This window comes from Pseudomonas sp. GW822-FHT01E03, from assembly GCF_058802985.1.
This window is the reverse complement of the sequence record NZ_JBXAOQ010000014.1, coordinates 1-115343: the sequence shown is the minus strand read 5'-3', so window position 1 is coordinate 115343 and position 115343 is coordinate 1. Positions and strand designations below refer to the sequence as shown.

Annotated in this window: 98 protein-coding genes, 3 tRNA genes, 1 other RNA gene and 5 pseudogenes (1 of these 107 running past the window's edge); 62 read left to right on the top strand and 45 right to left on the bottom strand. The window is 58.8% G+C overall.

All coding sequences use genetic code 11. The annotated features are described in order from the left end of the window. On the bottom strand, nucleotides 1-117 hold the beginning of the coding sequence (locus AC1RP7_RS24520) for a LysR family transcriptional regulator (RefSeq protein WP_493182982.1). It extends 768 nt beyond the left edge of the window; 117 of the gene's 885 nt are visible here — the first part of the coding sequence; its start codon is at nucleotides 115-117; its stop codon lies off the left edge, out of view. A gap of 217 nt (nucleotides 118-334) precedes the next feature. Between AC1RP7_RS24520 and AC1RP7_RS24515 the strand changes: the two genes are divergently transcribed. Continuing rightward, on the top strand, nucleotides 335-1099 hold the full coding sequence (locus AC1RP7_RS24515; protein WP_493182980.1) for a sulfite exporter TauE/SafE family protein: 765 nt from the start codon (nucleotides 335-337) through the stop codon (nucleotides 1097-1099). On the opposite strand, the gene AC1RP7_RS24510 is transcribed toward AC1RP7_RS24515, so the two are convergent. Beyond that, nucleotides 1089-1403 (bottom strand): putative quinol monooxygenase, encoded by a 315-nt coding sequence (locus AC1RP7_RS24510; protein WP_218494846.1) that lies wholly within the window; start codon nucleotides 1401-1403, stop codon nucleotides 1089-1091. The genes AC1RP7_RS24515 and AC1RP7_RS24510 overlap by 11 nt on opposite strands. A gap of 162 nt (nucleotides 1404-1565) precedes the next feature. Between AC1RP7_RS24510 and mdaB the strand changes: the two genes are divergently transcribed. The 7 genes from mdaB (at nucleotide 1566) to AC1RP7_RS24475 (ending at nucleotide 9458) form a co-directional block, all read left to right on the top strand. Then, on the top strand, nucleotides 1566-2156 hold the full coding sequence (gene mdaB, locus AC1RP7_RS24505) for an NADPH:quinone oxidoreductase MdaB (protein WP_492588577.1): 591 nt from the start codon (nucleotides 1566-1568) through the stop codon (nucleotides 2154-2156). Between the two features lie 228 nt (nucleotides 2157-2384). Further along, on the top strand, nucleotides 2385-3296 hold the full coding sequence (locus AC1RP7_RS24500) for a LysR family transcriptional regulator (RefSeq protein ID WP_218494847.1): 912 nt from the start codon (nucleotides 2385-2387) through the stop codon (nucleotides 3294-3296). Between the two features lie 242 nt (nucleotides 3297-3538). Continuing rightward, complete coding sequence (locus AC1RP7_RS24495; protein WP_057716510.1) at nucleotides 3539-4984, top strand: SulP family inorganic anion transporter; 1446 nt, start codon at nucleotides 3539-3541, stop codon at nucleotides 4982-4984. A 185-nt stretch (nucleotides 4985-5169) separates the two neighbouring features. Next, a complete protein-coding gene (locus AC1RP7_RS24490; RefSeq protein ID WP_008047545.1) occupies nucleotides 5170-6519 on the top strand; it encodes a GntT/GntP/DsdX family permease in 1350 nt (449 codons plus the stop codon). A 14-nt stretch (nucleotides 6520-6533) separates the two neighbouring features. Further along, nucleotides 6534-7394 (top strand): MurR/RpiR family transcriptional regulator, encoded by an 861-nt coding sequence (locus AC1RP7_RS24485; RefSeq protein ID WP_493182978.1) that lies wholly within the window; start codon nucleotides 6534-6536, stop codon nucleotides 7392-7394. Nucleotide 7395: 1 nt separating this feature from the next. Beyond that, nucleotides 7396-8853, top strand: coding sequence for a D-aminoacylase (locus AC1RP7_RS24480; RefSeq protein ID WP_492588580.1), 1458 nt, complete (start codon nucleotides 7396-7398; stop codon nucleotides 8851-8853). Nucleotides 8854-9089: 236 nt separating this feature from the next. Continuing rightward, complete coding sequence (locus AC1RP7_RS24475; protein ID WP_090452992.1) at nucleotides 9090-9458, top strand: glyoxalase superfamily protein; 369 nt, start codon at nucleotides 9090-9092, stop codon at nucleotides 9456-9458. A 26-nt stretch (nucleotides 9459-9484) separates the two neighbouring features. Here the strand turns inward: AC1RP7_RS24475 and gliR are convergent, their stop codons facing one another. Next, entirely contained in the window at nucleotides 9485-10513 is a 1029-nt protein-coding gene (gene gliR, locus AC1RP7_RS24470) for an AraC family transcriptional regulator GliR (protein ID WP_057716506.1), read from the bottom strand. A 210-nt stretch (nucleotides 10514-10723) separates the two neighbouring features. On the opposite strand from gliR, the gene AC1RP7_RS24465 reads away from it, so the two are divergent. The 6 genes from AC1RP7_RS24465 (at nucleotide 10724) to AC1RP7_RS24440 (ending at nucleotide 20564) form a co-directional block, all read left to right on the top strand. Beyond that, the gene (locus AC1RP7_RS24465; RefSeq protein WP_340316711.1) at nucleotides 10724-12319 is read left to right on the top strand and encodes an FAD-binding oxidoreductase; all 1596 of its coding nucleotides are present in this window, start codon (nucleotides 10724-10726) and stop codon (nucleotides 12317-12319) included. 5 nt (nucleotides 12320-12324) lie between these two features. Further along, nucleotides 12325-13920, top strand: a complete 1596-nt coding sequence (locus AC1RP7_RS24460; RefSeq protein ID WP_154861543.1) for a glycerol-3-phosphate dehydrogenase/oxidase — start codon at nucleotides 12325-12327, stop codon at nucleotides 13918-13920. A gap of 20 nt (nucleotides 13921-13940) precedes the next feature. Next, complete coding sequence (locus AC1RP7_RS24455) at nucleotides 13941-15509, top strand: FGGY-family carbohydrate kinase (protein WP_218494858.1); 1569 nt, start codon at nucleotides 13941-13943, stop codon at nucleotides 15507-15509. Between the two features lie 241 nt (nucleotides 15510-15750). Continuing rightward, entirely contained in the window at nucleotides 15751-17040 is a 1290-nt protein-coding gene (locus AC1RP7_RS24450; protein ID WP_493182975.1) for a phospholipase, read from the top strand. A 60-nt stretch (nucleotides 17041-17100) separates the two neighbouring features. After that, on the top strand, nucleotides 17101-19056 hold the full coding sequence (locus AC1RP7_RS24445; RefSeq protein WP_174245501.1) for a DUF1302 domain-containing protein: 1956 nt from the start codon (nucleotides 17101-17103) through the stop codon (nucleotides 19054-19056). Nucleotides 19057-19190: 134 nt separating this feature from the next. Further along, on the top strand, nucleotides 19191-20564 hold the full coding sequence (locus AC1RP7_RS24440; RefSeq protein WP_090453004.1) for a DUF1329 domain-containing protein: 1374 nt from the start codon (nucleotides 19191-19193) through the stop codon (nucleotides 20562-20564). Nucleotides 20565-20725: 161 nt separating this feature from the next. On the opposite strand, the gene AC1RP7_RS24435 is transcribed toward AC1RP7_RS24440, so the two are convergent. Further along, entirely contained in the window at nucleotides 20726-21430 is a 705-nt protein-coding gene (locus tag AC1RP7_RS24435; protein WP_407514505.1) for a methyl-accepting chemotaxis protein, read from the bottom strand. 201 nt (nucleotides 21431-21631) lie between these two features. Next, nucleotides 21632-22510, bottom strand: a pseudogene (locus tag AC1RP7_RS24430) (methyl-accepting chemotaxis protein); the annotation flags it as partial. A 394-nt stretch (nucleotides 22511-22904) separates the two neighbouring features. On the opposite strand from AC1RP7_RS24430, the gene pmrG reads away from it, so the two are divergent. Next, entirely contained in the window at nucleotides 22905-23576 is a 672-nt protein-coding gene (gene pmrG / locus AC1RP7_RS24425) for a lipopolysaccharide core heptose(II)-phosphate phosphatase PmrG (RefSeq protein WP_493182974.1), read from the top strand. A gap of 31 nt (nucleotides 23577-23607) precedes the next feature. Next, nucleotides 23608-24435 (top strand): phosphatase PAP2 family protein, encoded by an 828-nt coding sequence (locus AC1RP7_RS24420; RefSeq protein WP_493182972.1) that lies wholly within the window; start codon nucleotides 23608-23610, stop codon nucleotides 24433-24435. A 255-nt stretch (nucleotides 24436-24690) separates the two neighbouring features. Here AC1RP7_RS24420 and AC1RP7_RS24415 read toward each other — a convergent pair whose 3' ends face one another. Together AC1RP7_RS24415 and AC1RP7_RS24410 are read right to left on the bottom strand one after the other, a co-directional pair. Continuing rightward, nucleotides 24691-25053, bottom strand: a complete 363-nt coding sequence (locus AC1RP7_RS24415; RefSeq protein ID WP_493182971.1) for a DUF6124 family protein — start codon at nucleotides 25051-25053, stop codon at nucleotides 24691-24693. A 327-nt stretch (nucleotides 25054-25380) separates the two neighbouring features. Continuing rightward, nucleotides 25381-25521, bottom strand: a pseudogene (locus AC1RP7_RS24410) (hydrolase); the annotation flags it as partial. Nucleotides 25522-25743: 222 nt separating this feature from the next. Between AC1RP7_RS24410 and AC1RP7_RS24405 the strand changes: the two are divergent. Further along, nucleotides 25744-26007 (top strand): hypothetical protein, encoded by a 264-nt coding sequence (locus AC1RP7_RS24405; RefSeq protein WP_493182970.1) that lies wholly within the window; start codon nucleotides 25744-25746, stop codon nucleotides 26005-26007. Nucleotides 26008-26247: 240 nt separating this feature from the next. Here AC1RP7_RS24405 and AC1RP7_RS24400 read toward each other — a convergent pair whose 3' ends face one another. The 4 genes from AC1RP7_RS24400 to AC1RP7_RS24385 form a co-directional block, all read right to left on the bottom strand. Then, nucleotides 26248-27006: a DUF6650 family protein gene (locus AC1RP7_RS24400; protein ID WP_493182968.1), complete on the bottom strand. Its 759-nt coding sequence runs from the start codon at nucleotides 27004-27006 to the stop codon at nucleotides 26248-26250. Between the two features lie 212 nt (nucleotides 27007-27218). Then, nucleotides 27219-27716, bottom strand: coding sequence for a hypothetical protein (locus AC1RP7_RS24395; RefSeq protein ID WP_493182966.1), 498 nt, complete (start codon nucleotides 27714-27716; stop codon nucleotides 27219-27221). Then, entirely contained in the window at nucleotides 27713-28021 is a 309-nt protein-coding gene (locus AC1RP7_RS24390) for a hypothetical protein (protein WP_493182962.1), read from the bottom strand. Before AC1RP7_RS24390 ends, AC1RP7_RS24395 begins: the two co-directional genes overlap by 4 nt. A gap of 983 nt (nucleotides 28022-29004) precedes the next feature. Next, on the bottom strand, nucleotides 29005-29562 hold the full coding sequence (locus tag AC1RP7_RS24385) for a hypothetical protein (protein ID WP_493182960.1): 558 nt from the start codon (nucleotides 29560-29562) through the stop codon (nucleotides 29005-29007). Nucleotides 29563-30178: 616 nt separating this feature from the next. Here AC1RP7_RS24385 and AC1RP7_RS24380 point away from each other — a divergent pair. The 3 genes from AC1RP7_RS24380 to AC1RP7_RS24370 are packed head-to-tail and all read left to right on the top strand — an operon-like array spanning nucleotide 30179 to nucleotide 33150. Next, nucleotides 30179-30760 (top strand): ABC-three component system protein, encoded by a 582-nt coding sequence (locus tag AC1RP7_RS24380; protein ID WP_493182958.1) that lies wholly within the window; start codon nucleotides 30179-30181, stop codon nucleotides 30758-30760. Beyond that, complete coding sequence (locus AC1RP7_RS24375; protein ID WP_493182956.1) at nucleotides 30735-31235, top strand: ABC-three component system middle component 5; 501 nt, start codon at nucleotides 30735-30737, stop codon at nucleotides 31233-31235. Before AC1RP7_RS24380 ends, AC1RP7_RS24375 begins: the two co-directional genes overlap by 26 nt. Beyond that, on the top strand, nucleotides 31222-33150 hold the full coding sequence (locus AC1RP7_RS24370; RefSeq protein ID WP_493182955.1) for an ATP-binding protein: 1929 nt from the start codon (nucleotides 31222-31224) through the stop codon (nucleotides 33148-33150). Before AC1RP7_RS24375 ends, AC1RP7_RS24370 begins: the two co-directional genes overlap by 14 nt. A gap of 367 nt (nucleotides 33151-33517) precedes the next feature. On the opposite strand, the gene AC1RP7_RS24365 is transcribed toward AC1RP7_RS24370, so the two are convergent. Both AC1RP7_RS24365 and AC1RP7_RS24360 read right to left on the bottom strand, forming a co-directional pair. Continuing rightward, a complete protein-coding gene (locus AC1RP7_RS24365; protein ID WP_493182953.1) occupies nucleotides 33518-34189 on the bottom strand; it encodes a hypothetical protein in 672 nt (223 codons plus the stop codon). Nucleotides 34190-34235: 46 nt separating this feature from the next. Next, nucleotides 34236-34382, bottom strand: coding sequence for a hypothetical protein (locus tag AC1RP7_RS24360; RefSeq protein ID WP_493182952.1), 147 nt, complete (start codon nucleotides 34380-34382; stop codon nucleotides 34236-34238). Nucleotides 34383-34744: 362 nt separating this feature from the next. Between AC1RP7_RS24360 and AC1RP7_RS24355 the strand changes: the two genes are divergently transcribed. Then, complete coding sequence (locus AC1RP7_RS24355; protein WP_493182951.1) at nucleotides 34745-35296, top strand: hypothetical protein; 552 nt, start codon at nucleotides 34745-34747, stop codon at nucleotides 35294-35296. Nucleotides 35297-35403: 107 nt separating this feature from the next. Here AC1RP7_RS24355 and AC1RP7_RS24350 read toward each other — a convergent pair whose 3' ends face one another. From AC1RP7_RS24350 to AC1RP7_RS24270, 17 genes are all read right to left on the bottom strand, one after another. Further along, on the bottom strand, nucleotides 35404-35589 hold the full coding sequence (locus tag AC1RP7_RS24350) for a hypothetical protein (RefSeq protein ID WP_493182950.1): 186 nt from the start codon (nucleotides 35587-35589) through the stop codon (nucleotides 35404-35406). 67 nt (nucleotides 35590-35656) lie between these two features. Further along, entirely contained in the window at nucleotides 35657-36499 is an 843-nt protein-coding gene (locus tag AC1RP7_RS24345; protein ID WP_493182948.1) for a chromosome segregation protein SMC, read from the bottom strand. Nucleotides 36500-36591: 92 nt separating this feature from the next. After that, complete coding sequence (locus AC1RP7_RS24340; RefSeq protein WP_493182947.1) at nucleotides 36592-39474, bottom strand: DUF927 domain-containing protein; 2883 nt, start codon at nucleotides 39472-39474, stop codon at nucleotides 36592-36594. Beyond that, the gene (locus tag AC1RP7_RS24335) at nucleotides 39464-39751 is read right to left on the bottom strand and encodes a DUF3077 domain-containing protein (RefSeq protein WP_493182946.1); all 288 of its coding nucleotides are present in this window, start codon (nucleotides 39749-39751) and stop codon (nucleotides 39464-39466) included. The genes AC1RP7_RS24340 and AC1RP7_RS24335 overlap by 11 nt, the downstream gene beginning before the upstream one ends. Further along, nucleotides 39748-40038 (bottom strand): hypothetical protein, encoded by a 291-nt coding sequence (locus AC1RP7_RS24330; protein ID WP_493182944.1) that lies wholly within the window; start codon nucleotides 40036-40038, stop codon nucleotides 39748-39750. The genes AC1RP7_RS24335 and AC1RP7_RS24330 overlap by 4 nt, the downstream gene beginning before the upstream one ends. 530 nt (nucleotides 40039-40568) lie before the next feature. After that, on the bottom strand, nucleotides 40569-40874 hold the full coding sequence (locus tag AC1RP7_RS24325; protein WP_493182942.1) for a hypothetical protein: 306 nt from the start codon (nucleotides 40872-40874) through the stop codon (nucleotides 40569-40571). Continuing rightward, nucleotides 40871-41125 (bottom strand): helix-turn-helix transcriptional regulator, encoded by a 255-nt coding sequence (locus tag AC1RP7_RS24320; protein ID WP_349733825.1) that lies wholly within the window; start codon nucleotides 41123-41125, stop codon nucleotides 40871-40873. Before AC1RP7_RS24320 ends, AC1RP7_RS24325 begins: the two co-directional genes overlap by 4 nt. A 98-nt stretch (nucleotides 41126-41223) precedes the next feature. After that, nucleotides 41224-41472, bottom strand: a complete 249-nt coding sequence (locus AC1RP7_RS24315) for a helix-turn-helix domain-containing protein (protein ID WP_493182941.1) — start codon at nucleotides 41470-41472, stop codon at nucleotides 41224-41226. 483 nt (nucleotides 41473-41955) lie between these two features. Beyond that, nucleotides 41956-43191 (bottom strand): tyrosine-type recombinase/integrase, encoded by a 1236-nt coding sequence (locus AC1RP7_RS24310; protein WP_493182939.1) that lies wholly within the window; start codon nucleotides 43189-43191, stop codon nucleotides 41956-41958. A 167-nt stretch (nucleotides 43192-43358) separates the two neighbouring features. Beyond that, nucleotides 43359-43755: a transfer-messenger RNA gene (ssrA, locus tag AC1RP7_RS24305) on the bottom strand. A gap of 94 nt (nucleotides 43756-43849) precedes the next feature. Further along, nucleotides 43850-44128: a PA2433 domain-containing protein gene (locus AC1RP7_RS24300; protein ID WP_340316742.1), complete on the bottom strand. Its 279-nt coding sequence runs from the start codon at nucleotides 44126-44128 to the stop codon at nucleotides 43850-43852. Nucleotides 44129-44462: 334 nt separating this feature from the next. Beyond that, on the bottom strand, nucleotides 44463-44735 hold the full coding sequence (locus AC1RP7_RS24295) for a PA2433 domain-containing protein (RefSeq protein ID WP_493182938.1): 273 nt from the start codon (nucleotides 44733-44735) through the stop codon (nucleotides 44463-44465). A 192-nt stretch (nucleotides 44736-44927) separates the two neighbouring features. Continuing rightward, nucleotides 44928-47738 (bottom strand): FAD-binding and (Fe-S)-binding domain-containing protein, encoded by a 2811-nt coding sequence (locus AC1RP7_RS24290; protein ID WP_493182936.1) that lies wholly within the window; start codon nucleotides 47736-47738, stop codon nucleotides 44928-44930. Then, on the bottom strand, nucleotides 47735-48406 hold the full coding sequence (locus AC1RP7_RS24285; protein ID WP_493182934.1) for a LutC/YkgG family protein: 672 nt from the start codon (nucleotides 48404-48406) through the stop codon (nucleotides 47735-47737). Before AC1RP7_RS24285 ends, AC1RP7_RS24290 begins: the two co-directional genes overlap by 4 nt. After that, the gene (locus AC1RP7_RS24280) at nucleotides 48403-49860 is read right to left on the bottom strand and encodes a LutB/LldF family L-lactate oxidation iron-sulfur protein (RefSeq protein WP_057716492.1); all 1458 of its coding nucleotides are present in this window, start codon (nucleotides 49858-49860) and stop codon (nucleotides 48403-48405) included. Before AC1RP7_RS24280 ends, AC1RP7_RS24285 begins: the two co-directional genes overlap by 4 nt. After that, on the bottom strand, nucleotides 49857-50681 hold the full coding sequence (locus AC1RP7_RS24275) for a (Fe-S)-binding protein (protein WP_057716491.1): 825 nt from the start codon (nucleotides 50679-50681) through the stop codon (nucleotides 49857-49859). The genes AC1RP7_RS24280 and AC1RP7_RS24275 overlap by 4 nt, the downstream gene beginning before the upstream one ends. A gap of 150 nt (nucleotides 50682-50831) precedes the next feature. Then, complete coding sequence (locus tag AC1RP7_RS24270) at nucleotides 50832-52526, bottom strand: lactate permease LctP family transporter (protein ID WP_090453021.1); 1695 nt, start codon at nucleotides 52524-52526, stop codon at nucleotides 50832-50834. A 261-nt stretch (nucleotides 52527-52787) separates the two neighbouring features. Between AC1RP7_RS24270 and AC1RP7_RS24265 the strand changes: the two genes are divergently transcribed. Then, nucleotides 52788-53555 (top strand): GntR family transcriptional regulator, encoded by a 768-nt coding sequence (locus AC1RP7_RS24265; protein WP_057716489.1) that lies wholly within the window; start codon nucleotides 52788-52790, stop codon nucleotides 53553-53555. Between the two features lie 115 nt (nucleotides 53556-53670). Here AC1RP7_RS24265 and smpB read toward each other — a convergent pair whose 3' ends face one another. Continuing rightward, nucleotides 53671-54153 carry an SsrA-binding protein SmpB gene (smpB, locus tag AC1RP7_RS24260; RefSeq protein ID WP_008057382.1) on the bottom strand — a complete coding sequence of 161 codons (483 nt, stop codon included), beginning with the start codon at nucleotides 54151-54153 and terminating at the stop codon, nucleotides 53671-53673. Between the two features lie 118 nt (nucleotides 54154-54271). Here smpB and AC1RP7_RS24255 point away from each other — a divergent pair, with 118 nt between their 5' ends. The 3 genes from AC1RP7_RS24255 to AC1RP7_RS24245 are packed head-to-tail and all read left to right on the top strand — an operon-like array spanning nucleotide 54272 to nucleotide 56424. Beyond that, nucleotides 54272-55675, top strand: a complete 1404-nt coding sequence (locus AC1RP7_RS24255; protein WP_090453025.1) for a sodium-dependent transporter — start codon at nucleotides 54272-54274, stop codon at nucleotides 55673-55675. Nucleotides 55676-55682: 7 nt separating this feature from the next. Continuing rightward, complete coding sequence (locus AC1RP7_RS24250) at nucleotides 55683-56117, top strand: type II toxin-antitoxin system RatA family toxin (RefSeq protein WP_057716487.1); 435 nt, start codon at nucleotides 55683-55685, stop codon at nucleotides 56115-56117. Continuing rightward, nucleotides 56110-56424, top strand: coding sequence for an RnfH family protein (locus tag AC1RP7_RS24245; protein ID WP_057716486.1), 315 nt, complete (start codon nucleotides 56110-56112; stop codon nucleotides 56422-56424). The genes AC1RP7_RS24250 and AC1RP7_RS24245 overlap by 8 nt, the downstream gene beginning before the upstream one ends. Nucleotides 56425-56486: 62 nt before the next feature. On the opposite strand, the gene AC1RP7_RS24240 is transcribed toward AC1RP7_RS24245, so the two are convergent. Continuing rightward, the gene (locus AC1RP7_RS24240) at nucleotides 56487-57014 is read right to left on the bottom strand and encodes an outer membrane protein assembly factor BamE (RefSeq protein ID WP_057716485.1); all 528 of its coding nucleotides are present in this window, start codon (nucleotides 57012-57014) and stop codon (nucleotides 56487-56489) included. 97 nt (nucleotides 57015-57111) lie between these two features. Here AC1RP7_RS24240 and fur point away from each other — a divergent pair, with 97 nt between their 5' ends. Beyond that, complete coding sequence (fur, locus tag AC1RP7_RS24235) at nucleotides 57112-57516, top strand: ferric iron uptake transcriptional regulator (RefSeq protein ID WP_003197684.1); 405 nt, start codon at nucleotides 57112-57114, stop codon at nucleotides 57514-57516. A 76-nt stretch (nucleotides 57517-57592) separates the two neighbouring features. Here the strand turns inward: fur and recN are convergent, their stop codons facing one another. Continuing rightward, a complete protein-coding gene (recN, locus tag AC1RP7_RS24230; RefSeq protein WP_090453029.1) occupies nucleotides 57593-59266 on the bottom strand; it encodes a DNA repair protein RecN in 1674 nt (557 codons plus the stop codon). Nucleotides 59267-59506: 240 nt separating this feature from the next. Between recN and grpE the strand changes: the two genes are divergently transcribed. From grpE to AC1RP7_RS24190, 8 genes are all read left to right on the top strand, one after another. Further along, complete coding sequence (gene grpE, locus AC1RP7_RS24225; RefSeq protein ID WP_015093431.1) at nucleotides 59507-60073, top strand: nucleotide exchange factor GrpE; 567 nt, start codon at nucleotides 59507-59509, stop codon at nucleotides 60071-60073. A gap of 102 nt (nucleotides 60074-60175) precedes the next feature. Continuing rightward, nucleotides 60176-62092 carry a molecular chaperone DnaK gene (gene dnaK / locus AC1RP7_RS24220; protein ID WP_057716483.1) on the top strand — a complete coding sequence of 639 codons (1917 nt, stop codon included), beginning with the start codon at nucleotides 60176-60178 and terminating at the stop codon, nucleotides 62090-62092. Between the two features lie 295 nt (nucleotides 62093-62387). Beyond that, nucleotides 62388-63512 (top strand): molecular chaperone DnaJ, encoded by a 1125-nt coding sequence (dnaJ, locus tag AC1RP7_RS24215; RefSeq protein ID WP_057716482.1) that lies wholly within the window; start codon nucleotides 62388-62390, stop codon nucleotides 63510-63512. Nucleotides 63513-63522: 10 nt separating this feature from the next. Next, complete coding sequence (gene dapB / locus AC1RP7_RS24210; RefSeq protein ID WP_493182930.1) at nucleotides 63523-64326, top strand: 4-hydroxy-tetrahydrodipicolinate reductase; 804 nt, start codon at nucleotides 63523-63525, stop codon at nucleotides 64324-64326. A gap of 259 nt (nucleotides 64327-64585) precedes the next feature. Continuing rightward, nucleotides 64586-65722, top strand: coding sequence for a glutamine-hydrolyzing carbamoyl-phosphate synthase small subunit (carA, locus tag AC1RP7_RS24205; protein WP_090453031.1), 1137 nt, complete (start codon nucleotides 64586-64588; stop codon nucleotides 65720-65722). Nucleotides 65723-65838: 116 nt separating this feature from the next. Next, nucleotides 65839-69060: a carbamoyl-phosphate synthase large subunit gene (gene carB, locus AC1RP7_RS24200; protein WP_493182927.1), complete on the top strand. Its 3222-nt coding sequence runs from the start codon at nucleotides 65839-65841 to the stop codon at nucleotides 69058-69060. 2 nt (nucleotides 69061-69062) lie between these two features. Then, nucleotides 69063-69539: a transcription elongation factor GreA gene (gene greA / locus AC1RP7_RS24195; protein WP_057716674.1), complete on the top strand. Its 477-nt coding sequence runs from the start codon at nucleotides 69063-69065 to the stop codon at nucleotides 69537-69539. A 28-nt stretch (nucleotides 69540-69567) separates the two neighbouring features. After that, nucleotides 69568-69972, top strand: coding sequence for an MFS transporter (locus AC1RP7_RS24190; protein WP_090457736.1), 405 nt, complete (start codon nucleotides 69568-69570; stop codon nucleotides 69970-69972). 9 nt (nucleotides 69973-69981) lie between these two features. Here AC1RP7_RS24190 and AC1RP7_RS24185 read toward each other — a convergent pair whose 3' ends face one another. Next, nucleotides 69982-70290: a YhbY family RNA-binding protein gene (locus AC1RP7_RS24185; protein WP_007942889.1), complete on the bottom strand. Its 309-nt coding sequence runs from the start codon at nucleotides 70288-70290 to the stop codon at nucleotides 69982-69984. Between the two features lie 105 nt (nucleotides 70291-70395). Here AC1RP7_RS24185 and rlmE point away from each other — a divergent pair, with 105 nt between their 5' ends. The 17 genes from rlmE (at nucleotide 70396) to AC1RP7_RS24100 (ending at nucleotide 86547) form a co-directional block, all read left to right on the top strand. Further along, nucleotides 70396-71028: a 23S rRNA (uridine(2552)-2'-O)-methyltransferase RlmE gene (gene rlmE, locus AC1RP7_RS24180; RefSeq protein WP_057716479.1), complete on the top strand. Its 633-nt coding sequence runs from the start codon at nucleotides 70396-70398 to the stop codon at nucleotides 71026-71028. A gap of 199 nt (nucleotides 71029-71227) precedes the next feature. Next, on the top strand, nucleotides 71228-73138 hold the full coding sequence (gene ftsH / locus AC1RP7_RS24175) for an ATP-dependent zinc metalloprotease FtsH (protein ID WP_057716478.1): 1911 nt from the start codon (nucleotides 71228-71230) through the stop codon (nucleotides 73136-73138). A gap of 8 nt (nucleotides 73139-73146) precedes the next feature. Then, entirely contained in the window at nucleotides 73147-73998 is an 852-nt protein-coding gene (folP, locus tag AC1RP7_RS24170) for a dihydropteroate synthase (protein WP_218494886.1), read from the top strand. 16 nt (nucleotides 73999-74014) lie between these two features. Further along, the gene (glmM, locus tag AC1RP7_RS24165) at nucleotides 74015-75352 is read left to right on the top strand and encodes a phosphoglucosamine mutase (RefSeq protein WP_057716476.1); all 1338 of its coding nucleotides are present in this window, start codon (nucleotides 74015-74017) and stop codon (nucleotides 75350-75352) included. Between the two features lie 66 nt (nucleotides 75353-75418). After that, nucleotides 75419-76174, top strand: a complete 756-nt coding sequence (gene tpiA / locus AC1RP7_RS24160) for a triose-phosphate isomerase (protein ID WP_218494887.1) — start codon at nucleotides 75419-75421, stop codon at nucleotides 76172-76174. 4 nt (nucleotides 76175-76178) lie between these two features. Further along, entirely contained in the window at nucleotides 76179-76562 is a 384-nt protein-coding gene (gene secG, locus AC1RP7_RS24155; RefSeq protein ID WP_017336473.1) for a preprotein translocase subunit SecG, read from the top strand. 22 nt (nucleotides 76563-76584) lie between these two features. Beyond that, nucleotides 76585-76670 (top strand) — tRNA-Leu (locus tag AC1RP7_RS24150). Between the two features lie 97 nt (nucleotides 76671-76767). Further along, nucleotides 76768-76844: transfer RNA gene (locus tag AC1RP7_RS24145), tRNA-Met, on the top strand. 138 nt (nucleotides 76845-76982) lie between these two features. Beyond that, nucleotides 76983-77441: a ribosome maturation factor RimP gene (rimP, locus tag AC1RP7_RS24140; protein ID WP_007915250.1), complete on the top strand. Its 459-nt coding sequence runs from the start codon at nucleotides 76983-76985 to the stop codon at nucleotides 77439-77441. A gap of 59 nt (nucleotides 77442-77500) precedes the next feature. Next, complete coding sequence (nusA, locus tag AC1RP7_RS24135) at nucleotides 77501-78982, top strand: transcription termination factor NusA (protein WP_007988680.1); 1482 nt, start codon at nucleotides 77501-77503, stop codon at nucleotides 78980-78982. Between the two features lie 27 nt (nucleotides 78983-79009). Beyond that, complete coding sequence (gene infB, locus AC1RP7_RS24130; protein ID WP_057716474.1) at nucleotides 79010-81535, top strand: translation initiation factor IF-2; 2526 nt, start codon at nucleotides 79010-79012, stop codon at nucleotides 81533-81535. A 159-nt stretch (nucleotides 81536-81694) separates the two neighbouring features. Then, nucleotides 81695-82096, top strand: a complete 402-nt coding sequence (rbfA, locus tag AC1RP7_RS24125; protein ID WP_007973108.1) for a 30S ribosome-binding factor RbfA — start codon at nucleotides 81695-81697, stop codon at nucleotides 82094-82096. Between the two features lie 3 nt (nucleotides 82097-82099). Then, entirely contained in the window at nucleotides 82100-83017 is a 918-nt protein-coding gene (truB, locus tag AC1RP7_RS24120; RefSeq protein ID WP_057716473.1) for a tRNA pseudouridine(55) synthase TruB, read from the top strand. 117 nt (nucleotides 83018-83134) lie between these two features. Next, entirely contained in the window at nucleotides 83135-83404 is a 270-nt protein-coding gene (rpsO, locus tag AC1RP7_RS24115; protein ID WP_015093441.1) for a 30S ribosomal protein S15, read from the top strand. Between the two features lie 206 nt (nucleotides 83405-83610). Further along, on the top strand, nucleotides 83611-85716 hold the full coding sequence (pnp, locus tag AC1RP7_RS24110) for a polyribonucleotide nucleotidyltransferase (protein ID WP_007915263.1): 2106 nt from the start codon (nucleotides 83611-83613) through the stop codon (nucleotides 85714-85716). Nucleotides 85717-85855: 139 nt separating this feature from the next. Further along, a tRNA-Thr gene (locus AC1RP7_RS24105) sits at nucleotides 85856-85931 on the top strand. Nucleotides 85932-86241: 310 nt separating this feature from the next. Then, nucleotides 86242-86547 carry a DUF6388 family protein gene (locus AC1RP7_RS24100; RefSeq protein WP_090453044.1) on the top strand — a complete coding sequence of 102 codons (306 nt, stop codon included), beginning with the start codon at nucleotides 86242-86244 and terminating at the stop codon, nucleotides 86545-86547. 131 nt (nucleotides 86548-86678) lie between these two features. On the opposite strand, the gene nadC is transcribed toward AC1RP7_RS24100, so the two are convergent. Then, nucleotides 86679-87527, bottom strand: coding sequence for a carboxylating nicotinate-nucleotide diphosphorylase (gene nadC / locus AC1RP7_RS24095; protein WP_057716471.1), 849 nt, complete (start codon nucleotides 87525-87527; stop codon nucleotides 86679-86681). Nucleotides 87528-87770: 243 nt separating this feature from the next. Between nadC and ampD the strand changes: the two genes are divergently transcribed. The 4 genes and pseudogenes from ampD to AC1RP7_RS24075 form a co-directional block, all read left to right on the top strand. After that, a complete protein-coding gene (gene ampD / locus AC1RP7_RS24090; RefSeq protein WP_218495116.1) occupies nucleotides 87771-88331 on the top strand; it encodes a 1,6-anhydro-N-acetylmuramyl-L-alanine amidase AmpD in 561 nt (186 codons plus the stop codon). Further along, on the top strand, nucleotides 88328-89164 hold the full coding sequence (ampE, locus tag AC1RP7_RS24085) for a regulatory signaling modulator protein AmpE (protein WP_057716469.1): 837 nt from the start codon (nucleotides 88328-88330) through the stop codon (nucleotides 89162-89164). The genes ampD and ampE overlap by 4 nt, the downstream gene beginning before the upstream one ends. Nucleotides 89165-89405: 241 nt before the next feature. Then, nucleotides 89406-90497 (top strand): annotated as a pseudogene (locus tag AC1RP7_RS24080) (methyl-accepting chemotaxis protein); the annotation flags it as partial. 369 nt (nucleotides 90498-90866) lie between these two features. Next, a pseudogene (locus tag AC1RP7_RS24075) lies at nucleotides 90867-91403 on the top strand (methyl-accepting chemotaxis protein); the annotation flags it as partial. A gap of 27 nt (nucleotides 91404-91430) precedes the next feature. Here the strand turns inward: AC1RP7_RS24075 and AC1RP7_RS24070 are convergent. Continuing rightward, entirely contained in the window at nucleotides 91431-92207 is a 777-nt protein-coding gene (locus AC1RP7_RS24070; RefSeq protein WP_493182924.1) for a TatD family hydrolase, read from the bottom strand. Nucleotides 92208-92210: 3 nt separating this feature from the next. Then, nucleotides 92211-93206 carry a catabolite repressor/activator gene (gene cra, locus AC1RP7_RS24065; protein ID WP_150812831.1) on the bottom strand — a complete coding sequence of 332 codons (996 nt, stop codon included), beginning with the start codon at nucleotides 93204-93206 and terminating at the stop codon, nucleotides 92211-92213. A 290-nt stretch (nucleotides 93207-93496) separates the two neighbouring features. Between cra and ptsP the strand changes: the two genes are divergently transcribed. From ptsP to AC1RP7_RS24045, 4 genes are all read left to right on the top strand, one after another. Continuing rightward, nucleotides 93497-96358, top strand: coding sequence for a phosphoenolpyruvate--protein phosphotransferase (gene ptsP, locus AC1RP7_RS24060; RefSeq protein ID WP_493182922.1), 2862 nt, complete (start codon nucleotides 93497-93499; stop codon nucleotides 96356-96358). Continuing rightward, nucleotides 96358-97299 carry a 1-phosphofructokinase gene (pfkB, locus tag AC1RP7_RS24055; protein WP_154861572.1) on the top strand — a complete coding sequence of 314 codons (942 nt, stop codon included), beginning with the start codon at nucleotides 96358-96360 and terminating at the stop codon, nucleotides 97297-97299. The genes ptsP and pfkB overlap by 1 nt, the downstream gene beginning before the upstream one ends. 11 nt (nucleotides 97300-97310) lie before the next feature. Next, a complete protein-coding gene (locus tag AC1RP7_RS24050) occupies nucleotides 97311-99050 on the top strand; it encodes a PTS fructose-like transporter subunit IIB (RefSeq protein WP_218494896.1) in 1740 nt (579 codons plus the stop codon). A gap of 182 nt (nucleotides 99051-99232) precedes the next feature. Next, complete coding sequence (locus AC1RP7_RS24045; protein ID WP_429520789.1) at nucleotides 99233-100774, top strand: alkaline phosphatase D family protein; 1542 nt, start codon at nucleotides 99233-99235, stop codon at nucleotides 100772-100774. A gap of 128 nt (nucleotides 100775-100902) precedes the next feature. Here AC1RP7_RS24045 and AC1RP7_RS24040 read toward each other — a convergent pair whose 3' ends face one another. Together AC1RP7_RS24040 and AC1RP7_RS24035 are read right to left on the bottom strand one after the other, a co-directional pair. Beyond that, entirely contained in the window at nucleotides 100903-103431 is a 2529-nt protein-coding gene (locus AC1RP7_RS24040; RefSeq protein ID WP_493182919.1) for a PepSY domain-containing protein, read from the bottom strand. A gap of 248 nt (nucleotides 103432-103679) precedes the next feature. Then, a complete protein-coding gene (locus AC1RP7_RS24035; RefSeq protein ID WP_493182917.1) occupies nucleotides 103680-106004 on the bottom strand; it encodes a TonB-dependent receptor in 2325 nt (774 codons plus the stop codon). Nucleotides 106005-106211: 207 nt separating this feature from the next. Between AC1RP7_RS24035 and AC1RP7_RS24030 the strand changes: the two genes are divergently transcribed. Beyond that, nucleotides 106212-106892 carry a Fe2+-dependent dioxygenase gene (locus tag AC1RP7_RS24030; protein ID WP_090453057.1) on the top strand — a complete coding sequence of 227 codons (681 nt, stop codon included), beginning with the start codon at nucleotides 106212-106214 and terminating at the stop codon, nucleotides 106890-106892. A 30-nt stretch (nucleotides 106893-106922) separates the two neighbouring features. Further along, entirely contained in the window at nucleotides 106923-107651 is a 729-nt protein-coding gene (locus tag AC1RP7_RS24025; RefSeq protein WP_493182991.1) for a tetratricopeptide repeat protein, read from the top strand. Between the two features lie 157 nt (nucleotides 107652-107808). Here the strand turns inward: AC1RP7_RS24025 and AC1RP7_RS24020 are convergent, their stop codons facing one another. The 5 genes from AC1RP7_RS24020 to AC1RP7_RS24000 all read right to left on the bottom strand — a co-directional run bounded on the left by AC1RP7_RS24020 (nucleotide 107809) and on the right by AC1RP7_RS24000 (nucleotide 113083). Beyond that, nucleotides 107809-108972: a type III PLP-dependent enzyme gene (locus tag AC1RP7_RS24020; RefSeq protein WP_056728269.1), complete on the bottom strand. Its 1164-nt coding sequence runs from the start codon at nucleotides 108970-108972 to the stop codon at nucleotides 107809-107811. A gap of 660 nt (nucleotides 108973-109632) precedes the next feature. Next, the gene (locus AC1RP7_RS24015; RefSeq protein ID WP_057716457.1) at nucleotides 109633-110790 is read right to left on the bottom strand and encodes an osmoprotectant ABC transporter ATP-binding protein OsmV; all 1158 of its coding nucleotides are present in this window, start codon (nucleotides 110788-110790) and stop codon (nucleotides 109633-109635) included. After that, nucleotides 110787-111440: an ABC transporter permease gene (locus AC1RP7_RS24010; RefSeq protein ID WP_057716456.1), complete on the bottom strand. Its 654-nt coding sequence runs from the start codon at nucleotides 111438-111440 to the stop codon at nucleotides 110787-110789. The genes AC1RP7_RS24015 and AC1RP7_RS24010 overlap by 4 nt, the downstream gene beginning before the upstream one ends. Before the next feature lie 12 nt (nucleotides 111441-111452). Then, nucleotides 111453-112346, bottom strand: a complete 894-nt coding sequence (locus tag AC1RP7_RS24005) for a glycine betaine ABC transporter substrate-binding protein (RefSeq protein ID WP_218494902.1) — start codon at nucleotides 112344-112346, stop codon at nucleotides 111453-111455. Between the two features lie 20 nt (nucleotides 112347-112366). Beyond that, nucleotides 112367-113083 carry an ABC transporter permease gene (locus AC1RP7_RS24000; RefSeq protein WP_493182914.1) on the bottom strand — a complete coding sequence of 239 codons (717 nt, stop codon included), beginning with the start codon at nucleotides 113081-113083 and terminating at the stop codon, nucleotides 112367-112369. 439 nt (nucleotides 113084-113522) lie between these two features. On the opposite strand from AC1RP7_RS24000, the gene AC1RP7_RS23995 reads away from it, so the two are divergent. Continuing rightward, nucleotides 113523-115106 carry a peptide chain release factor 3 gene (locus AC1RP7_RS23995; protein WP_057716453.1) on the top strand — a complete coding sequence of 528 codons (1584 nt, stop codon included), beginning with the start codon at nucleotides 113523-113525 and terminating at the stop codon, nucleotides 115104-115106. A 50-nt stretch (nucleotides 115107-115156) separates the two neighbouring features. Here AC1RP7_RS23995 and AC1RP7_RS23990 read toward each other — a convergent pair. Beyond that, nucleotides 115157-115343: pseudogene (locus AC1RP7_RS23990) on the bottom strand (hypothetical protein); the annotation flags it as partial.

Genomic DNA, 115343 nt, shown 5'->3' with positions numbered 1-115343 from the left:
GCGAATTCGCGCGCTGGCCGCTGCCAGGGACAAATGACTGCGCGCGGCACCGGCGGTGATGTTGCCGGTGTCGAGGATGTTCAGGTACAGGCGCAGGTCGGTCAGGTCGAAGTGCATTGCGGCAACCTCTGGATGTGTGTTGTCTGGGAGGGCGCCATCGCGAGCAAGCTCGCTCCCACAGGAGATTTGTGAACAACAGATAACCACTGTGGGAACGAGCTTGCTCGCGATGGCGTCAGATACCGCACCCGATTGTTCAGCCTCTTGTCTGAAGAGAGGCAGCCTCAGTATATGGCAGATATTCAATCAACCCCCGCGGGCTCACCATGGCCCCATGAATACACTCTCGGCGTTTTATCAGCATCTCGGCTTGGCCCTTTCGCTGTTGGTGATCGGTACCTTTGTGCTGGCCGGCATGATCAAGGGCGTGATCGGCCTCGGCCTGCCGACCGTTGCCATGGGCCTGCTCGGTCTGGCTATGGCGCCGACGCAGGCTGCGGCGCTGCTGATCATTCCGGCGACCCTGACCAACATTTGGCAACTGGCATTCGGCGGGCATCTGTCGGGGCTGGCCAAGCGGTTGTGGCCGATGTTGCTGGCGATTTTCATCGGCACCGGGGCAGGCACGCTGTGGGTCGGCTTGAGCGGTGGCCATTGGGTGGTGCGGGGGTTGGGCGCGGCATTGTTGCTGTATGCGCTCAGCGGTTTGTTCCTGCCGACTGTGCGTGTGGGGCGGCGCAGCGAACGCTGGCTCGGTCCTCTGTGCGGCGTGCTGACCGGCGTCATCACGTCGGCCACCGGCGTGTTCGTGATTCCGGCGGTGCCCTATCTGCAAGCGCTGGGTTTGAGCAAGGACCAGCTGGTGCAGGCGCTGGGCCTGTCGTTCACCGTCTCGACCCTGGCCCTGGCCGGTGGTTTGCTATGGCGCGGCGCGCTCGGCGGGGGCGAATTGAGCGCATCGCTGTTGGCGCTGATCCCGGCCATGCTCGGCATGTGGCTGGGGCAATCGCTGCGCCAGCGGATCAGTGCCCTGTGGTTCAAGCGCGTGCTCTTCGTTGGCCTGGGGGTGCTCGGCGGCCATTTGCTGATCAGCGGCTAGCGGACGACGGACTGATCATGTCGATGGCGCGGATCTCGAAATCCCGTTCCAGGTATTCATCACGCTGCGCGAGAAACTGCTTCATGTGCGGCAGGTTCGAGTGCACATCGAGGTGGGCCTGGGATTGCCAGATTTCGTAGAAGATGAACAGGGTCGGGTCCTGTTTGTCGCGCAGCATGTGGTATTCGATGCAACCGGGTTCGGCTCGGCTCGCTTGCACGTAGCCGCTGAAAAACGCTTCAAAGGCGTCGGATTTTTCCGGACGGGTCTTGGCGTGCAGGATGAATCCCTGGATTTCACTCATCTACATCTCTCCTCAAGTCAGAACTGGCGCCAGTCTAAGGCAACAATCGCCTGTTGATTCGTGCTTGTAGGTCAAATGAATTTTGCCAAATCGACGCTTACTCCGCGTGAGGTCGATCGGTACTCTGCCGCCATCCGATTCCCGACCTTCCCGAGACCTCCCATGAAAAAAGTCCTGTTGCTCAATGGCGGCAAAAAATTTGCACACTCCGACGGCCGCTACAACGCCACCCTGCATGAAGCCGCGTTGAGCGTGCTGGATCGCGGCGGTATGGATGTCAAAACCACTTTCATCGACGAGGGTTACGACGTCGCCGAAGAAGTGGCCAAGTTCCTCTGGGCCGACGTGATCATTTACCAGATGCCCGGCTGGTGGATGGGCGCGCCGTGGACCGTGAAAAAGTACATTGATGAAGTCTTCACCGAAGGCCATGGCAGCCTCTATGCCAGCGACGGTCGCACCCGTTCGGACGCGTCGCAGAAGTACGGCAGCGGCGGCCTGATTCACGGCAAGCAATACATGTTGTCGCTGACCTGGAACGCCCCGCAGCAGGCCTTCGACGACCCGACCGATTTCTTCGAGGCCAAAGGCGTGGACGCGGTGTACTTCCCGTTCCACAAGGCCAACGAGTTCCTGGGCATGACCGGTTTGCCGACGTTCCTGTGTGTGGACGTGATGAAGCGCCCAAACATCGACGGCGACGTGGCGCGCTATGAGCAGCATTTGGCAGAGGTGTTTGGTCTCAAGGCGTAACTGTCAGCTAGTATCGAAAGCTTGAGTTTGTGTGCGGGCTTTTGTGGCGAGGGGGCTTGCCCCCGTTCGGCGGCGAAGCCGTCGTAAAATCGATATACGCAGTTTATCTGAACCTGCGTGCGCACCGGTTTTGGGTCCGCTTCGCGGACCAACGGGGGCAAGCCCCCTCGCCACAATGGTTTCTCTGTGCCCAAAAGGGCGGCGCAGGACTATCGATAAGGGACACACGTGAAAGCCAGATCCGATGAGTTGCAGGTTTTCGTCTGCGTGATTGAATGCGGGTCGATTTCTGCGGCGGCCGAGCAAGTCGGGCAAACGCCTTCGGCGGTCAGTCGTACGCTGTCGCGGCTGGAGGCCAAGCTCGACACCACGTTGATCAACCGCACCACGCGGCGCATGGACCTGACCGAAGAGGGCAAGTACTTCTTCGAACACGCCAAGCGGATTCTCGATCAGATGGATGAGCTCGAAGAGCGCCTGTCCTCACGCCAGCAAACACCGTCCGGGCGGCTGCGGATCAACGCGGCATCACCTTTCATGCTGCACGCCATCGTGCCCTACATCGATGAATTCCGCAGGCTTTACCCCGACATCCAGCTCGAACTCAACAGCAACGATTTGATCATCGACCTGCTGGAGCAGAGTACCGACATCGCCATTCGCATTGGCACCCTGACCGACTCGACGCTGCATGCCCGCTCCCTGGGTTGCAGCCCGCTGCACATCGTCGCCAGCCCGGCGTACCTGGAAAAATACGGCACACCGCAAGCCGTGGCTGACTTGGCCCACCATACGCTGCTGGGGTTCACCCAGAACGAAGGCCTCAACCAATGGCCGCTGCGTTATGTGCATGGCGATCGCTGGCCGATCCAGGCGTCGATCAGTGCTTCCAGCGGCGAAACCATCCGCCATCTCGCACTGGACGGGCAAGGCATCGCCAGCCTGTCGCATTTCATGACCATCGAAGACATTCGTGCCGGACGCTTGAAGGTGTTGCTGGCCGAGTTCAACAGCGGTTATCGCCAGCCGATCAACGCGGTGTACTACCGCAACTCGCAACTAGCCCTGCGCATTCAGTGCTTCCTTGACTTCATCCAGGGCAAGTTGGCGGATTATGCGAGCGCAGACTTCAAGGGTTGATTCGTGATTGCTGCGCAATGACGAGAGGGGCTGAGCTTGCTTTAGACCGCGTTATCGTTCTTCGCGGGCAAGCCACGCTCCCACAGGTACTGTGTTGTTCGCCCATTTCGTGAATGACACAAAACCTGTGGGAGCGAGCTTGCTCGCGATGGCGTTTGCGCAGGCACAACAACTGGTCGGTCTGACTGCATTTCCGTAACATCCGCACACTCTTTTTCGTCTCTCCCTGTGTGCGGTTCCCAATGAAAGCAAAACGTCTACGTGCCGATGTTCTGGCCGGACTTACCACTTCCTTCGCCCTGTTGCCCGAGTGCATCGCTTTCGCGCTGGTGGCCCATCTCAATCCGTTGATGGGGCTCTATGGCGCGTTCATCATCTGCACCCTGACCGCGCTGTTCGGTGGGCGACCGGGCATGGTGTCTGGCGCGGCAGGCTCGATGGCCGTGGTGATCGTCGCGCTGGTGGTGCAACACGGTGTGCAGTATCTGCTGGCCACGGTGTTGCTGGGCGGGTTGATCATGATCGCGTTCGGGCTGCTCAAGCTCGGCAAGCTGGTGCGTATGGTGCCGTACCCGGTGATGCTCGGTTTCGTCAACGGCCTGGCGATTGTCATTGCCCTGGCGCAACTGGAGCACTTCAAGAACGGTGAGGCCTGGTTGAGCGGTACGCCGCTGTACATGATGCTCGGGCTGGTCGCGGTGACCATGGCCGTTGTCTATGTGATGCCGCGCCTGACCCGTACGGTGCCACCGGCGCTGGTGGCGATTCTCGGTGTGGGCCTGGCGGTGTATCTGCTTGGCCTGCCGACCCGCACCCTTGGCGACATGGCGCACATTGCCGGTGGCTTGCCGACGCTGGCGCTGCCGGACATTGCGTGGAACCTGGACACCCTGCGCATCATCGCGCCCTACGCGATCGTGATGGCGCTGGTCGGGTTGCTGGAAACCCTGTTGACCCTGAACCTCACCGACGAATTCACCGAGAGCCGTGGTTACCCGGATCGCGAGTGCGTGGCGCTGGGGGCGGCGAATCTGGTGTCCGGTGCGTTCGGCGGCATGGGCGGGTGCGCGATGATCGGCCAGACCGTGATCAACCTCAGCTCCGGCGGTCGCGGGCGTTTGTCCGGGGTGGTGGCGGGGGTGTCGATCCTGTTGTTCATCCTGTTTCTGTCGCCGCTGATCGAGCGCATTCCGCTGGCCGCGCTGGTGGGGGTGATGTTCGTGGTGTCGCAACAGACCTTCGCCTGGGCTTCGTTGCGGGTGCTGAACAAGGTGCCGTTGAACGACGTGCTGGTGATCATCGCGGTGACGGTGATTACCGTTTTTACCGATCTGGCAATGGCGGTGCTCTGCGGGATCATCATCGCTGCGCTCAATTTCGCCTGGCAGCAGGCCCGGCAGCTGTACGCCGACAGTCATCTGGAAACCGACGGCAGCAAGCTGTACCGGGTGCATGGCACGCTGTTCTTCGCCTCGACCACACCCTTCCTCAATCAGTTCGATCCGGCCAATGACCCGGCGCAAGTGACACTTGATTGCCAGCACCTGAGCTTTGTCGACTACTCGGCCATCGCTGCACTGGGCACCTTGCGCGAGCGCTACACCAAGGCCGGCAAGCACCTGCGGGTGCTGCATTTGTCCGAGCGTTGCAAGAAATTGCTCAAGCGTGCCCGGATGCAGCACGACTGAAATCAAACAGGCAGGCGCGATGAAAATCCGCCCGCCTGATTTTCATTATTTGCGACAACTCATACCTCTGCGCGACACGCCTTACCTCTGCACGAAAATTACTTTCACCTCGTTTGAAAATCACCTTTCGAAATGTTTTAAGAGTTTCACAAATATTTCGACGTGACCCTCTCGAGGAGTACCGCATGACCCTGTCCTTCGGCTATTGGCTGCTGGTGTATGCCGCCATCGCCATCATTGCACTGATCGTTCTGATCGCCCGTTACCGGCTCAACCCGTTCATTGTCATCACCCTGATTTCCATTGGCCTGGCGCTGGTCGCCGGGATGCCGCCGTCGGGTGTGGTGGGGGCGTATGAGGCCGGGGTCGGCAAGACCTTGGGGCACATTGCGCTGGTAGTGGCGCTGGGCACCATGCTCGGCAAGATGATGGCCGAGTCCGGTGGCGCCGAGCAGGTGGCGCGGACCTTGATCGACCGCTTTGGCGAGAAGAACGCGCATTGGGCGATGGTGACCATCGCGTTTCTGGTGGGGTTGCCGCTGTTCTTCGAAGTCGGTTTCGTCTTGCTGGTGCCGATTGCCTTTACCGTGGCGCGGCGGGTTGGCGTCTCGATCCTGATGGTCGGCTTGCCGATGGTCGCCGGGCTTTCGGTGGTGCATGCGCTGGTGCCGCCGCACCCGGCGGCGATGTTGGCGGTGCAGGTGTATCAGGCGTCGGTGGGGCAGACGTTGATGTACGCGATCCTGATCGGCATTCCGACGGCGATCATCGCAGGTCCCCTGTACGCCAAATTCATCGTGCCGCGCATTCAGTTGCCGGCGGAAAACCCGCTGGAACGCCAGTTCCTGGAGCGTGAACCGCGCGACAGCCTGCCGGGTTTCGGCATCACCATGGCGACCATCCTGTTGCCGGTGGTGCTGATGCTGATCGGTGGCTGGGCCAATCTGATTTCTACGCCGGGCAGTGGTTTCAATCAGTTCCTGCTGTTCATCGGCAACTCGGTAATCGCGCTGTTGCTGGCCACCTTGTTGAGTTTCTGGACCCTCGGCCTGGCCCAGGGCTTCAACCGTGAATCGATCCTCAAGTTCACCAACGAATGCCTGGCACCGACCGCGAGCATCACCTTGCTGGTAGGCGCCGGCGGTGGTTTGAACCGGATTCTGGTGGACGCCGGCGTCACCGACCAGATCGTCGGCCTGGCCCACGAATTTCATTTGTCGCCGCTGTTGATGGGCTGGCTGTTTGCCGCGCTGATGCGCATCGCCACCGGTTCTGCCACTGTGGCCATGACCACCGCTTCAGGCGTGGTCGCGCCAGTGGCCATTGGTCTGGGTTATCCCCATCCGGAGTTGCTGGTGCTGGCGACTGGCGCCGGGTCGGTTATCTTTTCCCACGTCAACGACGGTGGTTTCTGGTTGATCAAGGAATACTTCAACATGACCGTTACCCAAACCTTCAAGACCTGGACCGTGCTCGAGACGTTAATCTCGGTCGTCGCCTTCGGCCTGACCGTTGGCCTTTCTTACCTGATTTAGCCGGAGCCACTTGCATGGACATCCTCTACCAGATCCGCGCCCGTCAGGACTCCTTCAGCGCCGGTGAAGGGCGTATCGCCCGCCTGATGCTTGACGACGTAGGATTTGCCGCCTCCGCCAGCCTCGATGAGCTGGCGCTGCGGGCGGAGGTCAGCAGCGCCACGCTGTCGCGGTTCGCCCGTACGGTCGGCTGCAAGGACCTGCGTGACTTGCGCTTGCAACTGGCCCAGGCCAGCGGCGTCGGCAGCCGGTTTCTCGACCCGGCGAGCACGCCCGAGCAGTCGGCGTTCTACGGGCAGATCGTGGGCGACATCGAGTCGACCTTGCGCCAGCACCTGGCCGCGTTCGATGAGTCGCGTTTCGCCGATGCGGTGAAACTGCTGGGCAAGGCGCGCATGATCCACGCTTTCGGCATGGGCGGCTGCTCGACCCTGTGCAGCGATGAACTGCAAGTGCGCCTGGTACGCCTCGGCTATCCGATTGCGGTGTGCCACGATGCGGTGATGATGCGCGTCACCGCCGCCAGCCTCAGCGCTGAACACGTGGTGATTGTCTGCTCGCTGACCGGGATCACCCCGGAGCTGATTGAAACGGTGGAGCTGGCGCGCAACTATGGCGCAGGCATTCTGGCCATCACCCGGGCAGATTCGCCCCTGGCGCAACTGGCCGATATCGTCCTGCCCCTGCAAAGCGCCGAAACCTCGTTCATCTACAAACCCACGGCAGCGCGCTACGGCATGCTGCTGGCCATCGATGTGCTCGCCACCGAGCTGGCCTTGGCCAATCCTGAAGACAATCAAGAACGTCTGCGGCGGATCAAACTCGCCCTCGACGAATACCGCGGCGGCGACGATCACTTGCCGCTGGGAGACTGACATGCAGTACGACACGCTGATTCGCAACGCCCTGATCATCGACGGCAGCAACAGCCCCGGTTACCCCGCCGACGTGGCCATTCTCAACGGGCGCATCGAGCGTATCGGCGTCTTGCGCGATGCCCGTGCCAGCGAGGAAATCGACGCGCAGGGCCATGTGCTGGCGCCGGGTTTCATCGACGTGCACACCCATGACGACACCGTGGTGATTCGTCAGCCGCAGATGCTGCCCAAGCTCAGCCAGGGCGTGACCACGGTCATCGTCGGCAACTGCGGGATCAGTGCGTCGCCAGTGAGCTTGCGCGGCGATCCGCCGGACCCGATGAACCTGCTGGGCACGGCCGCTGCGTTCGTTTATCCGACCTTCCGCGACTACCGCGTGGCCGTCGAAGCGGCGAACACCACGCTGAACGTTGCCGCGTTGGTCGGTCATACGGCGTTGCGCAGCAATCATCTGGACGACCTGTTTCGCACCGCCACGGCAGACGAAATCAGCGCGATGCGCGAGCAACTGCGCGAAAGCCTTGAGGCCGGCGCCCTGGGCCTTTCCAGCGGCCTTGCCTATGCCAGCGCCTTCTCGGCATCGACCGATGAGGTGATGCAACTGACCGAAGAATTGACCGCGTTCGGGGCGGTCTATACCACCCATTTGCGCAGCGAATTCGAACCGGTGCTGGAGGCCATGGACGAGGCGTACCGGATCGGTCGCCATGCGCAAAGCCCGGTGATCATCTCTCACCTCAAATGCGCCGGCGCCGGTAACTGGGGGCGTAGTCCGCAGCTGCTGGCGTCTCTCGAAGAGGCAGCGAAGACCCACCCGGTGGGTTGCGACTGTTATCCCTACGCCGCGAGCTCTTCGACCCTGGACCTCAAGCAGGTGACCGATGCCCACCGCATCACCATCACCTGGTCGACCCCGCATCCGCAGATGGGCGGCCGCGACCTGATGGACATCGCCGCCGAATGGAATCTGCCGTTGCTGGAGGCCGCTCGCCAACTGCAACCGGCCGGTGCGGTGTACTACGGAATGGATGAGGCGGATGTCCGTCGGATCCTCGCGCATCCGCTGTCGATGGTCGGCTCCGACGGCTTGCCGGAAGATCCGTTTCCGCACCCACGCTTGTGGGGCGCATTCCCTCGGGTGCTCGGACATTTCAGCCGCGACGTGGGACTGTTCCCGCTGCACACCGCCGTGCACAAAATGACCGGGCTGTCGGCGGCGCGCTTCGGCTTGAAGGCGCGCGGTGAAATACGCGAAGGCCATTGGGCGGACCTGGTGTTGTTCGACCCGGCGACCATTCGTGATGTCGCCGACTTCAACGACCCACAGCGAGCGGCGGAGGGCATTGAAGGGGTATGGATCAACGGTGTGTTGAGTTACCGTGATGGCCAGGCCAACGGGCGCAGGGAAGGACGGTTTCTGGCCCGGGAAGGGGATTTGCGCACGGGTTTTCAGTGAGTTTCGAGGACTGCGTCACAGTGATGGCACTTTGAAACTAAAGAATGGCATTTCCGCGCCGAATTGCTGACATCAGGCCCGGCTATCATTGCGGTTCGGTTACGTATTTTGTAGGCGCGAGCTTGCTCGCGATGGACGATAGGGCACAGCGTTTACCCAGTAGACACGCGTCATCGTTAACGACCATCGCGAGCAAGCTCGCTCCTGCAGGTCTTTCATTGTCTGGGAGCAACCCGATGAGCTTCGGCAAAACAACTCCGATCCTGCGTATTTTCGACGAAGCCAAGGCAGTGGAGTTCTACGTCGATTTCCTGGGGTTCAAGATCGACTGGCAACATCGATTCGAAGCGAATTACCCGCTGTACCTGCAAATCTCCCGTGGCGAATGTGTGCTGCACTTGTCCGAACACCATGGCGACAGCACACCGGGGTCTGCGCTGCGGATCGAGACGGATGAGCTGGAGAAGTTTCAGCGGCAACTGTTGGCCAAGCAATACAGGTTTTCCCATCCGCAGATTCAGGCCATGCCCTGGGGCAGCCAGGACATGACCATCGCCGACCCGTTCGGCAATCGGTTGGTGTTCACCAACGCGATAAGTCTCTGAGCCTTCAGCCCCTCAGGTTTAAGCCTTCAGCCTTCGTTCGGCACCCGGTGGGTTTGGCGAAACTCGCCGGGCGGCATCCCGCGCCGGCTTTTGAACGTGCGGTGAAACGAGCGGGGCTCGGTGAAGCCCAGGTACTGGGCGATGTCCTGGATCGGCAGGGTGCTGTTGAGCAGGTAATGCTCGGCCAGCTCCTGGCGCAGGTCATCGAGGATCTGCTGGTACGACGTACCGGCCTGATGCAGCTGGCGTTGCAGCGTGCGCACTGACACCGCGAGATGCTCGGCCACCTGCTCCTTGCGTGGCAGACCTTCCTTGAGCAATTTTCGCAGGATGCTTTTGACCCGCTGTTCCAGCGAAGCGTCCTCCAGTGTGGCCATCAACCCCTGGGCATGTTCTTCCAGGGTGCGCAGCAATTGCGCATCGGCCTGGCGCAATGGCAACTGCAAATACGGCAATGGGACAATCAGCGCCGAATAAGGCTGGTCGAACAGTACCGGACAGTCGAAGAACTGCTCGTACTGTGCCAGCGTCGTGTCGGCCGGACAGGCATGTTCCAGCCAGACGGCAGCCGGTGACATTTGCGTGTCGGCGATCCAGCGCGCGTATTGCAGCCAGGAACCGAGCACGTTTTCCACCAGGTGTCGGCGAATTCGCGGGCGTTGATGGCGGCATGTCCAGATCAGGTGCACGTCGCTGCCCTGCACCTCGGCGCGGCTGACGCCCATGTCTCCCACCAGCTTCTCGAACGGCATGATGCGGCTCATGGCGTCGCCCAGTGTCGCGCAGTTCATGGTGATGTAACCCAGCACGCTCCAGGAGTTGGGCAACACAAAACGCGCGGCGTTGAGACCGAACAACGCATCGCCCGAGTGTTCGCAGAAATAATCGAGCAGCCGTTCATGGGCTTCACCCGGCAACCGCAGGCTGTTGTCACTCAACTGCTGTGCCTGCAACCCGGCAGCCGCCAAAGCAGGCTCGATGGCCATGCCCAATTGTTCGGCATGACGCAGGTATTTGAGCAGCGGCGGAACTGAAGTGAAGCCCAGGGATTGCATGATCGTATTCCTTTGATCAAGGCCCGCGTGCGCGGATGAATGCCCTGAAAGGTAATTTGAAACCACGGCTAAAGTAAATGGCTGACGCCTGCGCGACGTTTGACTCAATTGGCTACTCGAACTGGCCGGATGCGACCGTGACACTTTTCGGCGGCTGACTAGTATGGGGGCCTGAAATATCACTGATCAGAACCGCAAAAGGACACACGCATGCGACGCTGGAACGGCTGGGGAGATGCAACCACGGTGGTCGAACTACCGGCCCAGGGCGCGAGTTTTCTCGCCCAGCGGGTGGGAGACGGTCGAGCGCTGCCCGATGCGACGCTTGAGACAGCATTGGCCCGCGTGCCCCCGTCGCGGTTGCAGCAACACTTCTTGTACAGCGTGGATGCCCAAGATCGTTTGCTGCATGCCCGGGGCCAGAGCCTGCCGGACTGGCTGGCGTTGCGTGAAGGCGCGCTGGGGAATTATCCCGACGCCGTGGCCTATCCCGTGAGCGCTGAACAGATTCGCCGGTTACTGTTGCTCGCCCATGAACAGGACCTGTGCCTGATTCCTTATGGCGGCGGCACCTCGGTGGCCGGTCACATCAACCCGCCGAGTTCCGCGCGGCCGGTGGTGACGGTTTCCCTGGCCCGCATGAATCGCCTGCTGGACCTCGACGAACAGAGCCTGATGGCCACGTTCGGCCCTGGCACCAGCGGACCGCAGGTGGAAAGTCAGTTGCGCGCCCATGGTTACACCCTGGGGCACTTCCCGCAGTCGTGGGAGCTGTCGACCCTGGGTGGTTGGGTCGCCAGCCGCTCCAGTGGCCAGCAGTCGCTGCGCTATGGGCGGATCGAGCAACTGTTCGCCGGCGGGACCCTGGAAACCTTTGCCGGACCTTTGGATATTCCCTCCTTTCCGGCCTCGGCGGCCGGGCCCGATCTGCGCGAGGTGGTGTTGGGCTGTGAGGGCCGCTTCGGGATCATTTCCGAGGTGAAGGTACGGGTCAGCGCTCTGCCCGCCGATGAGCGTTTCTATGGTGTGTTTCTGCCCGATTGGCCCAAGGCGCTGCAAGCCATCCGGCAGTTGGCCCAGGCGCGGGTACCGCTGTCGATGCTGCGTCTGTCCAACGCGGTGGAAACCGAAACCCAGCTGGCGCTGGCCGGTCACCCGCAGCAGATCGCCTGGCTGGAAAAGTACCTGGCCCTGCGCGGCGCCGGTGAGGGCAAATGCCTGCTGACGTTCGGCGTGACCGGCAATCGTCGACAAAATGCGCTGTCCCTGCGCCAGGCCCGGCAGCACCTCAAGGCGTTCGGCGGGGTGTTTACCGGCACCTTGCTCGGCAAGAAGTGGGCGCAGAACCGTTTTCGTTTTCCCTACCTGCGGGAAAACCTGTGGAACGCCGGTTACGTGGTGGACACCCTGGAAACCGCCACTGACTGGAGCAACGTCGATAACCTGCTCACGCTGATCGAAAACAGCCTGCGCGACGCCTTGGCTGCCGAAGGCGAGCGGGTGCATGTCTTCACCCACCTTTCCCATGTCTATGGCGAAGGATCGAGCATCTACACCACCTATGTGTTTCGCCCGGCGGCCGACTACCCCGCCACCCTGGCGCGCTGGCAGGCGCTCAAGCAGGCGGCCAGCCAGACCATCGTCGACAACCACGGCACCATCAGTCACCAGCATGGCGTGGGCAAGGACCACGCGCCGTACCTGCGGCGGGAGAAGGGCGCGCTGGCGATGGACACCCTGCAGGCACTGAGTCGGCACTTTGATCCGGCCGGGCGACTGAACCCTGGCACGCTGTTGCAGGAGTGACGGCCATGAGCCTGGACTGGAACGCGGCGTGGCGACAGCGAGTGCTGCCGACGCTGGCGGATGAAACCTGGGACCTGATCGTCATCGGTGGCGGCATCAGCGGCGCCGGTATCCTGCGCGAAGCCGCGCGCCGAGGGTGGCGTTGCCTGCTGTTGGAGCAGCGCGATTTCGCCTGGGGCACCTCCAGCCGCTCCTCGAAAATGGTCCATGGCGGCTTGCGCTACATCGCCAAGGGCCAGTGGCGCCTGACCCGCGATTCAGTCCGCGAACGCCAGCGCCTGCTCGACGAGGCGCCGGGGCTGGTGGAGCCGATGAGTTTCATGATGCCGCATTACCGTGGCGGTTTTCCCGGACCGCGGGTGCTGGGTGGTTTGCTGTCCATCTATGACGCATTGGCCGGGCGACGCAGCCATCACTTCCATGACGCGCAACAACTGCGTTATCTGGCGCCCGGGGTGAAGGAAGATGACCTGCTGGGCGGCACCTGTTTTGTCGATGCGCTGACCGATGATGCCCGTCTGGTGATGCGCGTATTGGGCGAGGCCCGGGCCGATGGCGCCGTGGTGCTCAATGGCGTGCGCGTACAGCAATTGCTGCGTGAAGAGGGGCGCGTTTGCGGGGTTCAGGTCGAAGACTGCGAAGGGGGTGGGTTACTGACATTGCGTTGTGGCGTGCTGGCCGTGGCCACCGGCGCGTGGGCCGAGCGCTTGCGCCTGCCCGATGCCCCTCGCCAGTTGCGGCCGTTGCGTGGCAGTCATTTGCTGTTGCCGGGCTGGCGCCTGCCAGTGGCGCAAGCCTTCACCTTTCTGCACGAGCACGACCGTCGACCGGTGTTCGTTTTCCCTTGGGAGGGTGCCACGGTGGTCGGCACCACGGACCTCGATCATCACGGCGATCTGGACCAGAGCGCGAGCATCAGCTTTGATGAGCTCGACTATCTGCTGGCGGCCTGCAGCCAACAGTTCCCCCAGGCCGAGGTGGTCGCCGCCGATGTGCTGTCGACCTGGTCGGGCGTGCGCCCGGTGGTGGGCAGTGCGGCGGGGGAGCATCAAGACAAGCCGTCGAATGAAACCCGTGAGCATGTGCTGTGGCAGGAGCCTGGTTGCGTGACCCTGGCCGGCGGCAAGCTGACCACCTTTCGCCCGCAGGCGATTGAAGTGCTCAAGGCCTGTGCAACCATGCTCGATCGTCCGTTCGTTGATGACGCCGCGCCAGTGTTCGCCGCCGTGCCGCCGCTGGCGATACCGGGGCTCAGCGCCAACCGGTGGCGGCGCCTGGCCGGGCGGCATGGCCGTGACCTGCCGAGGCTGGCGCAACTGATCGCGGAACTCGGCCATGACACCGTCGGCGGCACTGACACCTTGTGGGCGGAGCTGGCCGTTGCCTGCGATGGGGAAATGGTCCTGCACCTGGATGACCTGCTGCTGCGCCGAACCCGCCTGGGCCTGTTGCTGCCGCGCGGTGGCGAGGATTATTTCGCTGCCATTGGCCAACTCTGCCAACCGCGACTGGGTTGGGACGATGAGCATTGGCAGCAGGAATTACAGCGTTATCGGGCGTTGTGGCAACGCCATCATGGTTTGCCGGATGCCGCGCATTGATGCCCATTGAAGAGAGCTCCATGGATAACCACCCGAACAAGCGTTACCTGTTGGCCATCGACAATGGCACCCAGAGCGTGCGCGCGCTGCTCTTCGACCTGCAGGGCAATCTGCTGGGCAAAGGCAAGGTCGAGTTGCAGGCCTATTACTCGACTCAACCCGGCTGGGCCGAACAGGACCCGGAGTATTACTGGGCAAAACTGGGTGAGGCCTGCCAGCAGTTGTGGCAGCAAACCGGCATCGATCGTTCACAGATCGCCGGTGTATCCCTGACCACCCAGCGCGGCACGGTGATCAACGTCGATGCTCAGGGCAAGGCGCTGCGCCCGGCAATCCTGTGGCTCGATCAACGCCAGGCCGAAGTCAAGGGTGGCATCAAGGGGCCGTGGGGCTGGCTGTTCAAACTGGTCGGCGCGCAAGCCACAGTGGACTACTTTCGCGCCCAGGCCGAGGCCAACTGGATCGCCCGCAATCAGCCTGAGGTCTGGGCGGCGACCGACAAGTTTTTGCTGCTCTCGGGGTTTCTCACCCATCGCCTGTGTGGGCGCTTTGTCGATTCGGTGGGCTGTTGCGTCGGTTACCTGCCGTTCGACTTCAAGCGCTTGCGCTGGGCCGCCCCCGCCGATTGGAAATGGCAGGCGCTGGCGGTGCGTCCCGAACAACTTCCGAGCCTGCACAAGCCCGGTGAAACCCTCGGCTACATCAGCGCCGAGGCCAGCCGCCACACCGGCATTCCCGAGGGGCTGCCGCTGATTGCCGCGGGTGCCGACAAGGCCTGCGAAGTCGTGGGTTCCGGCGTCGTCGACCCAGGCACCGTGTGCCTTTCCTACGGCACCACGGCGACGATCACCGGCACCCGGTCGCGCTACCTGGAAATCGTTCCGTTGATTCCGCCTTACCCGTCTGCGGTACCGGATCAATACAACTGCGAGGTGATGATTTATCGCGGCTACTGGATGGTCAGCTGGTTCAAGAACGAGTTCGGTCTGCGGGAAATGCAGCAGGCCAAAGCCCAGGGTGTGGAGCCCGAGCAACTCTTCGATGCGCTGGTCGACGCCGTGCCGCCGGGCTCCATGGGGTTGATGCTGCAACCCTACTGGTCGCCCGGTATCCGCGAGCCGGGTGTCGAAGCCAAGGGCGCGATGATCGGCTTCGGCGACGTGCATACCCGCGCACACATTTACCGGGCGATCCTCGAAGGTCTGGCGTATGCCTTGCGTCAGGGCATGGAGAAGATCGAGAAACGTTCGAGGGTCTCCATCACGCGCTTGCGCGTCGCCGGAGGTGGCTCCCAAAGTGATGCCGCGATGCAACTCACGGCGAACATTTTCGGCCTGCCGGCCGAGCGTCCGCATGTCTACGAAGCTTCCGGGTTGGGCGCGGCCATTTGCTGCGCGGTGGGGCTGGGGCTGCACGCGGATTTCCCCACGGCGATGGCCGCCATGACCCGGGTCGGTGCGGTATTCATGCCGCAACCCGAGGCGCAGCAGATCTATGAGCGACTGTACAAAGAGGTCTACCTGCGCATGTATCGACAGCTCAAGCCGCTGTACCAGAGCATCCGCAAAATCACTGGTTACCCCGCCTGAAAGAACACCGTAGATCCCCCCTGTGGGAGCGGGCTTGCTCGCGAAGGCGATGTGTCTGTGACATCAATGGCGACTGACACTCCGCCTTCGCGAGCAAGCCCGCTCCCACAATGAACTGTGGTGTTTCTTCTACCTTGCATGTGGCGCTATCGGAGACCTTTTCTGGTGAGATTGGACAGTGTCAGGGGCAGGGTCGGTTGTTAGGCTCAACCCCCACAGCACATCCAATAAGAACCAAGCAATGAAGCTGACATTCCTCCTGTTGCTGCTTTGTGCAACGGCCCCCACAGCCTGGGGCTGGTCGAACCATACGGTGGGCAGCTACCTGGCGTTGCAGGATTTGCCGGCCTTGCGTGATGCACCGCAGGTCGAAGTCGAGCCGCTGGAACAGTTTCTTTCGCAGCAATACCAGGCCGTGAGTGCGCTGCTCGATGAGCAGGAGCGCTTCGCCCGCGAGCACTTCGCCCAATACCCGCCGCGCCCCGACAACCTGCAATTGCCCGTCGTGCCTGGGGACAATCTGCGCCACGACTTCCTCAGCGCACTGCGCATCAACCCCGGGATTCATCTGGCGATGGTCATCCAGCCGATGCCGGGCAAGGATCTGCCCGAGCGTGAACACCTCAAGGCCGAACAAGTCATGGTGCAACAGACGCTTTCACCGTGGAATCGCCAGCGCTTCATCGTTGTCGCTGACCACGAACAAGTCGCGCCCCTGGCCGTGTTGGCCAGCGCTGCCGATGAGCCGGATTACGGCCACGACATCAACCTGTTCAGTGACAACCCCGGCGAAGTCGGCGCGTTGTACGGCTTCGGCCCGCAGCCTTTCGGCGACGCCCGGTTTCAGTACAGCTCCCAGGCGCCGTTCCATATGGGCTTCTTCCATGAAAGCCCGGTGGTGTACGCCGCTGCCGGGTTTCTTCAGCGCAGCTGGCCGGACTGGCGCGCCTACCAGTACATGGGCTTGGCGCGACTGGCGTTTGCCACTGGCCATCCTTATTGGGGCTATCGATTTCTCGGTTGGGGCCTGCACCACGTTCAGGACCTGACCCAGCCTTATCACGCCAAGCCATTGCCCGGTGTCGAACTGGCGAGCCTGCTGGTGCTGGAAGGCAAGGCCCTGGCCGGCTTCGATGCGGACAAACATGCCGCCATCGAACGGGTCGCCACCCGACACATGGAAGTGGAGAAGTATCAGTCGACCTGGCTTCGTCGCCTGCTGCGCGCCGGCCATGCACACCCGATGCTCGACGCTTATGCCGACTCTGCACAGGACGCCCATTACCCACCGTATTCGGTGGACTACCTGCGTGAAGTGGTGAGTGCCGAGTCCGTCGACGAATCCACGGCGTTTGATGAAGCCATCGGCCAGTGGTTGGACACGGCACCGATCACCAGCGATTTCAGCAGCGGTAATCAGCTGCAGCGCGAAGACTTCGACCATCCGGCACTCAACCGGCAGCTGTTCAAACTGCTGGGGCATTTCGGCGCCCACAGCCGGATTTACGCCCGTGCGGGATTGGCGCCATAGCCATCGCAGCCACATTTTCAGAACACAAAAACAATAAAACCAGGGAAAGAGGAACGGATCATGAGCACTCGATTTCGCCTGTCTGGCGCGGCGCTTCCCGGCGTGGGCCTGGCAGGGCTGCTGCAACTGTGCGCGGTCGACGGCGTGCAGGCCAAGGAGTTCAGCGTGCTGGACAACCAGATCACCGGTTCATTCGACAGTACCTTGTCCTATGGCCGCTTGTGGCGGGTCCAGGGCCGGGACAAAAACAACGACGACGTCAACACCAACGACGGCAATCGCAACTTCGACACCGGGCTGGTTTCCGAGGTGTACAAGATCACCTCGGAGCTCGAGGCCAACTATCAGAACTACGGGATGTTCGTGCGCGGCACCGCGTTCTATGACACCCAACTGATGGACAAGCGCAACGATTACTACCGCAACAACAACCCGTCGCAACCCAGTCAGAGTTTCCCGCAGGACGACCACTTTACTGACCAGACCCGCGATATCGCCGGCAGCCGGGTGGAGATGCTCGATGCCTACCTCTATGGCAACTGGGACGTTGCGCAGATGCCAGTCACGGCCCGTGTCGGGCGCCAGGTGTTCAACTGGGGGGAGGGGATTTTCTACCGTGGCGGGGTCAACACCACCAACCCGGTGGACGCGGCCAAATACCGTTTGCCCGGGGCCGAAGTCAAGGAAGTGCTGGTGCCGGTGGAAGCGCTGAGCTTCAACATCGGCCTGACCGACAGCCTGACCATGGAAAGCTTTTACCAGACGAACTGGAAGGAAACCCGCATCGACCCGGTCGGCACGTTCTACTCGCAGACGGACCTGTTCGCCGACGGCGGCAACACCGCCTACAACAACTTTACCGGTACCGCCCTGGACACCCCGGTGCCCGGCTTCGGCAACGTGATCGATCTGTACAGCGCGCTGGGCAACAACCCGCTGTTCAGCCAGGCCCTGAGCACCACCGGCCTGTACGCCAACGGGGTCACCCCGGCCTTTGGCAACACCGTCAAAGTGGCCTCGGTCGGCAAGGATTACAACGCGCGCAACGACGGCCAGTTCGGTTTCGCTTTTCGCTACATCGTAGAAGAGCTCAACAGCACCGAGTTCGGGTTGTACATGGTCAACTACCACGCCAAGGAACCGACCATTTCCGCCGATCTGGGTGGGTACAAGGGCATCGACATGAACGCCCTGACCAACCTGTTGGCCGGTGTTGCCGGCAGCCAGGCGGGGCAACTGGCCAACGGCCTGGCGACCATGGATGTGCTGGGCAATATTCAGGCGCATCGGCGCTACGCCGAAGACATCCGCATGTACGGCTTCAGTTTCAACACTACCCTGGGCCAGGCGTCGGTTTTCGGCGAAGTGGCCTATCGGCCGAACCTGCCCATCGGGGTCGCCGCCACCAACGACCTGATCGGCGACCTGGCCAACGGCGCCGCCGCAGCGGCAGGCGGCCAGACCATCAACATCGGCGGGCAGCAAGTCACGCTCGACAGCCAGATCAATAACGCCGAGCGGGTGGAAGCGTTCAACACATCCGTGGGCACCATCTACAACTTTGGCCCGAGCCTGTCATTCGACTCGATGTTCGGCGTGTTCGAGCTGGCGTCCGAGCACCTGCGCGGCAGCAGCCTGCAATACACCGCGTATGACGGCAGTACCCGTTACTACGCTGGCACCGGTAACTTTTCCTATGTGTCCGGCGGCGAACGCAGCGATCAGGTCAACCGCAACTCCTACAGCTACACCGCGATGCTCAACGGCACCTGGAACGACGTGTATGCCGGGGTCAACGTCTCGCCTTATGTCGTCTACAAGGATGACTTCAAGGGCAACAGTTACCAGGCGGGCAACATCATCGAGGGCCGCAAGGCCTACACCCTGGGGATCAAGGCCAACTACCAGAACAAGCTGGAGGCCGAGCTGCAATACACCGAGTTCTACGGCGGTGGGCAGGACAACGGCCTGCGTGACCGCGACAACGTCGGCTTCAACCTCAAGTACTTCCTTTGATTGCTACACGCAGACCCATTGTGGGAGCGGGCTTGCTCGCGAAAGCGGTGAATCAGGCGACATCTGTGCTGGATGTGCCGCCCTCTTCGCGAGCAAGCCCGCTCCCACAGGTTTTTGTACTTCGGAGAACGATCATGTTTCACACTTCACGACTGACCAAGACCACGCTGGCGCTGCTCCTGAGCCTGGCCGCCGGCAGCGCGCTGGCCGCGATCTCGCCCCAGCAGGCCGAGCAATTGAAGACCACGCTGACACCGCTGGGGGCCGAGCGTGCCGGCAATGCGGCCGGGACCATTCCGGCCTGGAACGGCGGCATAACCCAGGCGCCGGCGGGCTACAAGCCGGGCCAGCATCACCTGGACCCGTATGCGGCGGACAAGCCCCTGTTCACCATCACCAAGGCCAACCTTGAACAGTACAAGGCCCACCTCAGCCCGGGTCAGATCGCACTGTTCAACAGCTACCCCGACACCTTCCAGATGCCGGTCTATCCCTCTCGCCGCTCGGGCGCGGCGCCGCAGTGGCTGTATGACAACACCTTGAAAAACGCGACCTCGGCCAAGCTGCTCGATGGCGGCACCGGTTTTGACGATGCCTATGGCGGTGTGCCGTTCCCGGTGCCCAAGGATGGCATCGAGGTGCTGTGGAACCACATCACCCGTTATCGCGGCATCTATGTGGTCCGTCGTGCCTCCGAAGCGCCGGTACAACGCAACGGCAGCTTCGCGCTCGTGACCTCGCAGCAGGAGGGGCTCTTCAACTATTACCGCCCGAGCGGGCAGTTTGCCGACCTGAAAAACATCCTGTTCTACTACCTGGCGTTCGTGAAGAGCCCGGCCCGTCTGGCGGGCGGTGCGGCATTGGTTCACGAGACCCTGGACCAGCTCAAGGACCCGCGTCAGGCCTGGGTCTACGACGCGGGCCAGCGCCGTGTGCGCCGGGCGCCGAACCTCGCGTATGACACCCCGATCGCCTCATCCGACGGCCTGCGCACGGCGGACGATACGGACCTGTTCAACGGCTCGCCAGACCGCTACGACTGGAAGCTCAAGGGCAAGCAAGAGGTCTACATCCCCTATAACAATTACAAAGTCGGCAGCCCTGAGGTGAAGTACGAGCAGCTGCTCACACCGGGCCACCTCAACCCGCAATTCACCCGTTATGAGCTGCATCGGGTCTGGGTGGTCGAAGGCACGCTCAAGCCGGGCGCGCGGCATATCTATTCCAAGCGCGTGTTGTTTCTGGACGAGGACAGTTGGGGCGCCGCATTGGTGGATCAATATGACGGGCGTGGGGAGTTGTGGCGGGTGTCGATGGCCTACCTGAAAAACTTCTACGACCTGCCCACCACCTGGAGTGCGCTGGACGTATTCCATGACTTGCAGGCGCGTCGTTACTACGTGCAGAACCTGGATAACGAAGAGCCGGGCACAGTGGACTTCGCCCAACCGGTGCCCGAAGACGCGTACTTCATGCCGTCGGCATTGCGCCAGCGCGGGACGCGGTAAGCCGCGCAGCACACCCTTTCAGATGCGGTCTGTGAGAACGCAATCGCGAGCAAGCTCGCTCCCACAGGGTGTTGGGTCGTTCACAGAGTCTGTGTTCGACTCTCTACCTGTGGGAGCGGGCTTGCCCGCGAATGGGCCTTTCAATTACCGACGGTGTACGGTCAGACGCGGAAGTGGCTCACCATCTGCTGCAATTGACCACCCAACCGCGCCAGCTCAACGCTGGACTTGGCGGTCTCATCGCTCGCCGCAGCGGTCTGCTCGGACACATCGCGCACGTTGATGATGCTGCGGCTGATCTCTTCGGCCACGGCACTTTGCTGTTCGGCAGCGGCGGCGATCTGCTGGTTCATCGACTGGATGTTGGACACCGTGCGGGTGATGTTCTCCAGTGACTCGCCGGCCTTGCGGGTCAGGGCTACGCTGCTGTCGGTGAGGACGCGGCTGTTGTTCATCACGGCGGACACTTGTTGCGTGCCGTTCTGCAGGCCGGCCACCAGGCCTTCGATTTCCTCGGTGGATTTCTGCGTGCGCTGGGCCAGGCCGCGGACCTCGTCGGCCACCACCGCAAAACCACGACCGGCTTCACCGGCACGGGCCGCTTCGATGGCGGCATTGAGTGCCAGCAGGTTGGTCTGTTCGGCGACGGCCTTGATCACGTCCATGACGCTGCCGATCTTGTCGCTTTCCTGTTGCAGCACACTCATGGCTTCGGTGGAGCGCACCACTTCGCTGGCCAGGCGCTCGATCTGGGCGATGGCTTCGTTGACCACTTTGTCGCCTTCACGGGCTTCGCCGTCCGCCGCCGCAGCGGCTTGCGAGGCTTCTTCGGCGTTGCGCGCGACTTCCTGCACGGTGGCGGTCATCTCGTGCATGGCGGTAGCGACTTGATCGGTCTCGACTTTCTGGCTGTTGACCCCGGCACTGGTCTGCTCGGTCACGGCCGACAGCTCTTCGGCGGCGCTGGCGATCTGGGTCACGCCGTCGCGGATGCCACTGATCAAGTCGCGCAGGGTTACGCCCATACGAGCGATGCCTTGTTGCAACACGCCGAGTTCGTCGCGACGGGTGACCAGCACATTGTGGGACAGGTCACCGCTGGCGATGCGATCGACCACCGCCAGGGTTTCGCGCAATGGGCGAGTGATCTGGCGAGTGATGACCACGGCGGCAATGACGCCCACCAGCAGTGCCAGTAACGTGCTGATCAGTTGCAGGGTACGGGCCTGGGCACTTTCGGCATCACGGCGGTCGAGCTGGATCTGGTACAGCTGATCGCTCTGGGACACGATGGCGGCGCCCTGTTCGGTCATTTCCTTGCGCGCTTGCACCGCGTCATTACTGGCGGCCTTATAGGCCTGCAAGGCGCTGCGGTAGTTGCCCAGCGCGGTTTCCAGCTGACGCAGGGCGTCTTGCCGGGAGTCGGCGAAATGTACGTTCAGCGGTTTCAGGCTGGCGATGGCGGCGTCCAGTTGGCCGACGGCTTTTTGCTCGGTCTCGGCATTGGTACTGGCGGTGTAGCCGCGCACTTCGTAGCGGGCTAGCAGGAACGCTTCCTTGGCCGCGGTGATGGCCTGGAACTGTTCGAAGCGCTGGTCGCTCAACGGCATTTGCTGCACGCGGGTATTGATGTCATTGATCAGCGTGTTGGCGGTTTCGGCGCTGGCGCTCATGGCATCACGGGCGCTGTTGCCGGCGCGATAGGCGCTGCGCATCTTGCCCAGGGACGTTCTGTAGGCGTCGATGACGGCGCCTTGCTCGCGCAGCAGCTTGAGGTTTTCCGGGCTCTTGAACTTCGCCAGCAGGGCTTGCTGCTGGGCCGAGAAGGCGTCGAGGGTGGTCTGCACATTCTGCGCGGCGGTTTCGTCGCCGTTGGTCAGCATGTATTGCAGGCGAACCACGCGCAGCTTGGTCAGGCCGGCGTTGAGCTGGGTGATGTCGCTCATCCAGTTGCTGCGGTCGATCAACCCGCCCAGGCTGGTCCAGCCGGTCAGGGCCAGGACGCAGGTCAGTGCCAGGACCAGGCCAAACCCCAGGCCCAGTTTCAGGTTCACGCTGATGTTGCCGAACCAGCTATTCATCTCATTCCTCCAGGAACTTGGTACTTCTTTATCGTCGGTTGGCTGGAAGATTGTTTTTTTTGGAAGCCGCCAAGCGGTGTAAGCAGGATGTATCGGCAGCAATCCCGGGAGCTGAAAGGTTTTTTCCACACGGTTCTGTAACAAGACTTTTACAGCGCCTTTAAGCTTTTTTTCACATGGGTTTCACCAGCCACCGACGCGGGTTTCCTTAACCTGCCCGTATCTGATGAGGTAGTGCTTGCTGGCGAGGCGGTTTGATGTGGAATTAAGACTGAGTTTTTTTGGGGTAAAACGCTCGATCGATCTGAACCGCTTCGCCCGTTATCGCAACGCTGCGGTGGTGTTGGTCTCGGCGTTGCTGGTGATCCCGTTGGTGCTGTTCTTGCTGCGACCTGCTGCCGTTGCGGACCTGGCTCACGGCAATGTGAGCGGTGCACAGGCGTTGATGACCGGGTGGGCCAAGGGCGACCTGATCGTTCTGGTGCGCCACGTCGAGCGCTGCGATCACTCCACGGCGCCTTGCCTGGTTGGCAACGATGGCATTACCGAGCGCTCGCGCAGTGTCGCCATGGGTGTCGGTGCGCATTTCCAGAACCTGGGCCTGGACAAGGCCGATATCTACAACAGCCCGATCCTGCGTACGGCGCAGACCGCCGGTTTCATGTTCAACAAGGTCGGCACGGGCGAAGACTGGCTGATCGGTTGCAGGGGCACCATGCTGCGCGACGCATTGGCGCACAAGGTGGCCGGACGTAACCTGATTCTGGTGACCCACAGCGAATGCATGGACCAAATGGAAAAAGACCTCCATTTGCCGACTTCGACCCTGGGTTACGGGGCTTCTTTGTTTATCTCCGCCGAAACGCCGCAGACTCCGCGCATGCTTGGCTTTATCGAAGCATCGGATTGGCCGACGGTGACGACCCGTTGAATTTCACCATCCCTTCGAATCAGGACTGAGCGTGCAGACCGCTTCCCGCTTTTACTGGGTGAATTTTGGTATCCCGCTGGCCTGTGCGGTCGCGGTGTTCCTGATGTTCGACATGACCAGTATCGACATCGCCTTCAACAATTACTTTTTTGATCCGGTGACGCAGACGTACCCGTTGGACCAGGTCCATCTGTTCGAAAAAATCACCCACAAATGGGCGCGGATCATTCCGAACTGGACCGGAGAAATAGCGATTATCGGTGCCTTGCTGTCGTTTCTCTGGCCGCGCCTGAAGGCTGAAAAGCACTCGAAAATCATCGCCTTCCTGGAAAAAATCAAAGTCGCACCGGTGCTGCGCTTTGCCAATCGCCATCGACGCGACTTTCTCTACGTGGTGTTCGCGTTCTCCATCAGCACCGGGGTCATTCACTACCTCAAGGGCCACACGAGCGTGTATTGCCCGATCGAAACGACCCTGTACGGCGGCAAAATGGAGCACATTGAGTGGTATGAGAATTTCGACCTGTTGAAAGTCGCTGGCGAGGGGCGTTGCTGGCCGGGCGGACATGCGTCGGGCGGTTTCACCATGCTGGCGTTGTACTTCGTGGCTCGCCGTTATCGCTGGCGCTATTCGAAAGCGATCATGTACGGCTCGCTGACCCTCGGTTTCATCTATGGCACCACACGGGTATTGCAAGGGTGGCACTACATGTCCCACACCTTCTGGGCCGGGATCTTCGTATGGCTGGCGTGTTTACTGACGGCGCTGGCGTTCTACGGGCGAGCGAGGCTGGAACAGCCGGTGCTCTCCAAAGTGCAACAACCGGTGGCGGCGACTCAGATCCAGGCAGCGAATTGAGTTGGTGTTGAACCGCAAAACCCGCATCTCGAAAGGGGTGCGGGTTTTTTGTTGCTCGCGGAAACCTTCAGTAAGTCTCGAATTGCGAATTCGCAGACAAAAAAAAAGCCCGCGGGAGGGCGGGCAAACCGTAGTTTCTTGAATGAGCGAGCGAAATGTACAGGCTGGCGCGAGTTGGTGGGGTGAAGAAAAATTCATTTCGATCAAAGCCCCCGTACCAGAGCCTGCGATGCCGATCATCGGCATCGATCCATCTCAAGCCTCAACTTCGTCGAGAGGCGCGATGTTGTCCAGAGCCCGGTTCACCAGCAATTGCGCCAGCACGGCCAACTGCTGGATCGCCAGGGCGATGTTGCGACGAGAACTCTCAAGCTCGCAGGCAAGGTCGGTGCTCATGACGTTGAGCGAGGCCAGGGTTTCACTGGCGTGGGTGAGCAGGGACGGTGTGTCGATGTTGGGGCGAAGGGTGAAGACGTGGCTGATGGGGTCTTGGTGATTGGGGTTGCGGAGGCGGGCGCTGATGGCGGATTCGGTGGTTTTGGAGAGTTGGGATAAGTCGGGTGTTTCGGTTGTTGAGTCTGGTGAAGTGTTTGGTGGGTTGGGGCTATGTTTTTTCAAGATGTGCTCCGTCTTTGGTTGAAGGAGCTGCCAACTATCTGCTGTCAATCAGATGTGGGTGGCAGCTGTACGCGGGTTGACAGACCGGGGAGCAACAAAACCGGTGCATCCGAAGATGCCCCACGCACAGCCACCATAAAAACAGAATGCGCAGAAGCATGCCGTTTTATCAGGAAGAGTGGAAGTTTGCTCTTCAGCCTGTCAAAGCCGATCGCTGATGTGCAGCGACCCCAGAAGGCTATCGTTGCGAAGCTGCGTCCACCAGTTCATGAAAGGCGATGCGTTTTGCGGGAAATGTCCTAGGACGTGGTGAAGTCGTTGCACCGATCACAGGTCACTCGATCTCACCGTGTGCTTGAAATGATGCTCCCAAAGCCTGACCCCCAACCCGCCCGTCCGGTCCAGTGACGACCCCACCGTCAGATCCGTGATCAATGTCGGCTGCAAACCCGCATCAAACAGCTGGCCGCTTCTCGGGCAGGCCAGCTGCATAGCGCAGCCGTTACCGAGGCCCATATTGCAACCATGCACATAGCGGCATTGCGCGACGGTCCATGTGACCCTATCGTCAGATTTCACCTGCCACAAAGTGCTTTTGTGAGTTGTGAGCGTACGATGTAACTCACGTTTTCGCTGAAATCCTGGGGGAGCGAACGAAGCGACCGAGCGATGTTGAATTGGAGAAAAGTCATGATTCGCAAGCACTACTTGAAAGCCCTGGCGACGCTGCTCATCGCCGCTGGCGTGCAGTGGGTGACGCTACCCGTCTACGCGACCGAGCAGGGTGAACAGCGGCGTGAAGCTCGCGATACCAGGCAGGAAGGGCGATCCACTGCCCGGCAAACCAAGGATGAATGCAGAAAGGGCAATGACAAGAGCAACGTGGAATGTCGCCAGGACAAGCGCGGCACCAAGCAGGATACCCGTCGCACAGCCCGGGATATCAAGTACTGATCGTTGGTGTGGGTCCTGTTTCAGACGGTTGCAGGGCTTGCGATACAGCCAGAAACAACAAAGCCCGCACTGGGCGGGCTTCGTTGGTGTCTCAATTGGGCCGGGGTCATTTGAACTGGGCGGTGTGACTGCCGTGTTATCGAGGCTTGGTTGGTTACAGCAAATCAAGGGATACAGGTGGGGATACACAACGCGGGCTTGTACCTAACGTGGAAGCCTGTGTCGCGACCAAACAGTGGACTAAACCCAAGTCAATTTGTAGTCGGCGTCTTGGGCGATAACTTTCATGATGATGATTATTCCTGTCCGAAGGTCCTCCAGTTCCGATGCGAATTTCCTCCATTTTTTATCAGCGGAGTTGCAACGCAAGGTCTTCAGGTCAGTTGTGGCACCTATATTCCGAAAAAACTGATCAATTGCAGCCTGAATGCGTTGAAGAGCGTCGAAGGCATAGTTGTCTGGTGAGAGCCTTGCTCGAGTCTGAGACACGCGTTCGCGGATCAACGTCAACGAGTCGAGCACTCGGGGTGGATTTTCATAATCCATACCTTCGTATAGAACGCGTCGGCTTTCTAGAAATGAGACGAAATCTTGGCATTCCTGGTGGCGCTGCCTGTCTTTGCCTAGCGCGAGAATAGCCGCCTCCAAGTCCTTACCTACAATCCGACGGACTATAGACGCCTGTTTGACTTTCCAGTCTTTCAATGTTTCCGTGGGATAGGACTTTGGATCATCATCGATTCGTTGATGGCACGTAAGGCAAAGCCAAATACCGTTGGCGACCCCTCTGAGGTCTGTTGTTTCTTGAACTTCTTCAGACCGAGGACCATTTTTGCCTGCCGGGGCAATGTGAGCAGCTTCAGCCAATGCCCGGGGTTTGCCTTCCGTGGTTTCGTAGCCGGTGAATCGTAGACATCCTGGAAAGGCGCAGATAAACATTGCACTTCGGCCAATTTTCTCAGCGGTAGTGCGGGTGAAGTTGATTCGTTCTGAAGGCATGCTTGTCACCTTTTAGGTTGAATATGATGGCAAGTTCTTAGATGGATAGCTTTCTGCCACATAGTCGGGCTTGCGAAACTAATGTGTTTGGGATCCAGGTAGTGATACACGGATCCCAGATCTAGAGGTCTACCTTGGATATATAAAATATCTGCAGAGAGACAAGCTCACAATGCCTTGATAAAAGATTTCGCGGTGTTATGTCATCCTTTTTACTCCAGCTTTTCCCATTCGGTATACACATTTATTATTGTTCGATATCGCGATGTTAAAGCGTCGAAGAACTCTTTCAAGTCAGGTCGCTCAAGAAGATTTCTTATTTCGTATTTGTAGGTTTTTCTAAATCTTTCTTTGTCGACTTTTCCGTCGATATATTTAGAGCAGGCATCATCGTAGGTGTTAAGAAGTGACTCTATAGCTGCGTTAAAGTTTTTTCTGTAGTAAGTTAGTGTCGATTTCGCTTCCTCGTCTAAGCTTTCAGCATCCTCTTTTGAAACTAACGGCGCCATCAGTAAGGCTATGTCGTTGAGTTTGGTCTTCGCGTTTTCGATAGCTTGTCTCATCTCAAGCTCGACCATGCCATTTTGTATATTTAAGTTTTCCTGGGCTATCTTGTTTGCTTTTGAACTCGAGTTCTTTGCAAATATTGCAGCCGCTATCGCTACAATTAAACTAAGAAGAGCAATTTCTTCCGCTAGGTTGATTGTCATCCTTTATATCGTCCTTTCATTGCACTAATTACGTCCAAGATACTGCTGTTATCTGACGCCGTAGTACTTTTATGGCGATGCTCGAGGCCGAAGCTTTCCTTAATTACAACGGTTCTTCGTGCTTGTAGTTCAAGCTCCTCCAGAATGGCGAGCTTGGCAGCGCGAGATAAAGGTTTTCCATTTGATGCGGAAGTTAATGTTTCCAGATGGTTTATTATTTCTGCCAGCGCTAGCCGTTTATCTCTAGTAGCCAGTAATTGTTTTAAATAGTCACTGGCTCTTTCTTCTTTAGTTTTGATTGCCATTTTTATTCCCTGCTGGCGGCTTAATTGCGCATCTCGCTTCACGTGAGCGATGTTGACCAAGCTAAAGGCTACTCATTTGCTATCATGGTGTCCATTGGCTTAACACCGTCTGCCATTGATAGCCGCACGCACAGCCTGCCCCGTCAGAAACTTCTCCGGGGACCCTGAGGGCAATCCTTAGATACGGGGTCGGAAACCCGCGGGATCGTAGTAGCGGCAGCTTACCCAGCTTATTGAAATTTCAATGTTGAAATTGAAAGGATATTGAAGAAAAAGGGGCACCTTTACCGCATCTGTAAAGGTGCCCCTTCGTGTTGATGATTGTGAACGCCAGAGCACCGTTAACCACGGAGATCGGTGTCAACCACGTCAACCTGTCAACCAATGTGAAAAAACCTCCCACTAACACGAAGGCGCGGGTTTCCGACCCCGTACTTGCCGAACATCCCCAGGGTCCCAAGCGATGTCGGTGCCCCGGTCTCCTGTTCGTTGTTGGCAGGCAGCACCTCCCAAGCGTCCTGGCATTCAGCGACCCAGCGTTCGAATTCTGCATTAGTCGATACCAAGCCAGTACTGCTTTCGCTGGCGGCGCTATCGCCGATGGGGCGTGGGGGGCGAAAAGACGTGTTACAGGTGTTGCAGGTGTTGCGAATGTTTTTAACTAATTGAATGTATTGGATTTTATTGGTGTTACACACCGTTCATCTTTCACGTGCGTTGGGTGTTACAAGCCTAATAGGTGTTGCAGCAGCGTTTAAAAATTTGGGTAAACCGTAGGCCGCATTCGGCCAAATGCGGTCATCCGATTCGTTATGTCCACGGCTCATTTGTGCTTATTGCATTCCAATCGGCTCCCAATCCGGTACGGAGTTTGGCCTCGTTAGCCTGGAAAACCTGCGCTATTAGCTACCTATCCCCCAGCTCTGGGACTGACCAAGTCTCGTCCATCCCGTGGATCTGGTAGTAGCTATTGGCTGTGACTCCTAATCACCGCCCAGGGCATGCCAGTGGAGCGACGATTCAATGCAACGCCGGTACTGGGTATCAATCTGCCGCGGAGCAAGGCGAACGTATTGTTCGGCTTTCTTACGCTGTTCGCCGGTGAGCTTCTCCAAGTACTCCACGACCTGCTCGGCAGAGGGTGTGATTTCCGCACCGTTGAATTTGGGGGGCAGGCCGGTCCATACCACGTGGGCCACGTCGTGGGCGTTAGCCCATTCGGATAAGTCTGGAATCAGCCTTGGAGAAGGCTGGCCGGCAGACCATCTGCAAACGTGCTTTTCCACATTTTTCCCCGGAATGCTTTCGCGGCTGCGCAAAGCCTCAACGGCAGAGGCAAGATCCACTGAATCCATTACCGCCCACAGGGAGGGAACCAATCGTTCGGTTTCGACTAGCACAAGCGTAATTCGCCCATCTTGCGATTGCCTGGCGAATTCAGCCGGTATCAGTGGGCCATCCTCGAACCACTGCCCCTGAATCGGAAAACCTTTTGGCTCCCAAATTAGGGAACCCCAACCAAGAGAAGCGATGCGAGCCAATGTGCTTCCGTTGAGCCAGGTTGTTAGTTGGTAGTGAGGTCTAGCGTAAACCAGTGCTCTAGACCGCCATTGGAGAGGCGGCAGACATTGGCGACCATCGTAATCACATAAGCTGACACCCGTCTGCTTTAATAGATCCTGAATTCGTAGATGTCCAATGACCATAGCCGATTTCTGCCTTTCGCCACCGTCAGCTTTGGGGTGTGGATTCAACCCTTCACGACAGACAGAAATCGGCCAAGAGCAGACGGTTGAACAAGGACGGTTTCCGGCCAGACGCGGGCATTGCCCTATGGCCGTGTCCACATTAACCAGATTTGATGAAAGAGATGTGGCATTTAGGGAACATTCGATGAACGACAATGCTGGACGGCTTGATGGCACTCCGCTAGTCTGCCATCAACACCTCAGCGAATCATTCAGGATCGATAATGGAATATCTTACACATATATTTACGTTTCTAGCTGGGCTAGGCGCTGGTTGGACGGCGAAAATTGTTGTTAGTAAAATTCAAATGAATAACTCCCAATCAAGAAAGACGGTACAGAAAAACAATACTGTTCATGGTGATATGTCGGGTGGCGACATGAATAAAAACAATCGGCAGTAAGTAGCGTGTCTGATCAATCAAATAATGTCGTACATGGCGATATGGCTGCGAGAGATATCAATAAATTTAATATTGATATGCGCCAAGGCACCACTCTGAATGAGTTGACCTTACTCTATGCACGCCTTCGCGCGGCAGAAGTTGATGAGAAAGATGGAAGTGGCTTCTGCGAGAAACTTAATCATTATCTAGCCACTCCTACTGAAGGTGACGTCCGAGGGCTTGAAGCAAAGCTCCGAGAGAGCGGGCGAACTGATCAGCTTTATTTTGCTATGAGTCAAAAAGAGCAAGCAGCCAAGATGGTGATGCGGCAGCAGTCTTCTAGAGTCGCGCAGAGAATTTACACAATTTTATTGGACGAACTCCACACAAACTACATGCTTGTGGTTACCCCGGTTATAGAATCAGGTGGGGACCGGGTAATAGTTGATGCGGCAATCAATAGTATCCTTCATAACATATGTTCGATGCTCGGTGAGAATTTCTTGGAGATTTCAGTCAAGGACTTATTGGGATTGCTGTATTTTCTTGGGGGTAATTGTCATATAAGGTGGGACAAATATGCTGATATACCATCCGGCCTATGATGCATATCATTGCGTATTTCGAATGCTGTCAATCCTGTCCGTTATTCCGAGCCTGGAGTACGATAAGGCTAGGCTGCTCGACTTCTATTTGACTTTTCCTTCCGCGGTGCAAGGAATCACGCTTCCGAAAACGTTAACTCATGGAAAACGTTTAGCGAAGAAGTTTGAGAATATTTATCACGACCCGTTTGACCCGTCATTTATTTTTAAAGATATGCGTGCCATTCAGATTTCAGCCGTTGGATGTTTGGTTGCTTCAGGAATAGTAAGTCGCGCCAGCTATGCTGACGGAGTTATAGTGCGAACGGACGTAAAACTACCTATTTCGTTAGAGACAAGAATTTCAGATTTTTTAGCAAGTCGTCCCGAAATAGGAGATTTTATCCTACATGATCTGGCGATGCTTCCATTGCGAGGTGTCAATGGTTTAAAGCACAGAACAGGCTTGTTGGAGTATAAATATGACATATCTTAAGCCGACGCTCAGTGTGCGTAGATTGTTAGTATTGCAAGGAGGGCATCGCGCTTTCGATTGTGAGTTTCATGATGGCGTCAATATTATCAGAGGCCGTAATAGCTCTGGCAAGACCACCATAATGGATCTTCTTGCTTATTCATTAGGGGCTGAGAATATTCGGTGGAAGCCAGAGGCGCTGTTGTGTTCAGCGACGATGGTAGAGGTCCATTTAAATGGGGTGCCTGCTACGCTGCTGAGAGACATCGAACCTGAAAGTCAGCGACCGTTAAACATTTTTTGGGGGAGTATTGAATCTACAATTACTGCAGGCGTAAATAACTGGGAGCGTTATCCGTTTCGGCGCTCTGAGCAAAAAATAAGTTTTTCCCAAGCTCTCTTTTCTGCTTTGGAAATTCCGCAAGCACAGGGAGCCGCAGCGTCAAACTTAACAATGCACCAACTACTACGTGTTTTGTACGCCGATCAGCCTTCAGTACACAGTCCGATATTTAGAATCGACAACTTCGATAGCGCTTTAACAAGGGATATGGTTGGTGGGTATCTCTGCGGCGTGTCCGATGACAATTTGTATGCCGCTCAATTAGAGGTGCGAGAGGTTGGGAAGGCGCTTGATAAGATAGTTAGCGAGCTTCGCGGTATATTTAATGTATTAGGTCGGTCTGGCCAAACACCTGATATTGAGGCATCCAGAAGCAGAATCCCAGCATTAGAAGCCGAACGGCAAGAATTGACTGAATACATAATCGGCTTAAAAGCTGAGCGCTCACTATCAAAGAAAGAGGCCAATGCTGCCTCCGCAAAAGTCGATGGGATACGCACTCGGCTAAATACCGCAAAAAAATATGAATCCGTACTGAAGGATGGTTTGCTTAAACTAAATTTGGAAATTGCTGATTCCAAATTATTTTTAAAGGAACTTGAGGCAAGGCTGTCTGGCTTAGATGATTCAAAGGAGACTCGAAATTATTTTGGGGCTTTGTCGTTTTTGTTCTGCCCCAGCTGTTTGACAGAGTTAAAGGCCCACACTTCCGAGTCGCATGATTGCCACTTATGTAAGCATGAGCTGACCGAAGGTGCTAGCGACTCCAATATATTGAGAATGCGGAACGAACTAACTATCCAGATTAAAGAGTCATCCTTATTGCTCCATATAAAAGAAGAAGAGGCTGCAAAGCTTTCTCGAGATATTCCTTTGGCTGTAGAGGCTGCCAAGCGACTAGAAGTAGAATATGCTTCTATGTCCTCTCACTGGTCGAGTAACGTTGAGACTCTCCTTGAGGATTCGGCCCGACGGTTAGGCTCCTTAGATGAAGAAATAAAGCAAGCCTATGAGGATCAAAAGCTTTACGCTGTAATTTCAGAGTTGCAAAAAAATAGGAGTGAGTTGACTACGAAAGTAGAAAGCCTCAATGACATTATCGGTGGCTTGGAAAGAAAGCAAGAAAAACGAAAAAGAGAAGTATCAGCTAGACTTTCTGAAAATATGGTTGCACTGCTTAAGAAAGATCTTCATTTGCAGCCTGAGTTTATAAATGCTCGCACGGTTGATTTTAGCTTTGTTGATAACACCGTTCTTGTTAATGGCTCACGAAATTTTTCGGAAAGCTCCGCAGTCGTACTACGCCATGTGTTTCACTTGGCTTTGCTCAAAACAAGTACAGAATTGCCTTATATGCGAGTTCCGCGCTTTATAATGTTAGATGGAATTGACGATGGAGGAATGGAAAAAGAGCGAAGTCATAACCTTCAAGCATTAATAGTATCCGAATGTGAAAAAATTAGTGTTCCATTTCAAGTGATCTACGCCACCTCTGAGATTAATCCGGAACTCCAGGATGGCGAACTAGTTGTTGGACGTTATTTTAACCCGGAGTCCAGATCGCTTAATGTACTAACCCAGATCATTGAGTGATGTTTCTATTGAAGTTAGCTCAATTATTCGGCGTGTTCACGAATGGCAGCTTATGGCTGTGGATTCAACCGGTACGACTCAATTGGGCGAATAGTGCGGGATAGACCTAAAAAAACCCAAGCGGCCAGAGGCTGGCGGCTTGGGTTTCATCCCACCCCATACCCTTTAGGTTGATGGCGTTTCGGCTAATCAGTTTCCCTTTCGCCTAGCCTGCAAAGGCCGCAATCAACCATCCTAAAACGGCCTGAATCGCGCCGTGAAAGCGAAAGGCTTTTCACGGGGCTAACCTCGAGGGTGTACAGGCCAACGCGGATATACCGCAGTGAGGGCATTAAGGCGCCCTCGTTCCGATTGGGGTTCGATCAACCTACCAGACAGCCGGGTACTCAACAACACCGCCCACTGGAAAGCCATGATTCATCAGTGCCTGCCGAAGCAAAAATGGCAGAGTAAGCCCAATGTGCGGGTGCTTCTCGGTTAGGCTATGGGCGTAGCCATCTAACCAGTCAATAAGCTCAGCGCTACTTAGCTGATCCAATACTTCGGATGACCACACCGCATCCTCTGCACTGCTTACAGAGAACTTGATAGGTGAATCTAGTTGAAGTCGGTGCTGAACCACACTTCTGAAACTATCGGCACCCTGATGGTGAACGATCAATTTGATCACAGGTGTTTTTTGGGTTGCCTTTCCGCCGGGTGCATTAAGCTCAAAAACCACCTCGGAAAATACCACCTTCCCTTCAACTCGGAAGAATGTCTTGGCCTGCGTGGTTGAGTTGAGTGCCCAATACACACGGAATGTATTTCTTCTTAACTTATGCCCGTAGATCCCAAGTAACGGCATTAACTGCGCCTCAGTCGCGCACTTGGCCCCCTTGCTCCAGGCACTGACAATGGATTGCTGAACTCGACACTTTTCTGCAATTTCTATCTGTGTCCAGCCATCATTGAGTGCGAGACGAATCAGCTGCCGCGTAAGCTTAAAAGGCTTTTTCTTAGCATTTTTCCCTTTACTTCTCTCGGCCTGATCTTCCATGCCTCCCCCCTCAAAAAATAAGGGGAGCAAAGCTCCCCCTAACACGTTATGACTTTTTCACCTGATTCAGCGGGTTCTCAGGGTTCTTTTGCCAGCCAGTATGACCATGGTTTTTGTCCCAGGTCTTGTTGGTGCCATTGGTACCAGGGTTACGATTGTGGGCGTCTGCCTTGTCATTGTTCCGCTTGGTCATGTTGGTGCTCCTTACCTCTGTGAGTAGAGAGCTCAGCCTACCAATTGGAAAAAACGCCACCACTGATCGTTTACTGATAAAACGTGATAATCAGTGATATTTCACTATCGCGGGGTTTTGCACAACCAGAAACCAACTCTTGATGCAGGACAGGGGTGGGGCAGCGCGTACTCCAAGTGAGTGTTTTATTCAACGGATAAGTGTCCGCTACTGGCCGATTTCTGGCAGTCGCCAACATCAGCTATGGTCGTTTGAAGCCTGTCGATGACCTCTAAAAGCTCGTAGCTTGTAACCTGCTTGCAACGCTAGGGCGGAGAACTGATTATACGACCTTCAGATTGTGTGCTGAGGGGCGACGTGACATGGAAGCCGTTGTAGGAATCATTGACGCTCTTGCCTGGCCGGCCTGTGTAATTTGGTTGACGTATCTCTTCAGAAGCGAAATTCGAGCGGTAGCAGCACGAGTATCCCATCTAAAATTCAAAGAATTTGAAGCAAAATTTTCCCAGGAACTGAATGCGGTTGAGCACTCCCTGAAAAAATTGGAACAGGCAAAACCAAATTTTTCCCCTCCTAGCACTCCGAACTCAAACCCTCAACTAGAGCAGTTGGAGCGGATTGCAGAGGTCTCACCTAGGGCCGCCATCATCGAAGCATGGCGTTTAATTGAGGACGCTGCTGGCCGTTCTGGATTCGTTCAGGGAGCCTCTATCCCTCGCATCAATGCTGCTCTATTTGTGAATTGGTTTGTCCGAGAAGGAAAGCTTCCAGTGGACAGCGAAGCTGCTTTTGATGCACTAAGAGATCTAAGAAACCAGGCCGCGCATGCGCCTGAATTCTCTATTTCCTCAGCTGAAGCTCAGCGCTATCTTCATCTTGCAGCCCGAGCATCTCAATTGATCGTCGAAGCCTAACTACTCATGTCCTTAAGCATTCGAGCAATGAAAGACCCCACTTGGTCGGAAGCTGCTTACCTACTTTGAATGCAACGGAAGCTTTCGCGAGCTTCCGCTTATCCTCATCACCGTTGTTTCAGCTTATGCTCGATTAGCCCCATTTCTGCCTTGATCGCGGTGATGGTGAGCTTCTGCGTTGCTGTGCTTTTTCCGATCTTGGTATCCACGATCTTGAGTAGTGCGGTTAGGTAGGCTTTTCTCGCTTTAAGCGTTTCGGATAGGGATGAGCTGTTTTGTGTTGCGGCGTTCATGGCTTCGATCCTTGGAGTGATGTTTAAACAGCCCGCGAAAGCAGGCTGTTTCAGGGTAAATCGACAGTTACATCGAGAGCAGGTCTTGCATGCGATGCTGGCTCCCACGGTCTGCTAGGTCCCGCCATTTCCAACTGCCAAAGTTCTCACCCTGCTCCGGGATATGGAGGTTCAACAGCGATTCTGGATCTCGGTTGATCATGCGGGTAGCGGCATAGAGCTTGCCACCCACGTTAAGCAGCGCTTGAGCGGCTTCATTCCATTTTTCTTCAAGCGCATCGTGTGCGAGGTGTAGCGCTATGTTCTCTATTTTTTTGTATTCATCTTGAGCTTCAGTGATGTGCTGGTCGACGGTGATTAGCTCCTGCTCTAGTGCTGTAATAATCAGTTGTTGGCGACGATGTTGCTCAGCGGCGGTAGCGAGATTTTTCGCAGCTTTTTGCGCGTCGCTGCTGGCTGTTTTCTCTCCTTCTACATCTCCCCAAGCAACCGCCTGCGCATAGGCTGTGGCCGCCTGGGTCTCGGCTTGACGAGCACTTGTCATGTCTTCTTGCGCTTGCTTCCGGATTTCCTCCAAACGACCGCTGAGGCTTTCGCGTTTTGCATTGAACTCCAGCTCGTCTGCTGTCCAGTTCGCCATGTCGGCGATGTAGCCCGCCATGAGGGTTTCCCGATTGGCGAAGTTTTCACGACGACGGATTTTCGGATTCAGTCGGTAGATTTCCAGATCCAGCGAATCAATCTTTCTTTTTCGCTCGTTGTACTGATCGCGTACTTCGCGTTCCCGTCCCTGCTCGATCGTTTCGGGGCTCTCCAGTGCCGCTTCATAGGGAAGCAGTGCGGCTTGGAGACTTTCCATTTCACTGATCAGTTGGTCGCGGCGGTCTTTCATTGCTTGAATTTCGTTCATCTGTGTTGTCTCAGTGTGATTCGAAAGTGGGGTTGTTGAGCGGCTGGCGAGGCCGAATCGGGCCGGCTCTACCTCTGTCAGCAGGGCGGCCACTAGGCGGCCTGTGCCTCGCTCTCATCCGCTGCCGGTACGGTCTTCACCACATAGCAACGCTGGGTGCCCATGCCCGGTAAGCGGACGGAGCAGGAGGCTTTGCCGTTGGGACCTGGCTCAAGAACGCCACGGCGAATCAGTTCCTTGTTGACGGCATTGATGTTCATGCCTTTGAACACCTCGGAGCGCCATGACTCGGGCAACACGTAGTAGGTGTTGGTGGTGTGCAATGCGTCGCCCAAGCCGTGCTCCAGTGTCTTGCGAAAGCCCAGGCGGTCGATGGTGCGCGGGCCGTGTTCATCGATTTTCGCGGCCGCCGACTCCCAGCGAGTGAAGCGGCTTTCACCGAAGCGCTCGATGACTTGGCGCAGCCTTGCCAGGATCGCGTCACCTTCAAGATTTCCAGCACCGCCACGCTCGTTCATCCAGGCACTGAGGCACACCCGAGCGGCGGTGGTGGCGGTGCCATCGGGCCAGCCTGTGATGCCCATCGCGGTGGCCAACTCGCCGGCGGCGGCAGCCAGACCAAAACGGGCTGCAGCACGATGCGCCTGACCGCTGGCCGAGGCCGGTAATGCTTTGGCGATGAACCCCTCCAAGGTGTGGCGCAGGATCGCCGACCAACCATGCCGCTTGCCGGGCTCACAGAGGGCCGCCAGGAAGGCGGTCAATGGTGTGCCGTAGTACTTGGCCACCCGCGCCTTGAGTGCATCGGAGAGGGCCGCCGCATCATCAAAGCCGTTCAGTACATCGAACATCCCGAGGCCTTTGCTGACGTCCGCAGGCACGGCGAGCATCCGCACTTCCATACCGGCTTTGAGCTCCTTGTTCGCTTCGGCCATGTGCTGCGCCAACGTCTTCTCACCGGTCGAGAGAAACAGCAAGCGCCACTCCTGCACCTGTCGGCCTGCTTGTCCTCGATCATTGGCGCGAGCTTTGCCGGTGCCGTTGCCGAGCATGTACACCGTTTCGCCAATGATGCGCGGGTCGCACATGCCGATTTCATCCAGCACCAGAAGTCCGTCCGAATGCGCGGCGGCGATGGATTCCAAGGCGTTATCCGTCGAGCGCCAGGAGCGCACCAGACGCGGCCCGCCGTAAATCGAAGCGGCCACTTGCAGGTGGGTGGTCTTGCCGCCCGAGCTGTCGCCGTAGAGGTGAAAGCCGCCTGACTCATGGCCGAGCAGGTGCAATAGCGGGCCGGCAAACGCTACGCTGGCCACAAACGCCAAGCGGTGATTACCGATGCACAAGGCACCGATCTGTTCCTGCCACTGCTCCAGGGTGCCGGCTTCGCTGATGGGGGGAAGCTGCGTGCCAGCCTCGTAGAAATGCAGGTGTTCTGCGTGCGAACCCACCTGCTGTTCGGGCAGCAAGAAGGCGCTGCCGTGCCAGCCCAAACGGGTGACCAGTCGTGCGCGCTGGGCGCTGTCAAAGCCGCCGAGATAACTCTGCAGGTCGTTGCGGGCATTGCGACCGGAGCGACTGCCGGCCAGACGCAGGCCCATGTCCACCAGTGGGCCGAGCACGTCCTTGCCGAAATCACCGGTCATGGTCCGCGCCGGAATGTTCCAGCGCTTTTTCGCCCCGTCGGGATCATCGAACTCGACCAGCAGACCCCAGTTATGCCCCTGCGCATCTCGGGTGCGCGCAAGGATCTCCAGCGGCGAACACACCGGGCGTGCCTCGCCATCATCACCGGAATAAAACACGCCTTCTGGGGTCAGGCGGAACCCCCCGGGCAGCAGATCGTTTTTGGGTTTCGCGGCGCGCTTGGTCGTCGGTTTAGCCGTGGCTTCGGCTGGTTCGGTCGGTGCTTTCTCCGGCTGAGCACCGAACAGTTCGCCACTGCGTTCCAGCTCGGCGAAATGCATCGCCGTCCAGCCTTTGGCTTGGGCATCGGCTGCGTCGTCACCGCCGTCCCATTGCCCACCTTTGGCAAAAGTGGGTTGGCCATTCTTGAGCGTGGGCTTGCGTTTGAAGACGTCCAGGGCGATCACGCGCACCGACGCGGCGCCGACTTGTTGCAGTTGTTCGGCGACGGCGTCCATGCAGCTTTTGCCACTGGCGTCGTTGTCTGGCCACAACACCACGGACCGACCTTTGAGCGGTGTCAGGTCGGCCTTGTGCCAGGAGTTTGAGCCATTCGGCCAGCACGTGGCCACGTAGTGGAGCAGCAGCTCAGCAGCCGCGTCGGCGGCCTTTTCGCCTTCGCACAGAACCACTGGAGAGTCTGCTCGTTGCGCCAGCTCATCCCGGCGCAGCAGGGGACGCGGCTCAGGCAGGCCTTGCCAGCGCCATTGCTGCGTTTGACTGTCGGCACGCTGGCACCAAGTCAATGGTGCAAACACCTTGCGCGGTTTGCCGTCTTCATCCGGGCCCAAGTCGAAGCGATAGAGCACCATGACCGGTTGGCCTTGAGTGTCGCGATACATCCAGACTTTGGACGGTGCGCCGTGTTGTCGATGTTTGGCCGGGCACCTGTTCATGGCCTCAGCCGGGATCGGCTGAATGGCGAGCCATTCCGGTGTTTTGCTTTTGCTGGGTTCCGGCTTCGCTTGCACGGCCCCAGCGGAAACGTGCAGCAGATCCGCCAGCTTGTTGCAGGCTTCGACGTCGGTACCACCGTCGAGATAGCGAACCAGATCGATCAGGTCGCCGCCTTTGTCGCCGGTGGCAAAATCCGCCCAGGTGCCTTTGCTCAAGTTGACCTTGAGAGAGCCGGCACGCTTGTCGGCGCGGGTTGGATTGGGAGCGGTGTATTCCTTGCCGCTATCGACGCCTTTACCGTTTGGTAGCCAATGGGAAAGTACCCGGTCGATCTCATTCAGAGAGGCCGCTTTCACGTCGGCGAAGCTGGGACGTTTCACCTTATTGGTCATGGCCAGCCTCCATTCGCAGGAGGGCGGAGGCCACATCATCAATCACCGCTTTACCCATTTCACTCAGGTAGTGAGCGGCCATCGCACACTGTTCAGTGTTGTCGCCGTGGGTGGCCAGGAGTGTCATGCGATTCGCGCAGCTGAGCAGGTCGGAGGCGTACTCAAGCGCGTCGGACACCGGGACACCGGCACTGAGCCGAAACAGCGACTGATGGGGTTGTCCGCACTGAGCGAACGTGGTCATGCCCCGGGTGGTGACGGTGGCCTGAAGGCTCATTGGACACCCCCTGCTTTAGCTCGAGGAGTCGACGTCGCATCACCATGCAGGGTCAGCGTTTTGATCAGGCCCAGGGTGCCGCGCACGTCCCAAATGACGGCCGCCAATATGTGATTGGCCAAGCGCGGTCTGTCGCTTTCGCTTTCGAAGTGATCTTCAAGCAACGTCAGTACCGAGTCGGCGCGGGCAATGGCGCAGGTGATGGCGTCAATCGGAATGCCGGCTTCGGCATCGTTGCTGATGCCGAGCAGATCTTCGGGCAGGGAGAAGCTCAGGGCTTGGTTCATTGGACACCGCCTGCGGCTTCGAGCGCGCGGGCTTTGGCCATATGGGCGTTGTATCGAGTAAGGCGTGTGGCGAGGCTGGAATTGGCGTGTAAAGCGGCGAGAGCCATTGCACGGTGTGCAGCGGCGCGAATTTTGGACGGATTTAAGGCGGGCATGGGCGTGGCTCCTACTTTCTGACTGGAGCCGCCACCGTCCTTCCTACGGGATTGGGTGGCAGCTGTGTGCGGGGTAGGAATACCGGGATAGTAGGCACCCGGCCAGGCCGAAGCCTGCCCACACACAGCCGCCATAACACTAGACTGCGGACGAAAAAAAACGCCGGCAGTTGTGATCTGGGCGCTGATGCGCCTACTAATTCTCGGGTTCCTACGCCCGGTCGCTGAATTTGCAACGACGTGGAAAGAGTAACGTCCCATTTTTGAAAGCGCAACCGCGCAGGAAGCTTGTGCATTTTTTCGATGCGGCATAAATTGTTCGGGCATGTAGATTTACCTCAGCGCCCCCGGATCGCTCCCGAGGGCGTTTTCATTTCAGGCATGAACTTCCCAGTACAGGGAAAGCAGGGGCAGGAAGTCACCGTCGATCATTGAGCGAGCATCTTCGTAAGCGGCCACTTGCTGGCCTTCATCGACAATCACAGCGCTGAAATTTTCGGTATGCATCGCTAGAACGCACCAGGTTCCATCAGGCCAATTCAGCACTGCAACGACCCGGTTAAAACGTTCATGTTTGGTCCGGTAGCGCTCGAGGCGTTGCATGTAGTTTGCCGATAGACCGATCTCACGAAGGACTGAAAACGGCTTCAGCACCGCCCTGTGTACGATGAGTCGTCTCATGCTGCGGCCTCGTCGCGAGCAGCGATACGCGCACGGGTCCAACTCAAAACTTCAGACAAAACCCAGGCAACTGGAGCACCACGGGCATTGCTGTCGGTGAGTTTTACAGACTGTGGGAACCCGCTTTCGGGCTGACTCATGAGTTTGTAAACGGTAGCGCGACCGATGCCTGTGATTGCCATCACCAGGTGGATGCGGATGAGTGTGGCGGCGGGATCGAAGCGTCCTAACTCTGCATCGCCAACTCTCATTGGCGAGGTCGTAGGCGACACAATTTCTCGAATCGAATTGGCTTGGGTTACTGAAGGTGCGAGTGCCGTAACGGTGCATTTCTGCTTGGTTTCAACCATTACGCATGCCCTCGCGCAATGTTGGTGGAAGCTGAGCACACACGACTTTCGAGCCAGGTAGCGACATCTTGAGGGCGGTAACGCACTCGAGATCCGGTCTTTAGGTAAGGGAGGGAGTTGGTGCGTGAGCTTCGCCAAGCGGCAAGCGTTCGGCTGGATAAGCCAAGTGCAGTGGCAACTTGATCGGTGGTCAGCAGTTCAGATGTGAGGGTGGTATCAGATGTAACTGAAGCGTTGAGGAGCGTCATAGCGCGTTTCCTGTAGTAGTTCTTACAGGCCCAAGCTATATAAACGCTTTTGCATTTATTGGAAGTTCGATTTTCTTGCGAGTTGCCTTTCTATGGTGCTTCTTTTAGGGAGAAGTCGCGCACGTTCGCAGCAAAGTTTCGATTTTCACTCTAGGTGTCCTACCATGTCCTACTGTTTTTTCATACAGTTAAAAAATGGAAGTACAGAGAAGGTGGTCGCATGAAATCCGACGAACGGTACGCCCCTGTACCGCGATCAAAAGCAGCGACGCGAAATTTCTGTATTCCACGTAACGGAGCAGCCTGCAGGAAGGTGAGGATGATTTAGGGTGTAACACCTCTTCGTCGCGTAACACCGATGGGATGGATATTCTTTGCAGTGTGTTACGCGATAATTACCCAATGAATTCAATGGTTTGATCGATCTTGCAACACCTGTAACACCCGTAACACCCAATTTGCTTGGGTGCTGGGATTGCACTCTTATAGCGCCTTTCCGAATTGACCCTGAACAATGTTGCCTTGCTCCAATTCATCAAGGTGGTCGGCATACCACTGCATCATGGCAATGCGCGGCTTGATGTAAATCGCCTTGTTATAAACGCCGGCAACTCCATCCTTGACGTGCGATAGCTGCGCTTCGATGTGGTTTTCCTCGAAGCCGTGCTCATTCAGGATTGTGCTGGCGATGTGTCGGAAGCCGTGCCCGGTTTGTCGTCCCTCATAACCCAGGCGTCGAAGCGCCATCAGGAATACGGTGTTAGAGCGTGGCTTTGTAGTGTCGCTGCGGCCAGGGAACAAAAGCTGATAGTGACCGGTGAGATTTTGAAGGTCGCGTAACAGTGTTATCGCTTGGTGGGGTAATGGCACGAGATGTTCGCGGCGTCGCTTCATGCGCTCTGAGGGTATGGTCCATAGTGCTTTCTTTAAATCGAACTCTGACCATCGTGCTTCGCGCAATTCAGAGGGGCGGCACGCAAGCATCGAAAGAAGATGAAGACCTATACGGATGTCAGTTGCGCTCGGATACGCTCGTATTGCCCTGAGAAGCGGTGGCAATTCCTCTTGGGATACATGGGCGTAATTTTCTACAGGTTTGGTCTGCAAAAACTTGTGCAGACCTTCCAGTGGATTGTGCGTTGCTCTTCCAGTGACCCGTGCAAGATCGTAGATCTCTCGACACATGCCTCGAACACGGCTGGTCTGTTCGATGATTCCTTTTCGCTCCATCGAGCGCAGAAACTCCATCCATTCCATGGGAAGAATTTCTTGATAGATACGGTTACCGAAGACGGGGAAAACGTGTAGCTCCAGCGCGCCGATGGTCCTTACCGCTGTGCCATCGGTCCAGCTTTTACGTTTGGAGGCGTACCACTCACGAGCTAGTCGTTCGAAGGTATTGCTGGCAGCTTCCAGTTCTGCCGCTTTTCTGGCTCGCTTGGTTGCTAATGGATTGCTTCCTTGAGCGGAGTCAGCTCGAAGCTCTGCGGCTTTTTGACGTGCAAGGGATCCACCCACTTCCGGGTAGCTTCCAAGACCTAGCCATGACCATTTCCCATCAGGCTTTTTGTACCGAAGCTGCCAAGACTTGTTTCCGTCTGGACGGACCCGCAGGTAAAGGCTGTTGCCGTCATGCTCGCGATACTCTTTGGTATCTGGCTCTAGTGTCGCCAGGACGGTATCGGCCAAGGGGCGACGCTTGATTTCACTACGCTTCATTTCCTTGTACCCCTCAGTTTCAATTTTCCTCCGTGGTACAAGGGAGGATACATGGAGCCTCGAGATAGGGGTAGACAGAGGCGGATAGCCAGAAACAAGAAAGCCCGCACGGGGCGGGCTTCTTGGGGTGTTTCGTAGACTGTCTGAGACAGGTCTAGACTACTATTTGGTGGAGCCGGGGGGATTTGAACCCCCGTCCGCCAGTACTCCGCTGTCGGTACTACATGCGTAGCCGTGTCTATTAAGTTAACCCTCAGCGACCCGACGGGCAGGGTGCTTTGGGCGAGTTGTGTAAGTTTTAGCCGCTTCGTCCACAACGTACTGCACGGCGATTCTGTTCTATATGACAATCACTTTGGGTTTACAGACATCCCCTGGTGATTGCTGGACCCGAAGGTACCAGAAGCTCAGGGCTAAGGCTGCTTACGCAGCGAGAGCGAATTCCTGGCCGTAGTTATCGTCATTGGCAACTATAAGTAGTTGCAACAGTGGATTTACGAGTTCTGTTACCAACTCGGCATGCACCTAAAGTTTCGCAACCGGCGTCGAATCCTAAACGGCCCCGAGCCTGATGCTCTGTGAATCAAGTGAGCAGCAGGCATATACAGTGTACGTCATCACGCCCCGGAAGGCCAACCCGAAGGTTGGGCACCACAGATTATGGGGCTGGTTCGTTGCTCTGTCTGTCAGCGAGCGCCAATGCCTGGGTGGCCTCGGTGACGCATTTTTTGTCGTCTCCGGAGGCTTGTGAGGCTTCGGCGCTGGACATCAGTCTTTTGATCTCCATCGTAGTGTTTGCGGAGTTCGCCGGCAGCGCATTCACTTTGCCTTTGAGCTCTTGCAGCTTGCTCGTACAGAGGTTGTTGTCCGCAGCAAATACAGGAGAGGCCAGCATGGCAGCAGCAATGAACAGGCCAGCGAGTGTGGTGCGTTTCATGGGTATCTCCTTGAGCTGATGGTCTCGGTGCTGTCGTATGAGTAGACGGCCAAGCCGAACCCGAAAAGTCCGCCACGATCTGATGGGGCCTACCTCAAAGACTACGATTCAACGCAAGAATTCGTTTTTCTCAGAAAATGTGTCGAGCTTTTGCAGCGATGCGGGCGGTTACACGTATCCAGCCCCCAGATGCAACAAAACCCGCAACTGGCGGGTTTTGGTTTGCTTCGTATCGGGCACGGCCGGGCTTTGAGCTCCCGGCTGCCAGTACTCCGTTGTTGATGTACGCCAACGCGGCCCGGGAGGCCAACCCGAAGGTTGGCCTTGAGCCGAGTTACTTGGCGCCTTTTTTCGAGTCGGTGACGGCCTTGATAATGTCGTTGGTCTCGGCGATGCAATCATCAATGCCTTCCTTGGTGCCTTTTGCCTGGTTGGCTTTGGCTTGCTCGACGGAGGCTTTTACCTGGTCAGTCATTTCCGGAGGAATCTGTGCCTTGCCGTTTTCGATGGTTTTCAGGTTGACCGCGCAAAGGTCTTCAGCGGCAAATGAAGTGGAAGCCAGCATGGAAGCAGTAACGAACAGACCTAACAGCACAGAACGTTTCATGTGTTTCTCCTTGAACTGATGGCCAGGCATTGCTGGCCATCAGGACGGGCTGCCGAGTATTGGGAAAGTCCCGCATTGGCGGGACTTGATCGGTGGACTGCGGCGACACGTCAGGGTTCTGTTTTTCTGTGTTGATGCCCACAAGAAACGACTAGACAGGCGCCTGAATGCGCCTTTCTTGAGGCCTCGTCATCAGGTCACCCTGGCCTGGGTAACGCGGTCCACCAGATAGACTAGTCCGTGGTAGTCGATTCCGCCGTGTTGTGTCAGGCCAATCTCGCAGGTACGGCTGGTGGAAATCCCCTCGCTGCACTGCTGCACCGCATCCTTGAGCGTGCGCAGCGAATGGGCGTTCAGCTCTGGCGTGGTGAAGCCCTTGTCGCCGGCGAAGCCGCAGCAGTGAATACCTTCGGGAATGACCACGTTTTTGCTGCACTTGCGCGCCAGGTCGATCAACGCCTGGCTTTCCCCGAGGTGTTGGGTGCTGCAGGTTACGTGCACGGCAATCGGCGCCTCCTGAGGCGTGAAGTCCAGGCGATCCATCAGGTGTGTGCGGATGAAGCGCACCGGGTCGTACAGGTCCAAACGGACTTCCCCGAGGTCTTGAACCAGGCGCAAGGTGCAGGGGCTGGTGTCGCAGTAGATCGGGTCGAGCCCGCCACGGCTGGCGTGGAGCAGGGCGCCGATCAGTTCCTGTCGTTTGTGCTCGGCTTGCTCGGCGTAGCCTTTGGAGGCGAATGGCTGACCGCAGCACAGGTTGTCGAGGTTGTCCGGGAACACCACCTGGTAGCCGGCCTTTTCCAGCAGGCCTCGGGTCTTGTCGTGCAGCGACATTTGCTCCGTATCGCCCGCTGCCGGGCCCATGGCGCGGGATACGCAGGCCGCCAGATAGACCACGCGCGGGCGCGCGTCCGTCACCGTCGGGCTGAAGCGAATCGGCCGCTCAGGCTGGGGCATGGCGTTGGTCCATTGCGGGACCTGACCCTTGGACAAGCGCGTCAACGTCGCCGACAACTTCGCCAATCTCGGTGCCCCCAGCAACATCCGCGCACCATTGGCCACGTGCAGGGTGAAGCGTGCACCTTGCAGTGCCGTGGCGAAATGTCCTTCAAGCCAGTTAGCGGTTTTCGTATGCGTCGCCTTCCGGCTGCGCAGCTTTTTCACCAGCTCGCCGGTATTGATGCCTACAGGGCAACGTTGTGCGCACAGGCCGGTGGCGGCGCAGGTATCGATGCCTTGATAGTCGTAGGCGGCTTCGAGTTCGGACGTATCGATGCCCGCGCGTTTCTTCGCCTGAATGTCGCGCCAGATCACGATGCGCTGACGCGGGCTCAGGGTCAGGCCTTTTGACGGGCAGACCGGTTCGCAGAAGCCGCATTCGATGCACTTGTCCACAATCTCGTCAGCAGCGGGCAAGGGCTTGAGGTGCTTGAGGTGGATCTGTGGATCTTCGCTGAGCACCACGTCCGGGTTGAGAATGCCATTGGGGTCGAGCAATCGTTTGAGCTGCCACATCAACTGGTAGGCATCGCTGCCCCATTCCAGTTCAACGAACGGCGCCATGTTGCGTCCGGTGCCGTGTTCAGCTTTCAGCGAACCGCCGAACTCCACCGCCACCAGTTGCGCCACGTCGTCCATGAACGCCTGATAGCGTGCGACTTCTTCCGGGCTGTTGAAGCCTTGGGTGAAGACGAAGTGCAGATTGCCTTCCAGGGCGTGTCCGAAAAGGATCGCTTCGTCGTAGTGATGTTTGTCGAACAGTTCGATCAGGCGGTTGACGCCGATGGCCAGTTGTTCGACCGGGAAGGTGACGTCTTCGATGATCACCGTGGTGCCGGTCTTGCGCACGGCGCCGACGGCGGGGAAGGTGTCCTTGCGGATGGCCCAGAGACGGGCGTTTTCCTGCGGGTCTTCGGTGAAGTCGACCTGCTTTTCCACCGGGAATGCCTTCAGCGATGCCATGATCTGCGCCAGTTGCTCGTGCAGCAAGGTGGACGACGCGGCGCGGGATTCTATCAGCAAGGCGCAGGCATTGTTCGACAGATGCTGTACGAAAACGGGCATGCCGGGTTTGTTCTGTACCGAGCGCAGGCTGCGCCGGTCCAGCAGTTCCACGGCCGACACCGGTTGGCTTTTCAACACGGTGACCGCATTGCAGCAGGTCTCGACATCCGGGAACACAATCAGGGCCGAGGCTTTATTCGGATGGTCGATCACCGTGTCGTAGGTCACGGCACTGATGAACCCGAGCGTGCCCTCGGAGCCGACCAGCAAGTGGCTCAAGATATCCACAGGCTCGTCGAAATCCACCAGGGCATTGAGCGACAGGCCGGTGGTATTTTTCAGGCGGTATTTGTGGCGAATTTTCGCAGCCAGCTCGGTATTTGCGCGGGTCTCGCGGCCCAGGATCGCCAAGCGTTCCAGCAGCGCGGCGTGGCTTTGGCGAAACGCCGTGACGCTGGCGGCATCCTCGGTGTCGAGACGACTGCCATCGGCCAGCACCAGACGAATGCCGGCCAGGGTGTGATAGGTGTTTTGCGCGGTGCCGCAGCACATGCCGCTGGCATTGTTGGCGACGATCCCGCCGATCTTGCAGGCGTTGATCGAGGCCGGGTCCGGACCGATCTTGCGTCCGAACGGTGCCAGCCAGGCGTTGGCCTGGGCGCCGATCACCCCCGGTTGCAGGCGGATTTGCGTGCCTTGGCCGCGGATCTCGCGACCGTTCCAGTTATCCCCCAGCATGATCAGTACCGAGTCGCTGATCGCCTGGCCGGACAGGCTGGTGCCGGCGGCGCGGAAAGTCACCGGCACCTGATCCCGTTGCGCTAGTTGCAGCAGTGCCACCACTTCGTCTTCGGACTCGACGCGGATCACCAGTTGCGGAATCAAACGATAGAAACTGGCATCGGTGCCGAAGGCCAGGGTCGACAGAGGGTCGTCGAAACGTCGCTCTTGGGGAATCAGTTGCTGTGCGTCACGCAGGAAAGCGGCCGGTAGACTCATTGGTCCTCCAGGATCAGCACCACCAGGTCTTTCGGACCGTGGGCGCCGTACGCCAGCACTTGCTCGATGTCGGCGGTCTTCGACGGGCCGGACACCAGCAGTGCGTTGGTCGGCATGCCCTGGGCCCATTCGAATTCCTGTTGCACCTGATAGAAGTTGTCGCGGATTTCACTGGCCTTGAGCAGGGCGAAATGCACCGGTGGCGCCAGGCTCATCAGGCGCGGTTCTTCCCGGGTCGGCCAGAGAACAAGGCTGCCCGTGGCAGCGATGGCGCCGAGGGTTCCAGTGATGCTCGCCGGGGTGTCGTTGAATAGCTCGGCTTTCCATTCTTCAACCGGGCGGTCGTAGGCTTTCAGCATTGGCAGGCCGGGATTATTCGCCCAGTGCTGCGTGATCCGTTGACCGTGGGGCGTTGTCGGTGCGATCAGCAGGCTTGGCAACTGGCGGTCCTGCAGCAACTGCGCGAGTAGCGTCGGCCACTCTTGGCCGGACGTCAGATGAATTTCCGTGTGCACCGCTTCCATCAATTTGCGCAGTTGCGCAATGCGCTGCTCTGGCGCGTAGGTGTAAGGCTGGGTCACCAGATCGACATCGAAGTTGTCGGCCACTGGCGTGGTGCCTGTCAGGCTTTTACGCAGTTTGGTGAGGATATTTTGTTTGGCGCTCATCGGCGTTCTCCCTGTTTGGCCAAGTGCTCGCGGGCCATGTCATGCAATGAGCGGGCAGCGGGTTTCGGTGCGCTGTGGTTTTGCGTCCACGGGCCGACATTGCTCGGCGTAAGGGCGCGCAAACGGGTGGCAAAGAAACCGAACAGGCGATAGAGCGTCGGCGAACTGTTGAGCTTGGCCCAGGCGTTCCAGATGAACCGCTCCTTGCGCGAATACTTGCTGCCCTGGCCGCGCATCACTTGATGGGGGCTGTCCGGGGCCTTGACGTTTTCTTCCCGCAGGCGCCGCAGCAATGCAGGGATCGGGATTTTCACCGGACAGACTTCACCGCAGGCGCCGCACAGCGACGAGGCGCTCGGGTGATCCGGGACTTTCGCCAGGCCGACCATGTGCGGGGTGATGATTTTTCCGATAGGCCCGGGGTAAACCTCCCCATAGGCATGACCGCCGATTCGGGTGTACACCGGGCAATGATTCATACAGGCGCCGCAGCGAATGCAGTTCAGGGTCTGGCGCAATTCGCTGTCGGCAAAGGCCTGGCTGCGGCCGTTATCGAGCAGTACGAGGTGCACTTCCTGTGGGCCGTCGAGTTCATGTTCCTTGCGTGGACCGGAGATCATGTTGACGTAGGTGGTAATCGGAATGCCCAAGGCTGAACGGGTCAGCAGCGACAGCAACGGCACCACATCACGCAGGTTTTCCACGACTTTTTCGATACCGGTGACGGCGATGTGCACGGGTGGCACCGTGGTGGTCATGCGACCGTTGCCTTCGTTTTCCACCAGCAGCAGGGTGCCGGTTTCGGCCACGGCGAAGTTGACACCGGAGACGCCGATGTCCGCTTCGAAGAATTTCTGCCGCAGGACTCTGCGACCGATCTGAATGAGTTGGTCTACGTCCTTGGTGTATTCCACGCCAAGTTTGTCGTGGAACAAGGACGCGACCTGACCGGCGTTCTTGTGGATTGCCGGCATGATTATGTGTGAAGGCTTCTCGTGGTCGAGCTGGACGATGTACTCGCCCATGTCCGATTCCAGGCATTCAATGCCCTGTTCAGCGAGGACATGGTTCATCTCCATCTCTTCGCTGACCATCGATTTGCCCTTGATCACTTGCCGCCCCTCGTGAGCGCGGATGATCGAGAGGACGATGCCATTGGCCTCGTCCACCGTTTCCGCCCAGTGCACTGTCACACCGTTGCGGGTCAGGTTCTGTTCCAGTTGCTCGAGCAGGTCGGGCAACTTGGAGAGCGCGCGGGCACGGATTGCATTGCCCAGTGCGCGCAAGTGTTCTCTTTCATGGGCATCGCTGAAAGCGGCTGCCCGTTTGGTCATCAGTGAATCCATCGCCTTGCGAAAGTTGCTTCGCAATTGCGGGTCACCCAGTGCGTTGTGGGCGCGGGTGCGGAAATCTTCTTCTACGGCAACCGTAGGAATAATCGTCGAGGTGCTCATTTCACACCTCCGGTTCGCTGCCAGAGGAAGCTGGCCAGATGCTGACCGCGCAATGCTTCCTGCTGTTTTTCCAGCGAGCCGTTGATGTTCATCAAACAGCCGCAGTCGGCACTCAATACCTTGTGCGCGCCGGACTCCTTCAGCGCCCGGGTCTTGTCAGCCACCATCGCGCCGGAAATGTCTGGCATACGGACGCTGAATGTCCCACCAAAGCCACAGCATTCACTTTCGTGATCGTGGTTGACCCGCTCCACATTGCTCAACTGCGCCAACAACTCGCGGCCGTGCAGGTGGGTGTTCATTTCACGGCGTGCCGAGCACGAGGTGTGCAGCGCCACTTTCACGGGTTCGCCGCCGTCCTTGAGCTGCACCTTGCAGACAAACAACAGGAACTCGGCCAGCTCGTAGGTTCTGGCCGCCAGGGCCTGGACCTGTTTCAACGTGTCCGGCTCGTCCTTGAACAAGTCGGCGTAATGTTCGCGCAGCATGCCCGCGCAAGAACCTGATGGCACCACCACCGGATAGTCGCCGGCAAACAGCGCCAGTTGCGAGCGCGCCACGGTCCGTGCCTGCTCGGTGTAACCCGAGGTGTAGGCCGGTTGTCCGCAGCAGCTTTGCCCTTGCGGGTATTCGACACGAATGCCTTCGCGCTCCAGCAGGTGGATCGCATCCATCCCGGCTTCCGGGTAGAACAAATCGACCACGCAGGTCCCGAACAGGTAGACCCGTGAAGGTTTCTCGCTGGGGTACTGCCGAGGCTCGGGCAGTGGCGGGGCGACACGGGTCGCATTCGGCACGGCGTTGTAAAAAAGCTCGCTCATCAGGCGGTCTCCGGGTGGTCCCGGTTATTCGTCTGTTGAGGCTGCTGAATATAGAGCCGGTAGCTTTCAGCAGCCTTACAGACCGGGGTGTGAATAGCGGACGCCGGGGGCGTGGCCCGGCGTCGGTTTTTATCGTGTTGCTTGTAGCCCTTATTGCACCAGCATGCCGGTGAACCAGTAGGCCTGGGCCAACGTGATCAAGCCGACAATCGTTGCAAAGAATAGGCTGTGCTTGAGGGTGAAGCGGAACAGATCCGATTCTTTACCCACCAAGCCGGTCGCGGCGCAGGCCACGGCGATCGATTGTGGCGAGATCATTTTGCCGGTCACGCCACCACTGGTGTTCGCCGCCACCAGCAAGGTGTCGTTGACGCCGATCTGGTGCGCAGTGGTCGCTTGCAGCGAACTGAACAGCGCGTTGGACGAGGTATCGGAACCGGTGAGGAACACGCCCAGCCAGCCGAGGAACGGCGAGAAGAACGGGAACGCTGCACCGGTGCCCGCCAACACCAGGGCCATGGTCGAAGACATGCCCGAGTAGTTGGTGACGAAGGCAAACGCCAGCACCATGCCGATGGACAGGATCGGCCAGCGCAGTTCGTAGAAGGTCTCTTTAAAAGTGGTCAGACCAGTTTTGATATTGATCTTCAGCACCAGCATGGAGATCAGCGCCGAGAAGAAAATCGCCGTGCCGGTGGCGGAAATCGGGTCCAGTTTGAACACTGCCGGAAGGGCGGTTGGCGCGACTACGATCGGTGCGACCTTGATCACCATCTGGTCCAGGTGCGGGATGGCGAAGTTGAATACGAAGCTGTACATCGAACCGCCGGCGGCAAACATCGCCTTGAACGGCTTCAGGGTCCAAATGGTGACCAGTACGGTCAGGATCAGGAACGGCGACCATGCCTTGAAGATTTCCCCAAGGCTGTAGGGCGAAGCCACAGTGGTGCGCTTCTGGCCGAAACCACCGACGCTGGCGCTCACCACGGAGGCCGAGACAGCGCCGACGATGTGTTGGCCGGCGGCGCGTTTTGGTTGCCAGACTTTCAGGAACAGGGTCAGGGAAATCAGGCTGGCCAGGGCCGAGGTGATGTCCGGCAGTTCCGGGCCGATGAAGTTCGAGGTGAAGTACTGGGTGACGGCAAAGCTCAAGCCGGCCACCAGCGCTGCCGGCCACGTTTCCCGCACGCCGCGCAGGCCGTCCATCATGAACACCAGCCAGAACGGCACGAACAGCGACAGCAGCGGCAGTTGGCGACCGGTCATGGCGCCGATCTTGAACGCGTCGATACCGGTCACTTGCCCGGCAACGATGATCGGAATGCCCAGGGCGCCGAAGGCCACCGGCGCGGTGTTGGCGATCAGGCACAGGCCGGCCGCGTACAGCGGGTTGAAGCCAAGTCCTACCAGCAGCGCAGCGGTAATCGCCACGGGTGCGCCAAAACCGGCTGCACCTTCGAGGAAGGCGCCGAAGCAGAAACCGATCAGCAGAACCTGCAGGCGCTGGTCATCGGTGATCGACAGAACCGAACTGCGGATGACTTCAAACTGCCCGCTCTTGACCGTCAGTTTGTAGAGGAACACCGCTGCCACGATGATCCAGGCGATCGGCCACAGGCCATAAGCGAAGCCATACCCGGCGGCGGCGAACGCCATATCGACCGGCATCTGGAAGGCGAAGATCGCCACCAGGATCGACAAGGCCAGGGTGATGCTGCCGGCCACATGTCCTTTGAGGCGGAACACGGCCAAAGCCAGGAAGAAAAATACGATGGGGATGACGGCGGCGAGTGCGGACAAGCCGAGGCTGCCAAGCGGGGTATAGAGCTGTTGCCAGGTTTGCATATGGGGTGGCCCCTAATTGTTGTTGGTCAGGCACTGATCAGCGTTCTTGGATAATTGGTAAGACCAATTTACAATCGCTGTTGGCTAGGGTAAAAGCCTTGTAGGCGGTGTGTCAATTTGCCGCCCTAAAACTTTTGTCGAATGCAAAGTCCGCAGGTCGCCTGCCTGGTAAGACCAAATGCGTTGTGGCAGGTGCTGGCGCGGCGCCGATAGGCCAGAATAGAGCCCCGGCGAGCCGTCGGATCGTGGAGTAATCGAGTTATGGGGTTTGATCAGATTCGTCAGCGCCGTTTGTCTGACGATATTGTCGAGCAGCTTGAGGGCATGATCCTCGAGGGCACGCTGAAAGCGGGTGAGCGCTTGCCGGCCGAACGTGCGTTGGCCGAACAATTTGGCGTGTCACGCCCTTCGTTGCGCGAAGCCATTCAGAAGCTGACCGCCAAGGGCCTGCTGGTCAGTCGCCAGGGCGGCGGCAACTATGTGGTGGAGTCGCTGGGTAGCACCTTCAGTGATCCCTTGTTGCACTTGCTGGAAAGCAACCCCGAGGCACAGCGCGATCTGCTGGAGTTTCGGCATACACTGGAAGCGTCTTGCGCCTACTATGCGGCGTTGCGTGCCACTGATGTGGATCGCGAGCGACTGACCGCAGCATTCAACGAATTACAGGACTGCTATTCGCGTCACGAAGAGGTGAGTCGTGCCGAAGAGGGTGCGGCGGACGCAAGCTTTCACCTGGCGATCGCCGAGGCCAGCCACAATGCTGTGTTGCTACACACCATTCGCGGGCTGTTCGACCTGCTCAAGCGCAACGTGGTGACGAACATAGGTGGCATGTACAAGCAGCGCACTGAAACCCGCGACATGCTGATCACGCAGCATCGAGAGTTGTATCAGGCGATTATCGAAGGGCGGGCGGAGCAGGCGCGGGAAGTTTCCAGCCGACACATTCTGTATGTGCAGGAGGTACTGGAGGAGGTGCGTCAGGAAGTGCAGCGCGTGGCCCGGGCGGAACGGCGCAAGGGGATGTAGCCAGTCGGCTCCATATCATTTGTGAGGTTGCTTTCGCGGGCAAGCTCGCTCCCACAGGTACACCGATACCCTGTGGGAGCGGGCTTGCCCGCGAAGGGGCCTCAAGGCGAAAGAGTCAGTCTTCCTTGCCCTTGTTGCGCACTGCACGCTGCAACTCGCGACCGGCGTCGCGTTCGCGCTCGGTATCGCGCTTGTCGTATTCCTTCTTGCCCTTGCCCAGAGCGATCTCGCACTTGACCATGTGCTTGCTCCAGTACCAGGACAGGCATACGCAGGCGTAACCCTTTTGCTGCACGGCCGCGGCCAGCTTTTCCAGCTCGCGCCGGTTGAGCAGCAATTTACGGGTGCGCACCGGATCGGCAATGACGTGGGTACTGGCGGTCGTCAGGGGCGTAATGTGGCTGCCGAGCAGCCAGGCTTCGCCATCCTTGAGCAGTACGTAGCTGTCAACCAGCTGCAGTTTGCTTGCCCGCAGACTTTTTACTTCCCAGCCGGCCAGGACCAGACCAGCCTCGAAACGATGTTCGATGAAGTAATCGTGTCGCGCCTTTTTGTTTTGCGCGATGGTCCCTGTTGGGTGTTTCTTCTGTTTAGCCATAGGGGCGGCATTATAGGGAGTTGCACGCGAGTCGGCTACGGTGTTGCTACGTGCTTGAGCAGGTTGATTGAATCCCGGACAATGCGGCCTCTTTTTTGAACGCTTGGGCGTGATAACGATGTCGACAGACAAGGTTTCTGTCCACGGCAGTTGGGCTAGCCGCTGGGTCTTCATACTCGCCGCGACCGGTTCGGCCGTGGGGCTGGGTAGTATCTGGAAATTCCCGTACATGGTCGGCGTCTATGGCGGCGGCGCCTTCGTGCTGATGTTCCTGGCCTGTATCGCATTGATCGGCGTGCCGGTCATGCTGGCGGAAACCCTGATCGGCCGGCGTGCCCGGCAAAGTCCGGCCAATGCCTTGAAGATGCTGGCGGTCGAGGCGGGGCACTCGGCCAAATGGTCCTGGGGCGCGTTTGCCGGGATGATCACGGCATTGCTGATCCTGTCGTTCTACAGTGTGGTTGGCGGCTGGTCGCTGGACTACATCATCGACATGGGGCGTGGCGACTTCCAGGGCGCGACGCCTGATCAAGTGGGGGCTTACTTCGGCAATGTGATCGCCGATCCCTGGCGCCTGACACTTTGGCACACGATTTTCATGCTGTTGTCAGCGGTGGTGATCGCCAAGGGCGTGGTTGCCGGGCTTGAACGCAGCTTGCGAATCATGATGCCGTTGTTGTTCGTGATGATCCTCGTGTTGCTGGGCTACAGCATGACCACCGGGCATTTCATGGAGGGCGTGCATTTCATGTTCGACTTCCACCCGGAAAAGGTCATGGACGGCTTGTTGCCCGCGATGGGGCATGCGTTCTTTTCCCTGAGCGTGGGCGTTGGCTCGATCATGATCTACGGTGCGTACATGCCGAAGAACTCATCGATTTCAGGGACGGTTGTCGGCGTGGCGCTGCTCGACACCTTCGTTTCCCTGGTGGCCGGCCTTGCGTTGTTTCCGATTGTTTTCGCGGCGGGCCTGAATCCGAGCGAAGGGCCGGGGCTGATGTTCGTCAGCCTGCCGTTTGCCTTCGGTAACGTAGCGTTCGGGCAATTGATGGGTGTTGTGTTCTTCGTGCTGGTGGCGGTCGCTGCCTGGAGTTCGGCGATTTCCCTGCTGGAACCGATGGTGGCCTACCTGGTCGAGCGCACTAAAGTGAGTCGTGCCTGGGTCACCTTCTGGCTGGCGTTCAGCTGCTGGTTTGTCGGCCTGGGTACGGTGTTCTCCTTCAATATCTGGAAGGAGGCCAAGTTCTTCGTGAACGAAGGCGGGATGTTCCACCTCTACCAATGGGGAGCGACCGGTGGCCTCGACTTCTTTGGCGTGATCGATTTCTTCACCTCGCGACTCATGCTGCCGCTTGGCGGTTTGTGTTTCGTGGTGTTTGCGGGTTGGATCATGGGGCGTGAGGCGGTGCGCGACGAGTTGTCGATCCGTAACCCTGCGCTGTTTGGCCTGTCCTTGTTCTTGATGCGCTATGTGGCGCCCATCGGCATTCTCGTAGTGTTTGCCGCCCAGCTGTGGAAGTGACGCTGACATGACGACACACATTTCACGTTCGGCCTTGCTGCCGTACCCGGCGCAAGCGCTGTATGACCTGGTCAACGACGTGGCGCGCTATCCGGAGTTTCTGCCGTGGTGCTCGTCCGCCGAAGTCCTGGAGAGCTCACCTGAGCATATGCGGGCGAGTGTCGGCGTGGCGAAGGGTGGCCTCAGTCAGCATTTCGTGACGCGCAACACGTTGATTCCGGGGCAGTCGATCGAAATGAATCTCGAAGAGGGCCCTTTCACCCAATTGCATGGCATCTGGGTATTCAAGGCGCTGACCGACAAAGCCTGCAAGATCAGCCTCGATCTGTCGTTCGATTATGCCGGGCCGCTGGTTCGCGCCACCTTGGGGCCGCTGTTCAATCAGGCGGCCAACACTTTGGTGGATGCGTTCTGCCAGCGCGCCAAGCAGATACATGGTTGAGGTCATGATTGAAGTCGAGGTGGTCTACGCGGCCGTAGACCGTCAGGTGCTGCTGACAGTGGCCGTACCTGTCGGAACGACCGTGCGGGCGGCCTTGCTCAGGTCGGCCGTGGCTGAAGAGTTTCCGGAGCTGGATCTGACCCATTGCCCTGTGGGGATCTTCGGCAAGGTGGTCGCTGACCCGGGGAGTCGGGTAGTCCAGGCCGGGGATCGAATCGAGATTTACCGCCCGTTGCTGGCCGATCCGAAAGAGGTGCGCCGACTGCGCGCGGCGAAAGCTGCCGAGGCCAAAGCGCGGAATCAGTGAGTGGCTTGAACGCCAGACAATAAAAAAGCCCGGGCATGCCGGGCTTTTTATTGCGTTGCAAATTATTGCGGCGAGGTGTCCAGTGGTTCCGGCGTCGGGACCGGAACGGTTTCTACGCCGTCGACGTCCTTCTGGATCTGATCCAGCAACGAACCTGGCTTGACCGGTTTTTCCGGTTTTGGCTTCTCGACGTTTTCTGCCGGGGCAGCCACTGTAGTGCCGCTGTCCTTGCCGAGAATGGCTTCGTCACGGCTCACGCCTGGCATGAAATCGCCGGAGAGGCTGACAAGCTGATCATTTGGGTTGAAGATAACGCTAATGCGTTCCTGTTGGCGTTCACCGCCACCCGGTTGCAGGCTGTACAGATAATCCCAGCGATCGGCATGGAACGTGTCAGTCAGCAGAGGGTTGCCCATGATAAACCGTACTTGCTTACGGGTCATTCCCGGGCGTAACTGGTCTATCATGTCCTGCGTGACGACATTGCCCTGCTGGATGTCGATTTTGTAAACCCCGGGGAATGAACAACCGGCGAGTGCGAGCAGTCCCACAAAGGTGAAACTGGTTAGCAAGAGCTTGGTGTTTTGCATCGGTGGGCGACTTCCACTATCTTGGCTGGGACAACGTAAACGCCGATCATACCCGCATTAAGAGAAGCTGCGAAGCAGCATCGCGAGAAAGCTGACCATGGTTGAAAATAGCGAACTACGCAAAGCCGGCCTCAAAGTGACCCTGCCACGGGTCAAAATTCTGCAAATGCTCGATTCCGCCGAGCAGCGCCACATGAGTGCCGAGGATGTCTACAAGGCCCTTATGGAGGCTGGTGAGGACGTCGGTCTGGCCACGGTTTACCGTGTTCTGACCCAGTTCGAGGCAGCTGGCCTTGTGGTGCGGCACAACTTCGACGGAGGCCATGCGGTCTTCGAACTGGACGACGGAAAGCATCACGACCATATGGTCAACGTCGAAACCAGCGAAGTGATCGAATTCTTCGACGAAGAAATCGAGCGGCTTCAGAAAGCAATCGTCGACAAGTATGGCTTCGAGATGGTTGATCACAATCTGGTGCTGTACGTGCGCAAGAAAAAGTAAGCATGTCGCGCGAACATTCAGTTTGCGAAACGAACGAAGGCGACCCCAGGGTCGCCTTCGTGCTTTCTGCCTTTATTCAGGCTTTTGCGGCCACCACCATTTTTTTGGCATGCGCCAGGGATTCCTTGGTGAGGTCGATGCCGCCCAGCATCCGTGCGACTTCTTCGATGCGGTCGTTTTTGCTCAATCTGGAAACGGCCGTGCGGGTGGCATCTTCGCCGCGCACTTTATGCACAAATAGATGTTGATGGCCTTGCGCTGCCACTTGCGGCAAGTGGGTCACGGTCAGTACCTGCCCGCGCTCGCCGAGGCGACGCAACAGCTGGCCGACGATTTCCGCAGTCGGACCACCGATACCAACGTCCACTTCGTCGAACACTAGAGTGGGAACGCGAGATGTCTGCGCGGTGATCACCTGGATCGCCAGGCTGATCCGTGACAGCTCGCCTCCGGATGCAACTTTTGCCAAGGCTTTCAATGGTTGACCAGGGTTGGCGCTGACCAGTAATTCAACCTGTTCAAGTCCGTTAGGGAGTAGCTCGTCGCTACTGTTTGGGCGCAGCTCGATGGTGAAGCGCCCGCCAGGCATGCCCAGGCGCTGGATCTCCTGTTCCACGGCGCTGGCCAGGCTGTTCGAGGCTTGATGACGCAGATCGCTCAGTTCGCGAGCCTTTTCCTGATAATGGCGAGCGTATGAAGACAGTTCGTCGCTCAGTCTCTCGATGGATTCGTCGTTGGCGTTGAGGGTTTCGATTTCATCCAGCAGTTTCTGCTGCATCTCGGCAACTTCGGTCGGCTGGATGCGGTGTTTGCGCGCCAGGGTGTAGATCGCGTCGAGGCGCTCTTCAAGGTATTGAAGGCGCGATGGATCGGCGTCGAAGTTGTCGAGGAAGCGGTTCAGTTCACCCACGGCCTCTTCAACCTGGATCTGTGCACTGGTCAACAGGCTGCTGGCTTCGCCCAGCGCACCGATCGAGCTGTTCACGCTCGACAGGCGGTTGAGGCTGGCGGTCAGGGCGTTCAGTACATTCCCGGAATCACTTTCACTGCATTGCTCGACGACTTGCCGGCAGATCCCGAGCAAGGTCTCTGCGTTTGTCAGGTTCTTGTGCTCCTGCTCGAGCTGCTCCAGCTCGTTGTCGCCAAGGCCAAGGTTTTCCAGTTCTTCGAGTTGATAGCTGAGCAACTGATGGCGGGCGCGTTGCTCATCGCCGGAGTTGGAGAGTCGCTCCAGTTCCTGGCGGGTCTGGCGCCAACGCTGGGCGGCGAGCTGAACCTGGCGGGCAAGGTCGGTCGCGCCGGCATATTCATCGAGCAGGCGGCGGTGAGTATCGGTCTTGAGCAGGGATTGGTGTTCGTGCTGGCTGTGAATGTCGATCAGCAGCTCGCCCAGCGCCTTGAGGTCGCCAAGCGGGCAGGGCGTGCCGTTGATGTAGCCGCGCGAACGCCCTTCGGATGTGATGACCCGGCGCAGGATGCACGGGCCGTCGTTTTCGAGGTCGCGTTCGGCCAGCCAGGCGCTGGCTTCCGGAATGTCGACCAGATCGAAGGTGGCCAGGATATCGGCCTTGTCGGCGCCGGGGCGGACCACGCCGCTGTCGGCGCGATCACCCAGGGTAAGGCCCAGCGCGTCGAGCATGATCGACTTGCCCGCGCCGGTTTCTCCGGTGATCACGCTCATCCCGCGATCGAGTTCGAGATCGAGATGTTCAACGATGGCGTAGTTGTGTACGGACAGGTGCACCAGCATATGGGCCGCTCCCAGGTGTTAGGTCTGGTTATTTATACAGTGTTTTGTTTCGGGCTGACAATGCCCCTCGTTAGCTCGATTCGCTCGGACCGACGAAAGCCTTATCGCGACCGGGAATGACAAAGCAGTTGTTTTTTGTAGGGTTAATCGTCGGCCCCCCTTGAAGCCGGATTTTGCGGCCCCATATAGCTGGGCAGACGCGCGAGTTGAGCTCGCGGACGAAATTGAAAGGAGAAATCTATGGCTGACGAACAGACAGTGGATACGCAAAACCCAGACGCCAACCAGGCGCCCGAGGCTTCGGGTGATGACCTGGCGGCTCGTGTACAAGTGCTCGAAGAGCAACTGGCAGGCGCTCAGGATCAGGCTTTGCGTGTAGCCGCCGATCTGCAGAACGTCCGCCGTCGCGCCGAGCAGGATGTGGAGAAGGCTCACAAGTTCGCGCTGGAAAAATTCGCCGGCGACCTGCTGCCGATCGTCGACAGCCTGGAGCGTGGCCTGGAACTGTCCAGCCCGGACGACGAAAGCATCCGTCCGATGCGCGAAGGCATCGAGCTGACCCTGAAAATGTTCCACGACACTCTCAAGCGTTATCAGCTTGAAGCGATCGATCCGCATGGCGAACCGTTCAACGCCGTTCAGCATCAGGCAATGGCCATGCAGGAAAGCGCAGATGTCGAGCCGAACAGCGTTCTGAAGGTGTTCCAGAAGGGCTATCAGCTCAATGGTCGCCTGTTGCGCCCGGCGATGGTCGTGGTCAGCAAGGCGCCTGCGCCGGTTTCGCCTTCGATTGACGAGCAGGCTTGAAATCCGCCGCAAGGCCCCCATTTATAAGTCAAGCGTTTAAGTGCTACCGCAGTTAGCCACCACTGCTGCGGCAACCAAATCCAAAGTTTCGGGAGAGTGAACATGGGCAAAATTATCGGTATCGACCTGGGGACTACCAACTCCTGCGTCTCCGTGCTGGAAAACGGCAAGGCAAAAGTTATTGAAAACGCTGAAGGCGCGCGTACCACGCCGTCGATCATCGCTTACGCCAACGATGGCGAAATCCTGGTTGGCCAGTCGGCCAAGCGTCAGGCCGTGACCAATCCGCACAACACCCTGTATGCGGTGAAGCGTCTGATCGGTCGTCGTTTCGACGAAGAAGTCGTGCAGAAAGACATTCAGATGGTCCCTTACAAGATCGTCAAGGCTGACAACAGCGACGCCTGGGTTGAAGTGAACGGCCAGAAAATGGCGCCGCCACAAATCTCGGCTGAAATCCTGAAGAAGATGAAGAAGACCGCCGAAGACTATCTCGGCGAGACCGTGACTGAAGCGGTGATCACCGTTCCGGCCTACTTCAACGACAGCCAGCGCCAGGCGACCAAAGACGCCGGCCGCATCGCTGGCCTGGACGTAAAACGTATCATCAACGAACCAACCGCAGCTGCTCTGGCTTACGGCATGGACAAGGCCAAGGGCGATCACACCGTGATCGTTTACGACCTGGGCGGCGGTACTTTCGACGTTTCCGTGATCGAGATCGCTGAAGTCGATGGCGAGCACCAGTTCGAAGTACTGGCCACCAACGGTGACACGTTCCTGGGCGGTGAAGACTTTGACATTCGTCTGATCGACTACCTCGTCGACGAATTCAAGAAAGAAAGCGGCATGAACCTCAAGGGCGACCCGCTGGCCATGCAGCGCCTGAAAGAAGCTGCTGAAAAAGCCAAGATCGAACTGTCCTCGAGCCAGTCGACCGACGTGAACCTGCCGTACATCACTGCAGACGCCACCGGTCCTAAGCACCTGAACGTGAAGATCTCCCGCGCCAAGCTCGAAGCGCTGGTGGAAGACCTGGTTCAGCGCACCATCGAACCTTGCCGCATCGCAATGAAAGATGCCGGTATCGACGTTGGCGCGATCAACGACGTGATCCTGGTGGGCGGTCAGACCCGTATGCCACTGGTTCAGAAGCTGGTAACCGAGTTCTTCGGTAAAGAAGCTCGTAAAGACGTCAACCCGGACGAAGCGGTTGCCATGGGTGCTGCCATCCAGGGTGCGGTACTGGCCGGTGACGTGAAGGACGTTCTGCTGCTCGACGTCAGCCCGCTGACCCTGGGTATCGAAACCATGGGTGGCGTGATGACCGCGCTGATCGAGAAAAACACCACGATTCCTACCAAGAAATCGCAAGTGTTCTCGACTGCCGACGACAACCAGGGCGCCGTGACCATTCACGTGCTGCAAGGCGAGCGTAAGCAAGCCGCACAGAACAAGTCCCTGGGCAAGTTCGACCTGGCCGACATTCCACCAGCTCCACGTGGCGTGCCGCAGATCGAAGTGACCTTCGACATCGACGCCAACGGCATCCTGCACGTAGGTGCGAAGGACAAGGCTACCGGCAAGACTCAGTCGATCGTGATCAAGGCCAACTCCGGTCTGTCCGACGAAGAAATCGAGCGCATGGTGCGTGATGCCGAGGCTAACGCCGAGGAAGATCGCAAGTTCGAAGAGCTGGCCGCTGCCCGTAACCAGGGTGATGCACTGGTTCACTCGACTCGCAAAATGGTCTCCGACGCCGGCGATAAAGTGACCGCTGAAGAGAAGACTGCAATCGAAGCTGCCGTAGTTGCCCTGGAAGCCGCCGTTAAAGGTGACGACAAGGCTGCTATCGACGCCAAGGTTGAAGAGCTGTCGAAAGTCTCCGCTCCAGTGGCGCAGAAGATGTACGCCGAACAGGCTCAGCCTGCTGAAGGCGCGGCACCGCACGACGACAAGGCGGAAAAGGCTGACGACGTTGTCGACGCCGAGTTCGAAGAAGTCAAAGACCACAAGTAAGTTGTTGGTCGGCCGGTTGACTGCCTTTAGGCGGTGACTGGTAGGATGTCGCCGCGCGGGAGCTTGCTCCCGCGTTGGCGTATCTGGAATACGCGAATTTTTACAGCATGCGACAACGTTCACGTGCTGGTGGTATGGCCGGAAATGCTCCTGCTTTTCGTGCCGCAAGTACCGCAAGAATCAAAGACCAGGATCGTTGAATTGACGTGAGTTGGGTCCGGGCCTGTATTGGGGCTCAACGAGTTCGGCAAACTCAGGAGGGTTTTGTCGGACGTCCTCAAGAGTGCAAAGACTTATGGCAAAGCGTGACTATTACGAAGTGTTGGGTGTTGAGCGTGGCTCAAGCGAAGCGGACCTGAAGAAGGCTTACCGTCGCCTGGCGATGAAGCACCACCCGGACCGTAATCCCGATGACAAGGCGTCGGAAGAGATGTTCAAGGAGGCCAACGAGGCCTACGAAGTGCTGTCCGATTCCAGCAAGCGCGCGGCGTACGACCAGTACGGCCATGCCGGTGTCGACCCGAGCATGGGTGGCGGCGGTGCCGGTTTCGGCGGTCAGAACTTCTCCGACATCTTTGGTGATGTCTTCAGTGACTTCTTCGGTGGCGGTCGCGGCGGTTCCCGTGGCGGTGCTCAGCGCGGCAGTGACTTGCGCTACACCCTGGAGCTGGATCTCGAAGAGGCGGTGCGCGGTACGACCGTGAATATCCGCGTTCCGACGCTGGTCAACTGCAAGCCTTGCGACGGCTCCGGCGCCAAGAAAGGTTCTGCGCCGGTGACCTGCCCGACTTGCGGCGGTATCGGCCAGGTGCGCATGCAGCAAGGTTTCTTCTCGGTGCAGCAGACCTGCCCGCGCTGCCATGGCCAAGGCAAGATCATTTCCGATCCGTGCGATTCCTGCCACGGCGAAGGTCGTGTCGAAGAGTACAAGACCCTGTCGGTGAAGGTGCCGGCCGGTGTCGATACCGGTGATCGCATTCGTCTGTCCGGCGAAGGCGAGGCGGGTGCCCAGGGTGGCCCGACTGGCGACCTGTACGTGGTGATCAATGTGCGCGAGCACTCGATTTTCCAGCGCGATGGCAAGCACCTGTTCTGCGAAGTGCCGATCAGCTTCGTCGATGCGGCGCTGGGTGGCGAGCTGGAGATTCCGACCCTTGATGGCCGGGTCAAGCTGAAGATCCCTGAGGGGACCCAGACCGGCAAGCAGTTCCGTGTGCGCGGCAAGGGTGTCGCGCCAGTGCGTGGCGGTGGTGCTGGCGACTTGATGTGCCGCGTGGCGGTCGAGACCCCGGTCAACCTGAGCCGTCGCCAGCGTGAAATGCTCGAGGAATTCCGTAGTTCGCTGGCGGATGACAACAGCCATTCACCAAAAACTACCGGTTGGTTCGAAGGCGTGAAGCGCTTCTTCGGCGATTTGTAAGGAGACAGGCATGCGACGTATTGCAGTGATGGGCGCCGCCGGGCGCATGGGCAAGACCCTGATTGAAGCCGTGCAGCAAACCCCGGGCGCCGGTCTGACGGCGGCGGTGGATCGTCCCGACAGCACGTTAGTCGGCGCGGATGCCGGTGAGTTGGCTGCGCTGGGTCGTATCGGCGTGCCTCTGTCCGGTGATCTGGATCGGGTGGTCGACGAGTTCGACGTGCTGGTCGACTTCACGCACCCGACGGTGACCCTGAAGAACCTGGCTTTCTGCCGTAAACACGGCAAGGCCATGATCATCGGTACCACCGGTTTCAGCGTTGAAGAAAAGCAGTTGCTGGCGGAAGCGGGCAAGGACATTCCGATTGTCTTCGCGGCCAACTTCAGTGTCGGGGTCAACCTGTGCCTGAAGTTGCTCGACACGGCCGCTCGCGTATTGGGTGACGATGTCGATATCGAAATCACCGAGGCTCACCATCGGCATAAAGTCGATGCGCCGTCCGGCACTGCCGTGCGCATGGGAGAGGTGATTGCCGATGCGTTGGGTCGCGATCTGAAAAAGGTGGCGGTGTATGGTCGTGAGGGCCAGACCGGCGCTCGTGATCGCGAGACCATTGGTTTCGCCACTGTGCGCGCTGGCGACATCGTCGGTGATCACACCGTGCTGTTCGCCGCCGACGGCGAGCGTGTCGAGATCACCCACAAGGCGTCCAGTCGCATGACGTTCGCCAAGGGTGCGGTACGTGCTGCATTGTGGCTGGACGGGCGCGAGCCTGGTCTTTACGACATGCAAGACGTGCTCGATCTGCGTTAAGATGCACCCGAAATCGGGCTCGCGCACAGCGTTTGAGCCCGGTTTTGTTCCGCCAAGCGACGTCCTGTCGCATTCTCCAGCCTTTAAGGCTCATTGGCGGTAGACCAAAAAGGCCTTTTTCTGTAAGCTACAGCTTTAGTGTGTCCACTAAAAGCGCGCAGAATAATTCAGTGAAGAAGCGGGGTGACGTGTCCATACGTCACTCCGCTTTTTTACAACCTGCGATCGCCCTTTCAGGCTTTATTTACGGGAGGTCTTCTTGACTAAGCCAGCCATACTCGCCCTTGCTGATGGCAGCATTTTTCGCGGCGAAGCCATTGGAGCCGACGGTCAAACCGTTGGTGAGGTGGTGTTCAACACCGCAATGACCGGCTATCAGGAAATCCTTACCGATCCTTCCTACGCCCAACAGATTGTTACCCTGACTTACCCGCACATCGGCAACACCGGCACCACGCCGGAAGACGCCGAGTCCAACCGCGTCTGGTCTGCCGGCCTGGTCATCCGTGACCTGCCACTGGTGGCGAGCAACTGGCGTAACACGATGTCCCTGTCCGACTACCTGAAGGCCAACAATGTTGTGGCCATCGCCGGTATCGACACCCGCCGCCTGACGCGCATCCTGCGTGAAAAAGGCGCGCAGAACGGCTGCATCATGGCTGGTGACAACATTTCCGAAGCTGCCGCCATTGCCGCCGCCCAGGCTTTCCCTGGCCTCAAGGGCATGGACCTGGCGAAAGTCGTCAGCACCAAGGAAAGCTACGAGTGGCGCTCGACTGTCTGGGATCTGAAAACCGACAGCCACGCGACCATCGAAGCTTCCGAGCTGCCGTACCACGTGGTTGCCTACGACTACGGCGTCAAGGTGAACATCCTGCGCATGCTGGTCGAGCGCGGTTGCCGCGTGACCGTCGTGCCTGCGCAAACACCTGCTGCCGATGTGCTGGCGCTGAAGCCGGACGGCGTATTCCTGTCCAACGGCCCTGGTGACCCGGAGCCTTGCGACTACGCGATCCAGGCGATCCAGGACGTGCTGGAAACCGAAATTCCGGTCTTCGGTATCTGCCTCGGTCACCAACTGCTGGCCCTGGCCTCCGGCGCCAAGACCCTGAAAATGGGTCATGGCCACCACGGTGCCAACCACCCCGTCCAGGACCTGGACAGCGGTGTGGTGATGATCACCAGCCAGAACCACGGTTTTGCCGTAGACGAAGCGACCCTGCCGGCCAACGTTCGCGCGATCCACAAATCGCTGTTCGACGGCACCCTGCAAGGTATCGAGCGTACCGACAAGAGCGCCTTCAGCTTCCAGGGTCACCCGGAAGCCAGCCCTGGCCCGAACGACGTAGCGCCATTGTTCGATCGCTTCATCACCGAGATGGCCAAGCGACGCTGATCGCTCGCCCTGATGTAGCAAGGCTTGAGGGTGGTCCCGATACCGGCGGCCCCCTCAAGGCTTCAGATTGAACAAGACGGCTTGCCGACTGACCTGCGGATTTGAGTGACAAACCCATGCCAAAACGTACAGACATTAAAAGCATCCTGATTCTCGGCGCTGGCCCGATCGTGATCGGCCAGGCCTGCGAATTCGACTACTCCGGCGCCCAGGCCTGTAAAGCCCTGCGCGAGGAGGGCTACCGCGTCATCCTGGTGAACTCCAACCCGGCCACCATCATGACCGACCCGGCCATGGCCGACGCCACCTACATCGAGCCGATCAAGTGGCAGACCGTTGCCAAGATCATCGAAAAAGAGCGTCCGGATGCGCTGCTGCCGACCATGGGCGGCCAGACTGCTCTGAACTGCGCCCTGGACCTGGAGCGCGAAGGCGTTCTGGAGAAGTTCGGCGTAGAGATGATCGGTGCCAACGCCGACACCATCGACAAGGCTGAAGACCGTTCGCGTTTCGACAAGGCGATGAAGTCCATCGGCCTGGCGTGCCCGCGTTCCGGTATCGCCCACAGCATGGAAGAGGCCAATGCGGTCCTCGAGAAGCTTGGCTTCCCGTGCATCATCCGTCCGTCCTTCACCATGGGCGGCACCGGTGGCGGTATCGCTTACAACCGTGAAGAGTTCGAAGAAATCTGCGCCCGTGGTCTGGACCTGTCGCCGACCAAGGAACTGCTGATCGACGAATCACTGATCGGTTGGAAAGAGTACGAGATGGAGGTTGTCCGCGATAAGAAGGACAACTGCATCATCGTCTGCTCCATCGAAAACTTCGACCCGATGGGCGTGCACACCGGCGACTCGATCACCGTGGCACCTGCACAGACCCTGACTGACAAGGAATACCAGATCCTGCGTAACGCCTCCCTGGCGGTACTGCGCGAGATCGGCGTGGAAACCGGCGGCTCCAACGTTCAGTTCGGTATCTGCCCGAACACTGGCCGCATGGTCGTGATCGAGATGAACCCGCGTGTATCCCGTTCGTCGGCCCTGGCTTCGAAAGCCACCGGCTTCCCGATCGCCAAGGTTGCGGCCAAGCTGGCCGTGGGTTACACCCTCGACGAGCTGTCGAACGACATCACCGGCGGCAAGACCCCGGCGTCCTTCGAGCCGTCCATCGACTACGTCGTCACCAAGCTGCCACGCTTTGCCTTCGAGAAGTTCTCCAAGGCTGACGCGCGCCTGACCACTCAGATGAAGTCGGTCGGTGAAGTCATGGCCATCGGCCGGACCTTCCAGGAGTCCCTGCAGAAAGCCCTGCGCGGCCTGGAAGTCGGTGTTTGCGGTCTGGACGAGAAGGTTGATCTGGCCAACCCGGAAAGCATGAGCGTCCTCAAGCGCGAGCTGACCGTGCCGGGTGCCGAGCGTATCTGGTACGTGGCGGACGCGATGCGCGCCGGCATGAGCGTTGAAGACATCTTCGGCATGACCATGATCGACCCTTGGTTCCTGGTGCAGATGGAAGACCTGATCAAGGACGAGGAGAAGGTCAAGACCCTGGGTCTGACCAGCATCGACCGCGACCTGATGTTCCGCCTCAAGCGCAAGGGCTTCTCCGACATGCGCCTGGCCAAGCTGCTGGGTGTGACCGAGAAGAGCCTGCGCGCTCACCGTCACAAGCTGGACATCTTCCCGGTCTACAAGCGCGTCGACACCTGCGCCGCCGAGTTCGCCACCGATACCGCTTACCTGTACTCGACGTACGAAGAAGAGTGCGAAGCGGCGCCATCGGGTCGCGACAAGATCATGATCCTGGGTGGCGGTCCGAACCGTATCGGCCAGGGCATCGAGTTCGACTACTGCTGCGTACACGCGGCACTGGCCCTGCGCGATGACGGGTACGAGACCATCATGGTCAACTGCAACCCGGAAACCGTATCCACCGACTACGACACCTCCGATCGCCTGTACTTCGAACCAGTGACCCTGGAAGACGTGCTGGAAATCGTCCGCGTCGAGAAGCCGAAAGGCGTGATCGTCCAGTACGGCGGCCAGACCCCGCTGAAACTGGCGCGTGCCCTGGAAGCCGCCGGCGTGCCGATCATCGGTACCAGCCCTGACGCCATCGACCGCGCGGAAGACCGTGAGCGCTTCCAGCAGATGGTTCAGCGCCTGAACCTGCGTCAGCCGCCAAACGCCACCGTGCGCAGCGAAGACGAAGCGATTCGTGCCGCCGCCAAGATCGGTTACCCGCTGGTGGTGCGTCCGTCCTATGTACTGGGCGGTCGTGCGATGGAAATCGTTTACGAAGAAGAAGAACTCAAGCGCTACCTGCGTGAAGCGGTTCAAGTGTCCAACGACAGCCCGGTGCTGCTGGACCACTTCCTCAATTGCGCGATCGAAATGGACGTGGATGCGGTCTGCGACGGCAAGGACGTGGTAATCGGCGCGATCATGCAGCACATCGAGCAGGCTGGTGTTCACTCCGGTGACTCCGCATGCTCGCTGCCGCCGTACTCGCTGCCGGCGCACATCCAGGACGAAATGCGTGAACAGGTCAAGAAAATGGCCCTGGAGCTGGGTGTAGTCGGCCTGATGAACGTACAGTTGGCGCTGCAAGGCGAGGACATCTACGTCATCGAAGTCAACCCGCGCGCCTCCCGTACCGTACCGTTCGTGTCCAAGTGCATCGGTGTTTCCCTGGCGATGATCGCGGCGCGCGTGATGGCCGGCAAAACCCTGAAAGAGCTGGGTTTCACCAAGGAAATCATCCCGAACTTCTACAGCGTGAAAGAGGCGGTGTTCCCGTTCGCCAAATTCCCTGGTGTTGACCCGATCCTCGGCCCAGAGATGAAGTCGACTGGTGAAGTGATGGGCGTGGGCGACACCTTCGGTGAAGCGTTCGCCAAGGCCCAGATGGGTGCCAGCGAAGTGTTGCCGACCGGCGGTACTGCGTTCATCAGCGTACGTGACGACGACAAGCCACTGGTTGCGGGCGTGGCCCGTGATCTGATCAACTTGGGCTTCGAAGTGGTCGCCACTGCCGGTACTGCCAAGCTGATCGAGGCTGCAGGTCTGAAAGTGCGCCGTGTGAACAAGGTGACCGAGGGTCGTCCGCACGTGGTCGACATGATCAAGAATGACGAAGTCACGCTGATCATCAACACCACCGAAGGTCGTCAGTCGATCGCTGATTCGTACTCCATTCGTCGTAATGCCCTGCAGCACAAGATTTACTGCACCACCACCATTGCTGCTGGCGAAGCCATCTGTGAAGCGCTGAAGTTCGGTCCCGAGAAGACCGTGCGCCGCTTGCAGGATCTACACGCAGGATTGAAGGCATGAGCATAACGAAGTACCCAATGACCGTTCAGGGCGCTCGCGCCCTGGAAGAAGAGCACACTCACCTGACCAAGGTCGTTCGTCCGAAGCTTAGCCAGGACATCGGTACGGCCCGCGAGTTGGGTGACTTGAAGGAAAACGCCGAATACCACGCTGCCCGTGAGCAGCAAGGTATGGTCGAGGCGCGGATCCGTGATATCGAAGGTCGCATGCAGAATGCGGTGATCATCGATGTGACGACCATTCCTCACAGCGGCAAGGTGATTTTCGGCACAACCGTCGAAATCGCCAACGTCGAAACCGATGAAAGCGTGACTTACCAGATCGTTGGTGAGGATGAGGCTGACATCAAGCTCGGCAAGATCTCTGTCGGCTCGCCGATTGCCCGCGCCTTGATTGCCAAGGAAGAGGGTGATGTGGTTGCAGTCAAAACGCCTGGTGGCGTTATCGAGTACGAGATTGTCGAAGTTCGCCACGTCTGAAGGCCGGCGCCCGTTTCGTGCGGGCGTCATGCTTTGGCAGCTGACCCAGATGTTGTGGGTCGGCGGCTTGTGGTTGTTGCACGTCGGTCTTTTGCCGGTGCTGGGACGAATTGGCCTGGCACCGCTGCTGATCGATGAAATCGCAGGCATGCTCAATACGCTGGTAGTGGGATTCGCTACGGCGTGTGTGATATTGCAGGCTTTGGTGCTGGTTAAGGCCGAGGGCCTTGTCAGTCTATGGCGCGATATTCGCGGGCAACTGCTGTTGATGGCGCTGTATGCGTGCGCGATGTACTTCGTGGTGCGTTTCGGCTGGCCGGATGCCGTGCGTTGGCAGGCGTTCAGCTATCTTGTTCTGGGCTTTACCGGGCTGGTGCTGGTGTTGCAGCCGATGCCGGGATGGAGTGGCAGGGTGCGCGAAGCACACCCTTGACCCTTGCCATCACTTGAAGCGATGGACGTTCGACAGCTGCTTGTTGACGCTGAAGTTCTTGCGGTAGATCAGTGCCATCTTGCCGATGACCTGGACCAGATCCGCTTTGCCGACCTTGCAGAGCTCTGCAATGGACGCCAGGCGCGATTCGCGATCGAGGATGTTGAGCTTGATCTTGATCAGCTCGTGATCCGCCAATGCGCGTTCGAGTTCGGCTAACACACCTTCAGTCAAACCATTGTCTGCCACAATCAGAACCGGTTTCAGATGGTGGCCAATGGATTTGTACTGTTTCTTCTGCTCTTGAGTGAGCGGCATAATCTGACCCCTGCGTCTGATCTTGTAAAAAGCGGCGGCCAGTTTACCCGAGCGAGTCCGGGACCGCCCAGTTAATCACGACCCGTTTTATTTTCGAGGTGGCCCGTGGCCCGTTCCAAGACAAGCCTTAACTGGCTGAAAGAACATTTCAACGACCCATTCGTCAAAATGGCACAAAAAGACGGGTATCGTTCCCGCGCCAGCTACAAACTGCTGGAGATCCAGGAAAAGGACCGTCTGATCCGCCCGGGCATGAGCGTAATCGACCTTGGAGCGGCCCCTGGTGGCTGGTCCCAGGTGACCAGTCGTCTGATTGGTGGGCAGGGGACATTGATCGCTTCTGACATTCTGGAAATGGACAGCATCCCGGACGTGACCTTCATTCAGGGCGACTTTACCGAGGATGCCGTGCTGGCCCAGATCCTCGATGCCGTCGGAAATAAGGAAGTAGACCTTGTGATTTCCGATATGGCCCCCAATATGAGTGGACTACCAGCCGTGGACATGCCGCGAGCGATGTTCCTGTGCGAGTTGGCACTGGATCTCTCGACTCGGGTGCTCAAGCCCGGTGGTGATTTTTTGATCAAGATCTTCCAGGGCGAAGGTTTCGACGAGTTCCACAAGAGCGTTCGCCAGCAGTTCGAGAAGGTGCAGATGCGCAAGCCGACTTCGTCGCGCGACCGTTCTCGCGAGCAGTACCTGCTGGGCCGTGGTTTCCGCGGACGCAGTGAGAGTTGAGTGAATTTTCGATCAAGGCGATAGGATTTTTGTATTACGCCTTGTCAGAATTAGCGAATATTGTGTAGGAAGTGTTTCACAAAGGGTTACAGACGGCGCCTGCCAAGTTGTAGGTAATGTAGTAAGTTAGGCCGGTGAATATCATGCGAAGCGCGCGCCAGTAGCGGAGCTTGCTTCAGAGGGTAGTTAATTGAACGATATGGCAAAGAATCTGATCCTGTGGTTGATCATCGCGGCTGTCCTGGTGACGGTGATGAACAACTTCTCCAGCCCTAACGAGCCGCAGACCCTCAACTATTCCGACTTCATCCAGCAGGTCAAGGATGGCAAGGTCGAGCGCGTAGCGGTTGATGGCTACGTGATTACCGGCAAGCGCAACGATGGCGACAGCTTCAAGACCATTCGCCCGGCGATCCAGGACAATGGCCTGATCGGCGACCTGGTGGATAACCACGTCGTGGTCGAAGGCAAGCAGCCTGAACAGCAAAGCATCTGGACTCAGCTTCTGGTTGCCAGCTTCCCGATCCTGGTGATCATCGCCGTGTTCATGTTCTTCATGCGGCAGATGCAGGGCGGTGCCGGTGGCAAGGGCGGGCCGATGAGCTTCGGCAAAAGCAAGGCGCGCCTGCTCTCCGAAGATCAGGTGAAGACGACCCTGGCTGACGTTGCCGGTTGCGACGAAGCCAAGGAAGAAGTCGGTGAACTGGTCGAGTTCCTGCGCGATCCGGGCAAATTCCAGCGCCTCGGTGGCCGCATTCCTCGTGGTGTGCTGATGGTGGGGCCTCCGGGTACCGGTAAAACCTTGATCGCCAAGGCCATCGCCGGCGAAGCCAAGGTACCGTTCTTCACCATTTCCGGCTCCGACTTCGTCGAAATGTTCGTCGGCGTGGGTGCCAGCCGTGTTCGCGACATGTTCGAGCAGGCCAAGAAACACGCTCCATGCATCATCTTCATCGACGAAATCGATGCGGTCGGTCGCCATCGTGGTGCTGGCATGGGTGGTGGTCACGACGAGCGCGAGCAGACGCTCAACCAATTGCTGGTTGAGATGGACGGCTTTGAGATGAATGACGGCATCATCGTGATTGCCGCGACCAACCGTCCCGATGTTCTGGACCCTGCACTGCTGCGTCCGGGCCGTTTCGACCGTCAGGTTGTAGTTGGTCTGCCGGACATCCGTGGTCGCGAACAGATTCTCAAGGTTCACATGCGTAAAGTGCCGATGGGCGACGACGTTGCCCCGGCCGTGATCGCTCGTGGTACTCCAGGCTTCTCCGGTGCTGACCTGGCGAACCTGGTGAACGAGGCATCGTTGTTCGCTGCCCGTGCCGGCAAGCGCATCGTCGAGATGAAAGAATTCGAACTGGCGAAAGACAAGATCATGATGGGCGCCGAGCGCAAATCCATGGTCATGTCCGAGAAAGAAAAGCAGAACACGGCTTATCACGAAGCGGGTCACGCCATTGTAGGTCGTGTCGTGCCTGAGCATGATCCGGTGTACAAGGTGTCGATCATCCCGCGCGGTCGTGCGCTGGGTGTGACCATGTTCCTGCCGGAAGAAGATCGTTACAGCCTGTCCAAGCGTGCGTTGATCAGCCAGATCTGCTCGCTGTACGGCGGTCGTATCGCTGAAGAAATGACCCTGGGCTTCGATGGCGTGACCACCGGTGCCTCCAACGACATCATGCGCGCCAGCCAGATTGCGCGGAACATGGTGACCAAGTGGGGTCTTTCGGAAAAGCTCGGTCCGTTGATGTACGCCGAAGAAGAGGGTGAAGTGTTCCTCGGTCGCGGCGGTGGCGGTCAGAGTGCAAGCTTCTCTGGTGAGACGGCCAAGCTGATCGACTCCGAAGTGCGCAGCATCATCGATCAGTGCTATGGCACGGCGAAGCAGATTCTCACGGACAACCGTGACAAGCTCGATGCGATGGCCGATGCCTTGATGAAGTACGAAACGATCGATGCCGAGCAGATCGACGACATCATGGCGGGTCGTACACCTCGCGAGCCGCGCGACTGGTCGGGTGGCACGGGTACTTCCGGCACCCCTCCGGTGGTGCAGGACGAGCGTCCGGAAACACCGATCGGCGGTCCTGCTGCTGACGTATAAGGTTTTAAATGACTTCTGTTCAGTCCTCGACCCGGTTGCCTTGCGGCAACCGGGTTCTTGATTTGGCCCAGACGCATGTCATGGGTATTCTCAATGTCACCCCTGATTCTTTCTCCGATGGTGGCCAATACAGCCAGCTTGACGCGGCCATGCGCCACGCCGAAGCCATGGTGGCGGCCGGCGCGACGCTGATCGACGTCGGTGGCGAGTCCACCCGCCCTGGTGCCAGGGTTGTGTCTCCACTCGAAGAGCTGGAGCGCGTAGCCCCCATCGTCGAGCGCATCAATCGCGAGCTGGATGTGATCATCTCGGTCGACACCTCAACGCCTGCCGTCATGCGAGAAGCAGCGCGCCTGGGTGCGGGCCTGATCAACGATGTGCGTTCGTTGCGACGCGATGGTGCCCTGGATGCTGCTGCTGCCACCGGGCTGCCGGTTTGTCTGATGCACATGCTGGGCGAGCCGGGCGATATGCAGGACAATCCGCAGTATCAGGATGTCACCCGGGAGGTCGGCGAGTTTCTCGCCGAGCGCATGCATCAGTGTTCATTGGCGGGTATTCCAGCCGAGCGGATCATTCTTGATCCCGGCTTTGGCTTCGCCAAAACCTTGCAGCACAATCTGAGTTTGTTCAAACATATGGAAGCCCTGCATGTCTTGGGGCGGCCCCTGTTGGTCGGGGTTTCGCGTAAGAGCATGATTGGTCAGGCATTGAATCGTCCGGTGGGAGACCGGCTGTATGGTGGTTTGGCGCTCGCGGCGCTGGCTTTGGCGAAAGGTGCGCGTATATTGCGCGTCCATGATGTAGCCGAAACAGTGGATGTGGTGCGGATGATCGCCGCAGTGGAATCAGCCGAATAAGAATGAAGGAGCACTTATGAGCAAAAAATATTTTGGCACCGATGGTATTCGTGGGCGTGTCGGTGAGTACCCGATTACTCCTGATTTCATGCTCAAGCTCGGCTGGGCTGCAGGCATGGCTTTCCGCAAGATGGGCGCCTGCAAGGTATTGGTAGGCAAGGACACCCGAATCTCCGGCTACATGTTTGAGTCGGCGCTTGAAGCGGGGCTGACGTCGGCAGGTGCCGATGTGATGCTGCTGGGGCCGATGCCGACTCCGGCAATCGCCTACCTGACGCGCACTTTCCATGCCGAGGCAGGCATCGTCATCAGTGCGTCACATAATCCGCATGATGACAATGGCATCAAGTTCTTCTCCGGCCAGGGCACCAAGCTTCCGGATGAAGTCGAGCACATGATCGAAGAGCTGCTCGATACCCCAATGACTGTGGTTGAGTCGAGCAAGATCGGCAAGGTGTCGCGAATCAATGACGCGTCGGGTCGGTATATCGAATTCTGCAAGAGCAGTGTGCCGACCGGTACCAGCTTTACCGGCCTCAAGATTGTGATCGACTGCGCCCATGGTGCGACCTACAAAGTGGCGCCGAGCGTGTTCCGCGAGTTGGGCGCTGAAGTCGTCGTATTGTCGGCGCAGCCGAATGGATTGAACATCAACGACAATTGCGGTTCGACCCATATGGGGTCGCTGCAGGCTGCCGTTGTGGCCGAGAAGGCTGATCTGGGCATTGCCTTCGATGGTGACGGTGATCGCGTTCAGATGGTCGATCACACGGGAGCGGTGGTGGACGGCGACGAATTGCTGTTCATCATTGCCCGTGACCTGCATGAGCGCGGCAAGCTGCAGGGCGGCGTGGTCGGAACCCTGATGAGTAACCTGGGGCTGGAGCTGGCCTTGGCGGATCTGGGTATTCCATTGGTGCGCGCCAATGTCGGTGACCGCTATGTCATTGCCGAGCTGCTGGAGCGCAACTGGATCGTGGGTGGTGAAAACTCCGGGCACATCGTGTGCTTCAGCCACACCACCACGGGCGATGCAATTATTGCGGCGCTGCAGGTGTTGATGGCGCTGGGCAGGCGTGACGAAGGTCTGGCGCAATCGCGGCAGGCGCTGCGCAAGTGTCCTCAGGTGCTGATCAATGTGCGATTCGGCGGCGGCGCAAGCCCTCTCGAGCATCCGTCGGTCAAGGAGGCCAGCGAGCGTGTGACCAAGGCCATGGCAGGTCGCGGGCGTGTGCTGTTGCGCAAATCCGGAACCGAGCCGCTGGTGCGTGTGATGGTCGAAGGCGAAGACGAAACGCAGGTTCGTGGGTATGCCGAAGAGCTGGCAAAACTGGTTACTGAAGTTTCTGCCTGAATTCGGCTTGCCAGCCATGATTGTGTTGGGTAACATCTGCGCCCACTTTGACCGACGAGGTACAGCATGCGTCGCCCTATGGTAGCTGGTAACTGGAAGATGCACGGTACCCGCGCCAGCGTCGCAGAGCTGATCAACGGCCTTCGTGACTTGGCCTTGCCGAGCAGTGTTGATGTTGCGGTATTCCCGCCTTTCCTGCATATCAATCAAGTGATTGAAGGCCTGGAAGGAAAGTCGATTTCGGTCGGCGCGCAGAATTCTGCGGTGGAATCCGGACAAGGTGCGTTGACCGGTGAAGTTGCACCGAGTCAGTTGGTGGATGCAGGTTGTTCCCTGGTGCTTGTCGGGCATTCCGAGCGCCGCCAGATTCTGGGGGAGCAGGACGCAATGCTGATCCGCAAGTTCGCAGCGGCACAGGCATGTGGCTTGACTCCGGTGTTGTGCATAGGGGAGACCCTGGAGCAACGTGAAGCCGGAAAAACTCTTGAGGTTGTCTCGCGTCAGCTTGGCAGTATCATTGAGGAGCTGGGTGTCGGTGCCTTTGCCAAGGCAGTGATCGCTTACGAGCCGGTCTGGGCCATTGGCACGGGGCTGACTGCAACGCCGCAACAGGCGCAGGATGTGCACGCAGCCATTCGCGCCCAGTTGGCGGCAGAGAATTCTGAAGTCGCACAAGGTGTGCGGCTTCTATACGGCGGCAGCGTGAAGGCGGCCAATGCGGTCGAACTGTTCGGCATGCCGGATATCGATGGGGGTCTCATTGGTGGGGCTTCCCTGAATGCAGATGAGTTCGGTGCGATCTGTCGCGCCGCGGGAAACTGAAAAAATGCTGGAAACAGTCGTAGTCGTTTTTCATCTGCTGGGTGCATTGGGCGTAGTAGCTCTGGTTTTGCTGCAGCAGGGTAAAGGTGCGGATGCTGGCGCGTCTTTCGGAGCAGGTGCTTCAAATACTGTGTTCGGAAGCCAAGGTTCCTCTACCTTTCTTAGTAAGTTTACTGCTATACTTGCCGCAGGTTTTTTCATAACCAGCTTGGGGTTAGGTTACTTTGCTAAAGAGAAGGCTCACCAGCTGACTCAAGTAGGTCTCCCAAATCCAGCGGTACTGGAAGTTCCAAAGCAACAACCGGCTTCTGATGATGTCCCGGTGCTTCAAGAGCAAAAGTCGGCTACTCCAGCGACTGACGTGCCTCCAGCTCAAGAGCAGAAGTAAGAAGGGTTTCAAACGTAGTATTGCCGAGGTGGTGGAATTGGTAGACACGCAACCTTGAGGTGGTTGTGCCCATAGGGTGTAGGGGTTCGAGTCCCCTTCTCGGTACCAATTAGTCAGGAGAGCCCGCTGTTGCGGGCTTTCTTGCAGGTGGAAGGTTACATTGACCCTGTAGGGGATCGGTCGTATACTTCCGCCCCAGCTTTGTCGCGGGGTGGAGCAGTCTGGTAGCTCGTCGGGCTCATAACCCGAAGGTCGTCGGTTCAAATCCGGCCCCCGCAACCAGTTTAAGGAGCCCCTTTTAAGGGGCTTTTTGTTAGCTGGACACTTTCAACGCCGCTGTTCGACGGCGTTTCAAGGATGGGCGTTTCGCCCATTTTTTTATTTTGCATAGCATGCACATACATGCACTAGGGGGTTCAGGTGTCGAGCAAGCTAGAAGAGTTGCAGGCCTTGCTGGCCCCGGTGGTCGTGGCCCTAGGCTATGAATGCTGGGGTATCGAGTTTTCGGCTCAGGGTCGTCACTCGATGTTGCGCGTTTATATCGATAAAGAAGGCGGCGTGCTGGTGGACGATTGCGCCATCGTCAGCCGTCAGATCAGCGGTGTGCTGGATGTTGAAGATCCAATCTCCGTTGAGTACACCCTTGAAGTTTCCTCGCCTGGCATGGAACGCCCTCTGTTCACTCTTGAGCAGTTTGCAAAATTTGCCGGTGAACAAGTGAAGATCAAGCTGCGCTCGCCTTTTGAAGGACGACGCAACTTTCAGGGCCTTCTGCGCGGCGTAGAAGAGCAGGATGTCGTGGTGCAGGTAGATGACCATGAGTTCCTGTTGCCGATCGATATGATCGACAAGGCCAACATTATTCCCAGTTTTGACTGAGGCGTGCCAGATACTGCGGATCCCGCGGATCCAATGGCTTGCGAAAGGCGAGGCGTACGATGAGCAAAGAAGTACTGCTGGTTGTTGAGTCGGTATCCAATGAAAAGGGCGTACCGGCAAACGTGATTTTTGAAGCGCTGGAGCTGGCCTTGGCCACTGCTACCAAAAAGCGTTTTGAAGACGAAGTTGATCTGCGTGTGGAAATCAACCGCCACACGGGTGCATACGAGACATTCCGTCGCTGGACGGTCGTCGAAGAAGCAGACCTGGACGATCCGGCCATCGAAACCTGGCCGAGCAAGGTTGCTGAAACGCATCCTGGCGCCAAGGTCGGTGACGTCGTAGAAGAGAAGATCGAGTCCATCGAGTTCGGCCGCATTGCCGCACAGACTGCCAAGCAAGTCATTGTGCAGAAAGTTCGCGAAGCCGAGCGCGCTCAGGTTGTTGACGCTTACCGCGAGCGCCTGGGTGAAATCATCTCCGGCACCGTGAAAAAAGTTACCCGCGACAACGTGATCGTTGATCTGGGCAACAACGCTGAAGCGTTGCTGGCCCGTGAAGACATCATTTCTCGCGAAACTTTCCGGGTTGGCGTGCGTCTGCGTGCGCTGCTCAAGGAAATCCGCACCGAGAACCGCGGCCCGCAGTTGATCCTGTCGCGTACCGCGCCGGAAATGCTGATCGAGTTGTTCCGCATCGAAGTGCCGGAAATTGCCGAAGGCCTGATCGAAGTGATGGCTGCGTCCCGTGATCCGGGTTCGCGCGCCAAGATCGCCGTTCGCTCCAAGGACAAACGCATCGACCCGCAGGGCGCTTGCATCGGTATGCGCGGTTCGCGCGTCCAGGCAGTGTCGGGTGAGTTGGGCGGTGAGCGTGTTGACATCGTCCTGTGGGACGACAACCCGGCTCAGTTCGTGATCAACGCCATGTCCCCGGCCGAGGTTGCGGCAATTATCGTTGACGAAGATGCCCACGCAATGGACATCGCCGTTGGCGCAGACAATCTGGCTCAGGCCATCGGTCGCGGTGGTCAGAACGTGCGTCTGGCCAGCCAGTTGACTGGCTGGACCCTGAACGTGATGACCGAATCGGACATCCAGGCTAAACAGCAAGCAGAAACCGGCGACATCCTGCGCAACTTCATCGACGAGCTGGAAGTCGACGAAGAACTGGCTCAGGTGCTGGTTGATGAAGGCTTCACCAGCCTGGAAGAGATTGCCTACGTACCGTTGGAAGAAATGCTCAACATCGACGGCTTTGACGAGGAAATCGTCAACGAGCTTCGCGCTCGTGCCAAGGATCGCTTGTTGACCAAAGCCATCGCTACTGAGGAAAAGCTGGCAGACGCCCATCCGGCCGAAGACCTGCTCTCGCTTGAGGGTATGGACAAGGATTTGGCGATGGAACTGGCGGTGCGCGGCGTAATTACCCGCGAAGACCTGGCCGAGCAGTCTATTGACGACCTGCTCGACATCGACGGCATTGACGATGATCGTGCCGGCAAGTTGATCATGGCCGCCCGAGCCCACTGGTTCGAGTAATTAGGCGCGGCCTGAGGAGAGAAGTGCATGACGCAAGTCACGGTGAAACAACTGGCCGATGAGGTCAAAACACCGGTAGAGCGCCTGTTGCAGCAGATGCGTGAGGCAGGTCTGCCGCACACCGCCGCCGAAGAAAGTGTGACTGACAGTGAGAAGCAATCGTTGCTGACTCACTTGAAAAGCAGCCACAAGGCGAAAGTGGAAGAACCACGCAAGATTACGCTGCAGCGTAAAACCACCAGCACCCTGCGTGTTGCTGGCAGCAAGAGCATCAGCGTTGAAGTACGCAAGAAGAAAGTCTTCGTACAGCGCAGCCCGGAAGAAATCGAAGCCGAGCGCAAGCGTGAACTGGATGAACGTCGCGCAGTAGAAAATGCTGCTCGTCAGAAGGCTGAAGAAGAAGCCAAGCGTCGCGCCGAAGAAGAAGCGCGTCGCCAGCCTGCTGCTGCGCCGACCGCTCAAGCCGAACCTGTTGCAGCGCCTGCTGCGGTGGCCGAGCCAGTTCGCGAAAGCGCACCGGTTGTGGCGGCTGCTCCAGCTCCTGCGGCCGATACCCGCAAGCGCGACGAACAGCGCCGTCCGGACAAGCCACGTGCCGACGACAACAATCGTCGCGGTAGCGGCGATGGCGAGCGCAAAAACGCTCCGCATCGTGCTTCGGTCAAGGAAAAGGCTCCGGCTCCACGTGTTGCCCCACGTACTACCGACGAAGAAAGCGATGGCTTCCGTCGTGGTGGTCGCGGCAAGGCCAAGCTGAAGAAGCGCAACGCCCACGGTTTCCAGAGCCCGACCGGCCCTGTCGTGCGCGAAGTGAAGATCGGCGAAACCATCACTGTTGGCGATCTCGCCCAGCAGATGTCGGTGAAGGCTGCTGAAATCATCAAGTTCATGTTCAAACTGGGTACTCCAGCGACCATCAACCAGGTACTGGATCAGGAAACTGCCCAGTTGGTTGCCGAGGAGCTGGGCCACAAAGTGACCCTGGTCAGCGACACCGCCCTGGAAGATTCCCTGGCCGAGTCCCTGAAGTTTGAAGGCGAGGCAGTTTCCCGCGCACCAGTCGTGACCGTAATGGGCCACGTTGACCACGGTAAGACTTCCCTGCTCGACTACATCCGTCGTGCCAAGGTTGCTGCTGGCGAAGCCGGTGGTATCACCCAGCACATCGGCGCATACCACGTTGAAACCGACCGTGGCATGGTGACGTTCCTCGACACCCCTGGTCACGCCGCGTTTACCGCAATGCGTGCCCGTGGTGCCAAGGCGACCGACATCGTGATCCTGGTGGTTGCAGCGGACGACGGCGTGATGCCGCAGACCATTGAAGCCGTCCAGCACGCGGTAGCGGCTGGTGTGCCACTGGTTGTTGCAGTGAACAAGATCGACAAGCCAGGTGCTGACCTCGATCGCATCCGTAGCGAACTGTCGGTTCACGGCGTGACGTCGGAAGAGTGGGGTGGTGACACTCCGTTCGTACCGGTCTCGGCGAAGATGGGTACTGGCGTCGACGAACTGCTCGAAGCCGTATTGCTGCAAGCCGAAGTCCTGGAACTGACTGCAACTCCGTCGGCTCCTGGTCGTGGCGTCGTGGTTGAATCGCGTCTGGACAAGGGCCGTGGCCCGGTGGCTACCGTTCTGGTTCAAGACGGTACCCTGCGCCAAGGCGACATGGTCCTGGTCGGTTCGAACTATGGCCGTGTACGTGCCATGCTCGACGAGAACGGCAAGCCAATCAAGGAAGCCGGTCCGGCCATCCCTGTCGAGATTCTCGGCCTGGACGGTACCCCGGACGCTGGCGACGAGATGAGCGTGGTTGCCGACGAGAAGAAAGCCCGTGAAGTGGCTTTGTTCCGTCAAGGCAAGTTCCGCGAAGTCAAACTGGCTCGCGCTCACGCCGGCAAGCTGGAAAACATCTTCGAAAACATGGGCCAGGAAGAGAAGAAGACGCTCAACATCGTCCTCAAATCCGACGTCCGTGGTTCGTTGGAAGCGTTGAACGGTGCCTTGAACGGCCTGGGTAACGACGAAGTGCAAGTGCGTGTAGTGGGTGGCGGCGTCGGTGGTATCACCGAATCCGACGCCAACCTGGCACTGGCCTCCAACGCTGTACTGTTCGGCTTCAACGTGCGTGCCGATGCCGGCGCGCGCAAGATCGTCGAGCAGGAAGGTCTGGATATGCGTTACTACAACGTGATCTACGACATCATCGAAGACGTCAAGAAAGCCCTGACCGGTATGCTCGGCAGCGATGTTCGCGAGAACATCCTGGGTATCGCCGAAGTGCGTGACGTGTTCCGTTCGCCGAAGTTTGGCGCGATCGCCGGTTGCATGGTTATCGAAGGTGTTGTTCACCGTAACCGTCCAATCCGCGTACTGCGTGAAGACATCGTTATCTTCGAAGGCGAGCTGGAATCCCTGCGCCGCTTCAAGGATGACGCTTCCGAAGTACGTGCCGGCATGGAATGCGGTATCGGCGTGAAGAGCTACAACGACGTTAAAGTCGGTGACAAGATCGAAGTCTTCGAGAAGGTGCAGGTTGCTCGCAGCCTCTAACTCGCGCACTTCAGGAGCCGTGACGGGGCCTCGCATGCAAATGCGCAATTCGTCACCAGGACTCTAAACGCAACGCCCGGTCTGGCTTTTGTCAGGCCGGGCGTTTGCCGCTTTCAGACCTCACGGGTTTCACCGTGGGGCAGTAACAGGTAACAAGACATGGCAAAAGAATATAGCCGTACCCAACGCATCGGCGATCAGATGCAGCGTGAGCTGGCACAACTGATCCGTCGTGAAGTCAAAGACCCGCGCGTCGGCCTGGTCACCATTACCGCAGTGGAAGTCAGCCGTGACGTCGGTCACGCCAAGATCTTCATCACCGTGATGGGGCAGGACAGCGCCGAAGAAATTGCACAAAGCATCAAGGTGCTCAACTCCGCCGCCGGTTTCCTGCGCATGCAGTTGGCTCGCGAGATGAAACTGCGCAGCGTTCCACAGCTGCACTTCCACTACGACGAAAGCGTCGTGCGTGGTGCGCATCTGTCGGCATTGATCGAGCGCGCAGTGGCTGAAGACAATCAGCATCCGGTTGCGGCAGAAGCCGAAGACACCAAGGAGTAATCGGTGGCTCAGGTCAAACGTATCCGTCGTAACGTCAGCGGCATTATCCTTCTCGACAAGCCGCTGGGGTTTACCTCCAACGCGGCCTTGCAGAAGGTTCGCTGGTTGCTGAACGCCGAAAAGGCAGGTCATACCGGCAGTCTCGATCCCTTGGCCACCGGCGTGTTGCCGCTGTGCTTCGGCGAGGCGACCAAGTTCTCGCAATACCTGCTCGATTCCGACAAGGGTTATGAAACCCTGGCGCAACTGGGCAAGACCACCACCACGGCGGATGCCGAAGGTGAAGTTTTGCAGGAGCGCCCGGTGACCGTTGGTCGCACCGATATCGAGGCTGTACTGCCGAAATTTCGTGGGCAAATCAGTCAGATACCGCCGATGTACTCGGCGCTCAAGCGTGACGGCCAGCCGCTGTACAAGCTGGCTCGTGCAGGCGAAGTAGTGGAGCGCGAACCGCGTTCTGTTACTATTACGCGCTTGGAATTGCTGGCCTTCGAAGGAGATACTGCGCGGCTGGCGGTGGATTGCAGCAAAGGCACCTATATCCGTACCCTGGTGGAGGATATCGGTGAGCAACTCGGTTGTGGCGCTTACGTTGCAGAACTGCGACGTACCCAGGCCGGGCCATTCACCCTGGCGCAGACTGTTACCCTCGAAGAGCTGGAAGCGGTACATGCCGAAGGCGGCAACGAAGCGGTCGATCGTTTCCTGATGCCATCGGACAGCGGCCTGCTGGATTGGCCACTGTTGCAGTTCTCGGAAGCGAGTGCGTTCTACTGGCTCAACGGCCAGCCGGTACGTGCCCCGGATGCTCCGAAGTTCGGCATGGTGCGGGTACAGGATCACAATGGTCGCTTCATCGGTATCGGTGAAGTGAGCGAAGACGGGCGCATCGCGCCGCGTCGACTGATTCGGTCAGAATGACCGGACGAGGGTGGCTGTCAACAGGCACGGTCACTACTCATTTTTAGATACAGGGATTTGTCCCTGGCCTGTTGAAACTGTTTTTCTGAAACAGTTTCCTGATAAAAGGATTGCCTCATGGCTCTCGACGTTCAAGAAAAAGCTCAAATCGTAGCTGACTACCAGCAAGCTGTTGGTGACACCGGTTCGCCAGAAGTGCAAGTTGCACTGCTGACCGCCAACATCAACAAACTGCAAGGTCACTTCAAGGCCAACGGTAAAGACCACCACTCCCGTCGTGGTCTGATCCGCATGGTTAACCAGCGTCGTAAGCTGCTGGACTACCTGAAAGGCAAGGATCTGGGTCGTTATCAGACTCTGATCGGTCGCCTGGGTCTGCGTCGCTAATAAGCGATTGCGCTAGAGGTTGGTTGTCTGTCGTGCACCAGCGGGTTTCCCGCCGGCGCATGGCAGGCTCCCAGCCTCAAGTTTTATCTGGATACCTGCTTTGCCTGAGTAACACCTGGACAAACCAGTCGGGCCGATTCCCGGCATTGCCCAAGAATTTCGCAAGAAACCAGTTCCCCCAAGAGCCACAAAGAAGGTAGGACACCGTGAACCCGGTAATCAAAAAATTCCAGTTCGGTCAGTCGACCGTTACCCTCGAGACTGGCCGTATCGCCCGTCAGGCCTCCGGCGCAGTATTGGTCACCGTTGACGACGACGTCAGCGTATTGGTGACCGTAGTCGGTGCAAAACAAGCCGATCCAGGCAAGGGCTTCTTCCCTCTGTCTGTTCACTACCAGGAAAAGACTTACGCTGCCGGTAAGATCCCTGGCGGTTTCTTCAAGCGCGAAGGCCGTCCTTCCGAGAAAGAAACCCTGACTTCCCGACTGATCGACCGTCCGATCCGTCCGCTGTTCCCGGAAGGCTTCATGAACGAAGTGCAGGTTGTCTGCACCGTCGTTTCCACCAGCAAGAAGACCGATCCGGACATCGCTGCGATGATCGGTACCTCGGCTGCGCTGGCGATCTCCGGCATTCCTTTCGATGGCCCGATCGGCGCTGCCCGCGTTGCGTTCCACGAAAGCACCGGTTACCTGCTGAACCCGACTTACGAGCAACAGGCTGCTTCGAGCCTGGACATGGTCGTTGCCGGTACTTCGGACGCTGTGCTGATGGTTGAATCGGAAGCCAAAGAGCTGACCGAAGACCAGATGCTGGGCGCGGTACTGTTTGCTCACGACGAGTTCCAGGTTGTGATCAACGCCGTCAAAGAACTGGCCGCTGAAGCTGCCAAGCCAACCTGGACCTGGGCGCCTGCGCCAGAAGCCACCGAACTGCTGGGCGCTATCCGTGCCGAGTTCGGCGAAGCGATCTCCCAGGCCTACACCATCACCGTCAAGGCCGACCGTTACGCTCGCCTGGGCGAGTTGAAGGATCAGGTCGTTGCCAAGCTGTCCGGTGAAGAAGGCCAGCCTTCTTCCAGCGAAGTCAAAGCAGCTTTCGGCGAAATCGAATACCGCACCGTTCGCGAAAACATCGTTAACGGCAAGCCACGTATCGACGGTCGCGACACCAAGACCGTACGTCCGTTGAACATCGAAGTCGGCGTTCTGCCAAAAACCCACGGTTCGGCTCTGTTCACCCGTGGCGAAACCCAGGCTCTGGTCGTTGCAACTCTGGGTACTGCCCGTGATGCACAGCTGCTGGACACCCTGGAAGGCGAGAAGAAAGACCCGTTCATGTTGCACTACAACTTCCCTCCGTTCTCGGTAGGCGAGTGTGGTCGCATGGGTGGCGCTGGTCGTCGCGAAATCGGTCACGGCCGTCTGGCCCGTCGTTCGGTTTCGGCCATGCTGCCTGCCGCTGACGTGTTCCCGTACACCATCCGTGTTGTATCGGAAATCACCGAATCCAACGGTTCGAGCTCGATGGCTTCCGTTTGCGGCGCTTCCCTGGCCCTGATGGACGCTGGTGTGCCGATGAAGGCGCCGGTTGCCGGTATCGCCATGGGTCTGGTTAAAGAAGGCGAGAAATTCGCCGTCCTGACCGACATCCTGGGTGACGAAGACCACCTGGGCGACATGGACTTCAAGGTAGCCGGTACCGCCAAAGGCGTCACCGCGCTGCAGATGGACATCAAGATCAAGGGCATCACCGAAGAGATCATGGAAATCGCTCTGGGCCAAGCCCTGGAAGCGCGCCTGAACATCCTCGGCCAGATGAACCAGATCATTGGCCAGTCGCGTACCGAACTGTCGGCCAACGCTCCGACCATGATTGCGATGAAGATCGACACCGACAAAATCCGTGATGTCATCGGTAAAGGCGGCGCGACCATTCGTGCGATCTGTGAAGAAACCAAGGCTTCGATCGACATCGAAGACGACGGTTCGATCAAGATCTTCGGCGAAACCAAGGAAGCGGCTGAAGCAGCACGTCAGCGCGTTCTGGGCATCACCGCTGAAGCCGAGATCGGCAAGATCTACGTCGGCAAGGTTGAGCGCATCGTCGACTTCGGCGCATTCGTCAACATCCTGCCGGGCAAGGACGGTCTGGTTCACATCTCCATGCTGAGCGATGCTCGCGTTGAGAAAGTGACCGACATCCTGAAAGAAGGCCAGGAAGTGGAAGTGCTGGTACTGGACGTGGACAACCGCGGCCGTATCAAGCTGTCCATCAAAGACGTGGCGGCAGCCAAGGCTTCGGGCGTTTAATCACGCCTCACGCCTGACCGCTTCAACGTTATAAAAAATGCCCCACCGTGAAAACGGTGGGGCATTTTTTTGTCTGTAGATCACAGAGTTGATTGACGACGTTGCCGTTGCTGAAACTCGGTGCTAGGTTTAGCCCACCGCCCGTGTAGCTCAGCCGGTAGAGCAGCGCACTCGTAACGCGAAGGTCGCAGGTTCGATTCCTGTCTCGGGCACCATATCTCCCTCGCTTGTTTCACCTTTCCGCTCAGGTTCTCGAGTTCGCCGTCCTGATCGCTGTTTGAATTTATGTTCCCGCCGCCATCAAAACATCGTGTGCACAACTTTTTGTGGGGAGATGTAAAGAGACGTGTAAATCCTCAGCCAAACGTCCTATATTCGGAGTCTGCCTGAGCAACGCCCAGCAGTTTTCAGATGATCCAGAATGGTTCTGAAGGCCAGATAAACCGGGCTTGATCCGGTTTTTTGTGTCAGAGAGATCCTTGAAGATCCAGATCCATCTTCCATTCCCAGATCAGCGAGAACGCCATGACTGTTAAAGAGATGACCCAGGAAGCCCGACACGAAGAAGCGCTGAAGAAGTATGTGCTGGATGCCCCCGAGTTGATGGACGAGATCAAGGACTTGTCCGCCGACGATCAGAAAGACCAGATCCAGTGGGCGTTCGAGGATGAAGCCGAAGCCCAGGGCTTGCAACCGTGGGAACTGACGCTCAAGTACACATCAACCCCGGAAGAATACGAGACCGAACGCCTGAAACTGCACAAGGAAGCTGCCGAGGTGTTGGGCGTCGAGTGGGAAGAGTACTGCGAGATGAACAATCTGGTGGTCTGACACTCATGTAGGAGCGAGCTTGCTCGCGATGTTCGTTAACGATAACGCGTGTTTACTGGTTAAACGTGGCGCTCTCAGGTACATCGCGAGCAAGCTCGCTCCTACAGTTTTGGCAACTCACATACGTGTGATCAGAGACTCAGGCGCATCGACAGATCGACCGCCTTCACATCCTTGGTCATCGCACCGATCGAAATGTAATCCACCCCAGTCTGTGCAATTGGCAGCAACGTACTTTCGTTGATCCCGCCGCTGGCCTCCAGCTTGGCCTTGCCGGCATTCAGGCGCACGGCTTCACGCATGTCGTCCAGGCTCAGTTCGTCGAGCATGATGATGTCGGCACCGGCCGCCAGCGCTTCCTTGAGTTCATCCAGGCTTTCCACTTCAATCTCGACCGGTTTGCCCGGGGCGATCTTGTGCGCGGCGGCAATGGCCTGCGCGATGCCGCCGCTGGCGGCGATGTGGTTTTCCTTGATCAGGAAGGCGTCATACAGGCCGATGCGGTGGTTATGGCAACCGCCGCAGGTCACGGCGTACTTTTGCGCCAGGCGCAGCCCCGGCAGTGTTTTGCGGGTGTCGAGCAGCTTGACCTGAGTCTCGGCCACGAAGTCCGCCAGGTATTGCGCGCGGGTCGCCACGCCGGAGAGCAGTTGCAGGAAGTTCAGGGCGCTGCGTTCGCCGGTCAGCAGTGAGCGCGCAGGGCCTTCGAGGTGGAACAGCACCTGATTGGGCGTCACCCGTTCACCGTCGGCAACCTGCCAGTGCACCGCCACCCGCGGGTCCAGTTGCCGAAACACGTTATCGACCCAGGCGGTGCCGCTGATGACGGCCGCGTCGCGGGTAATGATGGTGGCTTTGGCCAGGCGTTCGGCCGGGATCAGCTGCGCGGTGATATCGCCGCTGCCGATGTCTTCATGCAGCGCACGGCGCACGTTGGCTTCGATTTCGGCGGTCAGATCGGCGAGACGTAGATTCGGCATAACAGACTCCACAAACAAAGTGGCTCGATTATAGGGCCATGGCACCGACCAACCCAAGGCATCAGAGCGTTACGTTTGCGCTGGCACCTGTATTTGGTCGAATCCCTGACGTTGCCGGCGTTGGCTGTCGATTCCGAACATACGCCTGTTTGAGATCGACAACCTCAAACGCGGCAAGTGATCGCGTCCTGGGGGATTATCGCGGCATACTGTGCCAATACAGTCGACGTTGAAGGAATCGGTATGCAGTTGGACCCCGCGAGCGGTTGGATTCAGGGTGTGCATGTCTGCCCCTCTCCCAACTTCAATGCGCGCCCCACAGGCGAAATTTCCCTGCTGGTGATCCACAACATCAGCCTGCCGCCAGCGCAGTTCGCCACCGGCAAGGTGCAGGAGTTTTTCCAGAATCGTCTGGATGTCACCGAACATCCCTATTTTGAAGGGATAGTGGACTTGCGGGTGTCGGCGCACTTTCTGATCGAACGTGACGGTACCGTTACCCAGTTTGTTTCGTGCCTTGAGCGTGCGTGGCATGCGGGCGTCTCGAGCTTCGAGGGGCGGGAAACCTGTAACGATTTTTCCGTGGGCATCGAGCTCGAAGGCACGGATGATCTGCCGTTCACCGACGCGCAATACCGCGCGTTGACAGCCCTGACGCGCCAGTTGCAACAGGCGTTCACGGCAATCACCACAGAGCGTATCTGCGGGCACAGCGACATTGCACCGGGGCGCAAAACCGATCCAGGGCCGGCGTTCGACTGGGCACGCTATCGTGCCGCCCTGGCACAAGAGGAAGGACGATGAGTTTTCTGGTGTTGCTGTTGGCGGTGTGGATCGAGAAGTTCTCGGCCCTGCGCCATCGGGTTCAGCGTGACAATGGCTGGACACACGAGCTGAACAAGCTTGAGGCCAGCCCGCGATTTTCAAACCGACCGTGGCTGGTGCTGTCGATACTGGTCTTGTTGCCGGTGGCGTTGCTGGGGTTGCTGCTGGTCGTCATCGAGCCGGTGGCCTACGGCTTGCTGGCGTTGCCGATCCATATGCTGGTAGTCATCTACAGCCTGGGGCGCGGTGATCTACTGGGCGATCTCGGGCCGTTCCGCGATGCCTGGCGTCGGGAGGACCTGCAAGCGGCGGCCCATGTCGCCCAGCGCGATCTGGATATCTGCGCAGACAATGGCGAGCAGCTGCTGGAGCAGGTCGAAGGGCATTTGCTGTGGGAAGCCTACCAGAGCTTTTTCGCGGTGATTTTCTGGTACTTCCTGTTGGGTCCGGTTGCGGCGCTGAGTTATCGGTTGCTGGCGCTGGCCGAAGAGCACGGGAAAAACCCTGCAGTGGTCGAGCGCGCCGGGCAACTGCGTCACGCCTTCGACTGGTTGCCGGTGCGTCTGCTGGCCGCGAGCCTGGCGTTGGTCGGCAATTTTGTCGCGGTCAGTCGGGTGATGCTGCATGAGCTGCTGAACTGGAACATCAGCGCCGCGCAATTGATCGTGAAAGTCGGGCTGGTGGCCGGTGAAATTCCGGCGCCGGTGACCGGCGCGGAAGGTATCAACAATCTGGACCGCATCTGGGCGCTGCTGCTGCGTGCGGCGGTGCTCTGGTATGCCGGGTTTGCGTTGTGGACGGTCCTGCATTAACCCGGCTGTCTGAGCCAATGTGGCGAGGGGGCAAGCCCCCTCGCCACATTGAGTTCGCTTCGTATCGCTCGCGGACTTCTGTCGTTAACCTTAAGTTACAAAACCTCCTGCCGATTTAAGTTATACAGAGATAGCGTCGAATAGTGGCTATCTGCTTTCTGTCTGCGCCTGCCAATAAAAAAAATAAGAAACTGAAGGGAGACATCCAGTGAAGAGCTTGCTCTATCCCGCTGTCGCACTGATGAACCGTCTGAGCTTCGGTATGAAGTTCAGCCTGATCAGCGTACTGTTCCTGGTGCCGATGCTGGTGACCAACTTCTATCTGGTGCGTGACTCCTACCGCGAATTCCAGGGCACGCGCATCGAGCTGCAAAGTCTCGACCTGTTGGGCAGCAGCCTGACGTTGCGGCGCGATCTGGAAACCCTGAACAACCTGGTGCAGATCAATGTCAGCCTCGGCCAATCCGGCAAGGCCGGCAACGTCGAGTCGAAAATCAGCGCCCTTGAGCAGAATATTCTGACTCGTCTGCAAGGGCTGACGGCGATGACCAGCGACCCGGAGCAGGTTGCGGTGTTTGATGGCAAACGCGATGAAATGATCGCCGCGTTCAAGGCCCAGCAAACGGAAAATTCCCTGCAAAGCAAAAGTGCCTTGATCGGCAAGCTGGTGGGCAGCGCGCAGATTTTCAGCCAGCTCATCACCAGCCAGTCCGGTCTCAGTCGCGACAACCAGAGCGACATGCGCCAGTTGAGCGAGCTTGTCACCCTCGTCACGCCGCGGGTCACCCAGATCCTGGGCGAAGGTCGGGCAATGGGGTCTTACTCGTTGGGGCAGGGATTCATCAACTCGGCTTCGAGTACCCGTTTCGATGAATTGCTGGCGCAGATTGAAAAGCTCCAGGCCGAGTATGGCCTGAAGTTGCAGGATGCCCTGGGTTCCAGCAAGGCTGCGCGTGAGACCCTGGCCACTCAGGCCGATAGCAGCCGGGCATCCTTGAAGAAAGCCAGCGAGCTGTTCGAAGAACAAGTGGTCATGGCTGATACCCTCGACGCGCCGTGGCAGGGCTTTTACGATCAGGTCAGCGCCCTGATGGAGCAGACTTACCAACTCAACGAGGCGGTCCTGAAGTATCTCGGCCCGCAATTGCAGCAGCGACTTGAGCAGAATCGCACGCACATGGTCTTGCAGGCCGTGGCGCTGTCAGTCGTCTTTGTGTTGATCTTTTATCTCTACGGCGCTTTCTATGCCTCGACCCGCACCACGCTCAAGCGCCTGGGGGCGGTGATGGACAAGGTGGCGGCCGGCGACATGACAGTGACCTTCAGCGCCCACAGCCGCGATGAGCTGGGGGAGCTGGGCGAAGTGTTCAACGGCACGGTGAAAAAGATCCATGACCTGATCGAGCGGGTGGGGCAGACCGTCAGCGAAGTCGAGCGTCAGGCCGGCCAGGTGGAAAGCGTTTCCGCGCAAAGCAACCAGGCCGTCGCCGGGCAGCGCACGCAGATCGAACAAGTGGCCACGGCGATGAACCAGATGTCGGCCACTTCCCAGGAAGTGGCGCGCAGTGCCGCCGCGGCGGTGAGCAGTGCCCACAGTGTCAACGATGAGACCATCAGTGGTCGTGGCCTGGTGGAGTCACAGCAAGGCAGCATTGCCGCGCTGGCCAGCGAGATCGATCAATCGGTACTGGTGATCAACCAACTGGCCAGCGACAGCCAGTCCATCAGCCGTGTGCTCGAAGTGATCAAGAGTATCGCCGAGCAGACCAACCTGCTGGCGCTCAATGCTGCCATCGAGGCGGCACGGGCCGGTGAGCAGGGCCGTGGTTTCGCCGTGGTAGCCGACGAAGTCCGGACCCTGGCCAAACGAACCCAGCAATCGACCGAAGAAATCGAGCAGATGATCACCAGGCTCCATGGCGGTGTCGGCGCGGCGGTCAAGGCCATGGGCACCAGCCATGAAATGGCCAATGGCACGGTCGGGCAGTCGGAAAAGGTCCAGCGGGCGCTGGAAAACATCTTGGGAGCGGTCGGCATGATCGTCGACCAGAACCAGCAGATTGCCGCCGCAGTGGAGCAACAAACCGCCGTGGCTCACGACATCGACCAGAACATCGTCGAGATCAATCGCGCTGGCGAGCGCACCGCTGAAGGTGCGCATCAGACCGAAGATGCCAGCCGGGCGTTGTCGGCCCAGGTCGTGGAGTTGAAACAGTTGATCAGCGCATTTCGGGTGTAGCGGTCGCCTGATACCACAGGGTTTGATTCACCAGTTGAACAACTCGCAGGCATTGGCCGTACTGGCCGCAGCCAATTGCTCGGGGCTGATCGCCATGATGTCGGCCAGTGCCGCGCAGATCGCGGGCAGATGCGCGGGGCTGTTGCGTTGGCCGGGGAACATGGCGGGCGCCATGTCCGGGGAGTCGGTTTCCAGCACCACAGAATCCAGCGGTAGCTCGGCGAGCACTCGGTGCATGCGCAGTGCTTGAGGCCAGGTCGCGGCGCCGCCCAGGCCGAGTTTGAAACCCAGCTTGATGTATTCCCGGGCTTCTTCCTGGCTGCCGGCAAAGGCGTGGATGATGCCGGCCCGTTTCAGGCGAAACCGTTTGAGCGTGGCAATCACCGCCGCATGGATACGCCGCACATGGATCAATGCCGGAAGAGCGAAATCCGCCGCCAATTGCAATTGCGCCTCGAACAACGCCTGCTGGCGGTCGCGGTCCAGGTTTTCGATGAAGTAGTCCAGGCCGATCTCGCCGACGGCACACAGTTGCCGATGGCCAGCCAGGCGGGTCAGCCAATCGCCGAGTTCGCTCAAGTCTTCAGGGCGATGATCGTCCAGATACACCGGGTGCAATCCGAACGCCGCATGCAGGTCGGGATCGTTTTGCACCAGCTCCCAGACCCGCTGCCAATTGGCCTGATAAACCCCCAGCACCACGATCCGCCGCACCCCTAGGGCGCGGCTTTCGGCCAGCAGCGCCTGACGGTCGGCGTCGAAGTCCGGAAAATCCAGATGGGTGTGGGTGTCGATCAGCTCCACGGTTCAGTCCTGGCGAATACGCTGCTTGAACGTGCGCGCAATGGCTTGCACACCGGGCCGGTAATCCGACTGCTCGATGGCTGCCAGGGCCAGCGCGAGGGCCTTGTCGGCAATCAGCTGGTGCTGCTGGGCCATGGCGTTGACCGGCAGCGGCAGGAAGTCCAGCAACTGAGTGTCGCCGAACGTGCCGAGGCGCAGCGGGCGGTTTTTCAGCGGGAAGTCGTGCAGCGCATCGAATACGCCTTGAAGCAGCACGTAGGATGTGGTCACCAGGGCATCGGGCAAATGGCCCAGGCGCTGCAGCAATTCTTCCATCAATTGTTTGCCGCACTCGCGGCTGAAGGATTCGCCTTCTTCAATCAGCACCTCACCGTTGAACCCGACGAGCGCCTCTTTGAAGCCGGCGCAACGTTCCTGGCTGATGCTCAGCTCCGGGCGGGCGCCGATCAGCGCGATCTGTTTGGGCAAGGGGTCGAGCAGGCTGCGGGTCAGTTGCAGGCTGGCCTCGCGGTCGTCACTGATCACCGAGCAGAAATGCTCGGGTTCCATGACCCGGTCGATGGCGATGATCGGAATGCCCTTGGCCTGCAATTGGCGATAGCTGTCGTCGCCGGGCGGCAGGCAGCTGGCAACGATCAGTGCGTCGCAGCGCCGGGCGCGGAACAACTGCAGCAATTGCCGTTCGCTGTCCGGCGCATCGTCGGAACTGGCGATCAGCAACTGATAACCCCGGGCCCGCGCACCTTGTTCCAGCAATTTGGCGATTCGCGCGTAACTGGGGTTTTCCAGATCCGGCAGAATGAACCCCAATGTGCGGGTGTGTCGGCTGCGCAATCCGGCGGCCTGTGGGTTAGGCGTGAAGCCATGTTGTTCGACGACCGCGCGCACGCGTTCGACGGTAGCGCTGCTGATGCGCTGTTGTTCGGCCTTGCCATTGATGACATAGCTGGCGGTGGTGACGGACACACCGGCCAACTGGGCGATATCACTGAGTTTCAACCCGCTGTTTCCTTGTTTTTTCGAGATTGCCTCGACATTTTCGTCAATCCTAACCGATTAAGGCAGGCGACCATTGTCGCAACGCATCCGACAAGTTGGACTTCAAGGATGGGCCAATTTCGAGTAACGTGCCAATCGATATAGATTAAACGTTTCAGCAAGCGTATTTTCTACGTTTTAGGCGCCTTTGGCCGGTTCTGCCGTGAAACCGCCAAAAGCGATGACCAAGCGCCTAAGCTGACTCATTCAAAACAATACCTGGTGCCCCAAGGCGCCAAAAAGGAGAAAGCATGCTCGAGCTCACTGTAGAGCAGATTTCGATGGGCCAGTCGGCTGTGGATAAGTCCGCAGCCCTGCAATTGCTGGCCGGGCATCTGGTCGCCGACGGCCTGGTTGCCGAGGGTTATCTCGCCGGCTTGCAGGCGCGGGAGGCTCAGGGCTCGACCTTTCTCGGTCAAGGTATTGCCATCCCCCACGGTACGCCCGAAACCCGCGACCTGGTGTTCACCACCGGTGTGCGCCTGATGCAGTTCCCCGATGGCGTGGACTGGGGCGATGGTCATATCGTTTACCTGGCGATCGGTATCGCCGCCAAATCCGATGAACATCTGCGCCTGTTGCAATTGCTCACCCGCGCCCTCGGCGAGACTGACCTGGGCCAGGCCCTGCGTCGCGCCGGCTCCGCCGAAGCCTTGCTGAAGTTGCTGCAAGGCGCGCCGCAGGAGCTGGCGCTGGATGCACAGATGATCGGCCTCGGTGTGGCGGCCGAAGATTTCGAAGAGCTGGTCTGGCGTGGTGCACGTTTGCTGCGGCAGGCCGACTGCGTGAGCAACGGTTTCTCCGCGGTGCTGCAGCAGGTTGAAGCGTTGCCCCTGGGCGATGGCCTGTGGTGGCTGCACAGCGAGCAGACGGTGAAGCGTCCGGGCCTGGCCTTCGTCACCCCGGACAGACCGTTGCGTTATCTCGGCCAGCCACTCACTGGACTGTTCTGCCTGGCCAGCCTCGGTGAGGCCCATCAAGCCCTGCTCGAACGCCTGTGCGCGTTGTTGATCGAAGGGCGTGGCCATGAGTTGGGGCGCGCCACCAGCAGCCGCAAGGTCCTCGAAGTGCTCGGTGGTGAAGTGCCCGCCGACTGGCCCAGCGCGCGAATTGCATTGGCCAACGCCCACGGCTTGCATGCGCGCCCGGCGAAAATCCTCGCGCAACTGGCAAAGAGTTTTGAAGGTGACATCCGCGTACGCATCGTCGATGGCCATGACAGTGCGGTGTCGGTAAAGAGCTTGAGCAAGTTGCTCAGCCTCGGCGCCCGTCGGGGGCAGGTCCTGGAAATCATCGCCGAACCGGGCATTGCGGCGGATGCGTTGCCGGCCTTGTTGGCCGCCATCGAAGAAGGCCTCGGGGAGGAAGTCGAACCGCTGCCGCCGGTAAGTCAGGCGCGTGAAGTCGTTGCCGATATGGCCGAAGTGGTCCTCGCCCCGTCATCTGGCAGCGTGGTTCAGGCGATTGCCGCCGCTCCGGGGATCGCCATCGGCCCGGCGCATATTCAGGTGCTGCAAACCATCGATTATCCGTTGCGCGGCGAGTCCGCCGGCATCGAGCGCGAGCGCCTCCAGCACGCCCTGGCGCAGGTACGCCGTGACATCCAGGGCCTGATCGAGCGCAGCAAGAGCAAAGCCATTCGCGAAATCTTCATTACCCACCAAGAGATGCTCGACGACCCGGAACTGACCGATGAGGTCGATACGCGCCTCAAGCAGGGCGAAAGTGCCGAGGCGGCGTGGATGGCCGTGATTGAAGCGGCGGCTCGGCAACAGGAAGCGTTGCAGGATGCCTTGCTCGCCGAGCGTGCGGCCGACTTGCGCGACATCGGGCGGCGGGTGTTGATGCAACTCAGCGGCATCGAAACCCCGAGCGAACCGGATCAACCGTACATTCTGGTGATGGACGAGGTCGGCCCGTCCGACGTCGCGCGTCTCGACCCGGCTCGCGTGGCGGGGATTCTCACCGCTCGGGGTGGTGCTACGGCGCACAGTGCGATTGTTGCCCGGGCGCTGGGTATTCCGGCCTTGGTCGGCGCCGGTCCCGGCGTGTTGCTGCTGACACCGGGTACGGCTTTGCTGCTCGATGGCCAGCGTGGTCGTCTGCATGTGGACGCTGACGCGGCGACCTTGCAGCGCGCCACGGCCGAACGCGATACCCGCGAGCAACGCTTGAAGGCGGCTGCTGAACTGCGTCATCAACCGGCATTGACCATCGATGGCCACGCCGTCGAAGTGTTCGCCAACATTGGTGAAAGCGCCGGCGTCACCGGTGCGGTGGAGCAGGGCGCCGAAGGCATTGGCCTGTTGCGCACCGAACTGATTTTCATGGCCCACCCGCAAGTGCCCGACGAGGCGACCCAGGAAGTCGAGTACCGCCGCGTCCTCGACGGTCTGGCCGGGCGGCCGCTGGTGGTGCGCACCCTCGATGTCGGTGGCGACAAACCGCTACCGTACTGGCCGATTGCGAAGGAAGAGAACCCGTTCCTCGGCGTGCGCGGCATTCGCCTGACCTTGCAGCGTCCGCAGATCATGGAAGCGCAACTGCGCGCCTTGCTGCGGGCTGCCGACAACCGGCCGTTGCGGATCATGTTCCCGATGGTGGGCAGCGTCGACGAGTGGCGCCAGGCCCGTGACATGACCGAACGCCTGCGCCAGGAAATCCCGGTCGCCGACCTGCAACTGGGGATCATGATCGAAGTGCCGTCGGCGGCATTGCTGGCGCCGGTCCTGGCCAAGGAAGTCGATTTCTTCAGCGTCGGCACCAACGACCTGACCCAGTACACCCTGGCCATCGACCGTGGCCATCCGACGCTGTCGGCCCAGGCCGATGGCTTGCATCCGGCGGTGCTGCAACTGATCGACATCACCGTGCGTGCGGCCCATGCTCACGGTAAATGGGTCGGTGTGTGCGGCGAGCTGGCGGCCGACCCGCTGGCGGTGCCGGTGCTGGTCGGCCTCGGAGTGGATGAGCTCAGCGTCGGGGCGCGCAGCATTGCCGAGGTCAAGGCGCGGATTCGCGAACTGGGCTTCACTCAGACTCAAACCCTTGCCCGACAGGCGCTGGCCGTGGGCAGTGCCAATGAAGTGCGCGCATTAGTGGAGGACTTGTAATGTCCCGGATTCTTACCTTGACCCTCAACCCGGCGCTGGACCTGACCGTCCAGTTGCCGCGCCTTGACGCCGGCCAGGTCAACCGCAGCGATGTGATGCACACCCACGCTGCGGGCAAAGGCGTGAACGTGGCACAGGTGCTGGCGGACCTCGGGCATCAACTGACCGTCAGTGGCTTTCTTGGCGAAGACAACCTGCAAGCGTTCGAAACATTGTTCGCCAAACGCGGTTTTGTCGATGCCTTCATCCGTGTTCCGGGCGAAACCCGCAGCAATATCAAACTGGCGGAAAGCGACGGCCGCATCACCGACATCAACGGGCCGGGGCCGCAGGTCAGCGAGGCGGCGCAGCAGGCCTTGATGGATCGGCTGGAGCAGATTGCTCCGGGGCACGATGCGGTGGTTGTCGCCGGAAGCTTGCCGTTGGGCGTCAGTGCGCAATGGTTGCAGGCGTTGATCTTGCGCTTGAAGAACCTGGGGCTGAATGTCGCCCTCGACACCAGCGGCGAGGCATTGCGCGCAGCGCTGAAAGCGGGGCCGTGGCTGATCAAACCCAACACTGAAGAACTGGCTGAGGTGCTGGGCTGCGAGGTCGTGTCGGTCAGTGCCCAGGCCTTGGCGGCGGAGCGTTTGCATGCCCAGGGCATCGAGCATGTGGTGATTTCCCATGGCGTCGATGGCGTGAACTGGTTCAGCGTCGGCTCGGCGCTGCATGCCACGCCACCCAGGGTCAACGTCGCCAGCACGGTGGGTGCGGGTGATTCGTTGCTGGCGGGGATGCTCCACGGTTTGCTTAGTGCCGATACGCCGGAGCAGACCTTGCGCACCGCCACGGCGATTGCCGCGATGGCAGTGACCCAGATCGGATTCGGCATTGGCGATGCAGCGCAACTGGCGCAGCTCGAACAGGGTGTGCGCGTGCGTCCCCTGACAGAACAATAAGAGGGATTGTCATGAAGTTAGCCATCGTTACGGCCTGCCCGAACGGCATGGTCACCAGTGTGCTGTGTGCCCGGCTGCTCGATGCCGCGGCCCAGCGCCAGGGCTGGAGCACCAGTGTCGAAGTCACCGATGCCGCGCATCCCGAAAAGCAACTGTCGGCGGCCACCCTCGACGCGGCTGAGTGGGTGCTGCTGGTGACCAGCGCGCCGGTGGAAATGTCGCGCTTTGTCGGCAAGCGGGTGTTCCAGAGCACCCCGGCCCAGGCCCTGCAAGACGTGGAAGCCGTGTTGCGCCGTGGAGCGCAGGACGCTCAGGTTTACGCCGCCGAAGAGGCCGTCGTCGAACCTGTGGCGGTTGTCCAGAACGCGCCGCGACTGGTGGCCGTTACCGCGTGCCCGACGGGTGTCGCTCACACGTTCATGGCCGCCGAAGCCTTGCAGCAAGCGGCCAAGCGCCTGGGCTATGAGCTGCAGGTGGAAACCCAGGGCTCGGTCGGCGCGCGCAATCCATTGAGCGCGCAAGCGATTGCCGAGGCCGATGTGGTGCTGCTGGCGGCCGATATCGAAGTCGCCACCGAGCGTTTCGCCGGCAAGAAAATCTATCGCTGTGGCACCGGCATAGCCCTCAAGCAAGCCGAAGCGACGTTGAAAAAGGCCTTGGCCGAAGGTCAACAGGAAAGCGCATCGAGCGCTGCCAAAACAACGGCCAAACAGGAGAAGACGGGCGTCTATAAACACTTGCTGACCGGCGTGTCCTTCATGTTGCCGATGGTGGTGGCCGGCGGCTTGATGATCGCCTTGTCGTTCGTGTTCGGCATCACCGCGTTCAAGGAGGAGGGCACACTGGCGGCGGCGTTGATGCAGATCGGTGGCGACAGCGCGTTCAAGCTGATGGTGCCGCTGCTGGCAGGCTATATCGCCTATTCCATCGCCGACCGTCCGGGCCTCGCGCCGGGGATGATCGGCGGACTGTTGGCGAGCACCTTGGGCGCCGGTTTCATCGGCGGGATCATTGCCGGCTTTCTTGCCGGTTATGCGGCCAGGGCGATCAACCGTTATGCGCGATTGCCGCAAAGTCTTGAGGCGCTCAAGCCGATCCTGATCATCCCGCTGCTGGCGAGTCTGTTCACCGGTCTGGTGATGATCTACGTGGTCGGCAAACCGGTCGCCGGGATGCTTGCCGGGCTCACGAATTTTCTCGACAGCATGGGCACCACCAACGCGATTCTGCTCGGTGTGTTGCTGGGCGGCATGATGTGCGTCGACCTCGGCGGGCCGATCAACAAGGCGGCCTATGCGTTTTCGGTGGGGTTGCTGGCGTCGCAGAGCTACGCGCCGATGGCGGCGACCATGGCGGCCGGTATGGTGCCGCCGATCGGCCTGGGCATCGCCACGTTCATTGCCCGACGCAAGTTCGCCCAGACCGAGCGCGAGGCCGGTAAAGCAGCGCTGGTGCTGGGGCTGTGCTTTATCTCTGAAGGGGCGATTCCTTTTGCGGCGAAAGATCCGCTACGGGTGATTCCGGCGAGCATCGCCGGCGGTGCGCTGACGGGGGCGTTGTCGATGTATTTCGGCTGCAAATTGATGGCGCCCCATGGTGGGTTGTTCGTCCTGGCGATCCCGAACGCGATCAACCATGCGCTGCTCTACCTGTTGGCGATTGTGGCGGGGAGTCTGTTGACGGCGGTGGCGTATGCGCTGGTGAAACGGCCGGAGGTGGTGGAGTTGGCGGTAGAACCCGTCACCGCCTGACACCTGACCCTGTGGGAGCGAGCTTGCTCGCGATGACGGATTCACACTCAACAAATATGTTGGCTGAACGACCGCTATCGCGAGCAAGCTCGCTCCCACAGGGATCTTCAGCGCTGGGAAGATTTGTGTCATGCCAGGGTCATAGGGTCATGCTTTAGTTTTCCTTTTCCAGGGAGAACATCATGAGCGATTTCAACCTCGGGCGCCGTCGTGTCATGCAAGCGGTCGGCGCCGGGCTGTTGTTGCCGGGGCTGGCGCCGGCGGTGATCGCTTCGGTAAAGGATCGGCCGCAACTCACCGACGGCGTACAGTCCGGCGACCTGTTGGGCGACCGGGCGATCATCTGGAGCCGCTGCGACCGCCCCGCGCGGATGGTGGTGGAGTGGGACACCCGCAGCCTGTTTCCCAACCCCCGGCGATTCGTCTCGTCCCTGGCCGATGCGCGCACCGATTTCACTGCCCGGGTCGAACTCACCGAGCTGCCCGCCGGTCAGGCGATTTTCTATCGCGTGCAGTTTGAAGACGCCCAGAGCGGTATCGCCAGCGAGCCCTGGTTCGGTCACTTGCGCAGCGTGCCGCAGACCCGCCGTGACATCCGTTTTGTCTGGAGCGGCGACACCGTCGGCCAGGGCTTCGGCATCAACCCGGACATTGGCGGCATGCGCATCTACGAAGCAATGCGCCTGCGTCTGCCAGACTTTTTTATCCACAGCGGCGACACCATTTACGCCGACGGCCCGATCCCGGCTCAGCTCACCACGGAAGGCGGCCGGGTGTGGCGCAACATCACCACCGAGGCCAAGAGCAAAGTCGCCGAGACCCTCAATGAGTATCGCGGCAACTATCGCTACAACCTGATGGACGAAAACATCCGTCGTTTCAATGCCGAGGTCCCGCAGATCTGGCAGTGGGACGACCACGAAGTGGTGAACAACTGGTCGCCGGGCAAACAGCTGGATGCGCGTTACCAGGACAAAGATATCCACAGCCTGGTGGGCCGCGCACGCCAGGCCTGGCTTGAATATGCGCCGATGCGTTTGCAGAGTGCCAATGGCGGCGGGCGGATCTATCGCAAGCTTGGTTACGGGCCGCTGCTCGATGTTTTTGTACTGGACATGCGCAGTTATCGCGGGCCCAACGATGACAATCAGGGCGCTGAAAAACCTTTCCTCGGGCGTGAGCAACTGGACTGGCTCAAGCGCGAAATGCAGGCCTCGAACGCGCAATGGAAAGTGATCGCCGCCGACATGCCCATTGGCCTCGGCGTGCCCGACGGCGAGATCAGCCCTGGTGTCGCGCGCTGGGAGGCCGTGGCCAACGGTGACCCCGGCCCGGCACAGGGGCGTGAACTGGAAATCGCAGAATTGCTCGGCTTTCTGCGGGCGCAAGAGGTGCGCAATTTCCTGTTCCTCACCGCGGATGTGCATTACTGCGCGGCCCATCATTACCATCCGGATCGGGCGGCGTTTCAGGATTTCGAACCGTTCTGGGAGTTCGTCGCCGGACCGCTGAATGCCGGTAGCTTTGGACCGAACTCGCTGGATAAAACCTTTGGTCCTGAAGTGGTGTTCGAGAAGGCGCCGCCCGCGCAGAACGTCTCGCCGTTTGCCGGGTTTCAGTTTTTTGGCGAGGTGAACATCGATGGGCAGAGCGGGGAGTTGAGCGTGGTGTTGCGGGATCTGGACGGGGTGTCTGTATTTGAGAAAAAGCTGCAGCCGGTTTGAGATGGAGATGGATACATGAACCCTTGTGGGAGCGAGCTTGCTCGCGATGGCGGTATTACATTCAACACATTGGTTGACTGATAGACCGTAATCGCGAGCAAGCTCGCTCCCACAGGGAACTCAGTGAATCAGTACACGTCGCGGCGGTAGCGGCCCTGTTCGATCAGACGCTCCACTTCGGCGCTACCCAACACTTCGTTGAGCACCTGATCCACGCCCGAAGCCATGCCTTGAAGGCTGCCGCAGATGTAGATCACCGCATCGTCCGCCAGCCACTTCTTGAGCTCGGCCGCCGATTCACGCAGGCGATCCTGTACGTAAATCTTTTCGGCCTGGTCGCGGGAAAATGCCAGGTCGAGGCGCGCCAGATCACCATTGATCAGCCACTCCTCCAGCTCCTTTCGGCACAGGTAATCGTGCTCGCGGTGGCGCTCGCCAAACAGCAGCCACTGGCGTTGCTGACCATCGGCAATCCGGGCCTTGAGCAGGCTGCGCAACCCGGCCAGGCCCGTGCCATTGCCCAGCAGGATCATCGGCACCGGTTGGGCCGGCAGATGGAAACCACTGTTGCGCCGCACGCGCAGGCTGATGGAACTGCCCACCGGCGCGTGTTCGGTCAGCCAGCCGGAACCGACACCGAGGTTGCCGTCGGCATGCACTTCCTGACGCACGATCAATTCCAGCACGCCATCGGCCGGGATCGACGCAATGGAATACTCGCGCATCGCCAGCGGCACGAGGGCCTCTGCCAACGCTTGGGCGTGCAGGCCGACCAGGTGGGCGCGGTTCTCCGGCAACTGGCGGCTGGCCAGGGCCTGTTCGAGGGTTTCTTCCAGGCCGTTGAGTTGCACCTTGGTTTCACCGTGAATCCCCATGCCATCGAGGAAGTGCTCGATGGCCCACGGGCAGTTGCGCGGCATCACTTCCACCAGGTCGCCCGCCAGCCAGCTGCTGGTGGAAGGAGGCTTGAGGCCCAACAAGTACACCGGCGAGCCACTGCTGTCCGGATTGAGCAGTTCACGATGCAGCAGGGTCCAGTTGTCGTAGCTGGGCGCTTGCCAGGTATCCACGGGGGCCTGGCCGGTCAACAGGCCCAGTTGCTGTTGCCAGTGGCGCAAGGCGTAAGGGTCACCGCTGTCGACCTCCACCGGGGCGAACAGGGTCTTTGCGCCATGTTCGCCCAACCAGGCGTGCAGGCGTTTGGCGAAACCGCAGAAGTGTTGATACTGCCGGTCGCCCAACCCCAGGACGGCGTAATTCAGGCGTCCCAGGCTCGGTGTCCGGCCCAGTACCTTGCGCTCGAAACTGCGGGCGCTGTCCGGTGCTTCGCCGTCGCCGAAGGTGCTGACGACGAACAAGGCATTGTTCGATTCATGCAAGTCCTGTTCGCTGACGTCCGCCAATGGTTGCACTTTGACCGGCAAGCCTGCGGCCTGCAATTGTCCGGCGGTTTGCCATGCCAGCTGTTCGGCAAAACCACTTTGGCTGGCGAAGCCGATCAGCCACGCCGGCGCGTCGCTGGCGGTTTGCACGAGATCTTTGCGTGCATCCTTGATCTGGCGCTTTTTGCGCCGACGATCCAGGTACAGCATCCAGCCGGTGATGAAGAACAGCGGCATGGTCAGCGAGGCGATGGTCAGGATAATGCGCCCGACGATGCCGAAGTAACTACCGACGTGCAGCGCATAGATGCTGGTCAGCAGTTGCGCCTTGAGGCTCTTGTCGCTGTAGCGATCAACCCGTTTGACCACGCCGGTGGCCGGGTCAAGGGTGATCTGGTTCAGGGCGCGGTCGTGAGGCGAAGTTTTCAGCAGGAAGTAAACGGTCGCTGGTTGGCCGGCCACGGGCGGCATGCGCACGTTATAGGAGCTCAGTTGCGGACCGGCCGCACTGTAGATGCTGCTCCACATCGCCGCGTAATCGGCCGTCGGTGCCGGACCGCTTGGCGCAGGGCCGCGTCCGCCGCGAACGCGTTCGCTCTGTGGTGAGTCGGAGAGCAACCGGGTCAGGCCTTTGTTGTACCACTCATAGGACCAGAACAACCCGGTCAGCGCCGCCAGAAGGTAAAACACCAGGCACCAGGTGCCGGCCACCGAGTGCAGGTCCCAGTTGAAGCTGCGGCCCTTTTTCTTCCAGTCCAGGGTCAGCCAGGTCCGCCAGCTTTTCCACTGGCGAGGCCAGCGCAGGTATAGGCCGGACAGGCAGAAGAACACCAGAATCAGCGTGCACGCGCCGGTGATCTGCCGCCCCGTGTCGCCCATGGCGAGGAAACGGTGCAGTTGCAGCATCAGGCCGAAAAAGCCCTGGCCGGTGGCGTCGCCGAGGAACTCGGCGGTGTACGGGTCGAAGTAGCGCATCTCGCCACGGCGTTCACCCGGCGGCGGGGTGAACCACACTTTGGCGGCGCTGCCGCTGTCCGTTTCCACCGTGAGCATCGAGACTTTTTTGCCCGATGCGGCTTCGATTCGCTCCACCAGTTCGACGGGCGGCAGCACACCGGCGACCTGTTTCTCGACCTGCAACACAGAAGGATTGAGTGTGCTCAGGATTTCATCCTGAAACGACACCGCCGCCCCGGTGATGCCCATCAGGGCCAGGACCAGCCCGGCGCTGATGCCGAAAAACCAGTGCAACTGGAACAGGGTTTTCTTCAACACGTCGCTCGCCTTGTTCGTTCAAGTTGATTCATCACGGCGCGCATTATGCCGTGGGGTTGTCGAGAAGCATTCTTTTTTACGCACAAAGGCCCCGTTCATGTGGATGAACGGGGCCGGGTCTGATTTCACCCTCTCCTGTGGGAGCGAGCTTGCTCGCGATAGCGGTGTGTCGGCCAACATAAATGTTGAATGTGGCGACGTCATCGCGAGCAAGCTCGCTCCCACAGGGATTGCAGTGTGAGTGGCAATCAGAAGTGGAAGTTGGTGCTCAGCAAGGCGGTACGACCGGCCGCCTGGTTGGCGAAGTGAGTCGAGAACGCCTTGTCGTAGTAGGTTTCGTCGGTCAGGTTCTGTACGTTCAGTTGCAGGTCGACGTTCTTGGTCAGCTTGTACGCCGCCATTGCGTCGTAACGAACGTAGGAATCGACCATGGTGGTGTTGGCGGCACTGCCGAACACGTCATCGACATAGAACGCACCGCCACCGATGGTCAGCCTTGGCGTGACCTGATAGGTCGTCCACAGGCTGGCGCTGTTTTTCGGCGTGTTAGGCAGTTCGTTGCCGTTGTTGGCTTTGTTTGCTGGCATGTCGCCGCCATCGACTTGCTCGCTGTCCATGTAGGCGTAACCGGCGAAGACCTGCCATTTGTCGGTGAGCTTGCCGGTGGCCGACAGTTCGATACCTTGAACGCGGGTTTTGCCGACGTTTTCAAACGTAGTGGTGTTGGTTTGCACACGAGCGTTTTCTTTCTCGGTGCGGAAGATGTCGGCAGTCAGGGACAAACGATCGTTCAGCAGATCCCACTTGGTACCGATTTCGTAGTTCTTGGTGGTTTCCGGCTCCATGTCGCTTTTCAGCAGGTTGCCGTTGCGATCCGGCGTGCCGCCCAGCGGGTTGCCTTCCGAGCCTTCGCCGAGGGTGTTGCCCGGTGGAGTGGCAGACGTCGCATAGGAGGCATAGATGCTGCCGTTTTCGGCTGGTTTGTACACCACACCGAACTGACCGGTAACGAACTCGCTGGTGTCATCGCCCTTGGACGTGGTCACGCTGGAACCGTTGAAGGTTTTGTAGTCGGTGTCGAAATGGTCGTAGCGCAGGCCCATGTTCACCAGCCACTGCTCGGACAACGTCAGGGTGTCGAATACATACAGTGCGTAGGTGTTGGCCTTGGTTTCGGTGCCCGCGTAGTTGCGCGAGATGGCACCGCTCCACGGATCATTCGGCGTCGGGTTGGACAGCGAGGTGCAGTTGTAACCGCTTGGCGCGCCGATCAGTGCCGGCGAGCAGTTGTTGGTTACCGCTGCCGTTCCCGGGGTGGTGTCCGTGTTGACGTTGTACGAGGATTTTTCACTTTCCTCGTGGGTGTATTCGACACCGGTGGAGAAGCTGTTCTTGAACCCGGCGATGTAGATATCACCAAACAGGTCGGTCTGGTTGGTGGTGGTCTCGGTGTTGCTCACGCGGGTGTTCGCCCGGCGCCAGACGCTGCCGTTGTTGACGTTGCCTTTACTGTCGTCCGGCTGGGTCAGGATGTAATCCTGCATGCTGCTGCCGTGACGCAGGGTGTTCTTGATGGTCAGCGAGTCGCTCAGGTCGTGCTCGATGGCGAAGGTCGCGGTGTCGGTGCGGGTCTTGCGGAAGTCGCGGTCGGTCAGACCATAGAAATTGCTGCTGTCGCCGCCGTCATTCGGCTTGTCCGGGTTGGACTTGGTGCGTCCAGCCGCGAGAGTGGTCGGGATCGAGTACGGAATGCCCGAATCCGGCGTGTCGTTGCTTTCGAGGTGGTAGTAGTCGAGGTTGACGCGAGTGTCTGTACCCAGGCCGAAAGCCAGGGACGGTGCGACACCCCAGCGGTCGTAGTCGACGCTGTCACGTCCGGCGACGTTGCTCTCATGGCTCATCAGGTTCAGACGGCCAGCGGCAGTGTCGGTGAACTGATAGTTGCCGTCCATGGTGTAGCGCTGGGTCTGGTCGGAGCCCCAGGTGAAACCACCATCGAACGAATTGCCCAGGTGAGCTTTCTTGCTGACCAGGTTGATGCTGCCGCCTGCAGCGCCACGACCGCCGATGGCAGAGTTCGGGCCTTTGCTGACTTCGATCGATTCCACGGCGAAGATCTCGCGGCTCTGGGAACCGGTATCGCGAACGCCGTCCAGGTAGGTATCGCCCTGGGCGTCAAAGCCGCGAATGAACGGACGGTCGCCCTGTGGGTTGCCGCCTTCACCGGCACCGAAGGTGATGCCTGGAATGGTGCGCAGGGCGTCCTGCATGTTCATGGCGCCCGTGTCTTTCAACACTTGTTGCGGAATGACGGTGATCGAGCGCGGTGTGTCCACCAGCGGCGCGGTGTACTTGGGCGAGGAGGCTTTCTCTACGTTGTAGGTCGTCTCGTCCTGAGCTTCGCCGGTGATGGCGGTGGCGCCCAGCGAAATCACATTGCCCGGTGCTTTTTCGTCGGCGTTTTCCGCCGCGAAAACCATGTGGCCCGCAGAGCCGGCAGTAATCGCCATGCCGATGGCCGATGCGAGCAGACGTGGTGAACTGACCGGTACTTGTGGTTGTTGACGCGACATTTGAGTTCCCCTCCCCAAGGATTTGAGGCCGCGGAATATAGGGTAAACACGTATTCGTATCAATTGCGAAACATTACTATTCGCACTGAATTTACATTCTTTACAATTTACCCTTACGGTTTCTGCTGACTCATTCGTCAGATGTGTTTTACACAGGCAATAAGAATCAATACCATTGGCATCCCTTTGGTTTTAGGTGCCTTTGTCATGCTGCTGCACATTCCCGGCCTGTTTGAAAAAGACGAGGTGCAGCGCATTCGCGAGGCTCTGGAGCAAGCCGATTGGGCCGATGGCAAGATCACCGCCGGCTACCAGTCGGCGAAGGCCAAACACAATTTGCAGTTGCCGGAAGGTCACCCGCTGGCCAAGGAGATCGGCGCGGCGATGCTGGAGCGGCTGTGGAAAAATCCGCTGTTCATGTCAGCAGCGTTACCGCACAAAGTCTTCCCTCCGTTAGTGAACTGTTACACCGCCGGTGGCAGTTTCGATTTCCATATCGACAACGCGGTGCGTCAGCCAAAAGGCAGCATCGAGCGGGTGCGAACGGATTTGTCCGCCACGCTGTTCTTCAGCGAGCCGGAGGATTACGACGGCGGCGAGCTGGAGATCCAGGACACCTTCGGCACCCAACGGGTGAAGCTGCCTGCCGGCGACATGGTGCTGTATCCCGGCACCAGTCTGCACAAGGTCAATGCGGTGACACGCGGAGCGCGGCTCGCCTCGTTTTTCTGGACGCAAAGCCTGGTGCGTGAAGACAGCCAGCGCGCCCTGTTGTTCGAGATGGACGGGGCAATCCAGCAACTGACCCGCGATGTGCCCGATCATCCATCGCTGATCCGCCTGACCGGGACGTATCACAACCTGCTGCGTCGCTGGGTCGAGGTGTAAGTGGCGGATTTTCGTTTACGCCGCGAGGAAATGCTCGACGGTGAGCGCCTGCGCGCGATGCTCGACGAAAGTCCGGCCCGTGCTGCCCAGGCCATCCTGATTGCCGCACGAGAAGGAGAGGTCGAAGCCCAGGCCTTGCTCGGGCAGATCCTGCTCGACGGCCAGGGGATCGCGCAGGACCAACCGCTGGCGCTGAGCTGGTTCGGCATCGCAGCGCGCCAGGGGCACCTCATGGCGCGCAACATGCTCGGTCGTTGCCATGAGCATGGTTGGGGCTGTGCTGCCGATGCCTCGCTAGCGGCCAGGCATTACCGACTTGCGGCCACTGCAGGGCTGGATTGGGCGATGTACAACTACGCCAATCTGCTGGCGACCGGTCGCGGGGTGATTGAGGATCAGCTTCAAGCACTGAGTCTCTATCGCCGTGCGGCTGAGTTGGGTCATGCAAAATCGATGAATCTGTTGGGGCGGTATCTGGAAGAAGGGCGGGTCTGTCCTGTGAATCCGGCAGCGGCTCGTAACTGGTATCGACGTTCGGCCGAAGGCGGGGATTTTCGCGGGCAGTTCAGCTTTGCAGCGGTCTTGACCGACGAAGGGAATATCGAGGATGCGCTGGTCTGGCTGCGCAAGGCGTTGGCTGGTGGCAACCTGAATTTTCTGCGAGTGGCGAGTCAGGCATTGTCAGCCGCCAATGATCCACAGATTCAGGCGATGGCTGTGGATTACAAACAACGTGCCGAACAGCTCGAAACCCTGTAGGAGCGAGTTTGCTCGCGATGGTGGACAACGATAACGCGTGCTGTCTGAGTACACGCGGTGCTCTGAAATCCATCGCGAGCAAGCTCGCTCCCACAGAGGGTGGCGTAAATGAAAAAGCCCATGACAGGTCATGGGCTTTTTGTTTTCTACGCAGTATTTACACGTAGAACGACTTCAGCGGCGGGAAGCCATTGAACTCGACGGCGCTGTAACTGGTGGTGTACGCACCGGTCGACAGCCAGTACAGGCGATCACCGATGGCCAGGTTCAGCGGCAGGCCGTACTTGTAGTTTTCGTACATGATGTCGGCGCTGTCGCAGGTTGGACCGGCGATGACCACTTCTTCCATTTCGCCTTTTTTCTCGGTCCAGATCGGGAACTTGATGGCTTCGTCCATGGTTTCGATCAGGCCGGAGAACTTGCCCACATCCGTGTACACCCAACGCTCTACTGCGGTACGGGATTTACGTGCAACCAGTACCACTTCGCTAACCAGGATGCCGGCGTTGGCGATCAGCGAGCGGCCTGGCTCCAGGATGATTTCCGGCAAGTCATCACCGAAGTCTTCCTTCAGGAAGCGGATGATTTCCTCGGCGTAGGTTTCCAGGCTGTTGGTGCGGGTGATGTAGTTGGCCGGGAAGCCACCACCCATGTTGATCAGCTTCAGGTGGATGCCGTCTTCTTCCTTCAGGCGTTCGAAGATCACTTTGACCTTGGCGATCGCCGCGTCCCAGACGCTGATGTCGCGCTGCTGCGAGCCGACGTGGAAGGAGATGCCGTAAGGCACCAGGCCCAGGTCGCGGGCGAGGATCAGCAGGTCCATGGCCATGTCGGTCTGGCAGCCGAATTTGCGCGACAACGGCCAGTCGGCGGTGGTCGAGCCTTCGGTCAGGATACGCACGTAGACTTTCGAGCCCGGTGCGGCCTTGGCGATGTTGCGCAGGTCGGCTTCGGAGTCGGTGGCGAACAGGCGCACGCCCTTCTCGTAGAAGTAGCGGATGTCCTTGGATTTCTTGATGGTGTTGCCGTAGCTGATCTGGTCGGCGCTGACGCCGCGACCAAGCACTTTGTCCAGCTCGTAGATCGAGGCGATGTCGAAGCTCGAGCCTTTCTCTTTGAGCAGGTCGATGATCTCGACGGCCGGGTTGGCCTTGACCGCGTAGTAGACCTTGGCGAATTCGAAACCGGCGCGCAGGTCGTCATAGGCCTGGCTGATCATCGCGGTGTCGATCACCACGAACGGGGTTTCCTGTTTGTCGGCGAACGCCTTCATTTTCTGAAAGGTTTCACGCGCGAAATAGTCTTCGACCTGGATCGACATACCTGGGAGCTCCTAAAGGCAAACGTTGTTAATCAATGGGTGCAAATGAACGTCCTCCGTATCCCCACTTTGGTTCGCCTACTTCCCAAGGCATGTCGCCGAAAGCAAAAAGGCCATGGGAAGTGCAGCTTTCCCTTGGCCTTGCTGTCTCGTCGTCAGTACTTGAGCCGGATGGATCGTTTCCAGCATGGACGTTCGGCGCGAACTTTAGGGCGTGAGGGGCTTGAGATCAACAAAAAATGTCGCGTTTTTGCACTCTTCTGACGCGCGTTGCAGGCATTACTCTTTGTAACCGACACAGATGACAGTCGGATGTTCCCGAGGATTTATGGAGTGTTAAAAATACCTGCACGTTCGACGCTTTTGTGTGCAAAGTCGCTAGTAACTACGATAGCGTCAACATCGGCGACGTTGGCCGCGAAAAGGTAGGCTGATAGGGGATTTGAGTATTCAGGAGCGTGTTTTCGGATAGCTTTTACAGACGCTACTGTTGATATTTTTTTCCGGCCTGCGAATCACTGGAAAATCGCATCGAACCTGTGGGAGCGAGCTTGCTCGCGATGACATTTTCACAGCCAGCATCGTGGTCGTCTGAAATGACGCCATCGCGAGCAAGCTCACTCCCACAGGTTTTGTATTTTTACCGGGTAATGTCAGCTATCAGGCGACCACTGCCTCAGCTGGCGAGACGATATTGGTCTTCATCCCCCGCGAACGTCCGGAACTCAGGTACGCCGCAATCGACTCCTGTGTGACCTCGCCAAGGAACACCCGCTCGGCATCCATCACCGGCAACCACGCCCGATTGAACTCGTACATGCGCGACAGCAGGATGCGCAAATGTTCGTCGTACGCCGCCGTGGCGTTGAACTCGCGTTGGTACTGCGCGCAGGTGCCGGCCTGACGGTGCAAGTCGCGACGTCGTACATAACCCAGGGCTTTATTCTCGGCACAAGTGACCACCACATAGCGTCGGTCATGCTCGTCCATCAATTCCAGAGCTTCGGCCACCGGGGTATGCGGGCTGACGGAAGGCGCGTTGTCCGCCGCATCTTCGGCTTTCACCAGCAGCAGGCGTTTCAGTGTGCTGTCCTGGCCGACGAAGTTGCTGACAAACTCATCCGCCGGATGCGCGAGCAAAGTGTCCGGGTGATCGATTTGCAGCAGCTTGCCGGCGCGGAAAATCGCGATCTTGTCGCCGAGCTTGATCGCCTCGTCGATGTCGTGGCTGACCATGATCACGGTCTTGTTCAGCGCCCGCTGCATTTCGAAGAACTCGTTCTGGATCATCTCGCGGTTGATCGGGTCGACTGCCCCGAACGGCTCGTCCATTAATAGCAGTGGTGCATCGGCGGCCAGTGCGCGAATCACGCCGATCCGCTGTTGCTGGCCACCGGACAATTCGCGGGGATAGCGATGCAGATATTGCTTGGGTTCAAGTTTGATCATGCTCATCAACTCGCGGGCGCGGTCGTGGCATTTCTGCTTGTCCCAGCCGAGCAGTTTCGGCACCACGACGATGTTCTCCTCGATGGTCATGTTCGGGAACAAACCGATTTGCTGGATGACGTAGCCGATGTTGCGGCGCAGCGTCACTTCGTCGAGGCCCGTGGTGTCTTCACCGTTGATCAGGATCTTGCCCGAGGTCGGTTTGATCAGGCGGTTGATCATTTTGAGCGTGGTGCTTTTGCCGCAACCCGATGGCCCGAGGAACACGCAGATTTCGCCTTCATTGACGGTCAGGCTCACCGAGTCCACGGCTTTCACGTCTTTGCCGTTGCTTTGGAAGGTCTTGCTGAGGTTTTGAAGTTCGATCATTTCAGGAGTCCTTTTGGAGTCAGCGAACGTTGCAGCACTTGCAGGATCAGGTCGGCGATGATCGCCAGCACACTGACCAGTACAGCGCCGACAATCAGCATCGACATGTCGCTGCGGCTGATGGCAGCGAGGATGAGTACGCCCAGGCCACCGGCGCCGATGGTCGCGGCGATGGTCATGACGCCGATGTTCATGACCACGGCAGTGCGCACACCAGCGAGGATCACCGGCACGGCAATAGGTAATTCGACCATGCGCAGGCGCTGACCGAAGGTCATGCCGATGCCGCGCGCGGCTTCACGGATGCCCGGTTCGACGTTGGTCAGGGCCAGGTAGGTGTTACGCATGATCGGCAGCAGCGAATACAGAAACACCGCGGTGATGGCCGGCATCGGGCCCAGGCCCTGACCGAACTTGGAGTAGAACGGCAGCAGCAGGCCAAACAGGGCAATCGACGGCACGGTCAGCAGCACCGTGGCGCTGGCTTGCAAAGGCCCGGCGAGGCTCGGGAAGCGTGTCATCAGGATGCCCAGCGGCACGCCAACCACAATCGCCAGGGTCACGGCGATGCCGACCAGGGTGATGTGTTGCCCGGTCAGCTGTATCACCTGCTGCCAGTCGAGGTGGGAAAAGGCGTTGAGAAATTCCATGGCTTTTCCTCCTTATTTGATTGGATGCTGGCGCAGGAAATCTGCGGCAACGGACGAAGGGCTTTGGTGATCGACATCGACCCGCGCATTGAGCTCGCGCATGGTGTTGTCGTCGAACAGCTCAGCCAGAGGCTTGAGTTGTTCGGCCAATTGCGGATGAGCATCGAGGTAGGCCTGACGCACCACCGGTGCGGCGGTGTAGTCGGGGAAGTAATGCTTGTCGTCTTCCAGCAGTTTCAGCTTGAAGGCGTTGAGGCGACCGTCGGTGGTGTAGACCAGACCGGCAAACACCTGGCCGTTGCGCAGGGCGGTATAAACCAGACCGGCATCCATCTGGCGGATGTTCTTGCGGCTCAGGTTCATGTCGTAGAGCTTGACCATGCCATCAAGGCCGTCCGAGCGGTTGGCGAACTCGGTATCCAGCGCCACCAGATTGTTGGTCTCGGCTTCCTTGCGCAGCACCGAGTTCAGCTCGCTGATGGTATTGATCTGCGGGTATTGGTCGGCAACGTTTTTCGGCAGTGCCAAGGCATAGGTGTTGCTGAATTTCGACGGTGTCAGCCAGACCAGGCCTTTTTTCGCGTCGAGTTCTTTTACTCGTAAGTAGGACTGTTCGCTGTCGAGTTTTTCAGTGACATGGTTGTAGGCCACCAGCGAAACGCCGGTGTATTCCCAGAGCATGTCCAGTTGGCCACTTTCATGGGCGCTGCGGGCCAGATTGCTGCCCAGGCCGCCGGTCACCTGCACCTCGTAACCCTTGGTGCGCAGGTACTGCGAGGTGATTTCCGCCAGCAGGGTCTGTTCGGTGAACACCCGGGCGCCGATGCGGATCAACGGTTTTTCCGTGGCTTGGGCAAATCCTGCGAACAGCAGGACGCAGCCTAGTAAAAAGCTTGAAGTTTTCATGACGATTCCTTTGCCGAGGCTTAAGACGGGCGCAAGCCGCGTTCGAGCCAGAGGCGGCTGGCGAGTGTCACCAGGCCGTCGAGCAACAAGGCCAGCAGGGCGGTACAGGCCGCGCCGAGCAGCAATTGCGGCTGATTGTTCAGGGCGATGCCGGGGAAGATCAGGCTGCCGAGACTGTTGGCGCCGATCAGGAACGCCAGCGGCGCCGTCCCGACATTGATCGCCAATGCCACACGCACGCCACCGATGATGATCGGCACCGCGTTGGGCAATTCGACTTTCCACAGCACCTGGCGCGGGGTCATGCCGATGCCGACGGCGGCTTCCTTGAGCGAACCCTGAACGTTTTTCAGGCCTTCGTAGGTGTTGCGCACGATGGGCAGCAAAGAGGCGAGGAACAGGGCGAAGATGGCAGGACCGTTGCCGATGCCGAGGATGCCCAAGGCGATGGCCAGGACGGCCAGGGGCGGAATGGTGTTGCCAATGTTGAAGAACTGCATGAAGCGTTCGGCACGGCCGATCATGGACGGGCGGCTGAGGAGGATGCCGGCAGGAATGCCCACGACAAGGGCGGCCAGCATGGAAGCGAGGACGAGAACCAGATGAGCTTGCAGGTAAAACAACAAATCGTCGCGGTAGTGTTCGATCGTGTTGATGCCGATCCATTGGATCAGCAGGGCCAGAAGGGCGAATACCAGCGCGCCTCCTATCAGCCCTTTGCCATAGTGGATAGCCACAGGCGGACTCCTTTTTTCAGTCGGCGAACACTTTCTCGTGTGGCAACGCCATTCCTGGCTGCCGAAAAAATGATCGCGATAAGCAGCTCATGCCGAGCGCGTTCCCCTGTAGGAGCGAGCCTGCTCGCGAAGAAAATCCAGACAACGCGTACATTCAGGTAGCCCGCGTTATCGTTGATGTCCATCGCGAGCAGGCTCGCTCCTACAGGGGGTAGGCGCACGGCAATCGAGCCATGAGCACAGCCTCGTCAGGCCGAATTGCAGGTGTTTCAGGCCCCCGACGAGTGGTCGTAACGGGGGAGTGGACGTCTCCGTGCTTTAAAAGGTTCCCATCTGCGCAAGCATTTGGCCACCCCAAATGTGCTCAACGGTTCGGTTCTTGGATCAACTTGGGCTATAATCTGCGCCCTTTTTTGAATCACCTGCCAGGCGATTTCCCATGACCAAACAGGCCGCCGAAGTCGCGAAACGCCGCACTTTCGCCATTATTTCCCACCCCGATGCCGGTAAGACCACCATCACCGAGAAGCTCCTGCTGATGGGCAAGGCGATTGCGGTAGCCGGTACGGTGAAATCTCGTAAATCCGATCGCCATGCCACCTCCGACTGGATGGAAATGGAAAAGCAGCGGGGTATCTCCATTACCACGTCGGTCATGCAGTTCCCGTATCGCGAACACATGATCAACCTGCTCGACACCCCGGGCCACGAAGACTTCTCCGAAGATACCTATCGCACCCTGACGGCGGTGGACTCGGCGTTGATGGTTCTCGACGGCGGTAAAGGTGTAGAGCCTCGGACCATCGCCCTGATGGACGTCTGCCGTCTGCGTGACACGCCGATCGTCAGCTTCATCAACAAACTCGACCGTGACATCCGCGACCCGATCGAACTGCTCGACGAAATCGAAGCCGTCCTCAAGATCAAGGCTGCGCCGATCACCTGGCCGATTGGTTGCTACCGTGACTTCAAAGGCGTGTATCACCTCGCCGATGACTACATCATCGTGTACACCGCCGGTCACGGCCACGAACGCACCGAAACCAGGATCATCGAAAAGCTCGACTCCGATGAAGCCCGCGCCCACCTGGGTGACGAGTACGAGCGTTTCATCGAGCAGCTGGAACTGGTGCAGGGCGCCTGCCACGAGTTCAACCAGCAGGAGTTCCTCGACGGTCAACTGACTCCGGTGTTCTTCGGTACGGCACTGGGCAACTTCGGTGTCGACCACGTCCTCGACGCCGTCGTTGATTGGGCGCCGCGCCCACTGGCACGCGTGGCCAACGAGCGCACCGTGGAGCCGGTGGAAGAGAAGTTCTCGGGTTTCATCTTCAAGATCCAGGCGAACATGGACCCGAAGCACCGCGACCGCATCGCCTTCATGCGTATCTGCTCGGGCAAGTACGAAAAAGGCATGAAGATGCGCCACGTGCGCACCGGTAAGGACGTGCGGATCGGCGACGCGCTGACCTTCTTCTCCTCCGAGCGTGAGCAACTGGAAGAGGCGTTTGCCGGCGACATCATCGGCCTGCACAACCACGGCACCATCCAGATCGGCGACACCTTCAGCGAAGGCGAAGTCCTGGGTTTCACCGGCATTCCACACTTCGCCCCGGAACTGTTCCGTCGCGTACGCCTGAAAGATCCGCTGAAATCCAAGCAACTGCGCCAGGGCCTGCAGCAACTGGCCGAAGAAGGCGCGACCCAGGTGTTCTTCCCGGAACGCAGCAACGACATCATCCTCGGCGCCGTCGGTGTGCTGCAGTTCGATGTGGTCGCCAGCCGTTTGAAAGAGGAATACAAGGTCGAGTGCTCCTACGAGCCGATCACTGTTTACTCTGCGCGCTGGATCGAATGCAGCGACAAGAAGAAGCTTGAGGAATTCTCCAACAAGGCTGTGGAAAACCTGGCGCTGGACGGCGGTGGTCACCTGACCTACCTCGCACCGACGCGGGTCAACCTGGCCCTGATGGAAGAGCGCTGGCCGGACGTGAAATTCCGTGCGACCCGTGAGCATCATTAAGCGCTGAGTTGCGAAATCCCAAAACCCCGTTGCGAAAGCTGCGGGGTTTTTTATTGCCTGGCGCAATTCCCTGTAGGAGCGAGCCTGTTCGCGATGAATCCAGCCGCGCTGCGTTTATCCAGACAGAGCGCATCATCGTTAGCCTCCATCGCGAGCAGGCTGAACTGGCCTAATAATTCCGGACACCTCTTAAGGGCGATATGATTTCGCCAACTTGGAGGTTCCATGAACGAAAGA

Coding starts and splice junctions, on each gene's coding strand:
- dapB (WP_493182930.1), top strand. CDS start 63,523: ATGCGACGTATTGCAGTGATGGGCGCCGCCGGGCGCATGGGCAAGACC.
- AC1RP7_RS24405 (WP_493182970.1), top strand. CDS start 25,744: ATGATTCGCAAGCACTACTTGAAAGCCCTGGCGACGCTGCTCATCGCC.
- AC1RP7_RS24370 (WP_493182955.1), top strand. CDS start 31,222: ATGACATATCTTAAGCCGACGCTCAGTGTGCGTAGATTGTTAGTATTG.
- AC1RP7_RS24445 (WP_174245501.1), top strand. CDS start 17,101: ATGAGCACTCGATTTCGCCTGTCTGGCGCGGCGCTTCCCGGCGTGGGC.
- ptsP (WP_493182922.1), top strand. CDS start 93,497: ATGCTCGAGCTCACTGTAGAGCAGATTTCGATGGGCCAGTCGGCTGTG.
- AC1RP7_RS24295 (WP_493182938.1), bottom strand. CDS start 44,735: ATGAAACGTTCTGTGCTGTTAGGTCTGTTCGTTACTGCTTCCATGCTG.
- rbfA (WP_007973108.1), top strand. CDS start 81,695: ATGGCAAAAGAATATAGCCGTACCCAACGCATCGGCGATCAGATGCAG.
- AC1RP7_RS24285 (WP_493182934.1), bottom strand. CDS start 48,406: ATGAGCGCCAAACAAAATATCCTCACCAAACTGCGTAAAAGCCTGACA.
- AC1RP7_RS24455 (WP_218494858.1), top strand. CDS start 13,941: ATGGATAACCACCCGAACAAGCGTTACCTGTTGGCCATCGACAATGGC.
- AC1RP7_RS24365 (WP_493182953.1), bottom strand. CDS start 34,189: ATGGAAGATCAGGCCGAGAGAAGTAAAGGGAAAAATGCTAAGAAAAAG.
- folP (WP_218494886.1), top strand. CDS start 73,147: ATGACTTCTGTTCAGTCCTCGACCCGGTTGCCTTGCGGCAACCGGGTT.
- AC1RP7_RS24245 (WP_057716486.1), top strand. CDS start 56,110: ATGGTTGAGGTCATGATTGAAGTCGAGGTGGTCTACGCGGCCGTAGAC.
- nadC (WP_057716471.1), bottom strand. CDS start 87,527: ATGCCGAATCTACGTCTCGCCGATCTGACCGCCGAAATCGAAGCCAAC.
- AC1RP7_RS24045 (WP_429520789.1), top strand. CDS start 99,233: ATGAGCGATTTCAACCTCGGGCGCCGTCGTGTCATGCAAGCGGTCGGC.
- AC1RP7_RS24015 (WP_057716457.1), bottom strand. CDS start 110,790: ATGATCGAACTTCAAAACCTCAGCAAGACCTTCCAAAGCAACGGCAAA.
- AC1RP7_RS23995 (WP_057716453.1), top strand. CDS start 113,523: ATGACCAAACAGGCCGCCGAAGTCGCGAAACGCCGCACTTTCGCCATT.
- glmM (WP_057716476.1), top strand. CDS start 74,015: ATGAGCAAAAAATATTTTGGCACCGATGGTATTCGTGGGCGTGTCGGT.
- AC1RP7_RS24515 (WP_493182980.1), top strand. CDS start 335: ATGAATACACTCTCGGCGTTTTATCAGCATCTCGGCTTGGCCCTTTCG.
- fur (WP_003197684.1), top strand. CDS start 57,112: ATGGTTGAAAATAGCGAACTACGCAAAGCCGGCCTCAAAGTGACCCTG.
- AC1RP7_RS24475 (WP_090452992.1), top strand. CDS start 9,090: ATGAGCTTCGGCAAAACAACTCCGATCCTGCGTATTTTCGACGAAGCC.
- carB (WP_493182927.1), top strand. CDS start 65,839: ATGCCAAAACGTACAGACATTAAAAGCATCCTGATTCTCGGCGCTGGC.
- AC1RP7_RS24255 (WP_090453025.1), top strand. CDS start 54,272: ATGTCGACAGACAAGGTTTCTGTCCACGGCAGTTGGGCTAGCCGCTGG.
- AC1RP7_RS24270 (WP_090453021.1), bottom strand. CDS start 52,526: ATGCAAACCTGGCAACAGCTCTATACCCCGCTTGGCAGCCTCGGCTTG.
- ftsH (WP_057716478.1), top strand. CDS start 71,228: ATGGCAAAGAATCTGATCCTGTGGTTGATCATCGCGGCTGTCCTGGTG.
- dnaK (WP_057716483.1), top strand. CDS start 60,176: ATGGGCAAAATTATCGGTATCGACCTGGGGACTACCAACTCCTGCGTC.
- AC1RP7_RS24390 (WP_493182962.1), bottom strand. CDS start 28,021: ATGGCAATCAAAACTAAAGAAGAAAGAGCCAGTGACTATTTAAAACAA.
- smpB (WP_008057382.1), bottom strand. CDS start 54,153: ATGGCTAAACAGAAGAAACACCCAACAGGGACCATCGCGCAAAACAAA.
- AC1RP7_RS24290 (WP_493182936.1), bottom strand. CDS start 47,738: ATGAGTCTACCGGCCGCTTTCCTGCGTGACGCACAGCAACTGATTCCC.
- infB (WP_057716474.1), top strand. CDS start 79,010: ATGACGCAAGTCACGGTGAAACAACTGGCCGATGAGGTCAAAACACCG.
- AC1RP7_RS24375 (WP_493182956.1), top strand. CDS start 30,735: ATGCTGATATACCATCCGGCCTATGATGCATATCATTGCGTATTTCGA.
- AC1RP7_RS24435 (WP_407514505.1), bottom strand. CDS start 21,430: ATGACCGCCACCGTGCAGGAAGTCGCGCGCAACGCCGAAGAAGCCTCG.
- AC1RP7_RS24465 (WP_340316711.1), top strand. CDS start 10,724: ATGCGACGCTGGAACGGCTGGGGAGATGCAACCACGGTGGTCGAACTA.
- AC1RP7_RS24240 (WP_057716485.1), bottom strand. CDS start 57,014: ATGCAAAACACCAAGCTCTTGCTAACCAGTTTCACCTTTGTGGGACTG.
- AC1RP7_RS24440 (WP_090453004.1), top strand. CDS start 19,191: ATGTTTCACACTTCACGACTGACCAAGACCACGCTGGCGCTGCTCCTG.
- AC1RP7_RS24030 (WP_090453057.1), top strand. CDS start 106,212: ATGCTGCTGCACATTCCCGGCCTGTTTGAAAAAGACGAGGTGCAGCGC.
- AC1RP7_RS24360 (WP_493182952.1), bottom strand. CDS start 34,382: ATGACCAAGCGGAACAATGACAAGGCAGACGCCCACAATCGTAACCCT.
- ampD (WP_218495116.1), top strand. CDS start 87,771: ATGCAGTTGGACCCCGCGAGCGGTTGGATTCAGGGTGTGCATGTCTGC.
- AC1RP7_RS24265 (WP_057716489.1), top strand. CDS start 52,788: ATGGGGTTTGATCAGATTCGTCAGCGCCGTTTGTCTGACGATATTGTC.
- AC1RP7_RS24395 (WP_493182966.1), bottom strand. CDS start 27,716: ATGACAATCAACCTAGCGGAAGAAATTGCTCTTCTTAGTTTAATTGTA.
- AC1RP7_RS24050 (WP_218494896.1), top strand. CDS start 97,311: ATGAAGTTAGCCATCGTTACGGCCTGCCCGAACGGCATGGTCACCAGT.
- dnaJ (WP_057716482.1), top strand. CDS start 62,388: ATGGCAAAGCGTGACTATTACGAAGTGTTGGGTGTTGAGCGTGGCTCA.
- gliR (WP_057716506.1), bottom strand. CDS start 10,513: ATGCAATCCCTGGGCTTCACTTCAGTTCCGCCGCTGCTCAAATACCTG.
- AC1RP7_RS24335 (WP_493182946.1), bottom strand. CDS start 39,751: ATGAGCCTTCAGGCCACCGTCACCACCCGGGGCATGACCACGTTCGCT.
- AC1RP7_RS24280 (WP_057716492.1), bottom strand. CDS start 49,860: ATGAGCACCTCGACGATTATTCCTACGGTTGCCGTAGAAGAAGATTTC.
- AC1RP7_RS24495 (WP_057716510.1), top strand. CDS start 3,539: ATGAAAGCAAAACGTCTACGTGCCGATGTTCTGGCCGGACTTACCACT.
- recN (WP_090453029.1), bottom strand. CDS start 59,266: ATGCTGGTGCACCTGTCCGTACACAACTACGCCATCGTTGAACATCTC.
- AC1RP7_RS24315 (WP_493182941.1), bottom strand. CDS start 41,472: ATGACGCTCCTCAACGCTTCAGTTACATCTGATACCACCCTCACATCT.
- AC1RP7_RS24250 (WP_057716487.1), top strand. CDS start 55,683: ATGACGACACACATTTCACGTTCGGCCTTGCTGCCGTACCCGGCGCAA.
- AC1RP7_RS24340 (WP_493182947.1), bottom strand. CDS start 39,474: ATGACCAATAAGGTGAAACGTCCCAGCTTCGCCGACGTGAAAGCGGCC.
- mdaB (WP_492588577.1), top strand. CDS start 1,566: ATGAAAAAAGTCCTGTTGCTCAATGGCGGCAAAAAATTTGCACACTCC.
- AC1RP7_RS24025 (WP_493182991.1), top strand. CDS start 106,923: ATGCTCGACGGTGAGCGCCTGCGCGCGATGCTCGACGAAAGTCCGGCC.
- AC1RP7_RS24035 (WP_493182917.1), bottom strand. CDS start 106,004: ATGTCGCGTCAACAACCACAAGTACCGGTCAGTTCACCACGTCTGCTC.
- AC1RP7_RS24480 (WP_492588580.1), top strand. CDS start 7,396: ATGCAGTACGACACGCTGATTCGCAACGCCCTGATCATCGACGGCAGC.
- AC1RP7_RS24350 (WP_493182950.1), bottom strand. CDS start 35,589: ATGAACGCCGCAACACAAAACAGCTCATCCCTATCCGAAACGCTTAAA.
- AC1RP7_RS24330 (WP_493182944.1), bottom strand. CDS start 40,038: ATGAACCAAGCCCTGAGCTTCTCCCTGCCCGAAGATCTGCTCGGCATC.
- pfkB (WP_154861572.1), top strand. CDS start 96,358: ATGTCCCGGATTCTTACCTTGACCCTCAACCCGGCGCTGGACCTGACC.
- AC1RP7_RS24185 (WP_007942889.1), bottom strand. CDS start 70,290: ATGCCGCTCACTCAAGAGCAGAAGAAACAGTACAAATCCATTGGCCAC.
- tpiA (WP_218494887.1), top strand. CDS start 75,419: ATGCGTCGCCCTATGGTAGCTGGTAACTGGAAGATGCACGGTACCCGC.
- AC1RP7_RS24320 (WP_349733825.1), bottom strand. CDS start 41,125: ATGAGAGTTGGCGATGCAGAGTTAGGACGCTTCGATCCCGCCGCCACA.
- AC1RP7_RS24345 (WP_493182948.1), bottom strand. CDS start 36,499: ATGAACGAAATTCAAGCAATGAAAGACCGCCGCGACCAACTGATCAGT.
- AC1RP7_RS24490 (WP_008047545.1), top strand. CDS start 5,170: ATGACCCTGTCCTTCGGCTATTGGCTGCTGGTGTATGCCGCCATCGCC.
- AC1RP7_RS24190 (WP_090457736.1), top strand. CDS start 69,568: ATGCTTTGGCAGCTGACCCAGATGTTGTGGGTCGGCGGCTTGTGGTTG.
- AC1RP7_RS24510 (WP_218494846.1), bottom strand. CDS start 1,403: ATGAGTGAAATCCAGGGATTCATCCTGCACGCCAAGACCCGTCCGGAA.
- AC1RP7_RS24310 (WP_493182939.1), bottom strand. CDS start 43,191: ATGAAGCGTAGTGAAATCAAGCGTCGCCCCTTGGCCGATACCGTCCTG.
- AC1RP7_RS24005 (WP_218494902.1), bottom strand. CDS start 112,346: ATGAAAACTTCAAGCTTTTTACTAGGCTGCGTCCTGCTGTTCGCAGGA.
- AC1RP7_RS24485 (WP_493182978.1), top strand. CDS start 6,534: ATGGACATCCTCTACCAGATCCGCGCCCGTCAGGACTCCTTCAGCGCC.
- ampE (WP_057716469.1), top strand. CDS start 88,328: ATGAGTTTTCTGGTGTTGCTGTTGGCGGTGTGGATCGAGAAGTTCTCG.
- AC1RP7_RS24450 (WP_493182975.1), top strand. CDS start 15,751: ATGAAGCTGACATTCCTCCTGTTGCTGCTTTGTGCAACGGCCCCCACA.
- AC1RP7_RS24400 (WP_493182968.1), bottom strand. CDS start 27,006: ATGCCTTCAGAACGAATCAACTTCACCCGCACTACCGCTGAGAAAATT.
- rpsO (WP_015093441.1), top strand. CDS start 83,135: ATGGCTCTCGACGTTCAAGAAAAAGCTCAAATCGTAGCTGACTACCAG.
- AC1RP7_RS24010 (WP_057716456.1), bottom strand. CDS start 111,440: ATGGAATTTCTCAACGCCTTTTCCCACCTCGACTGGCAGCAGGTGATA.
- secG (WP_017336473.1), top strand. CDS start 76,179: ATGCTGGAAACAGTCGTAGTCGTTTTTCATCTGCTGGGTGCATTGGGC.
- AC1RP7_RS24275 (WP_057716491.1), bottom strand. CDS start 50,681: ATGAGCGAGCTTTTTTACAACGCCGTGCCGAATGCGACCCGTGTCGCC.
- AC1RP7_RS24325 (WP_493182942.1), bottom strand. CDS start 40,874: ATGAGACGACTCATCGTACACAGGGCGGTGCTGAAGCCGTTTTCAGTC.
- AC1RP7_RS24355 (WP_493182951.1), top strand. CDS start 34,745: ATGGAAGCCGTTGTAGGAATCATTGACGCTCTTGCCTGGCCGGCCTGT.
- AC1RP7_RS24300 (WP_340316742.1), bottom strand. CDS start 44,128: ATGAAACGCACCACACTCGCTGGCCTGTTCATTGCTGCTGCCATGCTG.
- AC1RP7_RS24100 (WP_090453044.1), top strand. CDS start 86,242: ATGACTGTTAAAGAGATGACCCAGGAAGCCCGACACGAAGAAGCGCTG.
- AC1RP7_RS24460 (WP_154861543.1), top strand. CDS start 12,325: ATGAGCCTGGACTGGAACGCGGCGTGGCGACAGCGAGTGCTGCCGACG.
- nusA (WP_007988680.1), top strand. CDS start 77,501: ATGAGCAAAGAAGTACTGCTGGTTGTTGAGTCGGTATCCAATGAAAAG.
- grpE (WP_015093431.1), top strand. CDS start 59,507: ATGGCTGACGAACAGACAGTGGATACGCAAAACCCAGACGCCAACCAG.
- AC1RP7_RS24020 (WP_056728269.1), bottom strand. CDS start 108,972: ATGTCGATCCAGGTCGAAGACTATTTCGCGCGTGAAACCTTTCAGAAA.